Origin of the sequence: Nonomuraea ferruginea, from assembly GCF_039540635.1 — a bacterium.
Classification (GTDB): domain Bacteria; phylum Actinomycetota; class Actinomycetes; order Streptosporangiales; family Streptosporangiaceae; genus Nonomuraea; species Nonomuraea ferruginea.
In genome coordinates, this window is the sequence record NZ_BAABFD010000010.1 from 115,344 (window position 1) to 230,686 (window position 115,343).

A 115,343-nucleotide genomic window follows, 5' to 3' on the forward strand; every position below is an offset into this window, starting at 1 on the left:
GTACGGGTTGTAGGCCTCGACGTCGATGTTCTGCCGGACGAAGTCGGTGATGTCCAGGATGTTGCCGTTCGTCACGGCCTCGCCGATGTGTTGCGAGTCCAGGATCGGGATGTCGAAGTCGGTCTTGTGCGCGGCGAACTGGGTGAACATCGCGTCGTGCCAGTTCGCGTTCGGCACGGTCTTGACCTTGACGGTCACGTTCGGCCGCTCCTTGGCGTACTCCGCGTTCGCGAAGTCTTCCAGCGCGTGGGCGGGGGGCCAGTCGAACCAGATGAAGCTGAGGGTCAGCGGATCCTTGGTGAGCTCCGGGATGGTCGCCGGCGCCTTGGGGGCGCTGTCGTTCTGGCCGCCGCCGCAAGCCGCCACGGTCGTGGCCAGTAACATGGCCGCCGTCGCAAGCCCCACCTTTCGGCCGGGAACGGACAGTCGTCCTCTTCGCTTGGGATACCGCATCTTCTTGCCTGCTTTCTGGGCGGGGACTTCGGGAGCCTTGCTGCGTGCTTCGCCGACCGGTTGCTGGGTTGTCCAGGCGTGTCGCCGGCTGTCGCAGGGGCTGACCCGCAGGCCGGCGTCACGCGTACGGCGCGACGTGATGGGACTTTGAGCAGGCGAGAAGTCCTTCGGCCCTTGTGCGGCCCGGCGGCGAACCGAGCAGGACGTCGAGCATGCTCATGGAAGCTCCAACTGATCGAAGCGGAGCGATGGCGGACGGTTCCCCGATGAGTGACGGATGGCTGACATCCGTCACCTTTCCTATACGATCCGGTGGGGAGCGTCAACATCCCGCAGTATGGCGACCGATGTCAACATGGTCCCGAAGACGCAAGAAAGGACCTCACGTCACGATGGACGACGAAGCGGTGATCGCTGGGCGCCATGAGGCCATGCCGGGCGGAACGCCGCCGGGAAGATCTCGCGGCCGGCTTGCCGACGAGGTGTACGACGCGCTGCTCGGACAGATGATGTCGCTACGGATAGAGCCCGACTCCCGCGTCACGATCGACGTCCTGGCACGGGAGCTGGGGGTCTCACAGACGCCGATCCGAGACGCTCTGAACCGCATGGAGGCCGAGGGCCTGGTCGTGCGTGTGCCCCATGCCGGCTATCGCATTCCTCCCCAGATCACCCGTCACCGGTTCGAGGACATGCTGGAGGTCCGCCTGCTCCTCGAGCCGGCAGCGGCGCGCAGATCCGCCGAACGCGCATCCCCGCAGCAGGTGGCCGACATGCGACGCATGCTTGAGGACATGGCGGAGCTGGAGGGGGGCAAGGGCCCCATGGCCTACGGCGCCTTCGGGCTGCGCGACGCCGCTCTTCACGATCTCGTCGCCTCGAGCGCGGAGAACCGGGTCATCCGCGAAACGCTCGCTCGCCTGCACACGCACGTGCACCTGTTCCGGCTTCACCGCGACGCCCAGGTCACTCACTTGGCCATGGCCGAGCATGAAGAAGTCGTGGCCGCGATCGCCGCGCGCGACCCCGACGCCGCCGCCTACGCCATGCGTCGGCACATCCTGCGGTCCGGCGAGCGGTTCCAGCGACTGTTCGACGAGGCGGAGGCCGCGGAAGGAATGGCGGAAGAGGCTTGACGGGCGGGCTGCGCCGGGGAATGCTAACTCAAATCCGATCGGATCGGATCCACCTCACCCGCCCCGGATGCGAGGAGAAGCAGGTGCCCAGAGCGCTGCTGCTGACCGGCGACGCCGCCGAGGAGCTCGACACCATGTATCCCTACTATCGTGTGCAGGAGGGCGGCTGGGACGTTGATGTCTCGTCACGGACGATGCGTGACGTTCAGCTGGTCATCCACGAGTTCGACCCCAACTCCGACGCCTACGTGGAGAAGAACGGCCGGAAGTTGCCGGTCGACGTGCCCTGGGCCGAGGTCGACGTCGAGCGCTATGACGCCCTCATCATCCCTGGGGGACGCGCCCCCGAGTGGATCCGGGTCGACGCCGACGTCAGGCGCATCACCGAGCACTTCTTCGCGCGCAACCTCCCGATCGCGCTGGTGTGCCACGGCGCGCAGGTGCCGGCTGTGTACGGGCTGCTGAAGGGTCGCAAGACGGCGTGCTTCCCTCCCATCACCGGTGACATGGAGAACGCGGGCGCGACCGTCATCGACGCTCCCGACGTCGTGGACGGCAACCTCGTCTCCTGCCGGGGGTGGCCCGACATGCCGCAATTCGGCAGGGCGATGATGGAGGTCTTCTCGAAGTCCCTCAACTCCGCATCGGCATGAGCGCGCCTGGCCTGTCCCGGTGACGGCCCTGCGGACCGTCACCGTCGACGGCTCCCCCATCCACGTCCTGGAGAGCGGCACCGGGCCTGCGGTGCTGATGCTGCACGGCTCCGGACCCGGTACGACCGGATCCGGAGCCTGGGCGTCAACGGCACAGGCACTGGGCACGTCCCGGCGCCTGGTGGCTCCTGACCAGGCCGGGTTCGGCCGCACACCGATCCCGGCGGGCTCCAGGGGCGGGCTCCGGCTGTGGACGGAGCAGGCCGCGGGTCTGATGGATGCTCTCGGTGTCGAGCACTACGCCGTGGTGGGCCACTCCATGGGCGGTGCCGTGGCGCTGGCGTTGGCGGCCGCGCGTCCCCGGCAGGTCACCCATGTCGTGGCGGTCTCGACGATGGGCGCCCCCGGGGCGCCGCTGTCCGCCGAGCTCGACGCGATCTGGGCCGCCCCCGCCGGCCCGCCCGGGGCACGGGACATGTTGAGTCGCCTCGTCTTCGACCAAGCGCTCGTGACCGAGTCGGCCGTCGCTGCCCGTGCGGCCGCGATGCGAGCGGGGGCGGCCGCATTCGCGTCGTTGTTCCCTCCCCCCAGGGCACGCTGGGCCGACGACCTCGCCCTCTCGGAGCGAACGCTGGCAGGGATCCGCGCGCCCGTGCTGCTCGTCCACGGCGCCGAGGACCGAGTCACCCCGCTCGGGACGGCAGCCCTGCCCCTGCTCGAACGCCTGGCCGATGTCCGTCTGCACGTGTTAGGCCGGTGCGGGCACGTGCCTGCGCTCGAACACCCGCACGACTTCAGGCAACTCCTGTCGTGCTTCCTCGGCCGGGAACAAGGTCCCTGATCGCTGCGACAGGTCCGCAGCCCGTACTCAAGTGCCGTTGTCGCTGTCGAGCACCTCCGTCACGCGGGCGCGAACGCCGGCCGGTGACGGTCCGCCCCGCAAGGGGTAGAGCACATCGCCCGCCACCCCCGCATCCGAAGCCGTGGCGAAGGTCCCGCGGATGACCCGTCCCGGCGTCACGAAGGAGATCCGCGGGCCCGTGGAACCCCGCCCACCCGGCGCGACAGCCGGGCAGCCACGCTGACCACAGCGGGGCAATCGACCTCCGGCCGAAGACCTCAGCCGACCAACTCAAGGTCGAGAAAGAACGAGGCCAGGCGATCCGCAGAGCGACTGAGACTGCGTACTTCCCGTCTGATTGATCTGGTCCGAGTCAGATCGTCTTTCGGCTGCCGACACGCGTCACTCCTTGACATCGCCCGAGCTTCCTATTGAAGGGATGGAAAATCGCCAACGATCGGGGTGATCAGCCATCCCATTCGCGATGAACCGCTCGGCGCTGTCCGACACGGTCCAGGCGGACCTCGCAGGATGGGGCAGGCCAGGACGCGGTCGCGGAAGTCGTCGAAGCGGGCGTCGTCCCGCCATACGGGCAGCAGGAACAGGCCGGCCAGCGGGACGATCGCCGCTGCGGACGAGCAGCCCCACACGATGCGCACCGGAACCTCCTCGGGGGCTGTCCATCGCACCGATGGCAGGGCCGTCACCGGGCGCGGCACCAGAGGTGCCGCGCCCAGCCGGTCAGCCGGCGGCTACGGCGGTCAGTTCGTCCAGGACCAGGGTGCCGGTGTAGCGGGCGTCAGGGTTGATCTCGTTGAAGAAGATGCGGCGCAGGCTCACCGGGTACGCCATGGTGTCCGGCAGGTCGTACGTGATCTGCTGCCACCCGGGTTCGGTGATGAAGGCGGGTTCGATCGTGTGCAGGGTGCCGTTGCGGTCGACGACCTCCAGGCGGGTCCGCTGGTCGTGGCCTTCGGACTTCACCCACAGCTTGAACGCCGTCGGCCGGCCGGCCACCGGGAGGAGGTTGGCGGACGGCCAGATGCCGACGCCGCGCGTCGCGGTGCTCTGGGTGAAGTCGTAGTCCAGCTTCAGCCCGTTCCCGACGTGGCCGTCAGGGGTGGAGGAGGCGGTGCCGGTGGCGCGCAGGCTCCAGAAGTCCCAGTTCGAGGTGTCGTCGAAGGTGTCCACGACGTCCTGGGACGTCCCGACGCCGACGACCAGCTCGGTCCGCACGCCGCCGGCGGACACCGTGACGACGTGCTCGCCCTCGGCGGCCCGCGCGGTGACGGTGAACGCGCCGGTGCCGGCCGCGGTCACGTCCAGCGCCGCCTTGTCGTAGGTGAGGTGGACGTCGGCGGGGTCGATGGGGGCCGCGTACCCGGCGGAGTCCGAGCCGTTGACCTCGAAGGTTCCCTGGGCGCCCTTGTCCAGCAGGTTGATGCGGCGGGTGTCGGTCTCCAGGCGGGCCAACCGGCCCAGCACGGTGAGGTCGATGTCTCCGGCGGCCTTGCCGTGCTCGGCCGTCACGGTCGTCTCGCCGGACGACAGCGCGCGGAAGACGCCGTCGCGGTCGACCCGGCCGATCCGGCTGTTCTTGACCCGCCACTGTGGCTTGATCTTGCGCGGCACGCCGGCGGGACCGTACGTCTCGTCGTACGCGGCGGCCGTCAGCCGGCGGGTCAGTCCGGGGAAGACCCGCTCGGTACGCCACGACGCGGCGGCCTCAGGCCCGGGGAACCGGTCGCGTTCCGTCGCCGTGCTCACCCAGAAGCCCTTGGCCTTGCCGCTGCCCTTGGGCAGGAACATGGCCAGCCCGGTCGGCACGGGACGGGTGCCCGCCGCGTCGGACGGCCGGTTGACGAGGTCGGCCTGCTTCTGACCGGGTTCGCGCACGACGAGCGTCGTCGAGCCGCCGCCGTCGAGGTTGAGCGCGCTGTGGGCGCCCAGATCGACCATCATCTCGGCCAGCTCGTTCAGCCCGATGCCGCGGGAGAACTCGGGCTGCCGGCCGTCCACTGCGACCAGCCACATCTTGGTCCCGTCGGCGGAGAATCCGACGGCGGTCCTGGGCTCCGGCGTGTTGTTCTCGGGCGGAAGTTCGAGCGGCTTGCCGTCCGCGACGATGAGCTGACGTCCGCTCACGGCCGCCTTGACCTTCATGTCGCCGGGAGCCCGTAGGGCATAGTCCACGGAGACCGGGTCGCCGACCCGCAGCGAGGACAGCGCGTCGGCACCGGCCTCGCGTCCCACCAGCACGAACGCGCCTTCGGCGATCGCGCCCTCGCGGGGAACGTCCACCACCTCGGCCACGACGCCGTCGCGCACGACCACCTCGATGGTCCGCGCGACGCCCCTGACCGGATGGCAGCGGCAGTACGTGCCCCAGACCGGGGTGAACATCCCGATCTGGTCCTTGAGCAGCTCGGCCTTGTTGAGCGCGTCCAGCGGGACGGTCCTGCCGGGCAGCTTGACGGTGCCCTCGAAGACGATCTCGCCGATGGCGCCGACCTGGTCCTCGGAGAACATCACCGCGGTCTGGTTCGTCTGGGTCGCCTTGGTGTTGGGCAGCGGCGACTGCAGCAGCTCGCCGTCCTGGACGGCCACGCCCCAAGGCGCGCCGGAGGCGGCGATGTCGAAGTAGTCGGCGTTCGTCGCCGCGATGGCGCCCGCTTCGCGCGCCATGTCGAGCAGCGGCCGCCGCGCGGCGACCTGGCCGGGGAACAGCCGCCCGATCTGCACGCCGGCCTTGAGGTCGACGGACATCTGGTACGTCTGCAGCCAGCCGGGCTCCCCGGTGGCGCCGTCGGGCCCGTACAGCTCGACCGTGCTCAGCTCGACACCGGGAGCGACCGGCCGGGTCTCGCGGTAGGTCTCGGTGCGGCCGTCGAGGACGCCCACGACGGCGGGCGCGGCGGCGGGCGCCGGCGTCCCCGCGTACGCCGGCCCGGTCAGGACCAGGGCGAGAGCCGCCGATAACAGGGCAGAGGGGACTTTCCATCGCATCAAACCGTGACGGGACATGACCATCCTCCTCAAACAGCGATACCGGTCGCGCGCCGGAGCATGTACGCGGTCACCGGCGCGAACTCGGCGGGCGTGAAGTTGTCCTCGATCGGCAGGACGTGCTCGTGCCGTCCCCTGGCGCGCGCCAGGAACAGGGCGATGTCGTTGGCGTCGGCGATCGACAGCGTGTGCAGGCCGGCCGCGATCGCCGCGCCCGCCATGCCGTGGTCGGCGATGACGAGATCGATCCGCACGCCGCCGGCGGCCACCGCGGCGATCATGGCCTCCATGTGGTCGGGCCGGTGGGTGTGCAGGATCGCCTCGTCGTGGAAGGCGCACGCGACCCCGCCGAAGAAGCGGATCCCCGTCTCGCCGGCGGCGTGGGCCCCGACGGCACGTTCGAGCCGGTGGTCGTCGAGGACGCGGACGATCTGGTTGCCCGCGTTCCGTAGCGCGCGCGCCAGGTCGGCGTAGTGGTCGAGCAGCCCGGTCGGGTGCCCGGTCGCCAGCAGCACCGTGCCGCCGCCGTCCCGCAGGAAGGGGGCGAGGGCGTCGGCGTGCGCCCTGATGCCGGCCAGCGTGTGCTCGGGCGCGATGTACCCGAGCTCGGGGTCGCCGTCCGTGATGCGGTCGCCGATGCCGGCCTCGACGACGGTCACGACCTCGTCGATGGACGCGGTACGCCAGTCCTCCAGGCCGAAGGTGTTGTCAGGGTCTCCTTCGAGCATCTTGTGCGCGTACGCCAGTGACTGCCGGCGGACGGTCCTGATGCCACCGGACAGGCTCCGCTCGACGAGCAGGTCGCGCAGGTCCGCCGCTTCGTGTGCGATGCCCATGCGGTCAGCTCGCCGCGACCGCTACGACGGGCCGGGCGGCGGCTGCCGGTGGGCGCCACGCGCCCTCGACCCTGGGGAACGCCCGCGCCGCTCCCTCGCCGATGCTCAGCCGGACGTTCGCCCCCGGCGACCAGCCGCTCTGGGCGGAGTGCACGATCACCACCGAGCCGCCGGCCTCGACGTAGGTGCGGACGACCGGGCCGAGGAACTGCACGTCGCGGACGACGCCGCGCAGCACCCCCGCACCGGGGGCGTCCTCCTCACTGAGCGACACGTCCTCAGGGCGTACGGACACATCGACGGGCGAGCCGGGCGAGACGGAGGACGACGTGCTCGCGGGCGTCGCGCGGAGCACCGCTCCGGCGACGTTCACCTCCCACGACTCGTCCGACCCGCCGGCGTACTCCCCCGCCAGCCAGTTCGTGATGCCGACGAAGTCGGCGACGTACCCGTTGGACGGGGCCAGGTAGATCTCGTGCCCGCTGCCGAGCTGTTCGAGCGAGCCGTCCTTCATGACGGCGATCCGGTCGCCCAGGGCCAGCGCCTCCTCCTGGTCGTGGGTGACGTAGACGATCGTCGTCCCGGTGTCGCGCTGGATCTCGCGCAGTTGGGTGCGCAGCTGGATGCGGGTCTTCGCGTCGAGGTTGGACAGCGGCTCGTCCATGAGCAGCACCGACGGCCGGATCGCCAGCGACCGGGCGACGGCGACGCGCTGCTGCTGCCCGCCCGAGAGCTCGTTCGGCCGCCGGCCGCCGAGTCCCGTGAGGCCGACCAGGTCGAGCGCCTCCTCGGTACGCCGGGCCCGCTCGTCCTTGGCCAGTTTCTGCGCCTTCAGCCCGAACTCGATGTTCTCCGCGACGGTGAGGTGCGGGAAGATCGCGTAGTCCTGGAACACCATGGACGTCGGCCGCGCGTCGGGGCCGTACCCTGACACGTCCACGCCGTCGATGAGCACGCTCCCGCTGTCCGGCTGGATGAACCCGGCGATCATCCGCAACGTGGTGCTCTTGCCGCACCCGCTGGAGCCGAGGAGGCAGAGGAACTCGCCGCGGCCGACGACGAGGTCGAGGTCGCGTACGGCCGGCACCCCGTCGAACGACTTGCACAACGACTTCAGTTCGATCATGGAATCTCCATCAGCAGGTGTCACAGGTCGTAGAGCCGCAGCCGGGAGCCGAGGGCGAGCTTCGCGACGGCGAGCCCGGCGAAGCTGACCACCATCAGGCCGGCCGCGACGCCGGTCGCGGCGCCCCACTGACCGAACTCGGCGAGGTTGACGATGGTGGGCGCGCCCAGGCCGATGCCCGGCGAGGTCAGGAAGATCACGGCACTCAGCGTGTTGATCGCGTGGAGGAACCCGAACACGAGCGACGTGGTGAACGCGCCGCCCAGCAGGGGGAACATGATCTGGACGATGACCCGGGCGCGCGAGGCGCCGAGGTCGGCGGCTGCCTCGTCGATCGACGGGCTGATCTGGTTGATGGTGGTCACCGCGGTGCGGTAGCCGACCGGGATGGCCCGCACGACCATGACCAGCACCAGGATGAGCGCGGTGCCGGTCAGGGCGATCGGCGGCTCGTTGAACGTGAGCAGCCACGAGATGCCGATCATCGTCCCGGGGATCGCCGACGGCAGCACCGCGAGCCCGTCCAGCACGCCCCGGCCGAAGACCCGCGTGCGGTGCACGACGTACGCGGCGACCAGCGTGCTGATCGTCGTGATGATCGCCGCCGTGGCGGAGAACAGCGCGGAGTTGCGGATGTCGTCACCGCGCAGGAGTGCCGTCTGCCAGTGGTCCAGTGTGAAGCTCCAGTCCGCGCCCCACGCCCGGGTGAACGAGCCGACCAGGATGCTCCCGTAGATGAGGATCATCAGGACGCTGACCAGGCCGAGGACGGTGAGGAGCCCGCGCCGCACCGCCGCGGGCAGCGGCGCGGGCGGCAGGCTCCCCGTCTTCCCCGACACGGTGATGGCGGAGCGCCGCGCGAGGACGCGGCGCTGGATCAGGAAGAGGATCAGCGTCGGTACGAACAGCAGCACGCACAGCACCGCCGCCATCCCGAAGTCCTGCCGGCCCACCGCCTGCACGTACGCCTCGACCGAGAGCACCTGGTACCCGGCACCGATGAGGACGGGGTTGCCGAAGTCGGTGATGACGAACATGCCGACGAGCAGCAGCGCGTTCAGGATCGTGGGGAACGCCAGCGGCAGCGTGACCCGGCGGAAGGTCTGGAACCACGTCCAGCCGAGATCCCGGCTGGCCCACTCCAGGGTGGAGCCGATGTTCTTCAGCGTCGGCAGCAGGGTCAGCGTGGCCATGGGGAAGAAGGCGAGCGTCTGGACGAGCCAGAGCCCGCCGAGGCCGAGGAGGCTGATGTCCAGGCCGAGCAGCTCGTGCGTGACCAGACCGCGCCGCCCGAACAGCAGCAGCACCGCCAGGCCGACGACGAACGGCGGCGAGATCAGCGGGAGCAGGGCCATCACCCGCAGCACGGCCCGGCCCCTGATGTCGGGCCGGCTGAGGGCGTAGGCGAACAGGAAGCCGACCACGGTGGCGCTCAGCGTCGAGGCCACGCCGATGACGACGGTGTTCTTCGCGGCCGTCGCCACACGCGGCTCGGCGAGCCTGCTCCAGGCCTCGCCGTCGGGCTCGAACAGCATGGCGACCGTCGGCACGAGGACGAGCAGGAGGAGCAGGCCGGCGACGTAGGCGACGAGCGTGCCCACCGTGATCCGATCGGCCAGCAGGCGTCTGCGGCTGCGCCGCTGCCAGTCCGGCCGGGACCCGGGGGCCCGCTCGGTCCGCTCTTCCGGTACGACGGTCTGCTGGGTCGTCGAGGGCACGGGCATCAGACCCCGTACCGCTTGGCGAACTCCTTGGACACCGCGTCGCGCATCTCGCCCGCGCGCACCGGGTCGTAGTCCACCAGGTCGAGCTCGGCGAGACCCTGCGCGCCGTCGGGCAGGTCCACGTCGCTGCGCACGGGGTAGGAGTGGACGAGGTCGACGATCATCTGGGACGCCTTCTCACCCTGGAGCCACTGGACGAACTTCTCGCCGCCCTGAGGGTTCGGCGACCCCTGGACGAGCGCGTTGCCGGAGATGACGACGCCGGTCGGCTTGGGGTAGACGAGCTCGATGGGGAACCCGGCCCCGCGCACGTTGAGCAGGTCATGAGCGAAGGAGACGCCTGCGGCATACTCGCCGGTGGCGACCAGCTGCGACGGCGCTCCCCCGCTGTCGGTGTACTGGCCGATCAGCTTGTGGAACTCGTCGAGGAACTTCCACGCACTCGCCTCGTCGCCGTTGCGGAAGATCTGCGTCGCCACGAACGTGTACCCGGTGCCGGACAGCGTCGGGTTCGGCATGACGAGCTGGCCCTTCAGGTCGGGGCGCAGCAGCTCGTCCCACGTCGTCGGGAGCGGGGCGCCGCCGGTCTCCTCCTTCCACCGGTCGGCGTTGACGCCGACGGTCATCAGGATGAGCTCGTTGGCGTGCCAGTAGCCCTCGGGGTCGACGAACCGCTTGTCGATGCCCTCGACCGTGGGCTTGAACGACCGGATCAGCTTCTCCTCGGCGAGCGGTCCGGCGTCCCCGCTGGCCAGGCCGATCACGTCGGCCGCGGGGCGGCCGGCCTCGGCCTTCAGCCGCGCCAGGAGCTCGCCGGCGCTCTGCCGCAGCACCTCGACCTCGATGCCCGACTCGGCCTTGAACGCCTCGGCCAGCCGCCGGGCGGGTTCCTCGGGCATCGGCGTGTACCAGGTCACCGTGCCGCCGGACGCGGATGCGGCGTCGTCGCCGCCGTCGGATCCGCAGGCCGACCCGAGCATGAGGAGTGCGAGAGAGAGCGCGCCTGCGGCGACTCGTAACAGGGACTTGTGCATGTGTGACCGCCTTCGGATCGATGCGCCCGCAGGAAGGGACGCAAGGTCACGATGCACAAAATGGTGTTATCGGTGACGCGAGATGTCAATATCTCTTGTAGACCAATTGACGGGTCGTCATTCCAAAGACGTCGCCTTGTGGGTCACTCCGCGAGGGTGTCCGAGGTCCTCCTCCAGGGTCGACGTGAGGTCCAGCTCCGATGTGATCATGTAGCGGTCGCCGCGGAACAACGTCTGGGTGAACTCGATCGGAACGCCGTCGGACGTGCGGGTCGCGGTCCTGAAGAGGAACGCGGGAGAGTACGGCGGCGCGTCCAGCACGGCCGACTCCTCCTGGCTGAGCACCGTCGGCTCGATGGTCTGCGTGCCCGCCGCCACCTTCAGGCCGTAGCGGTCGGAGAGCAACTCGTAGAGGGACTTCTCCTCCAGCTCCTCGGCGGGCAGGCCGGGCACCAGCGCGTCGGGGAGCGTCGTGGTGGCGAGCGCGATCGGGTCGCCGTCGGCCAGCCGCAGCCGGCGAATCGTCACGATCATGTCGGACGGCGCGATCTGCAGCCGCCAGCTCATGCGGACGCCGGCGTCGGAGCGCTCCACGCCGACGACGCGGGTGGAGGGCGTGATGCCGCGCCGGCGCAGCCCCATCGAGAACGACGACGCCGTCGGCGACTGGGTGATCGTGGGCCGCGCGACGTAGGTGCCGCTGCCCTGCTTGCGGATGAGATGACCGTCCCTGACCAGGTCGTCGACGGCGCGCCGCACCGTGAGCCGGGAGACGCCGCAGTCCTCTTCGAGCACTCGCTCGGGCGGGATCGGATCTCCCACGTTGAGGTCTTCGAGCAGGCTCATGATCCGCTCGCGGACCATGTTGTGCTTGCGCCCGCGACGAGCGTCCGCGTCGCTCACGTCCACCCCCTCCAACCCCTTCAAGGCGACACCCGCACTTCTCCCGCATGTTACGCCACAGCCATGGATTGGTATTGACGACTTGTATACCAACTCTTACAGTCACCGAAGAATCATGACCTTCCGGTGAACCAGGGCGGGGCGCGACGACGCCACCGCCACTCCTCCGTCCCACGGCTGGCCGCGACCGTCAGGCCGGGTCCGATCATCGTCGCATCAGGGCCGACGCATGACCACCCTGCCCAGACCCGCGCCTTCCCCCGACCGGCCTCAACCCTGAACAGCATCGTTCCGACAAGGGAGCACCGATGGGCAACCACATGGTCAATCGACGTCATCTCTTCGGGCTCGCGGGCGCCGGCGGCGCCGCCCTCGCGGTCCCCGGCCTGTTAGCGACGCCGGCGCACGCCGCCGCCCCGCAGCCGCCCGCCGCGTGGCCCACCGAGTTCGTCGAGGTGACGCCCAGCGTCGAGGGCGACATCGCCTGGTACGACGTCTCGCACTGGGGCGTCGAGGGCAAGGGCTGGTCCGACACGGCGGCCTACTACGACCGGCTCCCGGCCAAGGCCGAAGGCGTCGTGACCCCCGAGGTCTGGGTGCGCAGCCGCAACTCCTCGGGGCTTCTGACCCGGTTCGTCACCGACTCGACCATCTTCCGGGCCCGCTACCGGCTCAGCCTTGCCACCGTCGCGATGTACCACATGCCGGCCATCGGCCACAGCGGCGTGGACCTGTACGCGCGCACCCCCGCAGGACAAGACGCCTGGCTCGCCAACACGCACCCGGCGGCGCAGAACGTCGACCAGCAGATGGGCATCGCGGTCGACCCAGGAGAGCGCCTCTACACCGCCTACCTGCCGCTGTACAACAGCCCGCAGCGGCTGGAGATCGGCGTCCAGGCCGGCGCCAAGTTCCTCGGGGCCGCACCGCGCACCACCCCGCCCGCCGTCTTCTACGGCAGCTCGATCATGCAGGGCGGCGTGGCGTCCAGGCCCGGCATGTCCATCACCGCGCTCCTGGGCCGCCGCTTCGACGTCCCCACCGTCAACCTGGGCTTCTCCGGCAACGCGCGGATGGAGCCCGAGATCGCCGAGCTGCTCACCGAGCTCGACGCGTCCGTCTACGTGGTCGACAGCTCCCCCAACATGAACCCGCAGCAGATCGCGGAACGCGCCGAACCCTTCGTCCGCATCCTGCGCGCGGCCCGCCCTGACACGCCCATCGTGCTCGTCGAGGACCGCCGGTACGGGGACGGCCAGTTCGTCGAGTTCCGCCGCACCCGCAACGCCCAGAACGCGGCGGCCCTGCGCACGGCCTACACGAACCTGCGCCGCTCCGGCGTCAGAGGTCTCTCCTACCTCTCGGCCGACAAGCTCCCCGGACCTGAGGAGCTGGTGGACGGCTCGCACCCGAGCGACCTCGGCATGGCGACGTACGCCGACGCGTACGAGAAGGTCCTGCGCCCGATCCTGAAGAGACGAGGCCACTGACCGCCGCTCCGCACTGCCCCGGGGCTCGCGGCACGTCCCGGGGCCACGGCCCGGATTGGAGCACATGATGGACGTGATCATCACAGGCGGCGGGCCCACCGGCCTGATGCATCGCTCGGACGGCCTGGACCAGTACCAGGTGTAGAGGTTCTCCGCCGACGTGTACTCCTCGTCCAGCATTCACGTCATCGAAAAGCTCTGGGCCAGTGCGTGGTGCCTGCACCGGCCAGCCGATCCCGCGGCCGAGGACTGGGTCGCCACCCACGCCTTGGCCCTCCTGGTCGCAGGCGGGAACGCCGAGGGCAATACCCGCTGCGGCGATGAGAGTGGGGCGATGGTGCGGACGAGCCGCGAACAGGGGAACCGACCCGCATGCGGCACCGTCTCGTAACGCATCGCGGGGTTCGGTCAAGTACAAGGTGTAAGCACCGTTGGACGAAGGGAACCCAGCTCTTGCGGCTCGACCAGGAGGGACCGGCGGACCCGTTAGCTCGGACGCAGGGTTTCGAAGCCTTCTACCTGCGACACTGCCAGCGAGCACCGCCGGAAAACCGTTTGATCTTGCCTTCGCGTTTCCGTACGTTTCTTACGGCCCGTCGTCGTGAGGACAGAGGACGCACCGCGTGACCCCGCCTGCTCTTTAACCTGACACTTTTCTTCGCTCACCTTCAAGCCGACCCTCCCGTCGGCTCTGCCGGGCTGCCCGTGCGCGCCCGGTCATACGGCGTTCGAGGCCGCGCGCAATCGGCCTTGTGTCAGGTCTAGAGAGATCATGTCTTCACAACCTCATACTGTGCTGCCCTGGATCGTTCGTCGGGTCAGGCTGCCTCTGCTGTCCTTGCGGTGCGTGGACTGCCGGTCGGAGTCGGCCACCACCGGCGAGGGCAGGTTCCGTGTCAACGCCAACCGCAAACTGCTGGACGTGTGGCTGCTGGTCCGCTGCGTGTCCTGCGACCGGACGAGCAAGCTCACCGTGCACGAGCGAATGCCGGTCAGGTCCTTCGATCCGGTCGAGCTCGAGGGCTACTACGCCAACGACCCGAAGCTGGTGGCGGCCAGGCTGCTGGATCCGCTGCTCGCCCGCCGCAACCGCTTCACCCTGGATTGGACAGGGGCCTGGCGGCTGGACACCCCGTCGGCGTGGCTCGACGGGCCGTGGCCGTTCCAAGCGCAGGTCGTGTTCGGGGACCCGGTGCCAGTGCGCCCGGACAACCTCATCGCGCAGGGGCTCGGCCTCAGCAGGAACGAGGTGCTGCGCAGGGTCAAGTGCGACCTTCCGCTGCGCCGTCCAACGACTGCCGGATTCACCTTCACGGTGATGGCCTGGGACTACCGGGAAGGCAGCCGCGGCGCGTGACCGGACCTTCCGGCTCGGTCAATGCCCACCGCTCATCGGATAAGTCCGTCGCGTACGGCTTGCGTTCACTCACCCGGATATCTCAGCACGGCCACGCCCACCAGGTGGGCATGCCGATACGGACGCACTTGGTTGTTGCGTCCGAGGTGGGGCGGTGAAACGTCGGGTCGAGGTGGCGACGAGGAGTCCGAGTGCGGCGTAGGCTGCGCCGAGCAGGCTGGCGGCCGGCCATCCCATGGCGCTGTAGGCCCAGGTGGTGGTGATCGCACCGAGCGCGGAGCCGAGGGAGTAGAAGGCCATGTAGGCGCCGATGACGCTGCTGCTCTGGTCGGGGCGGGCGGTGGTGAGCAGGTGCTGGCTGCTGACGTGAACGGCTTGCACGGCGAAGTCCAGGACGATGACGCCGACGATCAACAGCCACAGCGATGACCGAGCTTGACCGATCAGCAGCCATGAGGCTGCGAGCAGGGCCAGCGACCAGCCGGTGACCGAGGGCGCCAGGCCCCGGTCGGCCCATCGGCCGGCCCGGGCCGCGCTCAGCGCCCCGGTGAGACCGGCGAGTCCGAACAATCCGATCTCGGTAGTGCCGAAGTGCCACGGCTCGTCGCCGAGCGGGAGCGCCAGTCCGCTCCACAGCGTGCCGAAGGAGGCGAACAGGAAGAACGCGACCAGTCCCCGGCTGAGGAAGAGCCGGTCGCCGACGACCAGACGACCCAGCGATGACAGCAGCTGCCCGTACCGGGCTCGGGGGCGGCGGATGTCGGCCTCAAGGGTGAATCGGGCGGCGAGCGCGAGCATCGCGCAAAGCCCGGCGATGACGAGGTAGACCGTGCGCCAGTCGGTCAGCTCGCCCAGTGTGCCCGCGACCACCCGTACTCCGAGTATCCCGATGACCACGCCCGAGGTGACCGCTCCGATGTTGCGGCCGCGCTCGCCGGCCGGTGAGACGGTGGCGACGTAGGCCACCGTGATCTGGACGACCACGGCGAACAGTCCGGCCAGGGCCAGGCCCGCGATCGCGATGCCACCGCTGGGCGCGGCGGAGGCCACCCCCGCACCTGCTGCTGTGAGCAGCAGGTGCACCGTGATGAGTCTGCGGCGGTCGAACAGGTCACCGAGCGGGACCAGCAGCACCAGCCCTGCGAGATAGCCGATCTGGCCGGCGGCGACCAGCCACCCCAGTGCTCCTTCCCCCAGCCCGAGGTCCTCGCCCGCGGCCTCGAGGACCGGCTGGATGCCGTAGATGGTCGACACCGCCGCCGCGCACACCAGCGCGAGCACGGTCCGCTGCCTTCCGGCCAATCCTGACGGCACGTCACCCTCCAATAGGTTTCGAAATGCAACCTATCCAAGGTAAGGGCATAATGGTTGCAGATTGCAACTCATCACGGAGGAGTCAGTGGACGTCACGCTCGCCGCAGGAGGCGCTTGGACCGACCCGGCCTGCCCGGTCGCGCGGACCGTCGACCTGATAGGCGACCGGTGGAGCCTGCTGATCATCCGCGACGCGATGGACGGGGCGACGACCTACACCGAGTTCCATCAGCGACTGGGGATCGCCCGCAACATCCTCGCCGACCGGCTCCGCAAACTCGTCGAGCACGGCATCCTCGACAAGAGCGCCGCCGCCTACGGCAGGCGGCACACATACCGGCTCACCGAAGCGGGGCAGGACCTCTTCACGGCCGTCGTCGCCCTGCGTCAATGGGGCGAGCGCCACGCCTTCGCCCCGGACGAGCCACACTCCGTTCTCGTCGACGACCGAGGGCGGGAGCTTCCCGAACTCCACCCGCTCGACCAAGACGGCGCGCCGCTCTCCGCCGAGGCGTCGCACGTCCGGAAAACCGCCTGAGCCCGGCCGCGCCAGAACCCGTCCCATCGGGCTCTGCAATCGATGTCCCTCCCAGGGCCGAGTCTGCGGCCGGCTCACTGCCTGCGGCTGCGAAGCGTCGTTCCGGGCCTGCTCAAGAACCGTCGCCTCGCGGCCGAAGACAGGTCCTCGAAGCCCTCACGATCCCAACGCCTTCCCGCTCAACCGCGACCGAGGACACGGCCATCACCGGCAGCGACGATCACTTGCCGGGAACGACTCGGTGGTTCCGCGCGTTCGGGCGCGTCGCAAGGGTGGTGATGAAGGTGGCGATCTCGACGGGGTTCTCTTCGGCCATGAAGTGACCGGACGCGGTCGGCTGGTAGGTCAGGTCCGGCGCCCAGGCCCGCCACAGTGATGCGGCGTCGAAGCCGAGCTGGGAGCCCCAGTCCTGAGAGATGACGCCGACCGGCATAGCGAGCTGCGCACCACGCTCACGGTCGGCTCGATCCATCTCGAGATCGATGCTCGCGGTGGCCCGGTAGTCGGCCACGATGGAGTCGACCGCGGCGACCGAGCTGTCGATGTAGTGGGCGCGCTCCTCATGGGTGAAAGTCGTGCCGCTGGGGTCCCAGGCGTCCAGGAAGGAGCCGAAGAACTCCGGAGCGACCGCGCGGATCATCTTCTCGGGAAGCCCGACGGGCTGAGCCATCAGGTACAGGTGCCAGGCGACCTTGGCGTCGACTCCCCGGAGAACGGCCCAGGTGTCGAGGGTGGGCAGGACGTCGAGGATTCCCAGGTAGTCCACGACGGCGGGGTGGTCCAAGCCTGCGCGGACGGCGACCAGCGCGCCGCGGTCGTGCCCGACGAGCCCGAAGTGGTCCACGCCGAGGGCGGACGCGACCGTCACGATGTCCTGAGCCATCGTGCGCTTGGAGTACGTGGCGGGGTCACTCCCGTCCGGCTTGTCGCTGTCGCCGTATCCGCGCAGGTCAGGGACGATGACCCGGTGGTCGTCGGCGAGCCTCGCCGCTACGTGGCGCCACATGTAGTGGGTCTGCGGGAACCCGTGCAGGAGGACCACGGCCGGCCCGCTCCCGCCGACGGCGACGTTGAGGTTGACGCCGTCGGCGCCGGGGATGGTCCGGTAGTCGAAGCCGCTGATCGTCAGTCGGGTGGTCATGCGTTCTCCTTCGCGTCAGGCGCGGCGGTCTCATGGGCGGTGAGGGCTGGGCGGCCGGAGAAGATCCCGGCGGGCAGGGGGGCACGCCCGGACGATGCCTTCAGGGCTGGGATGACGACGGTGTCGACGAGTGCGGACAGGTACTCCTCGTCGACCGCGAGGCCGTTGACCCGTCGCAGCAGGAGGGCGGCACCGACCACCTCCTCGAAGGCGAACGGGTCCGCGCCGTCGGGCAGCTCGCCGCGTGCGATCGCGGTGTCGATGACCCGTCGAGGCAACCGAGCACCTGTTGGGCCGACGGCGTTCTCGATGGCCTCGCACAGGCCCGGGTCCTCCAGACCCGCCTGCAGAAGCAGCATCGCGGTCTGACTGTCCGCGGCGCGCATGGTCTGGTCCAGCCGCCGGCACAGGCTCAGCACGTCCCCGCGCAGGGTGCCCGTGTCGATCGGCTCACCGGCCTCGCGCTCCGCGGGCCCTGCCTTGACCGCGGCGATCACCATCTCCCGCTTGGACCCCCACCGTCGGTACAGGCTCGCCTTGGATGTCTGGCACCGCCGGGCGACCTCCTCGAAGGACACCCCCTGGTAACCGGACTCCCCCAGCACCTCCAGGACGACAGCGGTGATCCGCTGATCCAGAGCCGCGTCACGGGGACGGCCGCGCGCCGCCCCCTCACCATTATCTCGATACGTCACGTACCGTATCGTAATACATGTACGGCGGTTGACTGCGCGTTCGCTGATACCGAAGGCACGGACAGGCTTGTCAGGCCGTGGCGTGGCCTTCGGCGAAGGCCGTGGCGAAGGCGTCGTCGCCGAGTGCGGACCGCGCCGTGGCCGTGATGCGGTCGACGTCCCCGTGCTCCTCGGGTGGCAGGGGTGCGCCCGCGGACCGGCGCAGGGCGGCGGCTTCGCCGAGGAGTCGTGCCGCTTCCGCATGGGCGCCCGTCAGGGCCGCCGTGCCGGCCAAGCCTTCCAGGGCGAGCGCGATCGCCCTGGGGTCGCCGGTGTCCTGTGCGACGGCGAGGGCCTCCCGGTGGAGTTCCTCCGCCACGGCGGCGTCTCCTCTCTGCTCGGCGGCGAAGCCGAGCTCGGCCAGCCCGAGCGCGATGCCCGGCGCGTACCGCACCTCGCGTTCCCAGGCGAGGACGTCGCGCATGTGGGCCTCGGCGTCGTCGAGGCGGCCCGCTCGGCGGGCGGTGAGGGCCAGGCCGGTGCGGGCGAAGGTCTCGCCTGTGCGGTAACCGTGCTCGGCGGCGAGGGTCCTGGCTCGCTCGTGGCGCCGGTCGGACTCGGCGTGGTCGCCGGCCAGCAGGGCGATCCGGCCGAGCCCGGACTGGAGCAGCGAGACCTGCAGCCACAGCCCGAGTTCCTCGGCCAGCCGGAGTCCGGTGCGGCCGAGATCGGCGGACCTGCGATGGTCGCCCTTGATCTCCGCGAGCCTGCCGAGCAGGTCGATGGCCCGTACCTGCCCCCACCGGTCCCCCAGCTCTTCGAATATCGCCAGGCTCTCGTTCCCGGCTCGTTCGAGCGTGCCGAGGTCGCTGCGGACGAGTGCGTGGTTGGCCACGGTGGCCAGGGCCGCGGCGGTGCCCCAGCGGTCGCCGAGCCGCTGGAGCACGGGGAGCGCCCGGTTGACCAGGTCCTGGCTGAGTGCCAGGTCGCCGGCTCCGAGCAGCACGTCGCTGAGGAACCACTCCGCTCTGGCGCGTTCGCCGGGGTCGGCGATGGTCTCCGCAGGCGTACGGAAGTCCGTCGTACGCTCGCCCAGCAGATCCAGCCCGGTCTGCCAGGCCTCGGCCCGTGCTCTCGTCGCGGCGGGGGCCGCCCCCCGGATGGCCAGCGCCATCGTGAACGCGCGCCGGCCCTCACCGATCCTCCCGCGCAGGAACCAGTACCAGGCCAGCGCGTTGACCAGGCGCAGTGCGAGGCCGGCGTCCTGCCGCCGGACGGCCTCCTCCAGCGCCGCGCGCAGGTTGCCGTGTTCCGCGTCCAGGCGCCGAAGCCAGCGCCGCTGGTCAGGGCCATGCAGCCGCGGCTCCGCGCGCTCGGCCAGTTCGGTGTGGAAGATCAGGTGCCGGAGGCGGATCCGTTCGGTCTCACCGGCCTCCTCCAGACGGTCCAGCGCGTAGGCCGCGACCGATTCCAGCAGCCGGTAGCGGCTGCTGCCCGCTCCACCGGCCCTGACCACCATCGAACGGTCGACGAGGCGGGCCAGCAGGTCGAGGACGTCCTCCGGCGCCACGTCGCCGCCGTCCGCGCAGATCACCTCGGCCGCCTCCAGCGCGCAGCCCTCCGTGTGTACGGCGAGGCGCCGCAGGACAAGGCGTTCCGGCTCGGACAGCAGCTCCCAGCTCCAGTCGATCATCGCGCGCAGGGTCCGCTGCCGCGCCGGGGCGCCGCGGTGCCCGGAGGAGAGCAGCCGGAACCGGTCGTCGAGCCGTTCGGCCAGGTCGTGGACGTCCAGTGCGCGCAGGCGGGTGGCCGCCAGCTCCAGGGCCAGCGGGACGCCGTCCAGCCGGCGGCAGATCGCCGCGACCACCCGGGCGTTGGTGTGGTCGATCACGAACCCGGGAACGGCGGCCGCCGCGCGCGCCTCGAACAACCGGACGGCGCTGAACCTGCGGAGGGTCGCCACCCCGGTCTCGGCCGGGGAGAGGGGCGCCTCCAGCGGCGGGACCGGCCAGACGGACTCCCCGGCGAGCCCCAGGGGCTCCTGACTGGTGGCGAGGATCCGCACCTCCGGCGCGGCCCGCAGCAGCCGCTCGCTCAACGCGGCGACCTCGTCGATCACGTGCTCGCAGTTGTCCAGGACGAGCAGTGTCCGGCGGGTACGCAACGCGTCGGCGAGCCGTTCCGCCGGATCCGAGGGAGCGCCGGAACGCGGCATGCCGGGGGCGGTGTCGTCGCGGATGTCGAGCACGGCGATGACCTTCTCCACGAGCCGATCGGTCCCGGGCGCCCCGGCCGTCCTGTCGAGGCCGGCCAGTTCGACGAGCCACACGCCGTCAGGGTGATCCGCGGCGACGCCCGCGGCGGTCTCCAAAGCCATCCGCGTCTTGCCGACACCGCCCGGGCCGGTGAGCGTGACCAGCCTGGCCGACTTCAGCAGCGCCTGGACCTGGGCCATCGCCTCCTCACGCCCGACCAGCTCGCTGATCTGCGCGGGCAGGTTCGTCCGCGGCGCCGCCTCTGGCGCGGTGGCCAGGGCAGGGTCCTGCTCGAGGATCCGGCGGTGGAGTCCGGCGATCTCCGGCCCTGGGTCCAGGCCCAGTTCCTCACGCAGCCGCGTCAGCAGGTCGGCGTAGGTCTCCAGGGCGTCGCTCTGCCGGCCGGTGCCGTACAGGGCGCGCATGTACGCGGCGCGGAGGCGTTCGCGCAGCGGATGGCGTTCGACCAGGTCGCCCAGTTCGCCCGCCAGGGCGCCCAGCTCACCGATCTCCAGCCGCGCCTCCGCCCGTTCCTCCAGGGCGGTGAGCCGCTGCTCTTCCAGGAGCGCCATCGGCAACCGCGCGAACTCCTCGTCGGCGAAGTCGGCGTAGGCCGGCCCGCGCCACAGCTCCAGCGCCTCGGTCAGCAGGCCCGCCCGTGACCGCGGGCTGGGCGCCTCGCGCGCCCGCGCCAGCAGCCCGGTGAACCGCATCGCGTCGACGGCCTCCGCATCGATCCCAAGCCGGTACCCCACGGTCTCCTCGAAGGACACCAGGTTCCTGGCGCCCGGCTCGGCCTCGTCCAGGGCGCGGCGCAGCTGCGAGACCTTGACCTGGAGTGCCCCGGACGGATTGCGCGGCGGCGCGTCACCCCACAGGTCGTCGATCAGCCGGTCCACCGGCACCGGCCGCCCCTCATGCCCGAGGAGCACGGCCAGCAGCGCGCGGACCTTCGCCCCGCGCACCACCACCGGGGCGCCGTCCGCCGTCCATACCCCCAGCGGCCCGAGCACCCCGAATCGCATGTCGTCACACTATCTGGCGCTTTCCCCGGCCCCGCTTACCGCGGCCCGCCGCCGGCGAGAAGCGCGCGGTAAGAGCCGGAAAAGCGCCGGTCGCCATGCTCGTCCCACCGAGCCGCACAGGAAGTTTCGAAGGGAGAGAGCGATGACCGCGACCGCACCGCTGAACGTCGCCATCATCACCGGCAGCATCCGGGACCGCCGGTTCGGTCCCACGGTGGCCGAATGGTTCGCCGGGGAGGCCCGCCGGCACCCCGCCCTCCGTCTCGACATCATCGACCTCGCCGATGTCGCCCTGCCCGCCGTACTCGCCGCTGACGACACGGGGCCTTCCGAGGCGCCAGAACCGGTACGGAAGCTCGGAGCACGGCTGGACCGGGCCGACGCGTTCGTGATCGTCACGCCGGAGTACAACCGCAGCTTCCCCGCCTCGCTCAAGACGGCCATCGACTGGTACGTCGACGAATGGCAGGCCAAACCGGTCGGCTTCGTCTCCTACGGCGGAGCCTCCGGAGGTCTGCGCGCCGTCGAGCACCTCAGGCAGGTCTTCGCCGAGCTCCACGCCGTCACCGTCCGCAACACGGTGAGCTTCCACTCCTGCCGGGACAAGTTCGACGACCACGGCCGCCCGATCGACGAGGTCGGCTGCCGCGCGGCGGCGGAGAGCCTGATCGACCAGCTGACCTGGTGGGCCCGCACCCTTCGTGACGCCCGTGCGGAACGCCCCTACGTGGCGTGACAGAAGCCTTGCCCCGAACCTTCTGAGGAGATCGCGATGCCATCGCCACAAAGAATGACCACCAGCGCCAGGTCGCGCTGGATCCTCGCTCTGCTGGCCTTCTCCAGCCTGATCACGTCGCTCGACTTCACCATCGTGTACGTGGCGCTGCCCGACATCGCCCGCGAGGTCGGGCTGTCCGGTCACGCCGTCCAATGGGTGGTCAGCGCCTACGCCATCTTCTTCGGCGGCTTCCTGCTGCTGGGCGGCCGCTCGTCCGACCTGCTCGGCCGCCGCCGCATGTTCGTCCTGGGCATGCTCCTGTTCGGCGGTGCCTCGCTCCTGGGTGGCCTGGCGACCTCACCCGCGACACTGATCGCGGCGCGGGCGCTCCAGGGAATCGGCGGCGCCTTCCTGTTCCCGGCCACGCTCTCGCTGGTCACCACCAGGTTCACCGAAGGCCGCGAGCGCGTACGCGCCCTGGCCGTGTGGGCCATGGCAGGCGCTGGCGGGCTGAGCCTGGGCGCCCTGCTCGGCGGTGTGCTGACCCACGCGTTCGGCTGGGAGGCGGTGTTCCTGGTGAACGTGCCGCTGGTCGTGGCGGGCACCGTGGGCGCGTTCGCCCTGCTCGACGTGGACGGCCCGCGCCAACGGGGACGCGGCTTCGACATCCCGGGCGCCCTGACCGGAACGGCCGGGCTGACCCTGCTCGTCTTCGCCATCGCCCAGGGCCCGGAGATCGGCTGGAACACGACCTCCGTCCTCGCCTCCGCCGTCCTCGCCGTGGCGCTGCTGACCGCGTTCGTCGTCATCGAGGCCCGCACCAGGCACCCGCTGATGCCGCTGCGGCTGTTCGCCAACCCCAACGTCCGCGCCGGCCTGCTGGTGATCCTCACCTTCGGCATCACCATGCAGAACCTGGTCTACTTCCTCACCCTGTACGTCCAGGACGTGCTCGGCTACTCGGCACTGCAGGCAGGGCTGGTCTTCCTGGGCCTCTCCGTGGTGATCGGCATCGCCAACTTCGTCGCGGAACGACTGATCAACCGCATCGGCGCCCGAGCCACCTTGATCATCGCCCTGCTGCTCGGCTCCGCCGGCGGCGCGCTGATGGCCGCGGGCATGCGCGCCGACGGCTCGTACTGGACGATCCTCGCCGGCCTGATCGTGTACGGCATGGGCATGGGAACGATCTACCCGACCATGTTCGGCGTCTCGGGCACCGGCGTGGCCGACAACGACCAGGGCGCCGCAGGGGGCATGGCCAACACCGCCCTCCAGGTCGGCACCGGCGTGGGCCTGGCCATCCTGGTCAGCGTCTCCGCCTCCGGGCTCACCGGGCTGACCGGCGAGGCGCTGCGCGCCGCCACCTCCGACGGCCTGCGCGACGCGGTCTACCTCGCGGCCGCACTCACCCTCGCAGGCATCCTCGCCGCCCTGACCATCACCCGCCGCACCACCCCGGCCACCCCGTCACCGACCTTGGCCGAACCACCGAACGCACCCCACGCTTCGACACGAAGGGCGTCATCATGACGACGACCAGGAACCCGACCGCCGCGACCAGCCAGGTCACCGTACTGGGGCTCGGTGAGATGGGGTCGGCGATCGCCAGGACCTTCGTCGACCGCGGCCATCGCACGACGGTCTGGAACCGGACCGCGAGCAGGAGCACCCCGTTGGTGGAGAGCGGCGCCACGGCCGCCGCCACGGCCGCCGAGGCGGTGGCGGCGAGCCCGCTGGTCATCGTCTGCCTGCTCGACAACACGGCGGTCGAGGAGGTGCTGGCGTCCGTGGGGCCGGCGGTCGCGGGCAAGGTGCTGGTGAACGTGACCAGTGGCTCCGCAGGCCAGGCTCGGGCCAACGAGCGCTGGGCGCGTGAACACGGCGCGGAGTACATCGACGGCAAGATCATGGGGGATCCGCCATACGTGGGAACCCCCGACGTCATGTTTCCCTTCAGCGGTTCCCGTGGGGCCTTCGACGCTCACGAGCCGACGCTGCGGGAACTGGGCGCCATCGCCTACCACGGTGAGGACGCCGGTCTGGCAGCCGTGGAGTTCATGGCCCAGGTCGCGGTGGGCTACGAACTGCTCATCGGCTATCTGCACGTGCTCCGCCTGGTCCAGGCGGAAGGGGTCGACGTGGTGGAGTTCACCGAGCGCGTCGCCGGTTCTGTGGCCATGTACCCGTCGTTGCTGACCTCGATGGGCAAGGCCGTCCAGAGCGGCGAGTACGCACCGGATCTCGGTCCGCTCTACGTCCAGGCGGCGCTGATGGACGACATGATCGACCACCGCGAATCCCTCGGCGTGGAAGCCGTACGGATGAAGGAGGTCAAGGAACTGATGGACCGCAGGATCGCCGGCGGCCACGGCGACCAAGGCTTCTCCAGCCTGTTCGAGCTGCTGGGCCGGCCCAGCCGAGCCTAGACCGCGTACCCATCACACGTGGGCGTAGCTCTGGCGTGGCGGGTCTGTGGATCGCCAGACTCGCCGGGTTCGAGCTACGCCCAAGCACGATGCTGGACCCGGTTTGGTGGACACCTCCTCTGGGGATCCCTGGTTTCCGAATAAAGAAGTCTGCTGTGCGGAACAACCATCCACCAGAGTGTGACGGTCCGTCCGGGTGGGTGACGGCCGAGGTCACGGTCCAGACAGCGAGAAGGCCGGCCCCTGACCTGCTGCGATGTGGTGGGCGATACTGGCCCTCCCCTTTGGGGGACTGTGGAGAGACCGGCAGTCTCGGACACCCGCCGCGATGATCAGCGTGAAATGCTCACTGACCCGATCCGGCTTCAGCTCTGAGCCGTCTTCCCAGGTGAAGGCTTCTGCGAGCGAAGGACTGAGGTCAGGGTCGCGTGTCCGAGTGGAGGGCTCGGGCGCACAGGGTGAGCGTTTCCGCGAGTGTCGTGCGGTCCGGGTCGTCGATCTCGGCGAGCATGACGGCTTCGATGCTGTCGAGGGAGCGGTCGCATCGCCGGAGGGTGCTCAGGCCCTTCGGGGTGAGGCGGGTGCGCAGAGCGCGGCCGCCGTCGGGATGCGGGTCGCGGCGGATCAGGCCGCGTTGTTCGAGATCGCGGATGACCAGGTTCATCGCCTGCGGGGTGACGAAGGCGATGCGGGCCAGGTCGGCCGAGGACGGGGCGTCGCGCAGGCGCAGCTCGCTGAGCGCCATGTATCCGGTGGTCGTCATGCCGTGCCGGGCGAGCGCATCGTCCAGGCAGGCGCGGATGCGGCGTTCCAGCCGGAACACGAGGTAGCTCACACGGGGCGGCGGCGCGTCCGCGGGGACACCCGGATCGGTCACCAGGAGACGATATCGCGCCCCTGTCAGTACGGGCCCCGATGTAAGTTTCTCACCCCGTTATCAAGGTCCTTGATAGCAAGTTACTTGATAACCATGGGAAACGGCTCTGCGCCAGGTGAACCGGCGGGGACGCCCAGCGGGCGTGCATTGACGGTGGATCGTGGCCCTTCTATTTTCCAGCGAACCGACGTCATTACGCGGCGGACCGATCCGCGGCGCGCCGCGGACATGGAGAGGAGGAGCGCGAATGAGACGCTTGACCACGGTGCTGGCTGGTGCCTGCGCCACGGCGCTCTTTGCCGTCATGACCGTGGTACTCGGATCGCCGGCCGTCGCCGCCACCCTGGTGGAGGTGACCAGTTTCGGCAGCAACCCGGGCAACATGCGGATGCACGTCTATGTGCCGGACTCGCGCCCGGCCTCGCCGGCGATCGTGGTGGCGATGCACGGCTGCGGCGGGTCCGGTCCCGGCTTCTACCAGGGCAGTGAGTTCGCCTCGCTGGCGGATCGATACGGCTTCGTCGTCATCTACCCGACCGCCACCCAGTCGGCGGGGTTCGGCAACTGCTTCGACACCTGGTCGGACGCGGCCAAGCGGCGCGGCGGCGGCAGCGACCCGGTCTCGATCCTCTCGATGATCGACTATGTCGAGCGGACCCACCAGGGAGACCCTAACCGGGTCTACGCCACGGGAAGCTCGTCCGGCGGCATGATGACCCAGCACATGCTCGCCGTCTACCCGGACGTGTTCAAGGCAGGGGCCTCCTTCATGGGCGTGCCCTTCAACTGCTTCGCCGGCGCCTCCGACTACCCGCCGGGAAGCAGCAGGTGCACCGGCGGGAGCATGGACCGAACCCCCCAGCAGTGGGGTGACGCGGTCCGCCAGGCGTACCCGGGATATACCGGCCCCCGCCCGCGCATGCAGCTGTGGCACGGCACCAGCGACACCCTCGTGCCCTACTCGCTGCTGCGGGAGTCGATCGAGCAGTGGACCAACGTGTTCGGGCTGAGCCAGACCCCGACCAGCACCGACACCCCTCAAGCAAACTGGAACCGCAGCCGGTACGCCGATCCGTCCGGCACCGTGCAGGTGGAGGCGTACAGCATCCAGGGCGCCGGGCACGCTCTACCGCAGAGCGGCATGGCCCGCTACGCCGTCGAGTTCTTCGGCTTGACCACCAGCCAGACCGACACCACGCCGCCGACCACGCCAGGCACCCCGGTCGCGTCCAACGTGACCGCCTCCAGCGCCACGCTGACCTGGACCGCGTCCACCGACCAGGGCGGCTCCGGCCTGGCCGGCTACAACGTCTACCGGGAGCAGGGCGCCACCGACCCGCAGCTCGGCCAGTCCGCCACCACGTCGATCACCCTGACCGGGCTGAGCGCCAGCACCCAGTACCAGGTGTACGTACGGGCGCGCGACGGCGCGGGCAACCTGTCGGGCAACTCCGCGACGGTCACCTTCACCACGGCCGCCACCGGAGGCGACACCACGCCGCCGACCGCCCCGGCCGGGCTCACCGCCTCGGGCACCACCACGACCGGCACCAGCCTGACCTGGACGGCCTCCACCGACGACACCGGTGTGACCGGCTATGAGATCCTGCGCGCTCCCGGCGCGTCGGGCGGCACGTTCGCCCAGGCCGGCACCTCGGCCACGACCTCGTTCACCGACACGGGCCTGACCGCGGGCACCACCTACCGCTACCAGGTCCGGGCGCGCGATGCCGCCGGCAACGTCTCACCGGTCTCCAACACCGTCCAGATCACCACGCAGGGAGGCACGACGGGTGCCTGCTCGGCCACCCCGACCGTGCAGTCCCAGTGGGGGAACGGGTATGTGATCCAGCCGCTGACCATCACCAACACCAGCACCTCGACGATCAACGGCTGGACGGTCACCTTCACCCTGCCGGCCGGGCACACCCTGACCGGCTCGTGGAACGGCACCGTCACCACCAGCGGCCAGACCGTCACGGTCAGAAGTGTCAGCCACAACGGCACGCTCGCGCCGGGAGCCGGCACCACCAGCTTCGGCTTCCAAGCGAGCAGGCCCAACGGCGACACCGCCCTGCCGTCCGGCTACACCTGCGCCTGACCGTCAGCGCGCTTCCCTGATCACGGCTCCGTCAGGTGGGACCGGGCCGTGATCAAGGGATCCGCGCCGGCGGCGGCGGAAGCACCGCACGACCTCTCAGAACGCGCCGAACCGGCCGCATCAGGAGATCTCGACGTAGTCCAGTTCGGCCGCGAACAGTCCGTCGTCGTGCTGGAATCGCAGCGTGTTCCATTTGTGGTCCAGCTTCAGCCTGACCGGCGCGTCCGACCAGGACGTCCAGGTGTCACTACCCGGATAATGCAGGACGACCTTGTACGAGCCATTCACCGTCAGATACTGACGCGCGTTGCCATCGGCGGCGCTGTACCGCACGTTCACCGTATAGGTGTCGGCCCTGGGCGCGTACACCTTGATTTCGACCCAGCTGTCCGGGTGGTTCAAATAGCCCATAGAAGCGTTGTTCGACGCGCCGTCGATATTGTAAAGGCGCCTGGCATTGTGGTAAGTGCCGTCCTCGGCCTCGTAACGGACCGGCCTCTCTGATACGACGGCCAGGACGATCAGGGTGGTCACCACGACGGCCGGCACGGCCGCGATCAGCAGGATCGTACGAGGTCGCGGGCCACGGGCGTGGGCGGGCTCCGGTGTCCCCGAGATGGACGCGTCGTCGTCGGCGGGCCGGCTTCGCAGTTGCGCGCGCAACCCCAGCATCGAGACGACCAGCCCGGCCGCGCCCGTGAACATCCCGATCACGCTGGCCCGTCGATTCAGCCCCTCCAGCACATCCCCTGGCAGACGGAGCGGGTCGACGAGGAACCAGACCAGAAGCGAGACCACCAGCACCACGATCGCGGTGTTCCGCACCGCCCGCCATACCCACGTACCTGGCGCTCGCTTCTGCCCTCTCGCCGCATTCGACATGGCTCCAGGGTGGCACCTTGATCGCCTCAGACGAAGGCCGGTACGGGAATTATGACGATCTCGGAATCTTCGTCGTTCGTGAGGCGTTTCCCGCCGTGCGCCGTCAGTATTGATCTGACTTTCGGTGGATTGGCGTGCAACGGATATGCGCGAGGAAGGGAGGAGCCGATGCTGACCGAATCCCTGGTGGCGTTGGCCGCCAGCGGTGGGGCGGCTCTGGTGGGAGCCATGGCCACCGATGCCTGGCAGGCGACCCGCAGCGGTGTGGCCCGGCTGTTCAGCCGCCAGGGGCCCGAGCGTCAGGCCGCCGTCGAAGCTCAGCTCGACGGCAACGTCGTCCTGGTGGAGCGGGCCGGCGATCCCGGCCAGGCGCGGCAGACGCTGGTGCCGGTCTGGGAGATGGCGCTGGCCCAGTTGCTGGAGGAGCACCCCGAGGTCGAGGCCGAGCTGCGAGAGCTCGTCGCGCGCGTACGTGAGGCTCTGCCCGACGCGCAGCGGGTGCAGCACCAGTACAACATCGCCCGCGACAACTCCCGGCAGTTCTCCGTGATAGACGGCGACATCAACTACTACGCCTCCCCCGCGCAGCCGGACCGCGGCGCCGACAGCCCCATGTGACCGGCATGGACGGCATGTTCGGCCAGCTGGGGCGTACCGTTCACCAGGAGGTACGGGTCGAGAGCGGCTTCGCCTACGGGGTGATCGGCGCGGATCTGCACGTCTTCGGCGACGGCAGACCTCTGTACCTGCTCAAGGAGACGAGCGGACGGGCGCAGCTGAGAGTCGCGCTGGACGCTCTCGGGCTCCCGGCCCAGCCGAGCCAGCTTCTCAACGCCCGCCACGCCGTGGTGGACTTCACCGGGCGCGACGGCGAAGTCGAGGAGCTGACCACGTGGCGCGACAGCGGTGACAGTCACGCGGTCCGCTGGCTGCACGCCCCCGGCGGCCAGGGCAAGACCCGCCTCGCCGCCCACCTCGCCGCGGCGGCGGTCGGCGACGGCTGGAAGGTGATCGTCGCCGAGCACGCGCCGGCTCAGGTGGTCGACGCCGAGGACCAGACCGGCCACGACCTGCGCCTCGGGACCGCCCGCGGGATCCTCATGCTGGTCGACTACGCCGACCGCTGGCCCCTGGCCCACCTGACGTGGCTGTTCAGCAACAAGATCCTCGACCAGGACGTACCGGTACGAGTGCTGCTCCTCGCCCGCAACGAGCACATCTGGCCCGCCCTGCGCCATGCCCTCACCCAGGCAGGCTGGCCACCCGGGGCCTGCGCCGCCCGGTCCTTGGGCCCCCTGCCGAGCACGAGGGACGCCCGCCGCGACATGTTCAGGGCCGCCCGCGACTGCTTCGCCCGCTGCTACGGGCTGACGCGGGCATCGGTGATCGGCGTGCCGGACTGGCTGGAACGTGAGGAGTTCGGCCTCACCCTGGCGGTGCACATGGCCGCGCTGGTCGCCGTCGACCGCCACGTCCGTGACACGCCCCGGCCCGCGCCCGGTGAGAGCATGCTGGCGCTGACCGCCTACCTGCTGGGGCGCGAGAGCCATCACTGGCACACGCTGCACGGCACCGCCGATCCCCTGACGGGCGCGCGCACCACGTTCGGCACCGACCCGATCCGGATGCGACGGGCCGTGTTCACCGCCGTGCTCACCGGTCCCCTGGGCTTCCGGGACGCCATGGCGGCGCTGGACGCCGTCGGCGTCGGCGGTGACACCGACCGGGTGCTCACCGACCACACCTTCTGCTACCCGCCCGCCGATCCCCGTACGGTGCTGGAGCCCCTCTACCCCGACCGGCTCGCCGAGGACTTCCTGGCCCTGTACCTGCCCGGCCACGACCTGCCCGAGCACCAGCCGGAGGCGTGGGCGGCCACCGCCCCCGAGACGCTGCTCGCCTCACCGTCCGGCGACGGGACGCTGCCGCCGTACGCCGCGCGGACGATCACGTTCCTCACCGCGGCGTGCGAACGCTGGCCCCATCTGATCCCCACGCTGGAAACGCTGGAGCGTCTCCTCCCCGAGGACCCGGACGACGCGGCCGGCGACCTCGCCGTCGCGGCGGCCGACCTCACCGAGCGCCTCGCCGGGCACCGGCTGCCGACGCTCACCGATCCCGCCGCCCGCGCGGAGCTGTACGACGTCCTGGGCCGGTGGCTCTACCAGGCCCACCAGGAGGAGAAGGCGGCCGCCGCGCTGACCGAGGCCACCCGGCTGTACCGGCCGCTGGCCGCCGCCGATCCCCGGACGTTCGAGCCCAAGCTCGCCGCGGCGGCGTTCTACCTCGCCATGGACCTGGCGCTCGGGGGCGCCATACCTCAGCCGGACGACCTGGCGGCGGTGGCCTACTTCTCCGCCGGCGGTGACGCGCTGCGGCCCGCCCTGGCCCGCCCGGACGAGGCGCTGGCGGCGTTCCGCGAGGCCGTCGAGATCTTCCGCCGGCTCGCCCGCGACGATCCCGCCGAACACCAGGAACGCCTGGCCGCCGTGATCTGTGTGGCCGCGCTCTGCGGGCCGTACCTGGGAGCGCCGGAGGAGTCGCTGGCCCTCGCGCGCGAGGGCGTCGACCTCGTCCGCCGGCTGGCACGCGACCAGGAGAACCTGGGCAAGGACTACTCGGACGACGTCGCGGCGGCGCTGATGGCCCTCGCGGGCAACCTGGTGGCCTCGGAACCGGAGCAGGCCGCGGCGCTCGCCCACGAGGCCATGGAGATCCTGCGCCGGCTCGCCCGCGACAACCCCGCCGAGCCCGCCCACGAGGACAGCCTCTACGGGATGCTGGCCTTCCAGACCGCGGTGCTGCTGCGGCTGGGCCGCGCCGAACCGGCCGTCGCCGTGCTCGACGAGGCCGTACGGATCCGTCGCCGCCTCGACCGGCGGAAGGATTCGGACGGCCGCGACGCCTGGCAGGACACGTTCGCCGGGGCGCTCGGCCTGGTGTGGGTGCAAGGGACCGAGGACGACGTGGAGACCGGCCTGGAAACGGCCGCGCGGGTGCTCCGCCACGAGGCGCGGGCCAACCCCACCGCCGACGGGGTGGCGCTCTATCACACCTTCCTCTCGCTCGACCTCCTGCTGCGCCGGCTGGAACGATGGGACCTCGTCCTGGCCGGGCAGCGCGACGCCATCGACTTCCTCGGGCACTGGGACGACGCGACCGATCTGCTCGGCATGCTGGCCGCCCACGGCACCGTCCTCGCGATGCTGGGGCGATGGGACGAGACCCTGGACGTGATCGGCGCGATCGCCCGGGAACTCCTGCGGGAGGGCACCGCCGCCGAGCTGGAGTACGCCATTCACGGAGGGCTGACGGCGATGACCACGGGCAGCGTGGGCCGGTCGCCGGACGAGCAGCCCGCCGGCGCCTACGAGCGCGAGTCGCGGGACGAGAACGTCGCCATGCTGAACGAGATAGCGGCGGCCTACCGGCGGCGTTCCCACGGCGACACCCAGGAGCGTGACCAAGGCCTGGCCGTCACGCTCAAGACGCTGGCCGAAGCACTGTGGATCAAGGACGAACCGTGGGAGTCCCTGGCCGCCGGCGACGAGGCCGTCCAGATCCGCCGCCGGCTGGCCCGCGGCGGTTCCGCCGAGCACCGAGGTCACCTCGCGCTCGCGCTGAAACGCCACGCACACAGGCTGGGACGTGTCGGACGCCACGAAGAGGCGGCCGCCGCGGCGGGAGAGGCCGCCCACCTCTACGACCTCCTCGCCCGGGACGACCCCGGCGCGGACCGGCTCGCCCTCGCCGCGACCCTGCACCTCCTGGCGTCCAACCTGCAGTGGTCCAGCCCGGCCGAGGCTCTGGAACCTGCGCGACGGGCCACCGGGATCCTGGAGCGGCTCGCCCGCGACGAACCCGCCACGCACGAACCCAACCTCGTGATCATGCTGGACACGCTCGCCGAGATCCTCGACCGCCTGGGCCGCGGAGAAGAGGCACGGACCACGGTCAGCCAGGCGGCCGGAATACGCGCACGTACCCGGACCTGAGACACGCGTCGATGGGATTCAGGCGCGTCGGAGGCGTTCGAGGTGGGGCAGTTCCCCGGGGCGCACGTGGGCGGTGCCGCACCCTCCCAGGATTCCCACCCGAGCCGGTGCGGCACCGTGCCTGCCGAAAGTCCGCGCCGTTTCCGGAAACGCCGTCACCACAGGTAGATCTCGTGGACCAGGCCGTCCGGCTCCTCCCGATAGGTGATCGGGGACCCGGTCTGCCTGGCCTGCGTGGCGAGCGTCAGCAGCGCCGTGAACGCCCCGTCGCCGCCGTTGTAGATCTTCTTCCAGACGCCCTGCACCAGGATCCAGGCGTTGCGGGTCTGGGCGATCGACCAGGTGGCGGTGACGGTGGCGCCGGAGATCCACCCACCGGCTCCGCCGTCCTCCGAGACGATCTCCTCGGCCACTTCCGGGGAGACGGTCAGCGTCGGCCGCATCTCGCCGTCCGGTAGGTGCGCGAACCGGGCGACCATCTCGTCACCGGCCGGCTTGGCGGAGCCCTGGCCATCGGCGGCGACCGGCCACACGGACGGCGGGATCAGCACCGGCCGGGAAACGGTGATCTCGTCGTACTCCTTCGTCGTCATCTCTCCCCCTACCACGCGTAGATCTGGTGGACGGTTCCGCCGTCCTCGTACAGGCCGACGGGCGTGCCGAGCGCCTTGGAGGCCGCCAGTTCGAGCAGCATCGCCTCGCCGGTGGTCGCGTCGGCGCCGTCGAGCTTGAGCCAGCCGCGGACACTGCCGTAGGCCCACACGTTGCCGTCGGCCTCGTTGCTCCACAGGCCCAGGATCCGCTGGTCGGGCAGCCAGCCGCGCAGTGTCACCCCGGAGACGGAGCAGGTCTGGTAGGTCTCGACACGGCACTGACCGTAGGCGATCTTGAAGAAGCCCTGGTCGCCCCAGTGACGACCCCAGCTGTTCTTGGCGATCCAGCATCCGGCGGCATCGTCGTACCCGACCAGGCTGACGCAGTGACCGCCGGCGTACGCGCCGGTGACGTGCCGATAGACGCCGCCGCCGTAGCTGAAGAAGTCCTGGTAGACGTCCAGGCACGCGGAGACGGCGCCGTACGCGGCGATGTGCTCCTTCATGGCCGCGGCGTCGCCGCTGATGTCCTGGAACCGCGCGACCTTCGCCATGCGGTTGGGCCAGTCGGCGTTCAGCCGGGAGCAGTCCTGGTCCCCGGCCACGTAGGGGAAGCAGTCGTCGAACGCGACCCCCGCGTCGCGGCAGTAGGGCAGGGCCTGCGCCGGCCACCAGCCCGCCACGCAGCTCGCTCCATCCTGGCCGCCGTGGCAGTAGAACAGGTGGGCCTCGGAGAGGTCCACTGTGAGGCCCGCCGTCCGGTTGGTGAAGCGGACGACGTGCTCCATCGTCGAGATCACCGCGAAGGCGACGCACGACCCGCAGTCCCCCTGGTCCTTGACCCGTGTGGTGTAGTCGGCACCGCCGTGGTCGCGCAGGTCGAAGGCGGCCGGGGCCCCCACCGACTCCGCGCCGGCCGCGTGGGCCGCCGCGGTCCGCTCGTCGAGGTCGTCGTCGAGCTCGGCGACGCTCACGCCCGGCGTCGGCGGAACCCCGAGGCGCAGGACCCTGCTCTCTTCGGTGAGCCCCGTCATGGACGTGTACGCCATGCTCCATGGCTGCTCGGCCTGTTCCAGCTCCGTCTGGAGCCGGCCCAGGTCGAGCGGACTGTTCACTGGCATGTCCCCTCCTAGGTCGCGTGGCTCCAAGCGTCGCCGTGCCGGACCCCTGGCGCCCCGGGGGATGGCCTAGGGGCTTCCCCAGTCAGGGCTCACCTGAGAGAGATCCGCCAGGCGACGAACCCGGCCGCGGCGAGCCCGGCGAGGGCCAGAAGGCTACTGGTGAGGAACGGGTCGATGCCGTCCAAGGCGGGAGCGAACCCGATGCCGACGTACACGGTGACCCCGGTAGCACCGCCCAGCTGGTCGGCGGCTCGCTGGACGCCGGAGGCGATGCCGGCGTCGTCTTCGGTAACGCCGGTCACCGCCACGTACTGCAGTCCGACGATCCCGAACCCTATCCCGGCGGCGACGAGCATCATGGCCGGAATCATCGCCGGACCGGCGGCCCCGAGACGGGAGACCAGCGCGATGGCGGCCATCGCCAGCATGGTGCAGCCGATCCCGGCCAGGACGCAGACGCGGGCGCCCCACCGTCCGAACAGCCGGGGAATCAGCAGCGAGGCCGCGATCAGGGACACCGCCAGGGGCAGCATCGTCAGGCCGGCCTGGAGCGGGCCGGCGCCCAGCCGATCCTGCAGGTAGTAGGTGAACAGCAGGAACGAGGTGGACAGCGCCGCGCTCAGCAGAGCGGTGGCGAGGTTGGCGAGGAAGCGCGGCCGGTTGCGGAAGAACCGCGGCGGCACGAGCGGTCGCCGTGCGCGGCGCTCGACCCTGACGAACAGCGCCCCGGCCACCACCGCGCCGGCCAGCGCCACCGGCGGCAGCCACGGCAGCGTGCCGTCCGCCCCTCCTGCCTCGACGACCCCGAGGGTGAACAGCAGCGGAGCCGCGACCAGCAGGAGCGCACCGGGGAGGTCCAGCGGAGCGCGCTCGGCAGCCCGTCCGCCCGGCACGAGGAGGACGACCGTGGCGAGCACGACCAGGATGAAGGGTACGGACACCAGGAAGATCCACCGCCAGCCGAGCAGCTCGGTGATGATCCCGGAGGCCACGAACCCGACGACGAGGCCGCAGCTCGCCACGGCCGCCCACACGCTCAGCGCCCGCGACCTGCGCGGTCCCTCGGGGAACATGAGCACGATCACCGCCATGGATGCCGGAAGCGCGACCGCTTCACCGGCGCCCTGCAGCAGCCGGGCTGTCACCAGCAGGGCGAAGGACGGCGCGAGCCCGGCCAGCACGGACGCGGCGCCGAAGAGCGTCGTGCCGAGCAGGAGGATGCGGCGCCTGCCGAGCACGTCGCCCAGCCGGCCGCCGAGCATCAGCAGCCCGCCGCCGGTGATGGTGTAGCCGACCACGACCCAGGTCAGCGCGTGATCGTCGACGCTGAAGTCGGCGCCGATCGAGGGCAGCGCGACATTGACCACGGTCATGTCAAGCGCGATGAAGAACTGCAGCGTGGCCATGCCGCACAGCACCAGCCACGCACGCACCGGGGACGATCCGTCCCGGAGCGAAAGGAGAATGCCTGAAAGCATCGAGTGCTCCGTTGCCCAGAAGAGGTTCCGGGCAGCACGAACGTGCCGCTCCGGTTGGACCACGAAGCGACAGGACGTTCAGCGGATAGTGAGAAGAACGCCCCGCCGCTAGCGGAGCGTCCTTGTCACCGCGGCACAGACGGCCGCGCACGAAGCGCCAGACATGTCACCGATGCTAGCGGAGCCGACGGCAGATTGATCACTCTGCCGGACCTGGCAGCCGCCCCGGCACCGCACCCTGTGTCCCGTCGGTCCCACGATGCCTTGATCGGGGATGACGATCGGCCCTCAGCGGAAGCGCCAGTAGCCGCTCGCCGGCTCTTCGCTGGTCGTGCACTTGGCCACGGACCTCACGGTGTTGGGGCGCCTCCACTGTCCGTACCGGGTCGTGTAGTTGCTGGAGCCGATCCTGTAACACCTGACCACGGCCTGGAACTCCCCGTCCCCCTTGCCGCAGAACACTTCGTAGGTGAACGTCGTGTACGTGTCGGAACAGTTGGAGGGAGCCGCGTGTGCGGCCCCCGCCGACGCGACCACTGTGCCGGCCGCCAGCAATGCGCCGACCGCGGCCACCTGCAGCGTCTTCGTCACCTTTTTCATTGCACTCCTCACACCGTGACAGGACTCGGCTGGAACGCCGTTGATCTACGGCACAGCGTAGGCAGGAGGGGCTATCCATCCGCTTGTCGGCGGCTATTACCCGCTTGCGGCACCTCGGCAGTGTGCCTACGCTCGCCATCAGCGATCAGGGGGGCCGCAGGTGCTGTTCGGCATTCTTGGACCGGTTGAGATCATCACGGACAGCGGGCCGGTATCCGCCGCCCAGCCCAGGCACCGGGCTTTCCTGGCCTATCTGTTGCTGCACGCCAACCGGGTGGTGACGCCCGACCAGGTGATCGAGGCCATCTGGGGGGGCGCGGAGCCTGCGTCCGCGCGGACGCAGGTCCACGTGGCGATCTCGGGACTGCGCAAGGCGCTGCGTGAGCGCGGGCTGGACGACGTCGTCGTCACCTGCCCCGGCGGCTACCGCCTGGAGCTGGCGTACGGTGCGCTGGACGCCGACGTCTTCGCCGGCCGCGTCAAGGCGGGCCGCAGGCTGCTCGAACGCGGCGCGCACGAGGAGGCGGCCCGCGAACTGGACGCGGCAGCCGGGCTGTGGCGAGGGCAGGCGCTGGCGGACATCACCGCGGCGTACGCGGACGCGGCCCGCCACCGGCTGCATGAGCAGCGGCTGAGCGCTCTGGAGTCGCTCGCGGATGCCCGGCTGGCGCTCGGCGATCACGACGCGCTGATCCCCAAGCTGAGCGGCCTCGTCGAGGCACACCCGCTGCGCGAGCCGATGGTGTGCCGGCTGATGCTGGCGCAGTACCGTGCGGGCCTTCGCTCTCAGGCGCTGGAGACCGCCAGGCGGATGCGCGGTCTGCTCGCCGAGGAGGAAGGGCTCGACCCCGGAGAGGCGTTCGTCCGGCTTGAGCAGGCCATCCTCACCGCGGACCAATCCCTGAGCCTCGCTCCGGCGACCTGGGTGCGGCCCGCCCAGCTCCCCTATGACGTCCACCGCTTCACGGGAAGGGTCCGAGAGCTGGAGACGCTGACCGCGATGGCGTGCGCGGCCGACCCGCCTCCCGCGGTGCTGGTGGTCGGCACGGCCGGGGTGGGCAAGAGCGCGCTGGCTGTGCACTGGGCGCACGGACATCGCGACCGGTTTCCCGACGGGCAGCTCTACGTGAACCTGCGCGGCTTCGATCCCGGCCGTGATCCCTTGGAACCCCTTGAGGTGCTGCACAGGTTCCTGCGCTCTGTCGGAGTCGACGCGGTCCCCGACGAGGTGGACGAGGCGGCGGCGCTGCTGCGCTCGCGGCTCTCCCGGCAACGTGTGCTGATCCTGCTGGACAACGCGCGCGACGCCGAACAGATCCGGCCGTTGCTACCCGGTTCGGCGAGCTGCGTCGTCCTGGTGACCAGCCGTAACCAGTTGCGCGGCCTGATCGCCAACGAGGGGGCGCGGCTGCTGCGGCTCGATCCGCTCACCGCGATCGAGGCGGACGAGCTGCTGCGCGGGGCCATCACGAGCTCGACGGCCGATGACGCGCAGGCCATCCGCGAGCTGGCGCGGCGGTGCGCGTATCTGCCGCTGGCCCTGCGGCTGGCCGCGGCGCAGCTCATCTGCCGTCCTCATCTGACGATCGTGGAGTACACCAGGCGCCTCTCGACCGATGACGCGCTGGAGGTGCTCGACATCCAAGGTGGCCTGAAGGGGCCGGTCGACTCCGCGTTCGAGCTGTCCTACCGCGCGCTCGGGGACGTCGCGCGGCGGTTGTTCCGGCTGTTGAGCCTGGCTCCCGGCCAGGACTTCGCGCCGGAGGCGGCCGCGGCGCTGCTCGGCGTCGCCCTCGCCGGGGCACGGCGTCCCCTGGAGGAGCTGTCCACGGCGCACATGATCGATGAGCATCGGGCGGGCCGCTACACGATGCACGATCTGCTGCGCAGCTATGCCATCCGGATGCTGGCCAGTGACGAACCGGACGAAGGACGGACCGAGGCGGCCCTGCGGTTGGTCGACTTCTACGCCGACGCGGTCTTCGCCGCCTATCCCCTGTTGCAGCCGCGCCGGCCTCCGGGCGAGCGTCAGCTGACACACCCGCCGGTGGAGCGGCTGCGGTTCGCCGATCGGGCCGAGGCTCTGGCCTGGCACGACGCGGAGCGCGAGAGCTTCGTGGGTGTCGTCGAGCTCGCCGCCCGGCACGGCCGGCATCACCGCGCCTGGCGGCTCACCTCCGACCTGCTGGCGTACTTCATCATCCGGCGACGCTGGCGGGAGTGGTCGGCGGCACTGCGGATCGGCCACGCGTCCGCGACGCGGTGCGGCGACCTGGAGGGCATGACGTACATGAGCAACTCGTCGGGCATCGTCTGCAAGCAGACCGGGCGCTACGCCGAGGCCGTCGAGCACTACCTGCGGGCGATCGACCTGGCGACCGCGGCGGGCAGTGACCGCATGGTCGGCTCCGCCCACGCCAACCTCGGCGGGCTGTACATCACCCAGGGCCGTCCGGAGGAAGGGATGCGGCATCTGCGGATCGCGCTGGCCGTGCCCGAGTACGGACAGGTGCCGCAGTACGCCGCGGCGGGACACGTCAACCTGGGCTGTGCCCTCATCGAGCTGGGCAGCCTGCCGGAGGCGGACGAGGCGCTGCGGCGGGCGCTCGGGTACGCGATCGCTTGCGATGACGTGCAACAGATCTGCTTCTCCCTGCACAACCTCACCGAGATCGCGTTACGCAGAGGAGACCGGGAGGCGGCCAGGCGGCACGCCGAGACCCAGTTGACCCACGCCGAGGAGCTCGGCGACCCGCTGCGCACGGCGGCGGCACTCGACCTGCTGGCCTCCACCGTGCTCCTGGAGGACCTGCCGGCCGCCCGGGCGCACTGGCGGGCGGCGCTGGCGATCTATCGCGACCTCGGCCATCGTCAGAGCGCGGTGCTCAGCGAGTGGCTGGCCACGATAGAAGAGGATCTGGACGATCTCGCCGGCGCCAACGAGGAGTACCGCCGTCGTTGCCGCAGGCTCGTCTGAGCCGCGGAACGCCGAGCCCGTGTCGGCCGCGCGGAGCCTCCGTCATCGGATGATCTTCGGGCCCGAGCCGGTGGAGGCGCGGACGATGAGTTCGGGCCGGAAGATCAGCTCCTGGTGGCGGGACGGCGCCCCGGCGACCAGCTCCAGGAGCGTGTCGACCGCGGCCGCGGCGATGACCTGTACCGGCTGGCGCACCGTGGTCAGCGGCGGGTCGGTGTAGGGGATGAGCACCGAGTCGTCGTATCCGACCACGGACACCGCGCCGGGGACGTCCAGCCCTCTGTCGCGGCACGCCCTGATGGCGCCGATCGCCATGAGGTCGCTCGCGCAGACGATCCCGGTGCAGCCGCGATCCAGGAGCTGGGCCGCCGCGGCCTGCCCGCCCTCCACGGAGAAGAGGGAGTGGGCGATCAGCGCGCCGGGGTCCTCGCCGGGGCACAGGTCGGCCATGGCCTGCCGGTAGCCGTCGATCTTCCTGATCACGGGGACGAACCTGGCCTGGCCCACGGCCAGCCCGATCCGCTCGTGTCCGAGGGCGTGCAGGTGCTGAACCGCGAGCCGGGCGGCGAGGCGGTCGTCGGTGGACAGGAACGGAGCTTCGACGTCCGCGGCGTACCCGTTCAGCAGGACCATCGGCACCTTCTGCGTCACCAGCCGGATGTAGCGGTCGGCGCGCGCGGTGGTGTCCGCGTGCAGCCCCGACACGAAGATCATGGCGCTGACCCCGCATTCGAGCAGCAGCTCGGTGAACTCGTCCTCGGGCGCGCCGCCGGGCAGCTGTGTGCACAGGACGGGCGTGTAGCCGTGCTGGGTGAGCGCCTTCTCGATCGCCTGGCCGAAGGCCGGAAAGATCGGGTTGTCCAGCTCGGGTGTCACCACGCCCACCAGGCCGCGGCTGCGTTGCCTGATGCGCGGTGGCCTCTCGTAACCGATGAGGTCGAGCGCGGTCAGCACGGAGTGCCGGGTCGGCTTCGAGACTCCCGGCCGGCCGTTCAGCACCCGGCTGACCGTCGCCTCGCTCACCCCCGCGAGCGCGGCGATGTCGGTCAGCCGGGGCATCCCGTTCGCGGGCATCCCTACCACAGGGGCCGCCCCCACCAGGCGGCCGAGTCGGGCGGGAGCGTACCGCCTGCCAGGGGCGCGCTGGCCAGCAGCAGGTCGCCCGAGACCGGCAGCTCCACCTTGTGGTCGTTGAGGTTGACCGCGCAGGTGAAGCCGTCGCCGCGGGTGAAGACGAGCGTCCCGTACGGCGAGTCGAGCCAGGTGAGCGCGCCGTCGCCGAGCTCGGGGCGTGCGCGGCGCAGCCGCAGCGCCTGCCGGTACAGCTCCAGCGTCGAGCCGGGGTCGTCCCGCTGCGCTTCCACGCTCAGCTCCGCCCACGTGCCGGGAATCGGGAGCCACGGGTCGTTCCAGCCGGTCTCGCGGGTCCAGGGAATGGGCACCCGGCAGCCGTCGCGGCCGCTGTCGGGGTCGCGCAGCCGCTGCGGGTCCCGCAGGACCTCTTCCGGCAGGTCGAGCACCTCGGGCAGGCCCAGCTCCTCGCCCTGGTAGACGTACGCGGAGCCGGGCAGGGCGAGCGTCAGCAGCGCGGCGGCGCGGGCCCTGGCCAGGCTGCCGTAGCGGGTGACGGGCCGCTTGACGTCATGGTTGGACAGCACCCAGGTGGACGGCGCGCCGACCGAGCCTGCCGTGGCCAGCGACTCGTCGATGACCTCGCGCAGCGCCCCGGCCTGCCACGGGGTGTTGAGGAAGTGGAAGTTGAACGCCTGGTGCAGCTCGTCCGACCGGACGTAGCGGGCCAGCCGTTCGGCCGTGGGCGCCCACGCCTCGGCCACGCCGATGCGCTCCCCCGGGTACGAGTCGAGGACGCGCCGCCACGACCGGTGGATCTCGTGCACGCCGTCCTGGTCGAAGTACGGCACCACGTCGGCGCCGATCATGCGGACCTGGCCGGTCCGGCCGACGTCGGGCAGCCCGGGCGCCTTGACCATGCCGTGCGCGACGTCCACCCGGAACCCGTCCACGCCCAGGTCGAGCCAGAAGCGCAGCACGCCGGCGAACTCGGCGTGCACCTCCGGGTGCTCCCAGTTCAGGTCGGGCTGCTCGGGGGCGAACAGGTGCAGATACCACTGGCCGTCGGCCACCCTGGTCCAGGCGGGACCGCCGAAGATGGATTCCCAGTCGTTCGGCGGCAGCTCGCCGTGTGCGCCGCGGCCGTCGCGGAAGATGTAGCGCTCCCGATCCGGACCGCCCTTGAGGGCACGGGCGAACCATGGGTGCCGGTCGGAGGTGTGGTTGGGCACCACGTCGACGATGACGCGCAGGCCGAGGGCATGCGCGTCGGCGATCATCGCCCGCGCGTCGGCGAGCGTGCCGAACAGCGGGTCCACGTCGCGGTAGTCGGCGACGTCGTAGCCGAAGTCGGCCATCGGCGAGGGGTAGAACGGCGTCAGCCAGACGGCGTCCACGCCCAGTTCCGCCAGGTAGGGCAGGCGACGGCGCACGCCCGGCAGGTCGCCGACGCCGTCGGCGTTCCCGTCGGCGAAGCTGCGCACGTAGACCTGGTAGATCACCGCGTCCCGCCACCAGCGGGTGGCGGTCACCGGCTGCGCGGCGCCCTCGGCGAGTTCGGTCATCTGTTTCCCCGATCAGTCAGAGTCGGAAGGCCGGTGCGACGAGGCCGGCTCACGACTTCGTCGCGCCGCTGGTCAGCCCGGCGACCAGATGGCGCTGGACGACGAGGAAGACCGCCGCGGCGGGCACCGCGATCAGCACGGCGGAGGCGGTGAGCAGTCCCCAGTCGGACCAGTGCTGGCCGACGAACTGCTGCAGGCCCACGGCGAGCGTGCGCTTCTCCTCCTGGGACATGAACACGGTGGCGTACGCGACCTCGCCCCATGCGGTCATGAAGCAGTAGAACGCGGTGACGGCCAGGCTGGGCCGGGCCAGCGGCAGCACCACCCGCCAGAACGCGCCGAAGGGCGTGAGCCCGTCGATCAGCCCGGCCTGGTCGATCTCGCGCGGGATGGAGTCGAAGTAGCTCTTCATCATCCAGGCGCAGAACGGCACCGCGATCGTCATGTAGGCGATGATCAGCCCGGGGATCTGGTTCAGCAGTCCGAGCGCGGCCATCAGGTTGTACAGCGGGACGATGAGGATGGCGACGGGGAACATCTGGGTGATCAGCAGCATCCACATGATCCCGCGCCGGCCGGGGAAGGCATGGCGGCTGAGCGCGTACCCGGTGGTCGAGGCGAGGAAGACGCCGAGGACGGTGGTGAGGCCCGCCGCCAGCACCGAGTTGACCAGCCACGTCAGGAACTCGGTCTCGCCGAGCACCCGCGCGTAGTTGGTCAGCGACGGCTGGTTGAAGATCTCCAGCTCGGCGGACAGCCATCCGTCGCGGGGCTTCAGCGACGTCAGCACCAGCCAGACGACGGGGAACAGCGAGACGGCACAGGCCGCGACGAGGGTCACGTGCAGCAGCACCGACGCGGCCGGGCTGCGCCCGGCGGCGCCCGGCGCGACCGGGCGGGTGTTCGCGGTCACCAGACCTCCCCTTGTCTGCGCAGCGCGCGGCGGTAAACGGTGGCGAGTACGACGAGCAGGACCAGGATGATCACGCCCCAGGCCGCCGAGCCGGAGTAGTTGCGCACCCCGGTGAACGCCTCCCTGAAGGCGTAGGTGACGAGGATCTCCGTCTCGCTGCCGGGACCGCCCCGCGTTATCAGGAAGATCACGGGGAACATGTTGAACGTCCAGATGGTGCCCAGCAGCACGACCGTCGCCGAGACCGACCGGAGCATGGGCAGCGTGATGTGACGGAAGCGCTGGAAGGGTGTCGCGCCGTCGACCGCGGCGGCCTCGTACAGCTCGGACGGGATCGACTGCAGGCCGCCCAGCAAAGCCACCATCATGAACGGCACGCCGACCCAGACGTTGACCGCGATCACCGCGAGCTTGGCCGTGACCGGGTCGTCCAGCCAGCCGACCGCGCCGAGCCCGGCCGCCCTGAGCATCGCGTTGATCACGCCGAAGTCGCTGTTGAACAGGTAGCGCCAGATGAAGGCGGCCACGAACCCGGGGATCGCCCACGGCAGGATCAGCAGCACCCGGTAGAGCGAGCGGAACCGCAGCCGGCGGTGCAGCAGCATGGCCAGGCCCAGGCCGATGCCGTAGTGCAGGACGACGCAGGACACCGTCCAGATCGCCGTCCAGGTGAGCTTCTCCCAGAACAGGCCGCTGGAGAGGATGCCGACGTAGTTGTCCAGGCCGACGAACTCGTAGGTGGCCGGGATGACGTTGACGCCGATCGTCCGGCCGACGTTGGCCTCCGTGGCGTCCGTCAGGGACAGGTAGACGCCGCGCAGCAGCGGCCAGCCGATCAGCACGGTGACGACGATCATCACCGGGGCGACCATCGCCCAGGCGTACCAGTGCCGGGACAGGGCCCGCCGCAGCGGGCCTTGGTCGCGGCCGGCCCGGCGGCGGCCGCGGTCGGCGCTGTCCCTGGTCGTGCTCCTCGCACGTCCAGTCGAAACGGCCACGGTCAGCTCCAGGCCTTCATGATCGTCTGGAACTTCTCCTCGGCCTTGGTCAGCGTCTCCTCGGGCGTGGCGCCGCCGACCAGTTCCTGGTAGCTCTCCAGCAGCGGCTGGAAGAGCTGGCCGCCTTCGGGGATCCACGGGCGCGGCACCGCGGTCTCCATGATCGGCTTGAAGATCGACACGTCGGTGTTGGCCTTCACCCTCGGGTCCTCGAAGCTGGAGGTGCGGGCGGGCAGCAGGCCCAGTTCGGCGGAGACGGTGGCGAGCGAGGAGGACGAGCTCATGAAGCGCAGGAACTCGTACGACGCCTCGATGTTCTTGGATCCGGCGTAGATCGCGAGGTTCCAGCCGCCGGTGGGGGCGCCCGCCTTGGCGGAGCCTGCGGGCACCGGGGCGATGCCGAGGTTCTCCTTGTCCGCGAACTCCTTGCCCTGGTAGACCTCCGACAGCGACCAGGGGCCGTTGTAGATCATCGCGGTCTTGCCGTCCTTGAGCGCGGTCATCGCGTTGGCGTAGCTGTCCTGCAGCGCGGGCTTGGCCGCCGCACCCGAGGTGATGAGGTCCTGCAGGGTGGCCATGGCCTTGACGTTCTGCGGGGAGTTGACGACGACCTGCTTGTTCGGCACGTCGAGGAGGTCGCCGCCCTCGCCGTAGATGAAGGGCAGCAGGAAGTAACCGTCCACGTTGAGCGCCAGGCCGTTGGCGCCGGTCTTGGACTTGACGTCCTGGGCCGCCTGCTTGAGCTCGGGTACGGTCGCGGGCGGCTTGTCGTGGCCGGCCTCCTTCAGCAGCCGCTTGTTGTACAGCAGGGCGAGCGTGTCGGTCACCTGCGGGACCGCCCACGTCTTGCCGTTGTACTTGGTGCTGCTCAGCGGGCCGGGGAGGTAGTCGGCCTCGTCGTCGACGGCGCGGGTGCCGTCGAGCGGCTGGAGGTAGCCGAGTTCGGCGAACTGGGACGTCCAGGCGACCTCGGAGCGGATCACGTCGGGGGCGCCGGTGCCGGCCTGGGCCGCTGTCTGGAACTGGTTCTGCGCCTGGTCGGAGGGGACGTTGACGTACTTGATCTTGATTTTGGGGTACTTGGCCTCGAACTCCTTGATCAGCTTCTGGAATGTCGGGCCCTCGCTGTCCGGGCGGACGGTGTCCCACCACGTGATCTCGCCGCTGATCTGGCTCGGGTCGGCGGGGGCCGAGCCGGTCGGCGCGGCGGAGGATGTGCCGTCGCCGCCGCCGCACGCGCCGACCGCGAGCGCGAGCGCCGCGACCATCGTCACGGCCGAAAGGGCTTGCCGCATCTCTGTCTCCTCGTAGGAAGCCGAAGGGGGACACGCCGCGGGAGACCTCGCCCGCCGGGGTCCTCGGAAGTGAGGTGGACGTTACGCGCCTGCAAGCTTCATTGAAAGACTTTGCAAATAAGGATCACTTTTTCGTTATCTTTGCAAGGAGGCAGCCAGCCGTCACTCTGGGTGACGACACCTGGACAGCAGGTCTCCTGATCCGAGCACCTGCCGGAGGAGGGTCTGCCGCGGGAGTCAGGAGGTGGGGACGACGGGCGTGCGGATGGGGGCCGTCGAGCGGCGGACGACCAGCTCGGGGCGGTGCAGCAGCTCGCCGCGGGGCGCGGGCACGCCGCCGATCTCGTCGAGCAGGCTGCTCACCGCGTTCAGCGCCATCTCGCGCACCGGCTGCCGGATCGTCGTGAGCGGCGGGTCGAGGTAGGCCGTCATCGGCGTGTCGTCGAAGCCGACCACCGACACTTCCTCCGGCACGCTCAGGCCCAGGTTGCGGGCGCCCCTGATCGCGCCGATGGCCATGATGTCGCTGCCGCAGCAGATGGCCGTGCAGCCGCGCTCGAGCAGTTGCTGGGCCGCGGACTGGCCGCCCTCCACGGTGTAGAGCGTGTTGACGACCAGGTCGGAGACGTCGGTGACGCCGGCGTAGTTGGCCATGGCACGGCGGTAGCCCTCCGTCTTACGCATGGTGGGCACGAAACGCTCCTGGCCGATCGCCAGGCCGATGCGCCGGTGACCGAGGGAGACCAGGTGGGCGACGGCCATGTCGAGCGCGGCGACGTCGTCGTTGGAGATGAAGTGAGCCTGGATGTCGGGGCGGTAGCCGTTGATCAGCACCATGGGCAGGCCCAGCTCGGTCAGATGCACGTAACGCGCGGCGTTGGAGCGGGAGTCGGCGTGCAGCCCGTTGACGAAGATGATGCCCGCGACACCGCGCTCCAGCAGCAGAGCGGTGTAGTCGTCCTCGGTGACGCCGCCCGGCGTCTGCGTGCACAGCACGGCGGTGTAGCCGGACAGCACCAGGGCGCTCTCGATGACCTGCGCGAACGCCGGAAAGATCGGATTGCTGAGCTCGGGGAGGATCAGGCCGATCAGGCCGGTGTGGATCTGCCGGAGCTTGGCCGGGCGCTCGTAGCCGAGCACGTCGAGCGCGGTGAGGACGGCTTGCCTGGTGCCGGGCGCCACGCCCGGCTTGTCGTTGAGCACCCGGCTCACGGTGGCCTCACTCACGCCCGCTTGGGCGGCGATGTCGGCGAGGCGCATGGTCATGGCAGCCAATTTACCGTTCTCCGTCTCCTCCCAGGACCGGGGCTGCGGGAGCTTCGGCCAGCAATGTGTTGCAAGCTCTTGCAGACACTTCGCCGTAGTGGTGGGTCACTCTTGAAAAGTCTGCAAACTATTGCAAGGTCCTTGGCCGCCGAGTAACTTCCAGGCAACACCGAGGAAACCCGAACGCGGAGGTTCTGATGGTGCCTCTCCCCCATGGGCGTGCCAGAGCACCGCCGGGCCCACCGGTCCGCCACAAAGCAGCCCTCAAAGCAAGACGGGCCGGGTGTTGGCCCACCCAGCCCGTTGACGGGAACCCCATCCTCACGTTTCTGGAGATCCCCGCATGAAACTCTACAAAGCAATCGTCGCCACCGCATTAGCGGCGGCGAGCAGCATCGCCGTGCCCGTACTGGGCCAAGCCCCCGCCCATGCCGCCTCCGGCGTCGGCGTCATCGCCAACCTGTGGAGCTGGAACTGGAACTCGGTGGCCAGGGAGTGCACGGAGGTGCTGGGCCCGGCCGGGTACGGCGCGGTGCAGGTCTCACCGCCGCACGACTCGATGACCAAGGGCGGCACGGTCTGGTGGGACATCTACCAGCCCGCCCGCTACGAGCTGACCAGCAAGTTCGGTGACGAGGCCGCGTTCAGGCGCATGGTCGCCGCCTGCAACGGCGCCGGCGTGAAGGTCCAGGTGGACGCGGTCATCAACCACATGACCGGCCAGGGCGCCACCAGCTACGGCGGCTACGGCTTCAGCAAGTACAACTACCCGGGGCTCTACTCCTCCCAGGACTTCCACCAGCCCACCTGCCAGATCAACCAGGGCGACTACCGCAACGACGCCTGGCGCGTCCAGAACTGCGAGCTGGTGAGCCTGTCGGATCTGAACACCGGGTCCGAGTACGTCCGAGGCAAGATCGCGGACTACCTGAACAAGCTGACCTCGCTCGGCGTGTCCGGCTTCCGCATCGACGCCGCCAAGCACATCCACCCCGGTGACCTGTCCGCGATCAAGTCCAGGCTCGTCGGATCGCCCTACATCCACCAGGAGGTCATCCAAGGCGACCAGGAGGCCGTCCAGCCGAGCCACTACACCGGCGTCGGCGACGTCGACGAGTTCGTGTACGGCCGCAAGCTGCGGGAACAGTTCACCGGCCAGATCAAGAACCTGCGGACCTTCGGCGAGAGCTGGGGTCTGTCGGTGCCCGGAGACAAGGCCGTGGTGTTCGTCGACAACCACGACACCGAGCGGGGCGGCTCCACGCTCACCTACAAGAACGGCGACACGTACAAGCTGGCCAACCTCTTCATGCTGGCCTGGCCGTTCGGCACCCCCCAGGTGTACGCCTCCTACACCTGGAACAACAGCGAGGCAGGGCCGCCCTCGGCCAACGGCGGCCACGCCACCGACGTCAACTGCTCCAACGGCCAGTGGACCTGCTTCAACCGGCAGGTCGCCGGCATGGTGGGCTTCCACAACGCCGTCAAGGGCACCGGCGTCGCCAACTGGACCGACAACGGGAACAACCTGATCGCCTTCAGCCGCGGCGACAAGGGCTGGGTCGCCATCAACAACGAGGGCGGCTCCATCACCCGGACCTTCACCACCGGCCTGCCCGCCGGGACGTATCCGAACGTGGCGGGCGGCGGCACGGTGACGGTCGACTCCGGCGGCAGGGCGACGGTCACCGTGCCCGGCAAGAGCGCGGTCGCCGTCCACACCGGCTCGACCCCTCAGCCGGGTGACAAGGAAGCCACCGTCTACTACAGGACGGGCTGGGCCACGGCCAACATCCACTACGGCATCAACGGCACCTGGACCACCGCCCCAGGCCTGCCCATGGAAACAGCCTGCGCCGGCTGGAAGAAAAAGACCATCAACCTCGCCAACGCCACCACCCTCAAGGCCGCATTCAACAACGGCTCCGGAACCTGGGACAACAACAACGGCAACGACTACACCCTCGCCACCGGCACCTCCACCGTCAAGGACGGCGTCGTGACCCCCAACGCCGCCGACCCCTGCGGCAGCTGATTCCCCCGCCTGTTCCGCGAAGGGTGTGGCGGGGGCTCCCCGACGAGGCTGCCCCCGCCACACGAGGGTCTGACCCGGTCAGGAGGCCGACGCGCTGACCGGCCGTCAGGTCACTCGACCATGATGTGATGGAGGGTCTTGGCCGCCCAGCAGGTGACCTCGCCGAGGTCCGGCGGCGGGTCCTCGAAAGTGAACGTGCCGTCCTTCCGCGTCGTCACGCCGGCGATCGGCTCTTTCGTCCCGTGGACCAGGCGCCGGGTCACCGCGAGCGGCTAGAGCCCGAGCGCCTTGCCGTCGGTACGGGTGAGCCGCCCCTCGACGGTGACCGGCGAGCAGGACGTCGAGCCGGAGCGGGCGCGAGCCGACGGCGGCTGAACCGGCGGCATCCGTACGGCCGGAAGTGAGCGTACTGTCACCTTTCGGATGCATGAAGTGATGACCCCGTCTTGGGATTCCTGTGACGGGAGCATCACTTTCTGTGCACTCTGGCGGAATGCAACTACTGGTGTGGTTCGCCATCGTCATGGCCGTCGTCTACCTGGGGTCCTGCTACTTCCACCCCTATATGAAGTGTCCGCGCTGCAATCGCTCAAAAGAGTCGCATTCGACCACTTTCAAGGGGGCTTTCGGTAAATGCCGGGCGTGCGGCGGGGCCGGGCATTCGGTGAGGTTCGGGGCGAAAATCCTCGGCCGGAAGTGACTGTTCCGGAGTCCGGCCGACAGTCGTCTCCAATCCGCGGCGGTGGCGGGCCTCGCCTGCCACCGTTCCGGCACGGAGTCCGGGATCGCGGCTACCGGGGAGGGTCGGGCGCCAGGCTCCCGTCGGGGGCGATGTGATCGAAGATCTGGCGGATCAGGGTGACCACATGGGGGTCCTCCACCGCGTACAGCGTCCGGCGGCCGTCCCGGCGTGCGGTGATGAGGCCGGCCAGGCGGAGCTTGGCCAGGTGCTGGGAGACTGTGGCGATGCCGATGCCCACGTGCGTGGCCAGCGTGCTGACGTCGTAGGAACCGTGGGTGATCAGCCACATCAGGTGCAGCCGGGCCGGGCTGGCCATCAGGGCGAACGTCTCGGCCGCCGCCCTCAGCTGCGCGGGGGTCGGGTGCTCGGCGCCGGGTGAACCCGGTGTGGAGGTCGGCATGGCCTCTCCATTGTCCCGTGCCGACGGCCTGCCTCCACGTTTCGATGCTTGCGCGATTTCCGAAACGTGTGGAAGAGTGAAGCCGCTCCGAAGGGGAGTAGCCCGCGACGCCCGCACGTCGACACGCTGAGAACCTCGCGTTCTCCGGCGGCGGGGACCGGTCACCGGCCGGTGGGCGAGACCTTCGGCCACGCAGTCATGCCTGGCCGAGTCTCCCCGTGGGTCCCGGCCGGGTCGTCCACCGCCCGGGAAGGACTCCTCCACTTGGCTCCCTCCAAGCCGCCCCAGCCGTCGAACTGCGGCACGGACAGCACCATGAAGACCTCGACGTCGCGGCCGCCGGCCGACGCCCGCTCCCCCAAGGCGAGCAGTTGGTGACCGACCCGGCCCTCTCCCTGGCGCGGGCACGGGCCTTCGCCGACGACCCCTGGAGAAACGGAGACGTCTTCGTGCTGTCCGACCTTCTGTCCTACGGCGTACGGATCCTGCCCGGACTGCTGCTGATCGGCGCGTGCTTCGCGCTGGCGCGCGCCGAGCGGGACCCGCTCCTGCGCATCGTGACCCTCGTCCTCGGCTTCGTGCTGATCAGGGATGCGATGACACCGCTCGGGTTCTGGCGGCTCGGCGTCGCGGGAGGGGTGCCCTGGCTGCGTTTCACCGACGTGGCGGGCATCCTGCTGCTGTTCGCCGTGGGTACGGTGGTGCTGACCGCCGCCGTGCTGACCCTGGATGGCGAGCTGCGCTCGCTGGTGCGGTGGGGCCGGTTCACCCCGGCCGCGCTCGCCCTGGGGGTCGGCGGTGGCGTCCTGGCCGCCGCTCCGGTGCTGTTGCTGTCCTTGGCGACACCGCTGGCGGATCGGGGCGGCGCGGTCGCGGTCACGCTGCTGCCGGTGCTGCTGCTGTTCAGCCTGGCGGGCAACCTCGCCGAGGAGGTGCTGTTCCGCGGGTTCCTGCAGGGCCGGCTGGAGCAGCACACCGACGGCGTCCGGGCGGCGCTGCTGTCGGCCCTGCTGTTCGCCGCCTGCCACGTCTTCCTGGCCTCGACCGTGACCGACGTCGGCTGGCCGCTGCTGGCCTTCACCCTGTACGAGGGGCTGATCTGCGCCTTCCTGCGGCTGCGGTCAGGCGTGACCGCAGCCGCCCTCGCCCACGGAACCGGGATCTTCCTGCTGGCCGGCGCGCTGGTCTGAGCCTCAGGGCGCGCAGTCGGGGACGGTGTCCCGCAAGCCCAGCCGGCCCTCGTAGATGGCCACCTTGTGGGTTATCAGCTTGAGTGACTCGTCGAGTTCGTGGAGCTGGGCGAGCACCCGTTCCCGATGTCCGCGCAGCACCTCCAGCCGTTCCGCCTCGTTGCCCTGGCCCGCTCTGACGAGCTCGGTGTAGCGCCGGATGTCGGTCAAAGGCATGCCGGAGGCCCGCAGCCGGACGCACACGCCCAGCCAGTCGACGTCACCCTCGTCGTAGACCCGGTGGCCCGCGGTTCCCCGCCGTACCGGCTGGGCCAGCAGCCCCTCTCGCTCGTAGAACCGGAGGGTGTGCACGCTGAGCCCGGTGCGTTCGGCGACCTGGCCGATGCTCAAACCCGACATGCGGCCAGTTTGACCTAGAGTCGGCTCTAGCTTCTACGGTTCCGACGTATGAGATATCGCATCCTCGGCGGCACCGGCATAGAGGTCAGCACCCACTGCCTCGGCACCATGATGTTCGGCTCGGCCGGCAACCCCGACCACGATGACAGCATCCGCATCATCCACACCGCCCTCGACCAGGGGATCAACTTCATCGACACCGCCGACATGTACTCGGCGGGCGAGTCCGAGGAGATCGTGGGCAAGGCGCTGCAGGGGCGGCGGGACGACGTGGTGCTGTCGACCAAGGTGCACTTCCCGATGGGGGAAGGGCCCAACCGGAGCGGCAACTCGCGGCGCTGGATCATGCGCGCGGTCGAGGCGAGTCTCAAGCGGCTGCGCACCGACTGGATCGACCTCTACCAGATCCACCGCCCCGACCACCGGACCGACATCGAGGAGACCCTCTCCGCGCTGACCGATCTCGTACGGCAGGGCAAGATCCGCGCCTTCGGCAGCTCGGCCTTCCCGGCGCACGAGACGGTCGAGGCCTACCATGTGGCCCGGCAGCGCGGCCTGTACCGGTTCCGCACCGAGCAGCCGCCGTACAACATCCTGGCCCGCGGCATCGAGGGCGACGTCCTGCCCACGGCGCAGCGGCTCGGTATGGGCGTGCTCACCTACAGCCCGCTGGGCTGGGGGTTCCTGACCGGCCGTTACCGCAAGGGACAGGTCGACCTGTCGCAGGGCCGCGCGGCGCGAGCGCCGGAACGGTTCGACCCGTCCATCCCGGTCAACGCGGCCAAGCTGGAGGTCGTCGAGGAGCTGGTGAAACTGGCGGACGAGCTCGGCCGCACCCTGCCGGAGCTGGCCGTCGCCTTCGTCGTGTCACACCCGGCGGTCACCTCGGTCATCCTCGGCCCGCGCACGATGGAGCAACTGGAGGGCTTGCTGAAGGGCGCCTCGCTGGTGCTCGACGACACCGTGCTCGACCGGATCGACGAGCTCGTGCCGCCCGGCACCGACGTCTACCCTCCTGTCGCTCTCTGGAGTCCCGCGCCCCTGACCGACCCCGCGCTGCGCCGCCGCCCGCCCGGCGACCGCTCCGCGAGCTGACCCGGAAACGCGACGACGGCCCGGGCTGCCCCTGCGTCGTCTACAGCGGCGACGGTTTGTCGAGGAGGCCGTCGAAGGTGAGCGGGCGGTGCGGGTGCCGGCAGGGGTTGCCGTCGCTGAGCCAGACGGTCCGCTCGTCCAGGTCCATGATCACGGACGTGACGGTCGCCCACCGCTCGTCCGCGCCGGCTCGTACGTCCGGGTGGGAGCAGACGGAGTACGGATAGTCGGCGTGGTCGCTGAGGGCTTCGCGCAGCGAGCCGACGGTGGCCGGCCGGTCGGCCGCGGAGATGGCGGCCTGGACGCGCTGGAGGCGCACCAGGCTGTCGGCCATCGCGTAGAGGGAGACGTCGGTCACCTCCCGGAGCGGGGACAGGAAGTGGTTGGTGTGGACGAGGGCGCCGTCGGCCGGCAGCAGGGGATACACCTGACTGTGGTCGCCGGGGGCGGTCTCCAGGTTGATCGCGGTGCCGTCCCGATGGGCCAGCAGGTAGTTGGCGGAGGAGGAACGCCAGTGGCGCTGGACCACATTGGCCGCGTCGGTCAGCGTGTGGCAGTCGGCCAGCGCGCGCAGCACCACGTGGTACGGCAGGCCAGGCTCGCCGCGGTCGGCCGAGGTGACCAGCGCGTTGGTGGCGATGGCGAGCCCCGAGGAGTTCATGCTCGTCTTGGCCAGCAGCCCGGCCTCCACGACGGTGACGTAGTTCGGGGCGTCGTCCTGCTCCACCTCCAGGACGACGACCGTGTCGAAGCCGTGCACGAGCCAGTCCCAGTTCTGCCCGGCCAGGGTGTGGCGGTCGGCCGTACGGCTGGGCAGGAGCGCGAAGGAGCTGCACTCCCGGGCGTGCGCGGCCCGCAGCGCCGCGGCCTGGCGGGCGGTGGCGGCCCACATCACCTCGGTGCGCGCGTTCATGGTGAGGACGTCGGCGAAGGAGAGCCGGGCGCCGTCGGCGATGCCGCGCATCTCCTCCACGTACGCGGGGAACACCGCCGCGATCGCGGCCTCCAGCGGCGCGGCGGCCGCGACCGCCTGCTCCCAGCTCAGGCCCGCCGCCCGCGCGAAGGCCGTCTCGTAGCCGGCTCTGCTGCGGTGGACGCGGTCGCGGGCGGCGTCTCCGTAGAGGCGGCCGCGCTCGTACGGGCCGCCGCTCACCCGGATGCGGGGGTATCGCGGTGTTTCGGGCATCTTGCGCTCCATGCTTCGGGCTCTGTCGGTGAGGTGGGTCAGGGCTTCGGGGGCGCGCCCGTCACCCAGCGGCCGGCGATCATCGTGGCGTTCGGCGTGGTCGCCGCGAGCTCGGCCGGGCTCAGGTCGCTCAGGTCCGTGGTGAAGTGGACCAGGTCGGCGTACTTGCCGGGGGTGATCGAACCGACGACCCCGTCCAGGCCCAGGGCCTCGGCGGCGAGCAGCGTGTGCATCCGCAGCGCGTCGCCGAAGCCGAGCCGCTCGTCGGCGCCGATCACGGTGCCTGACTCCGTCTGCCGTCCCATGGCCGAGGCGATGGTCCGGATGGGCCGGTAGTTGGAGACGAAGGCGTCGCTGGACAGCACGGTCAGGATCTGCCGGTCCAGCTCGGAGCGCAGGGGCTGCAGCCGGTGCGTGCGGTCGCCGAGGGTGGCGAGCAGTTCGTCGCCGCTCTCGGTGAGGAAGTTCGGCTGGTTGACCGGGATGACGCCCAGGTCGGCGATGCGTCCCAGCTGTTCCGGGGTCGGCCCGCCGCAGTGCTCGACGCGGTGCCGGCCGGTGCCGCGGCCGGCCTCGATGGCCTGGAGGGCGTACTCGATGCCCAGGTCGCCCTGGGCGTGGATGCCGACCTGCCAGCCCCTGGCCATCGCGTCGGCCACCAGCTCGCGGAGTTGCCCGGGCTGCCAGAACAGCTGTCCCCGGGTCAGCGCGTCGTTCGAGTAGCCGCCGCTGAACAGGGCGGTGCCGCTGGTGAGCGCGCCGTCGGAGTAGAACTTCATGGCGCCGATGCGGAACCAGTCGTCGCCGATCCCGCTGGACAGCCCCGCCTCGCTCAGCGCCGGGAGGTTGCTCGACAACGGCATGGCCACGACGCGCACCCCGAGCCGGCCGGCGCGCCGCGCCCGCAGGTACGTGCTCATCTCGCGCCTGGTCACCTGCGGATCGCAGACGGTCGTGATGCCGGCCGCCTGGTAGGCGCGGACGCCCACCTCCAGCGCGTGGTCGAGGTCCTCGGGGGTGGCGTCGAAGTGGAAGTTGGGGCCGTGGCAGGCGATGTCGACGGCCCGGGGGAAGACGAGGTCCAGGGCGGCGTCGACGCAGTAGCCGCGGGCGCGCCCCGTCTCGTCCCGGTCGAAGTAGCCTCCCGTGGGATCGGTCCCGGTCGCGCCGCCGGCCATCGCGAGGGCGACCGAGTTGACCACCGCGCTGTGCCCGGACTTGTGGAAGACGATCACGGGGTGGTTCGGGCTGACCGCGTCCAGGTCCGCGGCCGTGGGCAGGCGGCCCTCCGGATACTTGGCGACGTCCATGCCGGAGCCGCGCACCCACGTCCCGGCCGGCTGGGCGAGGGCCGCCTCCCCCACCGCGCGGGCCAGGTCCGCGATGGAACGGACCGCCGGGTAGCCGGCGTCCACCCCGGACATGGTCTCCCCGGTGGCGAGCAGGTGGTTGTGCGGGTCGACGAAGCCCGGGGTCAGGCAGCCGCCGCCCAGGTCGACGACCTCGTACGAGGCGCCGGGCAGCGCCGCGCGCACCGCCTCCAGCGTGCCGACCGCCGCGATGCGCGAGCCGCGGACGGCCACCGTGTCGGCGGTCCCTGCCGCCACCTCCGGCGACACCACCGAGGCGCCGGTCAGCAGCACCGTCTCGTCATCCATCAGGTCACCTCCTGGTCGAGCAGATGGGCGGCCAGTTCGCCCATCGTGGGGAGCCACACCTCGCCGAGCTCCTCCGCGGTCTCGATCAGCCGCGTCAGCAGCGCCACCCGGGACGGCCGGCCCACGAGCTGCGGGTGGAGCACCATGGTCGTCACGCCGCCGAGCGCGTGGATGGCCCGCAGCTCGTCGGTCCAGATGCGGGCGATCTGGTCGTTGGCGAGGAACTGCCGGTAGTTCGGCGGGCTGTTGGCGAACAGCAGATGGGGGCCGTCGTCGAGAGCCCAGTGCGTCGGTATCTCGGCGACCGGGCCGTGCTCGCCGCGCACGACGTACGGGCGGACGGCGTCCATGAAGTTGGACGAGAACGTGCAGCCGATCTCGGCGAGGACGTCGCGGGTGTGCTCGGTGACGTCGTACAGCGGCGCCCGGTAGCCGCGCACGGGCGTGCCGCTCACCTGCTCCAGCGTGTCCTTCACGGTACGCAGCAACGCCGCCTCGGCGGGACGGGAACGGTCCGGCAACGGGTTGTGGTCGGTGCCGTGCATGGCGATCTCGTGCCCCTCGGCGACGATCTTCCCGATCGCCCCGGGCGCGTCCGCCGCGACGTCGGAGGGCACGAAGAACGTGGTGCGGATCCCGTGCTCGGCGAGCAGCCCGAGCACGAGGTCGAGCCCTTGGCCGAGGTCGTAGTCGCCCGAGGACAGCACCGCCGGCCGGGCGGCGTTCCCCGGGTCCTTGGAGGTCCACATGGTGTGGGCGTCCAGGTCGAAGGTCAGGCACAGCGCGCTGCGCTGGCCGGGCGGGTACGCGGGCGAGCTCCGCTCGGTCATGACTCTCCAGAGAGGTACTGGCGTGCGGAATCGCACAGGATGTCCACGAGCGCTTCCAGCTCGGCGAGCCGGACGTGCTCGTCGTCGGTGCCCATCGTGGCCGGGTCGGGCCCGATCACGCAGGCGGGCACGCCCGCGTGGCGCCACAGCCGGGCGTCGGTGCAGCCGATCCCGGTGGAGGGGACGGGCCGGTGGCCGGTGCGCCGGGTGACGGCCTCGGTCACGGCGGTGACGATGTCCGCGTCCTCGCCGGTGGAGTTGGCCGGTCCCCGGCCGAGGACCTCGACCCGGGCGCCTGCCTCGCGCGCCAGCTCCTCGACGCGGCCGAGCAGGTCCTGCGGGTCGACCGTCTCGGGCACGCGCAGGTCGACGCTGAGCCGGCAGTCGGCCGGGCGCATGTTGACCGCCAGGCCGCCGCGGACGGTGCCCAGGTTGAGCGAGACCTCCCGGACGATGCGGGCGGCGCCGTCGCCCAGCAGCCGGTCCATCGCCTCGTCGCGGGCGGCCGGCGGCGGGTGCGCGGCCGCGAGCCCGCGGTTGACCTCGGCGACGAGGCCGGCCAGCCGCCGGGCGAATCCGGCGGCGCGCAGGATCGCGCCCTCCCCGGCGCCGGGGTACGCGGCGTGCATGCTCTGGCCGGGCACGTGAACCATGAGCCAGAGGTAGCCGCGTTCGGCCACCCGCACCAGGCCGAGAGACGACGGCTCGGTGCTGACCAGCGCGTCGCCGAGCAGGTCGGGCCGGCGCCTGAGCAGGCCGCGCGCGCCCAGCGGGCCGAAGGTCTCCTCGTCGCACACCAGGACCAGGGAGAGCCGTCCCGGCAGGTCGCCGGCGCTCCCCCGCAGCCGGCGGGCGGCCACGAGGAACGCCGCGACCCCGCCTTTCATGTCGACCGCTCCCCTGCCGTGCACCCGGTCCGCGACCCGCCGGGGGCGGGACGGCGGGCCGGAGGCGGGGAACGTGTCGAGGTGCCCGTTCCACACCAGGTGCCGGCCGTCCCGGCCGGCGGGCCCCAGCACGTCCACGACGATGTTGCGACGGCGCGCCGCCGGCCGGTCCAGCCGGTGCGGCAGGCCGGCGCGCTCGCAGTACGCGGTCACGACCCCGGCGACGTCGCGCACGTCGCCGGGCGGGTTCGGGCTGGGCGCGGCCAGCAGGTCGAGGACGAGCGTGCCGAGCTCGTCCCGGAGGGCCGCGCCCGCCGCCGTCGGCGGTGCGGTCATCGGGCCGCGCTGATGTCGACGCCCAGGTGGTCGAGCACGAAGTCCCGCCACGGCCTGCGGTACGGGGAAGCGTAGATCCTGGCCCGCATGGCGGCCGGGGGCGTGGCGTTGACGTTCTCGAACAGGGCGACGCGCATGGCGTTCGCGCCGCAGGTCAGGTCCCAGACGAAGTTGAACACCCGGTTCTTGGCCTCGGCGCTGACGCCCGTGCCGGGGAGGAACTCCGTGAGCATCTCCCCGACCGAGCCGTCGGCGAACTGCCGCTCCGAGAAGCGGCTGATCAGGCCCTGGCCGGAGATCTCCCGCAGCAGCTGCAGCATCCGCGGGTAGTTCTCGACGGAGTGCAGGCGCCCCGCGGTGACGTACCGCTCGGCCGGGACCAGGACGCCGTTGGCGTAGGCGGCGGTGTCCTCGGCGGCGAGCACGTGGGCGCGCAGCCCGGTGGCGTAGGCGCTGATCTCGGAGACGGCGTCGCGCACCTGCGGGATGTTCTCCGTGCCCAGCACCTCGACGATCGCCTGGGCGGCGCCCGCGAGGATCTCGGACTTGTAGGACAGCCGGGCCAGGATGTGCCAGAGCGCGAGGGCGCCCAGCTCGTGGTACAGGCCCAGCATCTCCTCGTTGCGGAAGGAGAACACGTGCTCACTGGGCACGAAGACCCGGTCGAAGACGAGCAGGGAGTCGGGCTCCTCGCCGCGCACGTCCAGCGGGTGCTCGTCGGTGGTGCCCGGCATGATCACCGGTTCCCTGGCCACCATCGTGAGGCCGGGCGCGTTGAGCGGCACGTAGCAGAACAGGTTCGCGTCGGGGTCGGCGCCCGGGGTCAGCAGCGTGACGACGGTGCCGACGTGGGAGTGGACGGCCCCGGAGGCGCACGGCTTGGCCCCGTACAGGACCAGCCCGTCCTTGCGCTCCTCGACGCAGCGGAGCCGGCCGGGCTTCTGCGCGGTCGGCACCGACCGGTCCGACTGGACGTCGGCCACGATGTCGGCGCTCATCGCGTTGTTGGCCCGGCCCCAGTCGATGAACGCGTCGATGTTGCGCGCCCACTCCTCGCTGCTGGGGGCGATGCGGTCGGCGACCGAGAGCAGGCCCAGCGCGTTGAACGAGCCGTAGTCCGGCGGCCGCCCGAACACCCCGAAGGTGTGGTAGGTGGACAGCCGGGCCAGCTCGCGCCGGGCGACCAGGTCGTCCTTGGTCCGGGGCACCTGCCAGGCGCGGCTGGCGGGCTTCCCGGTCCCCTCGTCCTGGTACGTGGCGATCTCGGCCGTCCCCGGCCGGTGCTGCATGTCGTAGAGGGCGGCGACGGTGTCCACGGCGTCCCTGAACTGCGGGTGCGTGGTGACGTCGGACACCCGTGAGCCGTCGGAGGCCAGCACGACGCGGCCGTCGCGCAGGCTCGCCCGGTACTCGTCACCGGTCTTGAGCATGGTCATCAACCTTCGATGGGGTCGTCGGGGAGACGGTAGAAGTCACGGTCGAAGTAGAGGAGCGGCGGGAGGGCGGCGTCGCCCTCGCGGACCCGCTCCACCCGGGCGAAGAGCACGTCGTGGTCGCCCACGGTCACGACCTGCGAGATGGCGCAGTCGAAGTGGGCGAGCGCGCCGTGCACCGACGGCGCCGGCGGGACGGCGGCGCCGTCGTGCGGATCCCAGCGCCGGTTCGGCGCCGGGTGGGGGATGCCGGTCTCCCCCAGTCCCTCGGCCTCCGGGGAGAAGGACTCCAGGAACTTGGGGGCGCCGGGCGCGGCGGCCGCGCGGGCGACGTGGACCTGGTCGGCCGACAGCACCGAGACGCCCACGCGGCCGTGCAGCCGCGCGGCCCGCATGACCGCCGTGTGCGAGAACAGGCAGATCGACACGATCGGCGGGTCGAGGGTCACCGACGAGAAGCTCGACGCGGTGACGCCCCACGGGCGGCCGGACACGAACGAGGTCACGACCACGACGGTGGCGGGAACCCGCCGCAGCACGCTGCGGACGGAGTCGCGGAGACCCGTTTCTGCAGTGTGACTGAAACTCATGCAGTGATACTACAGATCGCGTATCCTGAGCGCAATGTCCCCGGCCACCGCAGCGCGGCCGGGACCGGAAGCAGTGCTCTCCCTGAACGGAAAGAACGGAATGGAAACCAACCGCCCCGTCGGGCCGGTGTCCGGCACCGAGGTCCCGCGCTACGCCGGGCCCGCCACCTTCGCCCGCCTGCCCCGTACCGACCAGGTCGGCAAGGCCGACCTCGCCGTCATCGGCGCGCCGTTCGACAGCGGCGTCAGCTACCGTCCGGGGGCGCGGTTCGGCCCCTCCCACATCCGTCAGTCCTCCCGGCTGCTGCGGCCCTACAACCCCGCTTTGGACCGTTCCCCGTTCGGGATCGTGCAGGTCGCCGACGCCGGTGACATGGTCATCAACCCGTTCGACATCACGGACGCCGTCGGGCAGATCCAGGAGCAGGCCGGGGCGCTGACCGGCGCCGGCACGCGGCTGGTGACCCTCGGCGGTGACCACACGGTCGCGCTGCCGCTGCTGCGCGACCTGCACCGCCACCACGGCGAGCTGGCGGTGCTGCACTTCGACGCGCATCTGGACACCTGGGACACCTACTTCGGCGCGCCGGTCACCCACGGCACGCCGTTCCGGCGGGCGTCCGAGGAAGGGCTGCTGGACCCCGAGGGCTGCCTGCACGTCGGCATCCGGGGGTCCGTGTACGCCAAGGAGGACCTCACCGACGACGCCCGGCTCGGGTTCCAGCAGCTGACCAGCCGCCAGTTCGCCCACGAGCGGCTCGACACGCTGATCGAGGTCATGCTGCGGCGGCTCGGCGACCGTCCGGTCTACGTCTCGGTGGACATCGACGTGCTCGATCCGGCGCACGCGCCCGGGACCGGGACCCCGGAGGCCGGCGGCCTGTCCAGCCGGGAGCTGCTGGAGCTGCTGCGCGCCCTCGACGGGCGCAACGTGGTGGGCGCGGACGTCGTCGAGGTGGCGCCGGCCTACGACCACGCGGAGCTGACCGGCGTCGCGGCCAGCCACGTCACGTACGAGCTGCTGACCGTGATGGCCGGCGGCCACGTCAGCGACACCACTCCGGCCCGCTGACCTCGACGTCGTGGCCGGCGTACACGGGTGCGCCGGCCACGAACGTGGCCGCGACCGGCGCGCCGAGCCGGGCTTCGAGCCCTTCCTGCCGCCGGGGGTCGGCGTCGAGCACCGCGAAGTCCGCCGGGGCGCCCGCCCGCAGCGTGCCGGCCGGGCCGGACCCGGGGCGCACCGACGCCGACCCCCGCGTGTACAGGCGCAGCGCCTGTACCGGAGTGAGTCGCTCCTGTTCACCGAGCACCTCCCCCTCCCTGGACCGTCGCGTCACGCAGCTCCACATGCCCTGCCAGGGGTCGGGGCCCGCGCACGGGTAGTCCGACGAACCGCCCACCGGGACACCGGCCTCGACGAGGGTCCGGTGCCGGATGAGCCGCCCCATCCGGGCGCGCCCGTAGGTGTCCGCGAGCCGCTCTCCGTGCTCATGGACGTACGAGCCGAACGGCACGACGCCCCAGCCCTGGCGCCTGATCACCGGCACCTGGTCGTCGCGGACGACGCTGCCGTGCTCGATCCGCCCGCGCAGCCCGGTCCGCTCCGACGCGCGCAGCAGCACGTCGATCGCCGCGTCGCCGTTGGCGTGCACGGCGAGGAGCAGGCCGAGTGAGTCGGCCAGCCGCAACTCCCGCGCGACGTCGCCGGCGGTGCGCAGCTGTTGCGGGTCCCCGTCCGGCACGGGCTCGCTCAGCAGGCACGTCCCGCCGTTGAGCGCGCCGTCCACGAACGACTTCAGCCCGATCAGGCGCAGCCGGGGCCCGCCGCGCTCGGCCAGCCGGCGTGCCAGGTCCGGATCGCCGACGGGCGCCAGCGCCGAGTAGCGCGGCGAGGCGCCCTCGGCCTGGATCCGTTCGAGCAGGTCCCATCCGGTCTCGCCGCACAGCGCCTCGGTCAGCGCCGTGACGCCGCGGCTCACGTAGTCCCGCTGGATCCGCCGCAGCGCCGCGAGGCGGTCCTCGAAACCGGCCAGGGCGACCCGGCCGGGGTGGCGGGCGAGGGCCGGCTCCATGATGTCGAACATCGCCTGCTCGAAGACGCGGCCGGTGGCCAGACCGTCGGCCCCGGTCTCCACCCAGCCGTTCGCCGGCACCTCCGCCTCGATCACCGCGCCGGTGTCGTCGGCGAAGCCCATGCGGGCCAGGCCGGCCGTGTTGGCGTAGCCCCAGTGGCCGTTGGCGTGCACCACGACCAGCGGGTCCGCCGGGCACAAGCGGTCGAGCAGCTGCCGGTCCACCGCGGCGCCGCCGCACCGCTCCTCCAGCCAGCCCACGAGTTTCACCCAGCCGTTGCTGCGGCCCGCCCGGCCCACCGCGGCGGCCACCCGACGCGGATCGCGCTGGTCGCGCGGTGACAGGCTGACGTGGCACAGCTCGTCGGCGGCGATCGTGGGATGGCAGTGCGCGTCCTCCAGGCCGGGGATGACCCAGCGGCGGCCCAGGTCGACCACGTCGGCGTCCGGCCACGCGCCGGAGAGCTCGCCGAACGGGCCGACCGCCGCGACCCTGCCGCCCGCCACGGCGAGCGCGTCCGCGGGGCGGCCCGCCCAGCCCGCCTCCGGCAGGACGGCGCGGGCCCGGAACAGGCTTACCCGCCCGTCGGTATCAGCCATGCGTTGCTCGCAGAGAACCGCAGGCCGACCGTGTCCCCCACCCCGGGGATCCCGGTCATCTCACCGCCCGTCCGCACGGTCACGTCGCGGCCGGTCTCCGTCGTGACGATCACCCGCTGCTCGGAACCGAGGTAGACGACCTCGCGCACGGTGGCCCGGCAGGCCGCTTCCGCGTCGTCGGCGGGGAGGACCTTGACGTCCTCCGGCCGGAACATCACGCAGTGCTCGTCCCCGGACGGGGCTTGCTTGCCGCCCGGCCAGTCCGGCAGCGGGATCCGGCACTCCGGGGTCGCCAGGGCGGTGGCGCCGTCCTGCTCGACGAGCTTCCCCTTGATCAGGTTGCTGTCGCCGAGGAACTCCGCGACGAACCGCGTCGCGGGCCGGCGGTAGAGCTCGTCGGGCGTGCCGACCTGCTCGATCCGGCCCTGGTCGAAGACGACCACGCGGTCCGAGAGCGCCATCGCCTCCTCCTGGTCATGGGTGACGAACAGGAACGTGATCCCGACCTCGCGGTGGACGCGCTTGATCTCCAGCTGGAGCCGCTGGCGCAGCTTCTTGTCGAGGGCGCTCAGGGGCTCGTCCATCAGCAGGATCGGCGGGTCGAAGACGAGCGCCCTGGTCAGGGCGACGCGCTGCTGCTGGCCGCCGGACAGCTCCCGGGGACGGCGCTTCTCGAAGCCGGTGAGGTTCACCATCTCCAGGGCCGCGCGCACCCGCTCGCGGATCTGGTCCTTCGGGTATTTCCGTTCGACCAGCGGGAACGCGACGTTGTCCCAGACGGACATGTGCGGGAACAACGCGTAGTTCTGGAAGACCATGCCGAGGTTGCGCTGGTGCGGGGGCAGGTCGGCGATGTTCCGGCCGTGCAGGACGATCTCCCCCGCCGTCGGCGAGATGAAGCCGGCGATCATGTTCAGGGTCGTGGTCTTGCCCGAACCGCTGGGACCGAGGAAGGTCACGAACTCGCCGCGGCGGATCTGGAGATCGACGCCGCTGACGGCCGCCGTGTCGGTGCCGGGGTACTGCTTGGAGACACCGCGCAGCTCCAGGGCCAGGTCGGTGTCCACTGCAACGGTCATCGCTTTGACCTTCCGTCGGAGCTGCTGGAGAAGAGGAACTTCGTCGAGACGAGGATGAGCACGGTGCTGACCAGAAGGATCAGGGTCGAGGCCGCGGCGATGGTCGGGTTGATGTCCCGCGTCACGCTGGAGTACATCTCGACCGGGAGCGTCCGCAGGCCGGGGCTGACGATGAAGAGCGAGACGACCACCTCGTCGAACGAGGTGACGAACGCGAACAGCCCGCCGGCCAGCATGCCCGGGGCGATCAGCGGCAGCGTCACGCGCAGGAACACCCGGTGCGGGCGGGCGCCCAGCACCTGGGCGGCGCGCTCCAGCTGGCCGTCCACCACCCGCAGCGCGCTGCCCACCGTGATCATCACGTACGGGACCGCGAGGACGCAGTGCGCGGCCACGAAGCCGGGCACCGTGCCGATCAGCCCCCAGCGCAGGAACATCGCGTAGACCCCGATGCCCAGCACCACGATCGGGACGACCAGCGGGGCGATCCCCACCATCTCCAGCAGTCCGCGGCCCCGGAACCGCCCGCGGACCACGGCGAACGCGCCGAGCGTCCCGATCACCACGGAGATGACCATCACCAGGACGGCGATCAGGAGGGACGACCGGAGCGCGTCGATCCAGACCGGGTTCTGGAAGAACTCCTGGTACCAGCGGAGCGAGTAGCCGGACGGCGGGAAGGTCAGCGTGCGCTCGGAGGCGAAGCTCATCGGGATGACGACGAGCGGCGGCGCCGTCATCCAGATGGCCACGATGGCGGCCATGAGGTAGAGCCAGCGCGGCCGGCTCCTGGTCTCCGTGCTGGTCATTTCTTGTCCACCGTTCCGCCGAAGGCCTGCTGGACGTTGACGACCCGGCTCATGAGGCCGACGAAGACGAGGGTCAGCACGGCGAGCACCACGGCCATGGCGCCGCCGCTGGCCCAGTCGAGCCGCTCGGTGACCTGCCGGACGATCAACTGGGACATCATCGAGTTCTGCGGCGAGCCGAGGATCACCGGCGTGATGTAGAAGCCGAGCGCGAGGATGAAGACGAGGACGCTGCCGGCGAACAGCCCCGGCAGGCTCTGCGGGAAGTACACCCGCCAGAAGGCCCGGAAGGGCGTCGCCCCCATCGACTGGGCGGCCAGCAGGTCGGAACGCTCGATCTTCTGGAGGTTGTTGTAGAGCGGCAGCACCATGAAGGGCAGCAGGATCTGCGCCATGCCGATGACCACGCCCGTGGTGTTGCGGATCAGGTCCACCTGCCCGAGCCCGATCGCGGCCAGGACCGCCTTGAACGGTCCGGTGTCCTGCAGGAGCACCAGCCACGCGTACGTACGCACCATGAGGCTGGTCCAGAACGGCAGCAGCACCAGCACGAGCAGCGCCCGGCGCAGCCGCGGGCCGGCCAGGGTCATGAGGTACGCGTACGGATACGCGAACAGGAGGCACGCCACGGTGCAGATGACCGCGACGAAGAACGTGCGGAACAGGATCGTGCGGTAGGCGGGCGTGCCGAGGAAGTCCCCGTAGCTCTGCAACGTCAGCGCGCCGTCCGCGTCGAGGAACGAGCGCCGGACCAGTTCGAGGACCGGGATGGCGAAGAATGCGACGAGCAGGACGAGCAGGGGGATCGCCAGGTGGATCCCCCGTAGTCGCCGGGCCGTCTGCTGGGCGAGCTTCAGCATGCCGTGGTTCCCGCTCCTGTCGTGCTTCGGTCGGCCATGGGACATCGGATGGGCCGATGACGCGGGTGCCGCCTCCGGACGGCGCCCGCGTGCATCGAGGTGGTGGTGGACGCTCCGGTCAGCCGGACGCCCACTTCGTCCAGTCGGCGCTCACCTTGTCGAAGTTGTCCGCCCACCACTGCTGGTCCATGTAGCGGCCCTGCTCACCCTGGCCGTTCTCGGTCGGGGAGAACTTCCGCGCGGTCTCGTCGAGCTCCGGCTTGGCGTCGGAGTTGACGACCCCGTAGGTGTACTTCTCGACGAACGCCTTCTGGCCGGCGGCCGACGTCATCTCGTTGATCAGGCTGACGCCCTGGTCGACGTTCTTCGAGCCCTTCACGATCGCGAGGGAGTCGACGAGCATCAGGTTGTCCTTCCACACCGGCTCGTACGTGGCGCCCGCGCGGACGGCGTCGAGCGCGCGGCCGCTCCAGGCGATCGACATCACGACCTCCTGGCTCTGCAACTGCTGCACCTGCTGCGCGCCGGTGTCGTAGAAGGCGATGTCGCCGCGGATCGCGTCGAGCTTCTTCATCGCCCTGGCCGTGTCGAGGGGGTACAGGCCGTCGAGGGCGACGCCGTCGGCGAGCAGCGCGGCTTCCAGCGCGCCGCCGGGGGCGTAGTTCCACACGCCGCGCTTGCCCGGATACTTCGCCGTGTCGAAGAAGTCCGCCCACGAGGTCGGCGGGTTGTCACCGAACTTCGCGGAGTCGTACACCAGGACGTAGGACAGGATGTCGAACGGGATGCCGCAGTCGGTGACCGCCTCGGCGGGCAGCTTGGACGTGTCGACCTTGTCCTTGATCTTCTCCAGCATGGTGCCGCACTGCGAGATCGCCCAGAAGGGCTCCAGCGTGATCACGTCCCACTGGGTGTTGCCGGAGTCCACCTGCGCCTTCAGTTTGGCGTAGTCCGTCGGACCGTCCGAGAGGGTGCGGACGCCGTTCTTCTCACCCCACGGCTTGACGATGAGGCTCTCCTGCGTCTCCTGGTAGCCACCGCCCCAGGACACGAAGGTGAGCTGCTTGTCGCCGCCACCTGCGCTTGAACCGTCTCCTCCGCCGCCGCACGCTGCCAGGAGCAGCGCCAGCACCGACGTGGCGGCTGCCACCGTGACGGGCCTTCTCGACCAACCCATGATTCTTCCTACTGTTCGTTTGGCGATGGAACGATCCAGGGGCGCGCGGTCACGCGTCCCTGGGACGTTGAGGGGTGGAACGCCGCTCAGGCGGGGACGGGTCCCGGGATGGAGAAACGGAACTCGCAGGTCGCGTCACCGCGCGACATCAACTCGCCCCACTTCACCTCGATGTCCTCGCGGTAGGCCTTGAACTGGGAGACGTGGAACTCGTAGTCGTAGATCTCCCCGTACCGGAGGCCGTCGAGGTCGTGCCAGGGCTGGACGAACGGGCAGAAGGTGCAGTCCTGCGACCATTCGACGGGGGTCAGGGTGCCCTCGTCGCGGTACTGCCAGACGTCCTCGTTGCCGCCGGAGTCGTACAGCTCCATCATGTTCACCAGGTCGAGGGTGAGACCCTTGCTCAGGTGGTCCAGGCGCATGGCGGCGCCGCGCTCGGCGCCGAAGGCGCGCACGGCCTCGCGGAACATCAGGTCACCGTCGGCGCCGAAGGCCTGCTCGGCCTCGCGGCCGAGGTACACGAGCAGCGCGCCGCGGTTCTCGGTGGTCGCCCTGAGCAGGGCGAGGCCATCCTCGCCGGTCAGCGGGACGCCGGGGAGCGTCCCCTCACCCGAGGGCGGCGCCTGTCCCGCCTCCAGGACGAGCGAGTCGCCCTGCCATCCGGCCTCGACGTCGTCCGGCAGGTCGGCGGCGCGCATGAGGGCCGACACCAGCGCCCGGTAGTGGATCAGCGCGAACGCCGGCACCCCGGAGGCCCGGTAGTGCAGGAGCTCCGGCGTGCCGTGCAGCTCCAGCCGGAGCCCTGCCTCGCCGACGCGCAGCTCACCCCACTTCTCGGCGTTGACGGACAGCAGTTCGGCCGTCCCCCAGGCCCGCACGATGCCCGGCAGGCCGTCGCCGCCGCGGCCGGCGGCGGCCTCCGCGCGCCAGTCGTAGTAGCCGCGCAGGGCGCGCTCGACGGTGGCGAGACCGGCCTCCTGCCGCGCCCTGGTGTACGCGAGCCCGGCGTGCCGGATGATCCGTGCCTCGTGCGTCATGGTCGTGACCAGGGGCGTCATCAGGTCACTTGATTCATGGGACATTTCGTACCTCCTGTCGGACACTGCTCCGGCAGACGTCGACGATCGGCGGATGGGGGGGCAGGGACCGCTCGGTGGCACTGGTTTGCCCTAGAGCGTGACTGCAAGAGGCTGCAGTGGTGCTGCAGAGTGGGTACAAACATAGGTAGCGATGTCGGAAAAGGTCAACCAAAACCTTGGCGAACGTCTGAGCCTTTTACCTGAGCGCAACAAAGCGCCCCTGACCCGCTCAGGCCGCGGGGTCCTCCGGCGACCGCCGGGATCTCAGGGCGAGATAGAAGTCGACCTTGTCCGCCATCCGGCGCAGGTCGCGCCCCGTGACCTGCTCGATCGTCACCAGGCGGTACCGCAACGTGTTGACGTGGATCCCGAGGGCCTCGGCGCTCGCCTGGTAGGCGCCGTTGCGGTCGAGGAACTCCCTGAGCGTCGCCACCAGCTGGGACCCGTGCCGGGAGTCGTACTCCACCAGCGGGCCCAGCACCAGGTCCTCGAACCCGCCGACGATCTCCTCGTCCAGCGCGAGCAGGACCTCGTGGGTGCCGAGGCGCTCGTACCTGGCGACCCGCTCGCGCCCGGCGCCGGTGGCGGCGAGCCGGGCGGCGCGCCGGGCCGCGGTCACGGCGCGCGGCAGGTCGGACTCCCCGTCGCGGGCCAGCGTCCAGCCGGCGTGGACCTCCCGGCCGAGCTGGCGTTCCACACATTTCAGCAGGCACGCCACGGTCTGGTCGCCGACCGCCGCGCCCGGCCGCAGGATCAGGACGCTTTCGCGTACGTCCGGGATGACCTCGACCTCGTCGGCCCCGCAGTCCCGCGCCGCCGGGGGCACGGCGTCGAGCAGGCTGTCCGCGACCGGTCCTGGGACGGCGGGGTAGGCGAGCACCGCCACGGCCGGAGCGGGACCCGCCAGCGGCGGGCCTGCCGGGCGGCCGCTCTCGGCCAGGGCGAGCTGCTCGCGCCGGCGTGACGCGGCGTGGCCGCGCCGCTCCCGCACCCGGACCAGCTCGCCGCGCAGGTAGGGCAGCGCGTTGTCCAGCACGCGGCGCTCGGCCGCCGTCATGGCGGCGACGGGCCGCGCGTAGCCGAGGAAGCACCGGGCCGGCGCGACCTCGTCCACCCGCATGACGGTGACCGCCGTCGAGTCGGCGAGCGTGGCCTGGACGGGGAAGGCGACGGCCTGGCTGCCTCGCTGGCAGGTCACCGCGGCGGCGCCGGGCGGCGCGGCCGGGCTCGCCCAGACCACCTCGGGGCCGTCCGCCACCCAGACGTCGCCCGCGAGCTGCGCCGCGAGGACGCGGACCAGCTCGGGCATGCCCCCGCCGGAGACCGCGGCGGCCAGCGCCTCGTGGTGCCGCACCAGCCGGCGCAGGTCGTGGCGCTCGGCGTTCGCGGCGGCGTGGAAGGCGCGCGCGACCTCGATGAACGGCACCTCGTGCGGCACCCGGACCAGCGGGAGGCCGATGGACCTGCACGCGTCCAGCACGTCGGCGGGGACGTCCGCGCCGGGGGCCTCGACGCCGTAGCCGAGGGCCGCGGCGCCCGAGCGGTGGAGCGCCCGGACGAAGCGCTCGGCGTCGCCCTCGGCCTGCCGCCACAGCCCGATCGTCAGGATCAGCTCGCCGCCGCCGAGGTAGCCGCTCGGGTCGGCCATGTCCGTGGAGTGCACCCAGCTCACGGGGACCGGCCGGCTGGGGCGCAGCACGAACCGCAGGCCGAGGTCCTCCGTGGTCACGAGTTCGTGCAGGTACACGCCGGTACTGTAGCAATCTCCAGGTTCCTGCCCCGGCGTCCGGAGGATCCGACGATTGCCGACCTGCGCGCCGGTTCGGGAAGACTGCAGCATGGCCGTCAACGACATGCCGGTGCGGCTGCTGCGCTGCGAACGGATCCGCACCATGGCTCCGACCGGCGCTCCCCAGGTGGTGGACGCGCTCGCGGTCGCCGGTGACCGCGTCGTCGCCGCCGGGCCCCTGGCTGGGCTGCGCGAGCGGTTCCCCGAGGCGCCGGAGACCGACCTGGGCGGCGGCTGCGCGCTGCCGGGGTTCGTCGACGCGCACCTGCACCTGACGATGGCGGCGCGCGACTCCGTCGGCGCCGACGTCTCCGCGGACGTGACCCCGTCCGCGGATCGGCTGGCGGAGCGCCTGCGGGCCGCCGCCGCGACACTGCCGGCGGGTGCGTGGCTGCGAGCCGGCCGGTACGACCACGTACGGACCACCGGCGGGCGGGTCGTCGACCGGCACGACCTGGACCGTTGGGTGCCCGACCGGCCGGTCCTCGTCACCCATGTGGGCGCCCACTGGGGCGTGGTCAACTCCGCGGCGCTGGCCGCCGCCGGGCTCACCGACGATTCCCCCGATCCGCGCGGCGGCTCGCTCGGCCGGGACGGGGCCGGCCGGTTGACCGGGGTGCTGTACGAGCAGGCGCTGTTCGACCTGGCCTACCCGTCCCTTGCTCGCCGCCCGCCCGTGATCCCGCCGCCGGGCGAGGACGAGCTGCTCGCCGGGCTGGACACCGCTTCGGCCAGGTTCCTGTCGGCGGGGATCACCTCGATCGGGGACGCCATGGTCGGCCCGGACGAGCTGCGGCTGCTGCAGACCGCCCGGGCCCGCGACCGGCTCCGGCAGCGGGTCACCGCCCTGGTGACGTACCCGCACGCGGACCACCTGATCGCCGCCGGGATCCAGGACGGGTTCGGGGACGACTGGCTGCGCCTGGGCGGCATCAAGGCGTTCGTCGACGGCGCGGTGGCCGGGCTCACCTGCTGGCTGTCGGAGCCGTTCCGCGGCACGGACGACCACGGCATGCCGGTGGTGACCCCGGAGGAGCTGACGGACCTCGCGGTGCGCGTGCACTCCGCCGGGCTGCGCCTGGCCGTGCACGCCAACGGCGACCGCGCCATCGCGCTCCTGCTGGACGCGGTCGAGCACGCCCGCGGGCGGCGGCCGGACATCACGACCCGCCATCGCATCGAGCACTGCTCCGTCCTCGACGAGGCGATCGTGGCGCGGATCGCGGCGCTGGACCTGATCCCTGTCCCGTTCGCCGGCTACGTCACCTTCCATGGCGACGCGCTCGTGGACGCCTACGGCGAGGAACGTCTCGGGCGGATGTTCGCCCACCGCCGCATGCTGGACGCCGGCATCACCGTCGCCGGGTCGTCCGACTACCCGTGCGGGCCGTACGAGCCGCTGTTCGGCGTGAAGAGCTGCGTCACCCGGCGCACCCGCGCGGGCCGCGTGCTCGGCGCTCACCAGCGCATCAGCACGGGCGAGGCGCTCGCCCTGTTCGGCACCGGCGCCGCGGCCGCCGCCGGGGAGGAGGGGCACAAGGGCCGGCTCGCCCCCGGTTACCTCGCCGACCTGGTCGTCCTGGCCGCGGACCCGTTCGAGGTCCCGCCCGACGAGCTGGACCAGATACCCGTCACGCAGACCTGGGTCGGAGGCGTCCCGGCGTGGACCTCCTGAACCTGCTGGAAACCCGTCCCACCTCACCGATGGCGAGTCCCGATATGCCTTCTCCCACTCCCGTCCTGCGCTTCCTCGACGCCGGTCCCGGCGGCACGGCCGCGGCGACCCTCGCCGGGCAGGGCGTCCGCCCTGAAGAACTGCTCGCCGTCGAGGTGTTCTACGACCACGCGCGGCTCAGCGCCGAGCAGGCACGGGAGTCGGTGCGGGAGCTGAACCCTGACGGCGACCTTCCGGTGTCGGCGATCCCGGCCTCCGTCGGGGTGCTCGGCGGGGACCTGACCCGGGTGCAGGCCACGGCCCTGCCCTCCGGCGTGGCCGCTGCCCGCGAGGCGGGCGGACGGTACGCGGCCGGCGGCCCGGCGGTCGCGACCCGGCTGATCACGGCGCCGGAGGCCGGGGACATCGTCGAGCAGTCCCACGCCATCCTGCGGACCATCCAGGACCTCCTCTCCGAGCAGGATCTGGGCACCGACGACGTGGTGAAGTTCAACATCTTCTACCGGGGCGAGGGGACCCAGGAGGACTGGGCCGTCGCCGCGCGCGTCCGCGCCGGGTACTTCACCGAACCCGGGCCTGCGACGACGGGGATCCCGGTGCCCCGGTTCGACGAGCCCGGCGTGCTGATCGCCATGCAGGTGCTGGCGCTGCGGGGCGCCCGTCCGGCCCGCCGGCACTCCTGGCCGGAGGGTCACTGGGACTGGCCGTTCCATCTGCCGTACAAGCACGGGAACCGCTCGGGCGGCCTGGCCTTCGTCGGCGGGCAGGTGCCCCTCGACGAGCGGGCCCGCTCACTGGACGTCGGCGACTTCCCCGCGCAGGTGCGCCGGTCGCTCGACTACATCGCGCGGGTGCTGGACGAACTCGACGTGCCCCGGTCCGCGGTCCGGCGGCTCACCGCCTTCGTGGCCGCCGACGCCGGCAGCGGGCCGGGCAAGCTGGCCGCTCTCCAGGCCGAGGTCGGCGCGTTCTTCGGCGACTCCTCCCCCGCTCTCGTGCCGGTGCCCCTCCCGGTGCTCGCCTACCCCGGCATGGACGTCGAGATCGAGGTGCAGGCCCTGGTCGGCTGAGACGGCGGCGCCGCTCAGAACGCCGGAGGGGTCATGGAGATGATCAGCCGCGTGTCGTCCTCCAGCCCCCGGAACTGGTGGGGCAGGCGGGCGACATAGGAGAGCGAGTCGCCCTCGCTCAGCGTCAGCTCCTCGGCGCCGACCTTGATGACGGCCGACCCGCGCCTGACGATCAGGCATTCCTCGCCCGCGTGGGACAGGGCGTGGTTGAACCTGCCCGTCTCCGCGCTCAGGTGCATCTCGATCATCTGCAGGTTGCGCAGCTGCCCTGACGAGAGCAGCTCGTAGGACACCCCGCCGCTGTCGGGCGGGCGGATGACGTTGCGGGAGCCCTCCCGGATCAGGGCCGGCCGGTCGGCCGGGGAACCGAACAGGTCGAACATCGCGATGTTGAGGACCTGGGTGATGCTGTGCAGCGTGGCCAGCGACGGGGTCACCTTCCCGCGCTCGACCTGGCTGAGCAGGCTCGGGCTGATCCCGCACTCCGCGGACACCACGTCCAGGGACAGGTTCCTGGACGCTCTGGCCTCGCGCAGGCGCCGGCCTATCTCCGCGACGTCCAGTGGCTCCGCAATCTCGTTTGACATCCGTATCTCCTCCAGACGGGCCGTCGGCGAAGGGGGCGGCCCGAGCGCGACAACCGCAAGGATACCGGTCCTTACAGTGCGACTGCAGGGTCTGCAGTACATCGGTCCTTCGCACCTGCCCGGCAAGAGCGACCCGGCAGCGCGCAACCCGTGATCACGAGAAGAGGATATTCGGCGGAAGGCTCGCCCGCGGCCATCTCGGCACCCGCCCGCCACCGGAGTACGGACTCCGCGAGACGGGCTTGACACACGTCTTTTGTGTCGTGAATACTAGTTCCTAAATCGAGGGGGAGTACCCGACGATCGACGCATCGCCGTCAGGACGGACCCGGTGGATCCGGGGCCCGGTGGTGCGGTCGCCCGCCGAGGCGACCTGGGGAGACCGTCGACCAGCCGACGCCGCCCGCGCGCGGGCGGCCGGGTCGAGGGGGTCCTCTATGTCCGTCGCCTGGTGGGCGTGGGTCGCGGTGATGCTGGTGGTCGCGGCGATGCTGGCCGTCGATCTGTTCCTGCACCGCGACAACCACGTCATCGGCTTTCGCGAGGCTGCCGTCTGGTCCGGCGTCTGGATCGCCGCCGGCGTGCTGTTCGGGGCGATCCTGTGGTGGTGGCAGGGCGGGGAGGTGGCGGGCACCTACTTCGCCGGCTACCTGATCGAGAAGGCGCTGTCGATCGACAACGTGTTCGTCTTCGCGCTGATCTTCACCGCCTTCGCGGTTCCCGCCACGCTCCAGCACAAGGTGCTGTTCTGGGGGGTCATCGGAGCGCTGGTCTTCCGGCTCGCGTTCATCTTCGTCGGCGTGGAACTGCTGGAGACGTTCTTCTGGACCGCGTACGTGTTCGGCGCGTTCCTCGTCTACACCGGCTACAAGATGGCCTTCCGGCACGGCGAGCAGACCCCGCCCGACCGCAACCCGGTGGTGCGCCTGGTGCGCCGGGTGATCCCCACCGACCCCCGCTACCACGGTGGCCGCTTCTTCGTCCGCACCGGTGGCCGGCGGGTGGCCACGCTGCTGCTCGTGGTGCTCATCGCCGTCGAGGCGACCGACCTGGTCTTCGCGATCGACTCCGTCGCCGCGATCCTGGCGATCACCACCAGCACCTTCATCGTCTGGACCGCCAACGCGTTCGCGATTCTCGGGCTGCGCAGCCTGTACTTCTGCCTGGCCGGGCTGCTCCGCCGGTTCGTCCACCTGCACTACGGCCTGGCCGTGCTGCTGGCCTTCGCCGGCGTCAAGCTGATCCTCTCGGAGACCCCGGTCGGCAAACTGCCGATCCCGCTGACGCTGGGCGTCATCGTCGTCGCCATCGCCGTCTCGATCGTCTGGAGTTTGATCGCCACCCGCGCCTCCGGCGCCGCCACCGACGGCCGGATGGCACGGGAGGGGTGAGCCGCTCTCCCCACCTGACTCGCGATTCATCACTTTCGATTCATGACAACGAAATCGTGCTCGTAAAATGGTGGACGTGCCGGACTGGACCTTCCTGACCAACCACGCCCACGTGCTGTTGTGCATCGCCCGCGACCCCGGCGTGCGCATCCGCGATGTGGCCGCCCGCGTCCAGATCACCGAGCGCGCCGCGCAACGCATCCTGGCCGACCTCACCGCCGCGGGATACCTCACCGCCAGCCGGGAAGGGCGCCGCAACCGCTACCGGCTCAACCCCACCCTGCCGCTGCGGCACCCTCTCGAACAGGACCATCAGATCGGCGAGATCCTCGCGGTGTTCCAACCTGCTCTCCCTTACACCGTCCCCTCCAGGAGCGAGGCGACGTCGACCGGCGCCGGCCGAGAAGGCGTGACGGCAGCCGTTCCGGAAGAGCTCGCCCGAGGTGGCTGACCAGGTCGGCCAGGATGGCGACGCGGGGTTCCGCCTGCGGGGAGCAGCGGGAGGATCAGACGGCCCGCCACCTCGTGCACTGGTTGTTCGTCCCCGAAGGCCGCCAGCAGAACCTGACGTCGGTGGGGTTGGACCTCAGGGTGTGGGGGTAACACACGCCGCTGTAAATGGGCGCGTCATATCGGATGAGGGTGCCGCCGCTGTACCGCACCGTGCCCCAGACGTCCGAATCGGGCCAGCTTCCGAGCACCCGGCAGACGTTCAGCCTCGTGTGGTTGGAGTTGATCTCCGCGAAGCCCCAGTCGTTCCCCACTCTGAACGAGTGCGCCTCCGCGGGCGCGGTCATGGCCAGGGCCGTCGCGGCCGCGGCGATGGCTACTTGCCCGACCCGCAGGATCTTCGTACGCATGGTTGTCCCCTTCTTCCGACTGCGCGGCTTCTGGTGGCCCGAGAACGGGCTCACTGAAGCCTCGCCTCCAGGAAGGGACAGGACGAGGGCAGCGACAGGACATTCCGCCAGGATCAGCGTCACGTACCGGGCGGGAGCACGGTCACGGGCGGGTACGCGTACGCGCCGTCGAGGACCGGCCGGCGGGGCAGGTAGAGACGCAGGATCAGGTTGAACCGACCGGCCGGGACCGGCAGCCAGTTGCTCTCGGAGCCCGCCGGCGGTTCGTGGCACAGGTGCAGGTCGAGCGAGCCGTCCGCGCCGGTGACGAGGCCCGGGTCGTCACCGTTGATGGAGTAGCGGCCGGACTCGTTGGGGACGAGGAACATGTCCGGGCCGTACGCGGTCAGGGACCAGAAGGCGTCGACCGGGGGCAGGCCGCCCCCGGGGAAGCGGATGCGGTAGCGCTTGGAGCCGTCCAGGGGCAGGCCGTCCGCGCTGGTCGAGGTCCGCGGGTAGATCGCCTCCTCCGCCGGGACGGGGCCCCAGAAGTATCTGGCGACCATCGCCCGTTCGCGGAGCCCGCCGCGGGTGTCCTGCGTGCCGAGGCCGAGGTTGGTGGTCCAGCCGTTGACGGTGCGGGGGGCGGTGGCGGGTGGCTCCAGCTCGCGCATGCCCGCCGCGACGGCCGCGGCGAGGACCGCTCTGCCGGACTCGTCCAGTTCGGCGCCGGGGCGCCGGCCGGCGGCGACGCCGAGGGCCGCCACGGCGTCGAGCGCCCGGCGCTGCTCGGCGGTGACGGGCGGGTTGGCCGGCAGCGCGGCGCAGAGCTCGTCGAAGAAGCCGATGCCGTCGCGTCCGGTGTCGTGCGCGCGGCCGGCGGGGGGCGGCAGGGTCGTGCCTCCGGCGGTTCCGGCGAGGGCGCGCAGCTCGATCCGGGCGGCGAGGGCGCCGGCCTCGGCGGCGTCGGCGGCGTCGAGGGCGCGGATCCGGCAGAGGAGGAAGGCGTGACCGGTGGGGCACGGTATCGGTTCGAGGCCGTCGGGGATCGGGCCGGAGCGGCCGGGGGGAAGGATGGCCCAGGAGCCGCCCCGGCCGCCGGTGGTCCGCGTCCCGAGCAGCCCGAAGCCGCCCATCCAGGCGTCGAGGAGCTGCACGCTGTGGTAGCGGTCGCGGATGTCGGGGAGGGTCAGCGTCAGAGGGCCCGCCCGCAGGTCCAGGACGGCGAGCGCGTAGACGGTGTCCAGGTTCGGCGCGACGATGGCCCGGCTGCCGGGGCCCGACAGCCGCCGTGAGGCCCACATGGTGTTGACGCCCAGCCGCTGCGCCATGCCCTGCATGATGCGCGCGGTGGCCACCAGGGGGAAGCCGGCGAGGAAGGCGTTCTTGGCCGCCGTGACGCGGGGATCCGCGACCTCGGGGACCGGTGCCGCGTCGTCGTGCCAGACGGGTGAGCTCATGTCGGTCCTCCGGGGCCGGTGCGTCGTGCGGGGTGCGGGACCACCCGTGCTTCGGGGATCACCACGTCGTCGGTGAGCAGCCATCGGAACAGCACCCAGCCGCGCGGGTGACCGGCGGTGTCGAGCCAGTTGGGCTCGCCCGGGTCGGCGTGGGCGACGACGACGCGCAGGGTCCCGTCGGGCGCGAGCGTGGCGCTGCGGGCGTTGAGCGCGGTGGTGCGGCTGCGATGGTCGAGCGACTGGCCCCACCGGTTGGCGAGATGGACGCCCCAGTAGCGGCATCGCGGCGGCCGGGCCTCGACGACCAGGGCCTGGTCCGGTTCGAGGGAGTACCAGCAGATGACATAGCCGGCGTCGGGTGTCCCGTACAGGCCGTGGCCCCGGTGTTCGACGAACCGGTTGGGCGTGGCCTCGGCCTGCTCGGCGCGCTGCCGTGCCACGCGCGTCGCGGCCGTGACGAACGCGGCGGCGGACCGGGTGGAGGCGACGAAGCGGGCGTCGTCGAACACCGGATCCGGCCCCGGATCGTCGAGCGCCTCGATCGTGAACCGCGCGGGCCTGTCGCGGGCGCGGTCGAGGAAGTACTGGCGGGCGATGACCGTGTGCGCTCCCGGCGCGAGCGGGATCCAGGTGCCCGGCCGCGCCTCCGGGGAGAGCGTGATCTCGAACGAGCCGTCGGGGCCGAAGGCGATCCGCTCGTCGTTGAGGTTGGTCACGCGGGTCGGCCGGCCGTCGCCGGTGCTCGCGCCGTAGACGCAGAAGGCGAGGTACGGCACGGTGCCGCGGTCTCCTCGGATGCGGTACGAGCGCCGGCTGGAGATGAGCGCGATGTCGTACTCGGTGTCGGGGTTGTCGAAGAACAGCTTGCGCACCGGAGTGACGCCCGGCAGGAACAGCGGGCGGCCCGAGTCGCGGGTGCCGGCCCGGTCGACCTGGTCGGCCAGGACGTGGAGCACATAGCGGAAGCCTTCCGCGACGTCGACGCCCGCGTCCGGCCCGGCCAGGCCGGCCACGGTCTCCCCCGCCTCGTCCAGCGCGCGCACGAACCGCCTCCAGGCCTCCAGGGCGTCCGCCATGCGTTCGATCTCCTCCATCAGTAATGGATCTCATTAATATCTGCCGGAGGATAGTATGGCGAAGTGTCCAGATCAAGTACCCGTGACGCCCTGCTCCGGCAGGGCGCGCTGCTGTTCGCCCGGCACGGGGTCGCCGACGTGACCACCCGTCAGCTGCACGAGGCCATCGGGGCGCGTAACGAGTCGGCGCTGCATTACCACTTCGGCGGCAAGGACGGCCTGGTGGAGGCCATCCTGCGCGGGCATCTGGAGGCCGTCGAGGCGCGCCGCGCGCCGCTGGTCGCCGCCGTCGCCGCCGACGACCTGACCGCGGACCCGCGGGCCCTGGTCCACGCGCTCGCCGCCCCCATGGACGAGGACCTCGGCACCGAGCTGGGCCGGGCCCACCTGCGCATCGTGGCCAGGCTGAGCTATCCCTCGCTCGCCTACCGGCGGCCGTTCCGGATCGTGGACGCGCCGGCGGGGCTCGCGGTCGTGCGATGGCTGCACGCGACGCTCGAACCGCTCCCCCGCCCCCTCCGGCTGGAGCGGCTCGCCATGCTGCGGTCCCAGCTCATCAGCCTGTTCGGCCTGCGCGCCCAGCTCCTCGACGAGTCGGCTCCCGGCGAGCCGCCGGTGACGGGGGAGCTGTTCTTCGGCAATCTGCTCGACATGCTCGTCGCCGGACTGACCGCCCCGGCCTCGAGGGAAACGCTCGCGGCGATCCCCGCGGAATAAGTTAACGGTCACCATTAGGCGGCCGGATCATAGAGGGCCGACGGCGACCCGGTCAAGCATTCGATGTCCGCCGAAGAAAGCAATTTTAATTGTTGCCATTAAGTTTCCTGTCGCGCACAATCAGGTGGCATTCGTCGGACTCCCCGAGGAGGTCGCCCATGGACGCCGTAGCTCGCGCCGGGACCGCCCTGACAGCAGCGCTGCTGACGTGTCTGGCCGTGCTGATCCCCGGCACCCCGCCCGCGCGGGCGGACACCGGGCCGATCCTGTTCGTGCACGGCTACGGCGGCAACGGCAGCCGCTGGAGCACCATGATCGACCGCTTCGAGGCGGACGGGTGGCCCGCCGACCGGCTGTTCACCATCGACTACGACAGCACCAAGTCCAACGTCGACATCGCCGCCGACATCCGGGCCAGGGTCGACGCCATCCGATCTTCCACGGGCGCGGCGAAGGTGACGATCGTCGCGATGTCGATGGGCTCGCTGAACAGCCGCCACTACCTCAAGTTCCTCGGCGGCACGGCGGCCGTCAGCACCTGGGTCTCCCTGGCGGGCCCCAACCACGGCACGACCGCGACCCGCCTCTGCTCGGAGGAGCGGCTCACCTGCCAGGAGATGCGGATCGGCTCGCCGTTCCTGACCGAGCTCAACAGCGGTGACGAGACCCCGGGCGACATCGCGTACGGCACGTTCTGGTCCGACTGCGACACGGTGGTCAACCCCGACTCCAGCGTGTCCCTCGCCGGGGCCGTCAACACGTACGCCGGATGCCTGTCGCACGCCGCGTTCCTGACCGACGCCTCCGTCTACGCGAAGGTGCGCGACTTTGTGTCCTGACCGGCCGGTGTGTCATGCGTGACGACGTCCGCCCCGTGCCGCGGCGCCGCTGGGGGGCGCCTCCTCCCGGCGGCATCCGCGCCGGTGACCCGGCCCCCTACGGCTGGGCGCCGCTCGTCATCCTGTTCCTGGTCGGCCTGGTGGACCGGGTCGAGGCCGGCCTGCTCAGCGGCCTCCTCCCGCTGATCCAGGCCGAGTGGGGCATCGGCGACACCGTCGCCGGAGCGATCCCGACCGGCTCGGCGATCGCGGCGGCGGCGGTCGCCATCCCCGCCGGATACCTCGCCGACCGATTCAGCCGGACCCGCGTCATCACCGTCATGGTCTTCCTCTGGGCCGTGGCCACCACGGGCAGCGGCCTCGCCCCGGGATTCGCCGTCTTCTTCCTTACCCGCATGGCCCTGGCCGCGGCCGAGCACGTCGACAACCCGGCGACCGGCAGCCTGCTGGCCGACTACTACCCGCCGATCAGCCGGGCCAGGGCGTTCGGCTGGACGCGGATGTCGGCGCACCTGGGCGGGATCGGCACGGTGCTGGGCGCGGTGCTGGGGCAGGCGTTCGGCTGGCGGGCGGCGTTCCTGCTGATGGCGATCCCCGGCCTGCTGACCGCCCTGATCTGCCTGCGGCTCCGCGAGCCGGCCCGCGGCCTCCTCGACCAGGTCACCGCCGGGGCCGCCGCACCCCGCGCGGACGGCGCCGGGTCGCGCCGGGCGACGCCGCCGCGGCTCGGGCGGCAGGTGCGGGACGTGCTCGCCGTACGCACGCTGGTCATCGTCACCGTCGGCCTGGCCACGCTGGGCATGGGCGTCGCCGGGCTCTTCTACTGGATGCCCACGCTGATCGGCCGCACCTTCGCCCTGTCCCCCGGGCAGGCCGGAGCGCTGGGCGGCCTGGTCACCGTCATCGGAGTGGTCACCGGCACCCTCGTCGGGGCGTGGCTGGGCCGCCGCGCGCACGTCACCCGCAAGGGCGGGCGGCTGCTCGTCGGCGGCTGCGGCGTCGTCGCCGGCGCGGTCGTCATGGCCGTCGCGCTGCTCGCCGCCCCCCGAGCCTTGGTCCCGTTCGCGCTGCTGACGGCCGCCGCGGTCATCCTGATGTCGATGGCCACCCCCAACCTGACCGCGTCACTCGCCGACGTGATCGGAGCCTCCTCCCGAGGCATCGCCTTCGCCCTCGCCCAGCTCGTCGCCGGAGGCGCCATCGCCGTCGGACCGCTGATCGTGGGCATCCTCTCCGACCGGACCGGCTCCCTCACCACCGCCCTGCTCGTCATGACCCTGCCCGTACTGGCCGGAGGGCTGCTCACCGTGACGGCGCGCGGCCCGTACGAACGCGACGCCGCCCGCGTCCTGACCTCCGCCCACGACACGCCACCGACCAGCGGGGCCTGACGAGGAGCACGGACGCGGGCCGGCTGCCGTCGCGGCCCGCTCCGAACGATGGGGTGTCGATCCGGCGCCGGTTGGCGAGATCGTCTGATTCGTCTGCAAGGGGCGGCAGGCCCCATGAACGAGTCGCCGGCGTCAGAGAGGGCTTGTCCCCGGTGCGACACCCAAGAAGGTGGCAGGCTGTGACCATGCGAACGCGCGGAGCGAAATACTTCAACACCACCGGCCCCTGCGACCCGCGGCTCCACTACATGCTGCCCCCCATACCCCGGCTTCCCGAAGCGCGGACGCTCATCGAGATGGACCGCTACTTCGTCCTGCACGCCCCCCGGCAGACCGGGAAAACCACCGTCCTGGACGCTCTGGCCTCCGGCCTGACCGCCGAAGGCGGCACCGCCGCCCTCATGTTCTCCTGCGAACGCGCCAAGGCGGCGGGCGACGACTACGGCGCCGCCGAGTCGCTTCTGCTGGATTCCCTCCGCGAGTCCGCCGAGCTGTCGGGCTGGCCGAAGAAGCTGCTACCGCCACCTTCCCGGCCGCGGGTCACGCCCGGTAGCCGGTTCGGTGCGGCGCTGCGGGAGTGGTGCCGACGCTGCCCGCGCCGGGTCGTGCTGTTCCTCGACGAGATCGACGCCTTGCAGGGTAACAGCCTGGTCAGCGTCCTCGGCCAGCTCCGCGACGGGCACAACAAGCGATCGAAAGGCTATCCGTTCCCCGCGTCGGTGGTGCTGTGCGGGTTGCGCGACCTGCGTGACTACAAGGTAGCCGCCGGCGGCGCCCCTGAGCGGTTCAATGCGGCCAGCCCGTTCAACATCCTCGCCGACTCACTGCGCCTGGGCGACTTCACCGCCGACGACATCGCCGAACTGTACGACCAACACACCCAGGCGACCGGCCAGGGGTTCACCAAGGACGCGGTGGACCGCGCCTTCGAGCTCACCCAGGGACAACCCTGGCTGGTCAACGCCCTCGCCTACGAGATCACCTTCCAGATGAGAGTGACCGGCACCATCACCTGCGAGCGAATCGAGGAGGCCAAGGAGCGGCTCATCCGCAAGCGCGCCACCCATCTGGACTCCCTGGCGGCTCGGCTGTACGAGCCCCGGGTCAAGCGGGTGATGGAGCCGATCGTGGCCGGCGGCCCCTACACCGACCGCGGCAACTCCGAGGACCTGTCCTACGCCCGCGATCTGGGCCTGATCACCCAGCAACCTCCGCCCCAGGTGGCCAACCCGATCTACCGGGAGGTCATCCTGCGCGTGCTGGGCGACCTCACGGAGCAGAACGTCCACGCCGATCCGCACAGCTTCGTGCTCCCCGACGGCCGGTTCGACCTGCCGCGCCTGCTGGAGGAGTTCGTCGTGTTCTGGCGCGAGCACGGCGAAGTCCTCATCCAGCAGGAGGGCTACCACGAGGCGGCGTGCCAGATCATCCTCATGGCCTTCCTGCACCGCCTCGTCAACGGCGGCGGCCACCTCGACCGCGAATACGCCGCCGGCCGCAAACGCATGGACGTCTACATCCGCTGGCCGTACACCGGCCCCGGCGGCGAACGGCTGACGCAGCGCGAGGCCATGGAACTGAAGGTGTGGCGACCCGGCGCGGACGACCCAGAGCCTGCGGGCCTGGCCCAGCTCGACCGCTACCTCGACCGCCTGACCCTCACCACCGGCGTCCTGGTCATCTTCGACCGCCGCCCCCAAGCCCCGCCCTGGAAGGAGCGCGGCAGCTTCCACCAGGCGACCACACCGTCCGGCCGCCAGGTCACTCTCCTGCGGGTGTGAGGGTGTCCCGGGGCGGTGAACGTTCTGTCATGCAGCCCCGACGGAGGCCGGGGACGACTACGGCGCGTCCCCGGCATGTTCGTCCGACGCGCTCACCATGGCCATGAACCAGTCGAGCGCCGCGACGACCACGTCGAACACGGCGACGTTCGCCAACTGGGTGTTCTTGATGGGGGGATACAGCTCCAGCTTGGCGACGGGTATGTCCACGCCGGGTGCGTCGTTGAGCCGCTGACGGAGTTCCTCACGCAGCGCGGGGTCGTCGAACGGCTTGCGCTTGCGCAGCAGCCCGAAGGGGATCTCGGCGCTCTTGGCATAGAAGCGGATGGCGTACAGGCTCTGTCCGCCGACCTTGATGACCGGCGCACAGGAGGCACTCGCGGAAGTGCCGTACTGGAGGTCGCCACCTCGTGAGCGCCAGTGCTCCAGCAGCCGCTGTACCGCGCCGGCCGCCTGCGGGCCGCTCGCCTCATTGAGCTGACGCAAGAAGCGCTGTTCCAGGGACGTCAGCGTTTCTGGCGACAAGGACCCATCGTCCGCGGCCTCGGATTCGGCGAGATCCGCGGCGATGGGCAGACCCAGGAGTTCGGCGATTTCGCGAGCGGTGATGTGCTGATCCGCGGAGGCGCGTCCCGCACCGTCGAAACTGATGCCTTCCGTACGCAGCACCTCGTGGACGTCCCGATCCTGGTCGGGATCGGTCCAGCGGAAGTTCTCGGAAACCTGCCCGGACCTGCTGAGGACCCGGTGCGCGTTGAGCACGGGGACGCTTGCCAGATGGACGCCGACAGGCACCGGATGCGAGCCGATCAGCTCGGCGAGATCTGAGTAGGAGGTCCAGGTGGCGGCCGGCAGGACTGCCAGGGCGCTGTGCAGCAGTGTCCAGTCGCGGGAGGCCGCGCTCCCGCGGCCGGACTCCTCCGGGCCTGGCCATATGGCGATCGCACGGTCCGCGAGCCGGTCGGCGCGGGCCAGGATCTCCGCCTTGCCCCAGCGCTCACAGGCGGCGATCTCCTGGTTCATGACCAGGCCGCTCTGCCCCAGCTGCTTGCGCTTGGCGGCGAAGGAGTTGTTGCTCAGCTCCGAGTTGTAGCCGCTGAGCGTGAGATTGCCCAGGGTGTGCACGAGCTGCCGGTGCAGGAGGTCGGCGTCGTCTCCCTCGTGGGAGAGCTCGCCCAGCCAGTCGGTGGTCATGGACTGCGGCAGGACGTGCTCGATGGTGATGCGCTTGTCGGCCAGGTCCACCCGCTCCTTGCTGCCCAGCGACTCCTCGATACGCCGCAGAATCAGCTTCTGCTGAACCGTACGCCCTTGCCAGTAGAAGGCGCGGCTGCGAATCTCCTCCCGCAGCTGCTCATCCGAAGGCCAGTACAGCCTGGCCGGCGACAGCGCGACACGCACCGCGTGCGGGACTTCCTCCTCGGCGCCCAGTTGCACGGCGAGCCGTTGGAAGATGCGGTTGAGGTTGCCCGTGGCGACCCCGGCGATCAGGCGGCGCACGAGGAAGCTCTCGACGTAGGCCAGCGCCTCGCCCACCTCCTCATCGCCGATGTAGTCGTCCTCCCGCAACTCGAGCAGGCGCATCACCAGCGGGTAGGCCGTGGACGCCTGCCATTCCTTGAGGAAGCGCAGCCGCCCCGCGAACGGGAAATCCTCCGGGGGGAAGAGGATCTGTTTGAGATGCCGCGCGCGACGGTGCAGATCCCGGACGTACGACTCGATTCGCCTCTCATCCCCGGACAGTGCCAGAAGCAACTGCTGATGCCCCCGGTAGACGGCGTTGTATTGGGCTTCGCCACCCTCCCGCAGGACCAGCACCAGGTACATCAATTGTTCCATGGCCTTGGCGTCCAACTGGTCCTGGATCGGCTTCCAGTATTCGTCGTAGACATGCTGGCCGCGGGTGGGCAGGCACATGAAGACATAGTTGCGAATCAGGTCCACCTGGCTGAGCCGCATGCCCGTGTTGTTGATCGACTCAAAGATACGGAACGCGTTGTCGTCCTTCTCCACCAGGATCTGCACGAGATTGAGCCGATCCAGCAGCACCGATTCCACCCGCGCGATGTCATGCGGGTCGGCCGGGTCGTCGAACTCCTTCAACATGCTGCGGAAGAACTGGTAGGTGTTGCCGATCAGACTGTCGGACTTTCCTTCGGAAGTGCCGTCCACACACGCTTTGAACGCCGCTCGGTCGCCCTGCGTGGGCAGGAGCCGGTAACGCAGTTCGCCTTGCTGGAACTTGTTGATCAGGTGGAGCTCGTTGATCCGCTCGCGAGCGGTGGGCTCCTCGGCGATCAGATGATCTCTGATGGCGCAGAGCGCGAGCATCAGGGTGGTGAGACGCTGCTGGCCGTCCACGATGATCCACTGAGAGCGGCTCGGCGCCAGCTCCGGGCCAGGCGCGAGGACGACCGATCCCATGAAGTGGCTCGGGGCATCCTGCCGCTGCTCGGCCAGCACGTCGACCTGGGCGGTGATATCGGCCCACAGCTGAGTGAGCTGTGGGCGTTCCCAGGTGTATTGGCGCTGATAAAGAGGGACCAGTAATTGTTGGTCGCCCTGAATGAGCTTGCGAAGGGTGGTTTCGTTCGCTTTCATGCCGCCCCGTTCATGGCGCGAGCCAACTGCATCGTCACAAGCACGCTAAGTTACAACGGCCCGCCGGACAGCCGCAAGGTCCGTAACGACGATGTCCGCAGGGCAGTACACGGCTCATCTCGGTGTGCTCGACCGCTGATTAGTGACCGCTCGGACGTTGCTCGTACGCGAAACGGATAGCCGAGAACGCATGGTTACTCACGTGTACGCCCTACAAAACGGCACACAAGCATTCACGAATACGACAGCAGCAAAAATCCCGCCCACATCGAGACAAATCGATGCTTGGCAGCCGCGATGGAACCATCCGGATCTGGCGGCTCACGTCCGGGACCCGACCAGGGCGAGCGTCCTCGGTCCGGCGACGCTCGCCGGTGCGGACGGGTGAGGCGCCGATGAAAGGGCTCCCGCGTCAGCCCCGGCCGAGGACGCAGAACTCGTTGCCCTCCGGGTCGGCCAGGACCTTCCATGGGGCGTCGCCCTGGCCGACGTCGGCGGCGGTGGCGCCCAGAATTTTGAGCCGGGCCACCTCCGCTTCCTGGTCTTCGACGGGGTGCGGCAGCAGGTCGAGGTGGATGCGGTTGCGCCCGGTCGTCGCGCCGGGCGTACGGAGGAACTCCAGGTACGGGCCGACGCCCTTGGCGGAGCGCAGCCGCGCGTGGTCGTCGGTCACCTCGTGCAGGGTCCAGTCCAGCGCCTCGTCCCAGAACCGGGCCATGGCGCGCGGATCCTCGCAGTCGACCACCACCGCGGCGATCGGCCCGGTGTCCCGGTAGATCTCCCGGGGCTCCAGCACGCAGAACACGTTGCCCTCCGGGTCGGCCAGGACTGTCCACGGGACGTCGCCCTGACCCACGTCGGCGGGCGTCGCGCCGAGCTCCTGCAGGCGCGCGACCAGCTCGGCCTGGTGGGCGGCGGAGGTGGTGGCGAGGTCGAGGTGTACGCGGTACTTCACCGTCTCGGGGTCCGGGACGGTGACGAGGTCGACGTAGAAGGCGTCGGGGTCCGGCCAGGCGAAGCCCTCGGGTTCGAGGTTGGTCACGCCGGGCGCCTCGCTGGAGACGTTCCAGCCGAGCGCCTCGGCCCAGAACCGGCCGAGCGCCGAGTCGTCCCGGGCCTTGAAGTTCACCTGGATGAGTCGCAGCGCCATGCCGCCGATCATAGTGGGGCGTCGCGAGCCGGCCACTGGAAGCGTGGTGCCGGTGGTCAACGCGGCCCTCGGTCCCACACCCGCTCCAGGAAGCCGGCGACGAGCGGGGCTATCTCCGGCAGGCGGTCCTCAAGGGCGAAGTGGCCGGTGTCGAGGACGTGGAGTTCCGCGCCGGGCAGGTCGCGCAGGTAGGCGCGGGCGCCGGGCTCGGGGAAGAACGGGTCGTTCGCGCCCCAGGCGATGAGGGTGGGCGGGGTGTGCGTGCGCAGCCACTCCTGCCAGGCGGGGTACCGCTCGACGTTGGTGTGGTAGTCGAAGGCGAGCGCGACCTGGGCCTCCTTGCGGCCGGGCAGGTCGAGGAAGTGCTGGTCGAGGGTCCAGCCGTCGGGTGCGACGAGTTCGGGGTCGGCGACGCCGGTCTCGTACTGGCCGCGGGTGCCGGGCAGGGTGAGCAGGTCGCGGACGGTGTCCTCGGCGCCGGACCGGTCAGGGCGCAGCGCGATGAAGTCGCGGGCCCCGGCGGACAGGCCCTCCTCATAGAGGTTGCCGTTCTGCACGACGAGGCCCGCGATCCACTCCGGGTGCCGCTCGGCGAGCCGGAAGCCGACGGGTGCGCCGAAGTCGAAGACGTACATCACGAAGCGGGTCAGGCCGAGCTTCCGGACGAAGCCCTCGGTGATGTCGGCGAGCCGGTCGAAGGAGTAGGTGAAGCCGGCCGGGGCCTCGGTGTGCCCGAAGCCGGGGTAGTCGGGGGCGATCAGCCGGTAACGGGCGCCCAGCACGTCGATGAGGCGGCGGAACTGGTGCGAGGCCGACGGGAAGCCGTGCAGGAGCAGCAGGACGGGCGCGTCGGCCCGCTCGGGCAGCGACTCGCGGTAGAAGACGCGGACGCCGTCGACGTCGAGGTGGCGGTGGACGGTGCGGGCGAGCGCGGGGAACGTCATGGCTAATGCCTTTCATCGCAGAAGATACATTAGTTATAGCGATCAGCGATCTAACGTGTCAAAGTACGGATGTAGCATTAGGGCATGAGTGAGCTCGGCCCCCTGACCGGTGAACCCCTCGCCCTGGACCTGGTCAACACCCGCCCGGCCACCGGCGACCTGCTGACCACGCCCGGCGACCTGCGCGTCTGGCTGGGCCTGCAGGCCGACCGGTTCGCCGAGGCGCGGGAGCTCCTCGCCGCCGAGTTCACCGCCGCCGACCTGGCCGCCGTACGCGAACTCCGCGAGCACATCGCGCGCGCCCTGGAGCACGTGCGTGCCGGGACCCGGCCACCGGCCACCGATCTCGAAGCCGTCAACCGGGCTCAGCGTGCCGCGCCCGCCATCAGCGAGCTGACCTGGAACGGCGAGACCGTCACGGCCACCCACCGCCGCACCGGCACCCCCGGCGCGCGCCTGACGACGTGGCTCGCCGAGGGCGCGGCCGGCCTGCTGGCGGACCCGGCGGTCGCCACGGTCCGTCAGTGCGACGCCGCCGACTGCGTCATGCTGTTCCTGCCCGCCCACCCGCGCCGCCGCTGGTGCTCGGCGGCCCGCTGCGGCAACCGCGTCCGCGTCGCCCGCCACTACCGGCGCCGCAAGCACACGTGAGCCTGCCGGCGCCCATGGGAGAACCACGGGCCACCGGCAGGCTCGTCAGCTGTCGCTCAGCCGGGCGGTATCCGGCCGTCCTTGGCGACGGGGACGCCGAGCTGGACCGCGGCGGTGAGCGTCGCCTTCTCCTCGGGAAGGCGGGCGAGCACCGGGTTGAGGTGCCGCAGGGTCAGGTCGACGGGCGCCATGTCACGCGCCGTGATGTCGTACTTCTCCAGGTCGATCCATCTGACGAGATCCATGACCTCGGGCGGGATGTTGTCCCCGCCCTTGTACACCGGCACGCAGAGCTGGCGCGAGTAGCCCACCCGTACGTCGGCCGGCGGGATCTTGCCGACGAGCACGGGGTTGAGCTGCCGGAGCGCCAGCGGCCTGTTCATCGGGACGTTCGGGGTGGCGCCGTAGCAGAGGAGGTCGATGTGCCTGACGACCCGGAGCACCTCCGCCGGTGGCAGCACGCCGTTCTTGGCGACCGGGACGCACAGCTGCTCCGGCCGGTTCAGCAGGACCTGCTTGCGGGGCAGGTCACTCAGGACGCGGTTGAGATGGCTGAGCACGAGCGACTTGTCCATCGAGGACCCGGTGACCCGGTAACACGACAGGTCGACGTACCGGACGAAGTCGAGCACGCCGTCCGGCGGGATCACGTCGTTCTTGGCGACCGGGACGCAGAGCTGGTCACGCGCGCCGAGGGAGACCTGCTCGATGGGCAGGCCGACGAGCACCGGGTTGATGTGCCGCAGCGCCAGCCCGACGGCCGGCGGCTGGTAGGGGCTGGTCTTGAAGCACTCGAGGTCGAGGTTCGAGACCAGCTGCGCGGGGGTGGGCAGCGCCAGGGCGCCGGCGGGCGGGGCGACGAGGAAGACCATCGCGATGAGTCCGACGGTCGCCGATAAGAGGCGCCGCACCGTGCCCGTGCGGCGCCGATCGCGGGTGGCCGATCCGTCCATGCTTCTCCTCGGGGTACGGGGACAGGCCTGACACCCTCGACTATCCGTTGGGCCCGGAGACTCGACAACCTCGATGACCGGTCTTTGCCAGCCGTGTTGCCACGCTCGGCGGTCTTCAGCCGGTGTGCAGGATCCGGAAGCGATCGGGTTCGGCGGGGTCTCGGTCGGCGACCTGGATCGGGGGCCAAGCCCACTGCCAGACGCTGATGCCCGGGGTGCGGGAGAACCGGATCTCCCCGCGGGTGCCTTCGACCGCGACGCTGGACCAGGATCCGCCCGTGCGCAGCACCTCGGCGAGGACGGTGACCGTGTCGTAGCCCTCGAAGGCGACGAAGGAGGGCGCCTCGGCCAGCCGTTCACGCAGGGCCGTCCCGACGCGCGCGCCGAGTGGGCCGAGGCGTTCGGGCAGGTAGCGCAGGAACGGGATCGCGGCGCCGTCGCCGCCCAGCGACGCGGCCCAGCCGGCGAACTCCGGCTGCCCGGCCGGAGCGCCGATCATGATCTCGGCGAGGCGCCGGTCGCTGCGGACGGCCTTGACGATCGACACCGCGGGCTCCGGGGAACCGGCGAGAAGAAGGAGGGCTGTCGCACCACTGCCGGCGAGTTCGTCGCACACGGCCGCGCGCGCGTCGAGCTCGACGACGGTGCCTCCGTGCTCGGCGAGGTGGTCCCGCAGGATGCGGGTCCCGGAGGCCCAGTAGACACTCGGCTCGGCCGCCACGGCGACGCGGCGGTGGCCCCCGCTGAGGAGGAAGTCCGCGTAGATGCGCCAGCCGCGGGACTGCGCCGGGGCCAGGCGCGCGACCCGGTCCGTCGGCTGCTCGGTGAGCGCGTCGAGGACCGCTGACGAGCAGAGGTACGGCACGCCGAGTGCGTCGGCCTGGGCGGCGGCGGCGCGGGCGACGACGCTGTGGTACTCCCCCGCCACGGCGGCCACGCCCAGGCGGGCCAGCTCTTCCACGGCCGCCTCCGCCCTGTGGGGATCAGCGGCGGTGTCTCGTACCAGCAGTTCGAGCGGCCTTCCCGCGATCCCGCCGGCATCGTTGACCTCGCGGGCGGCCAGTTCGAGTCCGGCGAGCAGGTGCCGGCCCGCCTCGGTCCAGCCGGGCCGGGTCAGCGGGGCGAGCGCGCCGATCCGGACGGGTGATCCGTCAGTCCGCTCCGATGGCTCATGCATACGTCGGCATCTCCCGAGTCCGGTCGCGCTCTGCCCTGATCGCAGAGCGACGCGCCGAGAGTAACCGAGCCGGGAACGGCCGGCTCAAGGCACCCCGGTATGACCTGTCCAGGGCGGACGACGCTGATCCGTCAAGGGACGGGACGCCTCGCGGAACGCGGTGCGCTCCATGCCGACGAAATGGCGAGGAACGCGGGTTCCCATCACTGAATGTGAGCATTCCGTTATAAATATGCGAGAATCCCGTGATTATAGCCACGATGGGCGCTGCATGATAGGGCCGATTTCGGGTTTACATATAGGACGTCAGTTCGTAGCATTTCGCTCATGGGAGCGCTCCCAAACACTGATGCGGCGATGAGACCACGACTACGCGACGACGTCCGGTTCGTCGAATGCCCCGACGGGGCCTACGTGCACAGTGACTACGGTGCGTGCACGCTACGCGGACGGCACGCGTACGCCTGGCTCGGCAGGCTGGCGCCCGCGCTGACCGGCCGGCACACCCTGGACGAGCTCACGTCGAACCTCTCCGCCGACAAGCAGGCCATGGTCGAGAGCCTCGTGGGCCGGCTCGCCGAACACCGGTTCGTGGTGGATGACCGGCAGGCGCGCCCACACGGACTGACCGGCGCGGAGCTGCGCGCGTACGCGGAAGAGATCGCCTTCATCGGTTACGCCCTGGATTCGCCGGAGGCGCGATTCGAGCGGATCCGCAGCGCCCGCCTGGTGCTGGCCGGGGCGGGCCCGCTGCTGGAGGCGCTGGTGGAGGCGTGTGTCGGTTCAGGGTGGCGGTACGTCGCCGTGATCTGTCCCGAGGCCACGGCGGCCGGCCGGGCGGCCGAGGCCGTCCGGCGCGATCCCCGCCAGGAGATCCGGACGCTCTCTCCCGCCGGCGACGCGCTCGTCCGGGCCGTCGCCGGGGACGCCGACGTCGTGCTCCAGGTCAGCGCGGACCTCGACGACCTGGTGGCGACGGCCCGTCTGGCCGAGGCGGGCGACGTCGTGCTGGGCCAGGCTCTCGCCGGTCCTGCGGAGGTCTGGCTCAGCAGGGTGGGACGGCCCTCGGTGACCGCCGCGGAGTCCGGTTGGCACCGGCTGGCCGCACTGCCCGCCGCGGCCCCGGCGCCGTCGAACGAGGACTGGCTGACAGGACCGGTGCCGAAGGTCGTCGCCGCCATGCTGGCGCTCGCCTGCTTCTCCCAGGTGACCGGGCTCGACACGGACCGGGAGCGCCTGCTCACCCGGGTCGACCTGCGCAATCTCGACACGCTCCCGCACCGGTTCCTGGCCCGTCCACGTGCGGGCACCCGTCCTGGCGGAGGCCCGGAGGCGATCCGGGACCGGGCCGCGGAGCTGGCGACGGCCACGCCGATCGAGGCGGAGAGCCTGCTCGGCCGCACCCCCGAGCTGGTCGACTCGCGCCTGGGCCTCCTCGGCATGCTGGACGAGCAGGCGCTGGCCCAGTCCCCGCTGGCGGTGTGCGGGGCGACCGTCTCGGACCCGTTCGGGGCGCTGCCCGGCTGGGCGCCGCCTCCGCAGGTGTTCGGCTGGGGACCGGACCAGCGGACGGCCCGGCTCCGCTGCCTGCTCGCCGCACTCGCCACGTACGGTCTGCTCACCGTCGACCCGAGTGCCGACCCGGAAGCGACGATATGGGGCGTGGAACTGCCGGAGGGCCGGCCTGTGGAACTGCCGGAGGGCCGGCCTCGTCCCGTGCCGGTATCCGATCTCCGGCTCACCGGTTTCGGCACGCCGTGCCCTCCGGTGGGCACCGGTGCCGGGCTGAGCTGGCCGGAGGCGCTGTCCGCCGGTCTGCGAGCCCGATGCGAGCACCTGCTGGCGGGCACTCTGGAGGCGGGCGGGAGGGGCGCGCCGGTGGGTCCCACGGAAGATCCGGTCGCGGAGGCGTTGCTGCGCCAGCTCGTCCTGGCTGGTGAAACGCCGGAGGTGAGCGATCACACGGCCGTTCTCGGCGTGCCCGCGATCTCCCTCACCGTCCCCGGCCAGGACCCGATCGTGTCCGTCGCCGCCACCGCCCCGGCGGCGCTGCGCGACGGCCTGGAGCGGCTGCTGCTCCGCTGGCAGTCGCGGACCGCCGGGCAGCCCGCGTACGCCGAGGCCCGTCCCTTCTGGCCGCCGGACGGCGACCCCTCCGAGGCCGTACGGAGGATGGCCCGGGGACTGCGCCGCCTGGGCAAGACGCCGGTGGCGGTGCCACTCGACGGCGACCCCGAGGCCGCCCGGCTGCTCCCCTTCGTCACCCACGTCGCGCTGCTCGATGACTGAGGCCGCCGTCACCGCGTACGCGGACCCGGTGACCGTGCTGGGTGAGGGCCGCCTGTACGCGGCCATCCGCGCGGCCCTCGCCTCGGCCACCGGTCCCGTGATCGTGGTCGCGAGCGACGCCGACGACGCGCGGCCGTACCCGGGAGTGGCGCGACGCGCGGCCGAGAGCGGCGCGTCGTGGCTGCCGGTGCGCGTGGAGGCGGGCTGGGCGCTGGTGGGCCCGGCCGCGCGCCCGCCCCTGCCCGGCTGCCCGACCTGTGTGGAACGGAGACGCGCGGGCAACCGGCCGGACGCGGTGGCTCGCGACAGGCTGCGCGCCCGGTGGGGCGCGGACCTCGGCTCCCGGCCCAGCGCGCTGCTCACACCGCTCGTCACGCGCGCCGTCGCCGCGCTGGTCGCCGACGAGGTGCGCCGGCTGCGGCGTGACCCCGGTTCCGCGCGGACCGCCGGCGCGCTGCTGAAGGTCCGCCTGCCGAACGCCGAAGTACGCCACCACCCGTTCCTTCCCGACCCGTTCTGCCCCGACTGCGGCGTGCGGCCCGACGACGGACCGCACGCGGCTCGGTACGTCCCCCGTCCCGCGCCCAAGCCGGACCCCGCGACCTTCCGGGTCAGCGGCATCGGCCACCGGGCGGCGGAGTGGGAACAGCGGTTCGTCGACCCGGAGACCGGCATCGTGCAGGCTCTGGTCGCGCAGGAGCGCGGCGGCGGCCCGCTCGCGGTGGCGCGGCTCAGCCCGGCTCGCACCGAGCACGAGAGCCACCACGGCTACGGCCGCAGCGGCGACTTCGCGTCCGCGCGGGCCACCGCCGTCGCCGAGGCGCTGGAACGGATCGCCGGCATCGCCCCGCGCGGCCGGCGGACCGTCGTGCGCGCCGCCTACGACGACATCGCCGGCGACGCGCTCGACCCCCGCACGCTGGGCCTCTACCCGGACGACTGGTACGACCGGCCCGGCTTTCTGTTCACCCGCTTCCGTCCGGATCGGCCCACCTCGTGGGTGTGGGCGTACTCGTTCGCACGGGACGCGCCGGTGCTGGTGCCGGAGAGCTACGCCTTCTTCGGTCCCCGCCCGGCGGACGACCTCGGATTCGCCTACGAGTGCTCCAACGGCTGTGCCCTGGGCGGCCACCCGGCCGAGGCGATCCTGTACGGCCTGCTGGAGGTGGCCGAGCGGGACGCGGCCCTGGCCACCTGGTATGCCCGGATGCCCATTCCGCGGGTGGACCTCGGCTCGGCCTCCGACCGCCGCATCCCGATGCTCGCCCAGCGGGTACGCGACCGGCTCGGCTACGACGTGCACGCGCTCGCCGCGCTGATGGAGCAGCGGGTGCCGGTGTTCTGGGTGATGGCCGTCGACGCGCTGGACCGGCCGGACCGGCCGCGCGTGCTGTGCGGCTCCGCCTCCCACCTGGTGCCGCAGCGGGCGCTCCGCCGGGCGCTGGAGGACCTGGGCCCGATGCTGGCAGGCCACATCGACCGCTACGACCCGGCGTCGTCGGCCCGGCTGGCGGCCGACCCCGAGGAGGTGCGGCTGCTGGAGCACCATCCCCTGGCCTACGCCCACCCGGACGCGTTCGACCGGCTGGGCTTCCTGCCGCTGGACGGGCCCACGCTGACCGTCGCCGAGGTGACGGCCCGTGCGGGGTGGCCCGCGCACGACGACCTCCGCGCGGACGTGGCCGAGCTGGCGGGACGCTTCCTGGCCGGCGGCCTCGACGTGATCGCCGTCGACATCACCTCGCCCGAGGCGAAGGCGTGCGGCATGTCCGCCGCGAAGGTGATCGTGCCGGGTACGGCGCCCATGACGTTCGGTCACCGCTACCGGCGCGTCCACGGCCTGCCGCGGTTGCTGAGCCTGCCGCGGCTCCTCGGTCACCGGGACCGCGACCTGGGGCCCGAAGAGCTGAATCCCTATCCTCATCCGTTCCCCTGACCCCGGTCACCACCGGCACGACGAAGGAAGCGAGGCGCACCCGTATGCACCCGACCACGGCGGCGAGCGAGGCCGGCGCGGCCACCCGCCGCTACCTGGCCGCGATGCGGAACCGGGGCCCGCTGTCCATCGACTGGGGCGGCGCGCCGACCAGGCACAAGCGCTACCCGGACGCCGTACGGACGCGGCTCCCCTGGGAGTCCGGCGACGGCTCGGCCCTCGGCCGGATCGGCGAGCTGCTGCGGGACCTGCTCGGCATGACCAGGCTCGTCTGGTGCCATCAGCTCGACGACGGCGGCGAACCCGCGGGGCGGCCGCCCATGCTCCTCACCGGCCGGCCGGCGCCGTCGGGCGGAGGGTTGTACGCGATCGAGGCGTACGTGGCCGCGGGCGAGCCGCGCCCGCCCGGCCTGCCGGCCGCCCTGTACCACTACGACCCGGTGCACCACGTGCTGGAGCGCGTGCGCGGCGGCGACCACACCGGGGCACTGGCCGGCCTGCTCGCGGACGGTCCGGCGGCGGACGTGGCGATCGTCCTGTCCGCCGTGTTCTGGCGGTCGATGTTCAAGTACGGCGACTTCGGCTACCGCCTCATCTGCCAGGAGACCGGCGTGCTCGTCGCCCAGGCGCTGGCCGCCGGCGGGCGGCTGGGGCTGCCGTGCCGGGCCTGGCTGCGGTTCCCGGACGGTGAGGTGGACCGGCTCCTCGGGCTCGACGGCGCCCGGGAGGCCGCGCTGGCCGTGCTCACGCTGACCCTGCCACCCGGCGGTGCGGGGCGCCCGGACGCCTCCCCGTCCGCCCACGAGCTGATCGAGCGCCCGGTGGCCGGCGAGAGCACGCCGCTGCCCAAGCCCATGCCTGACGGCCTCGCCGCGGCCCTGCACCGAGCCTGCTCCGCCGCCTCCCCCACGGGCTCGCCGGAGCCGGCGGAGGCGCTGCGGCCACGGCCGCCGGCGCGGGCGGGCCGGGCCTTCCCGGCTCCTGAGCCCGCGACCGGGATCCGCGCCGGCCCAGGAGCGTCTCGCCGCACGTCCCCGCTGGCCGGCTACCGGCCGGCGCCCCTCAGGGGCGCGGCCCTCGGCGCCGTGCTGGCCGCGGCGGGCGAGGGCTACCCGGCCGACCTGCCGGGCGCCGAGAGCGGGCCTGCCGTGACCGCGCTGTGCCTGCTGGCCTTGCGGGTGGAGGGCCTGCCGCGGGGCGCCTACTGGTACGACCCGGCCCGGCGGACGCTCCACGAGCTGGCCGGCGCCGAGCGGGTGGACGAGGTGGCCACGGGGCGGCTGCTGGCCAACACCCGGGTGGCGCTGCGCGGGGCCGCCGCCGCGCTGGTCCCCGCGGGCGACCCGGTCGCGGGCGCGCGCCTGTTCGGGGACCGCTGGTATCGCATGCAACAGATGGAGGCGGGCCTGGTCGTCCAGCGGGCCACGCTGGCCGCCACCGCGCTGGGCCTGGCCGCGCGCATCCACTCCGACGGCGCCAACGAGACCACCGACGAGGTGCTCGGCCTCGCCGGAACCCCCTTGCGGAGCCTGTCCTTCCTGCTGCTGGGCACTCCCCCGACCGGCGGGCCCCTGGTGGCCCGCCCCATGCCGGCCGTTGTGCACGAGGAGGTGATGCCCCGCTCCGACGAGAGCCTGACCCGTACAGATCACCTTTGATCGGAATCAGAAGGAGAAGCACATGTCCGCTGAGAACCTCAAGCTCGACCTGCGCGGCCTGGACGTCGACTCCATTGAGGTCGTGTCGGCCGACTCCCTCGTGGTGGAGGGCCACGGCGCCATCGAGACCGGCGCCTCCTCCGCCTTGGGCTACTGCTCGTCCTACCTGACGGCCACCAGCTGCTGGGCTCCGGAGGCGTGACGCCGGAGGCGTCGGCCCGCCGGTGACCCCCGGGTCACCGGTATGACGAGCAGGGCCGAGGGCGCCCGTGCCGTGGGCGCCCTCGGCCCCTGGCGAACCCTCACGAGGAGCGCGTTCGATTGACCGATGTGACGCACACCGTCCCCGTCACCGGGGACGGCGACCTGGCAAGGCTCGCTGATCCCGATTATGCCGTCTCGCCCGTCCTCGCTGTCCGCGTCGCGGCGCTGCCGGTGGCCGGGCTGGACCGGATGCGCTGCACCCGGACGTGGCGGCTGGTGGACGAGCTGGTGAACGTCTCCGCCTGGTTGCGGCGGGAGGGCGCGGACCTGTCCGATCCGCTGCACGACGTGATCGGCGGCACCGCGCCCGGTCCGGCCCGGTCCGGGCTGGTGGCGCTACGGCGCGCGGTGTTCTCCGGACGCCGCCTGAGCGGCGGGGCCGCGACCGCCGACGCGCTGGCGGCCCTCCCCGCCGACCTGACCGCCCGCGTCGGCGCGTGGACCGCCCTGCGGCGCCGCGCGGACGAGTTGCGCGCGGCGCTGCCCGCCGCCCTGGCAGAGGAGTCGCGGGAGAAGACGGCGCTGCTCCGCGAGGCGGTGTCCGACGCCGGTTTCCGGCACGGCCTGGCCCAGGGCAGCCCGGTGCTGGCCGGACGCCTCGACGCCTGGCTCGCCGGCCCCGCCGACCGCCGGCCGGAACGGCAGGAGCTGCTGCGGCTGGCCCGCTATCTCGCCCGGGCGACCGTCAAGACCAGCCCGTACGCCACGTTCACGCTCAGCGGCCTGGGCCGGTGGGAGGCGGACGGCCCCGCGCCGGCGACCGGTGGCGAACCCGCCTGGCACCTGGTGGTCGAGCTGGATCGGGCGGTCCTGCGCCCGCTGTGGGCGGCGCTCACCCGGCATCGGCGCGTACGGGAGCGCGCCCGGCTCCGCGTCAACCCGACCGCGGCCGACGACGGCGACCGGATCTGGTTCCTCGGAGCCGGTCACGGCGAGCCGCTGTCCGCGGTGCCGTCGAGCCCGGCGGTGCGGGAGGCCCTCGACTGGGTGCGCGGGCACCCCTGCCCCACCCTGGCCGCCGCCCCCGGGATCGAGCCGCTGGCCGACGCGGGGCTGCTGGAGTTCGTCGCGCCGTACGACGAGCAAGGCCACGACCCGGTGGGCCGGCTGGCGTCGTGGCTGGCGGAGGACGGCCCGGCGCCGTACACGCGAGCTGTCGGCCGGGTCGCTGCCGCCCTGCGCGACGGCGTCACCAGGCCCGGCGACGAGAAGGCGTCCGCGGTCGTACGGGAAGCGCTGCGGGAAGTGCTGCCGCCGGGACCGTCGCTGCCGGACAAGAACCTGCTCTGGCACAGCGCCGTCATTCCCGGCGTCGCGGGACGGCTGAGCGCGCCGGCCTGGCGCGACGTGTGCGACGACCTCGACGCGCTGCGCGGGCTGCTCGGCCTGTTCGACCCCGACCTGCCCGTCAAGATCGCCGCCGCCGCGTTCTTCCTGGACCGGCACGGCCCCGGCGGCCGGATCCCCGCACTGACGTTCTACCGCGAGATACACCAGGAGGCGCCGGGCGGGAGCGGAGCGCTGCTGCGCGGCATGCTGCGCGACCCGGTGGCGGGCACGCGTGAGGTGCCGGACGCCGAGCCGCCGCCCGGCTTGGTACAGCTCACCGGACTGCGGCGGAGCTTCTGGGAACAGACCGGCGCGCGGGAGCCGGGGCCGGTGGTCGACCTCACGGCCGCCCGCCTGGCCGAGATGGCCGGCGACTGGCCGAGTTTCGTCCGGCCCCCCGGGTCGATCTGCTGCTACCTGCAGGCCGTGCCGGGACCGGGCGCCCTGCGCGCGGTCGTCAACTCCATCTCCGCCGGGTACGGGCGCGGCCTGTCGCGGCTGCACCGGCTGGTCGTCCTCGCCGGCGGTGAGGCGCCGCCCGCCGGCGAACTCCGCGCCGCGCAGGGCGACGTCCTGGTGGCCGAGTGCCGCGGACTCGTCGGCGGCGGCCTCAACGCCCGTCCGGCCGCGGCCGACCTCGCCCTCGACCACCCCTTCACCGCCCCGGACGCGCACCTCCCGCGCGTCTCGCCGGCGGAGCTCACCGTCGGCTACGACCCCGGATGCGACAGGCTGACCCTGTTCGACGGCGCGGGCCGCCCGGTCCGGCCGGTCCACCTGGGCATGACCGCCCAGTACTGGCTGCCGCCGTGGTTGCAGTTCCTGGTGCGGACGTTCGGGGAGCCGTCCACGGCGATGGTGCCCGGCTGGGTGTTCCGCACCCGGAGCGAGGTGCCGGGCGAGGGCGAGGTGGAACGGTGGCCGCGGATGGACCTCGGGCGGGTGACGTTCGCCCGGGCGGTGTGGCGGCTCCGGGCAGGCACCTTCCCGGTGCCGGCCAAGGGCGAGGGCGAGGCCTCGTACCTGCCCAGGCTCGCCGAGTGGCTGGCGCTGCACGAGGTGCCCCGCCGGTTCTTCGCCCGGGTGGTGGACCTGCGGGACGGCCTGCTGGTGGGGCTGCTGAGCAAGGACCGCAAGCCGATGTACGTGGACGTCACCGACATGCTGCTGCTGAACGGGTTCCTGCGCGCGCTGCGCGACCCCGGCGCGCTGCTGGTGATCGAGGAGGCCCTGCCCGATCCCTCCCAAGCGCCCCGCTACGGCACCGGCCGCCGGGTCACCGAGTACGTCGTCCAGCTCTCCGCGCGGCCGGGCCGATGACGGACGCCGACAGCCGCTGGATCGGCGCGCACCTGTTCCATTCCGGCGACCTCGACCCGCTGATCAACGACGTGGTGGACCCGGTGACGCGGGAACTGGCAGCGGACGGCACCGTGCGCCGCGCGTTCTTCCTGCGCTACTGGGAGGGCGGTCAGCACGTGCGGCTGCGGCTGGAGGTGCCGGACCCGGCGCGGGCGTCGCGCGTCCATGACCTGGTGCGCGAGCGGGCGGCGGCGCACTTCGCCGCCCACCCGTCGCCGCCGGTCGACGCGGCGGCCTACCGCGCGTTCGCGGCCGCCATGGCCGCGGGCGAGCGGCGCACGTCCTACGACGAGCGGCTGCGTCCCGCCGGCTCGGTGGCGTTCATCGGCTACCGGCCGGAATACGAGGCGTACGGGGACGCCGCCTGCGTCGCCGCCGCCGAACGGCACTTCGCGGAGTCGAGCCGGCTCGCCCTGGACGTGCTGCGCGCCGGTACCGAAATGGCCCGGCGCGCGGCGATCGGGCTGGCCGCGCTCACCGTCGCAGCCGCCGCGTGCGAGCCGGACCTGCCCGCCGCCGCCCACCGCCTCGCCACCGCCGCCCGCCAGGCGCGAGAGATGGGCGGGGAGTCCGTGGGCGAGGAGGATTGGCGGCGCCGCGAAGGCGCCCTCCTCGCCCAGACGCGCAGGCTGTGGGACGCGCCCGGCTCCGGCGGCGACCTGCTGGCCTCGTGGGCGGCGTCGATGCGCGCGCTCCGCGACGACCTCGGCGCCCTGCACGCCGCCGGCCGGTGCGCGCCGCGGGACTCGGGCTCGCCGCACGCGCTGCTCGCCCTGGCCGCGCCGCTGGAGCGGCGCACGGTGTCGCTGATCCTGATGCGCTGCGTCCACCTGTTCCACAACCGGCTGGGGCTGCGTGCCGGGACCGAGCGCCACGTGTCGTACCTGGCGGTCCGTGCCCTCGCCGGACTCGCCGACTCCCGGAGGTGACCCCCTTGACCGCGTCCGACGCTCCCACCTGGCACTGCGTGCACGTCTACTACCACGCGGCGGACAAGGACGGCCTGCTGCTGGATGCCGTGCGGCCGCTGTTCGACGGCCTTCGCGGTCAGATCGAGGCGGCGTACGTGCTGCGCCACTGGCGGCAGGGCCCGCACCTGCGGATCAACGTCAAGGCGGCGCCGGCCGTCTGGGAGGGGGTCGTGCGCCCGCGGGTGGACGAGGTCATCGGAGCCTACCTGCGCGAACACCCCTCGACGGCCGCGCTCGACCCGGCCGCGAGCCTGGCCAGGCACCGCCTGCTCGCCATGCGGGAGCAGGAGCACGGGCCGCTCACGCCGTGGCCGCCGGACAACTCCATCCACGACGCGCCGTACGACTCCCGCCGGCACGTGCTCGGCAGCGACGAGGCGGTGGGCCTGCTCACCGCGTTCTACACCGATGCCACCCCGCTGCTGTTCGGCATGCTGGAGCACGTGCGTGCCGGCCGTGACAGCAGGACCGGGCTCGCGCTGAGCCTCATGCTGACCGTCGCGCACACTTCGCAGCACATCACGCGGAGCTACCTGTCGTACCGGATGCACGCGGAGGGCTTCATCACGTGGGCGGCCGACCCCGAAGGCGTCCGCGCCGCTTTCGAGCAGGGCTTCCGGGAACGGCGGGCCGCGCTCACCGAGCGGGTGCGGGACGTCGTCGCCGCCCTGGACGACCCCGCCGCGCCGCCCGTGGCGTTCGTACGCGAGTGGGCGGCGCTGCTGGAGGACTACCGGCGACGGGCCGGAACGCTGCTGGACAGCGGCCGGCTGGTCCAGCCGACGTTCGAGCCGGGCGAGGCGCTCCGGGCGAGGCCCGGTGACCCGCCCGCTCCCCACCACGAGCCGAACGAGCTGCAACGCCTGATCTACGAGAACCCGGCCTACCACGCGGCGGTCTTCACCGACCCGCGCTTCCTGCGCTACCGGGTGCTGCTCAACTACACGTACCTGCACCTGACCCGGCTCGGGCTCACGCCGCTCGACCGGTTCAGGGCCTGCCACCTGCTGGCCGACGCGGTGGAGGACGTCTACGGCCTGTCGGGGCTGGACGCCCTGCGCCGGTTCGCCGGGGCGGGTGAGCCCACGGAACCGTCACGCTGACGAGCACAGGCCGGTCGGGGGCGCCCGCCCGACGGCGCAGCCCGGCACCTCCTCGTCCGGGGTGCCGGGCTCGATGGACACGCCGGACTCAGAGCTTGACGAATCCCGACGGCTCGCCCTCCGGCGCACGGTGAGGCGGCGGTCTCACCCCCCGATCGCGGGCATGCTCTCGGGAGCGGTCTCCGCCGCCGGGACCGGAGTCGCGAGCAGCTCCACCAGGTGGTCCGCGATCGCGGAGATGGTGGGCTGCTGCCACAGCAGGGTCGCGGGGAGACGGCGGCCGAAGCGCTTCTCCAGGCGCCGCCTGACCATGACGGTCATCACCGAGTCCAGCCCCTGCTCGACGAGGGGACGCCGGATCGCCAGGTCCTCGGGGGCCGTCCTCATCACGGCCGCGATCTCCGCGCGGATCTCGGGCAGGACGCGCTCGCGCAGGTCCTCGGGCGCCAGTCCGGCGAACGACTCCGCCGGTCCCCGGAGATCCTCGTCGGCCGGGGCGGGCGCGTCGATCACCGGATAGCGGAGTCCCGTGAGGTGTCCCACCACCCGGCCGTCCACGTCGGCCAGGAGCGCCCGGACGGTGTCGTCGGCGGCCGGGTCCACGGCCGCGTGGACGATCACCGTCGAGGGCGGCGTGCCGGTCAGCACCACCTCGTCGATGTGCACGACCATGCGCAGCACCGGGTCGCCGGGGAACACGCAGGGCGCCACGGACATCACCGCGTCCAGCGCCGGCGCCCAGCTTCCCGGCTCCCCGGTGCGTACCGTCGCCCGCAGCGCACCGTCTCCGGCCAGCAGCGTCCCGATCGTCCAGCCGAAGCCCGTCGAGGGCACGCCGACGGCGGCCAGCCGCCGGTGCACGAACCCGGGGTCGATCGGGGTGAGAGCGCCGGCGTCCGGCAGCACGTCGGGTTTCACCTGGCCGGGGGCGGCCACGTCGGCGGTGACGTGCACCAGCCAGGCGGGTTCGGGCTCGCCAGGCCCGGCCGGCGTGCGGGCCGCGAGCCGTACCGCCGGCGGCTCGTGCACGACCTGGACCTGCCTGCGCTCCGCGGTCATCAGCGGATGCGTCATCTCCACGTCGGTGAGCGTGACGTCCTCGTCCTCGGCTGCGTGCAGGAACGTGTTGACCAGCACGGCGGCGGGCACGATCTCGACCCCGTTGAGCGCGTGGCTGCCGGGGTAGGGCCGGTTGGCGTCCTCCAGGCTGGTCCGCCACATCCGGGTCCGGCTGCCCGCGAGGCTGGTCGCGGCGCCGAGCAGGGTGTGGGAGTGCACGTCGTGCCCGCGGTTGCCGTCGTCGGCGTACGCCTCGCGCCAGTGGCGGCGGTGCTGCCAGGCGTACGGCGGCAGGTCGGCCAGGCCGCCGGCAGGCTGCAGCCGGCTCCAGTCCACGTCGACGCCGTGACAGTGGGCCGTGCCCACCGCGACGAGGAAGGTCGCCGCCTCCGGCTGGTTGCGGCGCAGTGACGTGCCGACGAACACGTCCTCGAACCCGTTCTCCGAGAGCGTCTCGGTGACGGAGTGCGCGACCACGGGGTGAGGCGAGATCTCCAGGAACACGCGGTAGCCGTCCTGCGCCGCGGCCGTCGTCGCCGCGGCCAGCCGCACGGGGTCGCGGAGGTTCGCCGCCCAGTACGCGCCGTCCAGGATCGGCGTCGACCGGGGGTCCGCCAGCGCGGTCGTGTACATGGGGATGCGGGGCGCCCCGAACGAGAGATCGGCCGTGGCGGCGGCCAGTTCGACGGCCAGGGGCTCCATGTGCGGGCTGTGGAAGGCGACGTCCGACGCCACCCGCCGCACCACGATGCCCTCGGCCGGCCACTCGTTCACCACCTCCTCGACGGCGGCGACGTCGCCGGACAGCACGGTGGAGCCGGGCGCCGACGCGATCGCGGCCACCAGGTCGGTCCGGCCGGCCAGCCGATGGGCCGCCTCCTCGAAGGACAGGCCGACCATCACCATGGCGCCCTTGCCCTCGGCCCGGCGCAGCAGGCGGGAGCGGCGGCAGATCAGGCGGGCGCCGTCGGCGACGGACATCGCGCCGGCCGTCACCGCCGCCGCGATCTCGCCGACGGAGTGGCCGATGACGGCCTCCGGCGCGACCCCGTACGCGTTCCAGAGCCTGGCGAGGCCCAGCTGCATCACGAAGATCATGGTCTGGACGCGGTCGATGGTGTCGAGTTCGCCGTCGGCCAGGACCTGCCGGGGTGAGAAGCCGATCTCCTCGGCGAAGATCGGCTCCACCTCGTCGACGAGGGACGCGAACTCCGGCACGGCGAGCAGCTCCCGCCCCATCCCGCGCCACTGGCAGCCCTGCCCGGAGAAGACCCAGAGCGGCCCGGGACCGGGCTCGGGCAGCACGTCCCCGGTGAGTACGGCCTCGGCCGGCACGTCCTCCGCGAGCCTGCGCAGGCCGGCCGCCAGCTCGTCCGCGCCCGCCCCGACCACGACGGCGCGGCGGGCCAGGTGGGTGCGCCGGAGCGCCAGCGTGTGGCCCGCCGACGCCAGGTCGAGCCCGCTGTCCAGGTGATCGGCGAGCTTGCCCGCGTACTGCCGCAGCGCCTGCTCCGACGCGGCCGACAGGGGGAACAGCCGCTCCCCCGTCACCTCGTCCCCGGGCGCCTCCTGGGCGGGAGGCGCCTGCTCCAGCACGATGTGCGCGACCGTGCCGCCGTAGCCGAAGCTGGAGACGCCCGCCCGGCGCGGGTGGTCGCGCTCCGGCCAGGCCGATCGCCCGGTCACCACGCGCAGGCCCGAGTCCTCCCATGGGATGGCCTCGTTCAGGGTGGTCAGCACGCTCGGGGGGATCTCACCGCGGTCGAGGGCGAGGACCGCCTTGATGACGCCGGCGATGCCGGCGGCGCCTTCGAGATGACCGATGTTGGACTTGACCGAGCCGATGAGGCACGGGTCGCCGGGGGGCCGCGGCGTGCCGTACACGGAGGAGAGCGCCCCCGCCTCCAGCGGGTCGCCGAGCCGGGTCCCGGTGCCGTGGGCCTCGATATAGTCGACGGTGGACGGCGCGACGCCCGCCTGCCGGCAGGCCTTGATCATCACGTGTTCCTGGGCCTCGCCGCACGGCGCCATGATGCCGTTGGTGTGCCCGTCCTGGTTCACCGCGCTGCCGATGACGAGCGCGAGGATCCGGTCGCCGTCGCGCTGGGCGTCGGACAGCCGCTTGAGCACGACCACGCCGCAGCCCTCGCCGCGTCCGTAGCCGTCGGCCGACGCGTCGAACGACTTGGACCGCCCGTCGGGGGCCAGCGCTCCGGCGGTGCCGAGCGTGAGGGTCTGGCCCGGGGTGACCAGCAGGTTGACGCCGCCGGCGAGGGCGACGTCGCTCTCGCCGAGCCGCAGGCTCTGCGCGGCCAGGTGGAGCGCGACCAGCGACGCCGAGCAGGCGGTGTCGACCGCCATGCTGGGCCCGCGCAGGTCGAGCGAGTAGGAGATGCGGTTGGCGACGGCGCAGGTGGCGGCGCCGATGCCGGTCCACGCCTCGATCTGGGGCAGGTCCTCCAGCAGACGGCCGCCGTAGTCGGCGGTGCAGACGCCGACGAACACCCCGGCGTCGGTGCCGGCCAGCCGGTGCGGCGGCAGGCCGGCGTGCTCCAGGGCCTCCCACGCGGTCTCCATCAGGATCCGCTGCTGGGGGTCCATCAGCTCGGCCTCGCGGGGCGACAGGCCGAAGAACTCCGCGTCGAAGCCCTCGATGTCGCTCAGGAAACTGCCGTGGCGCACGGCGTCGCGCAGCGCGGCGGCGTCTTCCGGACTCCGGTTCTCATACCGGCGCCAGCGTTCGGCCGGCAGCGGCCCGGTCGTGTTCCGGCCGGAGCACAGCAGGTCCCAGAACTCGTCCGGTGAGCGGGCGTCGCCGGGAAGGCGGCAGCCGATCCCGACCACCGCCACTGGTTCCACCCGCGGACTGTCGACCATCTGCGTTGGTTTCCCTTCGGTTCATACCCATGGAGGAGTGTCGATGATCTTGATGACGGCGCCGGAGACGGTCACTCCAGGCCCGGTGCCGAGCATCAGCATGTGGTCGCCGGGGCGCAGCTGCCCGGTCGTCAGCAGGTGGTCGAGGGAGAGGATCTGGTCGCTGGCCCCGCAGTGGCCGATCGTGCGGCCGTAGTCCCAGGTCGAGCGGGACATCGGCAGGTCGAGCATGGCCATGCAGCGCTGTTCGACGATCTCTTCGGAGTAGTTCATGAACGCCACCCGGGCGAGATCGCGGGCCTCGATCCCGCTCTCGGCCAGCGCGCGCTCGACGATCTCCATCAACGCCCGCTGGATCTTGAACAGCGCCGAGGTGGCCTCGCCCTTGGGCATGACCTGGTGCCGGAACTGCTCGTTCCTGGTCGCGAAGCTCATCCGGCGCCCGACCGTGACGCCCGGCGGGAACAGGGGTTCGCTGCCCCGGTGCAGCTCCTCGGCCTCGGCCACCGTCGTCGTGCAGACCGACGTCAGCCGCGCGAAGCCCGTCTCCTTGGTGAGCACGAGCGCGCTGGCCGCGTCGCCGCCGATGTAGCCGGGGCCCATCCGCCACCGGTCCATCAGCGGGGTGCCGTAGTTGTCGGCGGCTACCAGCAGGGCGGCCTGCCGGCCGGGGGCGGCGTCCAGGTGGCCGGCCGCGAGTTCCAGGGCGATGAACATCCCGTTGCAGCCCTGCCGGACCTCGGTGGCCAGGACGTCCCCGCCGACGAGGTGACGCTGCAGGTAGGAGTGCGGGGGCCAGCCGTCCGGCCCCTGGTGCCAGGTCGAGGCGTACAGGAGGAGGTCCAGATCGGCCTGCGCCCGCCCGCTGCGCTTGAGCGCGCTCCGCGCCGCGTGCAGGGCCATCTCCGGGGCCGGCACGTCACCGGCCACCGCCGCCCCGGCCAGGTTGTGCAGCTCGGCCTCCTCGGCTGGATACCAGCCTTTGGCGACGGCTTTCGCGACGCTGACGACGGTCCGGGGCACGAAGGCTCCCACTCCGCTGATGTACGTGTCCGCCAACTTCATGACTCTGCCCTCGTCCCGGCTAGACGGATTCGAGCTCTCGGACCATCGCCACGATGGTCACGACGTCCCGGAAGTTGTCGGGGTCGAGCTTCGCCGCGGGGATCGCGACGCCGAGGTCCCTGCGCAGGAAGTTCAGCAGCCGCGCCGTACGCAGGGAGTCCAGGAGGCCCGACACGAGGAGCGGGGTCGTCTCGTCGACCTTGATGTCGTCGCCGTCCAGGACGAGGTTCTCCTGGACGAAGACGACCAGTCTCTGCGTGAGCTCGGTCATGCGCGTGCCCCTTGCGTGACGGGAGAGGTGGACAGGACCCTGAACGCCGCCGCGGCGACGGACGTCCCGGAGCCGAACCCGACCATGAGCAGGTGGTCGCCGGCCACCAGCCCGCCGGTCGCGATCAGGTGCTCGAAGGCGATGAACTGGTCCACCGCGCCGCAGTGGCCCACGCGCCTGCCGTAGTCCCAGGTCGTCTGGTCCTCGTCGATGCCCAGCCAGGACATCTGCCCGTCCAGGTCCTCGCGGCGGCCGTGCGGGAAGGCGACCCGCGTGATGTCGGAGAGCCCGATCCCGGCCTCGTCCAGGGTCTGTTCGACCTGCTGCATCATCGTCTTCTGGATCGTCAGGTGGATCCCGGTCCCCTGCGCCTTGAGCAGCCGCTGGCGGAACTCCTCGTGGCGGTCACCGAAGCTCAGCCCCCTGCCGACGGTGGCGTCCGGGGGGAACAGGGGGTAGGCGCCGTCGTTGACCGCGTCGGCCTCGGGTATCACCGTGGCGTTCACCGACAGGAGCTCGGCCATGCCGTACTCCTTGCCGAGAACGAGCGCGGCCGCGGCGTCGCCGATCAGCGCCCCGGGCGTCATCCGCCAGCGGTCCACCAGCGGGGTGCCGTGGTTGTCCGAGGAGACGACCATGGCGGTCCGCCGGTCCTCGCCGGCCCGCAGGTAGCTCGCCGCCAGCTCCAGCGAGCTGATCATCCCCACGCAGCCGCTCCGGATCTCGAACGCCGGAACGTTCCCGCCGAGGAGGTGCTTCTGCAGGTAGTGCTGAGGTTGCCAGCCGTTCGGGCCCTGGTGCCAGACCGACGGGTAGAGCAGGAGGTCGAGCTCGCGCGGGGAGGACTCACCCCAGCGGTCGTACGCGTCCAGGACCGCGAGCCGCGCCATCTCGGGCGCGGGCATGTCGCCGGCCACCGCCGTGCCGATCTGCTGAAATCGCTCGGCCTCCTCCTCCGGATACCAGCCCTCGCGAACCGCCTGCTCGACGCTCACACTGTCAGGCACATAAACGCCGAGGCTCCTGACGAACATGTTGGATGTACGCACACGTCCCCTAACTCGTCGACGATCCCGGGCAACGGTCCTCGGGCAGCGTGAGGCGGCTCATCCGATTTATTTCGGGCCCGGGATATCAATCGGCTCCCGACCGGCGGGTGAATACAACGGAATGGTCCGGCGAGCCGTCAGCAAGGATAGGGGCCGATCCTCGGATAAGGCAATATGTCCGCGAGCGATCCGGCCCGCGACATTCCGTAATCGAGATCCGACGGAACGTGTCGCATTTCGGAAATGCTTCTTTCCGCTTCACGCCGCCATTTCCGCGAATGTGACGGCCGCGAATCCGGCGCCGGACCCGGCGCTATTCACGCTCGGGCCCGGCGCGCGTCGTCTCAGGCGGGCACCTTCGTGCAGACGATGTCGTTGAGTTTGAACTGGGCCGGAACGGGGTTCGTCCCGGTGGCGGTCGCCGAGAAGCCGAAGCTCTGGCTGGAGCCGGGGCCGATGTAGGAGTTGTGGCCGGCGTCGCGGGCGGTCACCTGGGCGCCGGTCTGGGTCACCGTGGCGTTCCAGGCGTTCGTGATCTGCTGGTTGCCCGACCAGGCCCACGTCACGGTCCAGTCGTCGACGGGGGTCGTGCCGGTGTTCCTGATGGTCACGGTGCCGTTGAAGGCGCCGTTCCAGGCGCCGGTGGCGTAGGCGACCTCACAGGAGGTGCCCAGCTTGAGCCCGCCGCGCAGGAAGGTCGCGAAGTTGGCCCAGGTGGGGTTCAGCGTGCCGGTGCCCACGGTCTCGGAGCAGTCGGTGGTGGTGTAGACGGTCTGGTTGCCGTACTGGGCGGGGTCCATGATCTGGGACATCATGTGGTCCGCGGCGGGCACCGAGACGAAGGTGGCGTCGCCGCACTGAGCCTTGATCCTGTTGTAGAGCAGGACGCTCTGCCCGTGCGGCACCAGGAAGTCGGCCTGGCCGTGCAGGAACATCAGCGGCGGGTCGTTGGCGTCGACGTAGGTCATCGGGTTGGCCTGGGCCACCTTGGCCGGGCAGGTCTGGATCGGGCAGCCGACCAGGAGGGATTCCGGGGAGGCCGGGGAGTCGTGGTCGAGCCCGCCGGTCGGCAGGTTCTGCGCGTTCATCTGCAGGAAGTCGGTCGGGCTGTAGAAGGCGAGTCCCACCTGCACGGCGCTGGAGACGCCGGTCGTGCCGACGGTGCCCTCCAGCGCCGCCACCCCGCCGGACAGGGTGGCCATCTCCGTCAGCCAGCCGCCCGAGGAGTCGCCCATGATCGCGAAGCGGTTCGGGTCGATCTGGTATGTCGCGGCGTTCGCACGCAGCCAGCGGATGGCCGCCTTGATGTCGTGCACCTGGGCCGGGAAGATCGCCTGTGCGCTGTTCCGGACGCTGACGCCGGCCACGGCGAAGCCCAGGGGGTTGAAGATCGCCGCGATCGCGTCCGTGCCGGCCTTGCCGTCGTCGCTCGTCCACGCCGAGCCGGTGTGCCAGATCAGCAGCGGCCGGGGCGTGATGCCGGTGGACGGCAGGTAGAGGTCCAGCAGATGGCCCTTGCTGCCGGCCGGTTGTGCGGGCGCGTAGGCGATGTCGGTGACCACCTGCGCGGCGTGGGCCGGCGGCGCCGAGGCCACCGACACACCGACGGCGGCCAGCACGGTCATCGCCATGCCGACGATCATGGCCGTGCGGATTCGAGCTTGCATGGTGCGACTCCGGTTGGTCGGATGATCGCCGCTTCCCCGGTCCCCGGCCATAGCGCCTGCTAGAACCCTGCTAGAACAATGTCCTGCTCGAGTGTCGCGGCTCACATCGATATGGGCGGGGAGACGATATGACACGTAAGTGACGCTGGTCAAAGTTTTCCGCACTTCATCCAGACCGGACTGAAAAAGCGGCATAAATCGTACTTTGTGGATCACAGGGCTCGAAGGCCGACCAGATCATCCATGGCGTGCACAGGCGGTCGGATAAGCACCCACGGGGCCTTGACAAGCCACTCGGCAAGCGACACCGGCCTTACCGGCAGTAAACACCCGCGCAACCTCGGGTTAACGCCGTGAAAGTTTCATCCTCTTGCCCCGGCCGATTCGACGTGACAATCTTTCCAACGCCGGGTTGGTGATAATGTCCACCGTGATGATCACCCCCCAGTCGCAGGAGGACGAATGCGAAAGGCACGCGCTGTTCTCGTCTCGGCCGTCATGGTCCTCGGAGTGTCGCTGACGATCGGCGCCGCCCCGGCGCACGCCGAAAGGCTGGCAGGCGTCTTCAGGGACTACTCGGAGTGCCAGCGGATCGGCAGCCACGGCATAAACCAGGGCTGGTGGGACGACTATTCATGCGAGTGGGAAGGCCGTTACCGCTACTACTTCCTCTACGCGTGACACCGTGAGCCGCGCGCACCCCCGGGGCTGAGGGGCCGGACCGGGGGGCGCGTGTGTCTCACCGTTCTTCCTGCCGGTCGCGAGGCCGGCCGGTGCCGGTCAGCGGTGCAGCAGGATCGGCAGGCGGGCCCAGCCGTGCGCGATGAAGGACGGCACGTGGGGCAGCTCGCTCTCGTCCACGGCCAGCCGGAGGTCCGGGAAGCGGGCGAACAACGCGGGCAGGGCGGTGAGCGCCTCCAGCCGGGCGAGCGGAGCCCCGATGCAGCGGTGCACGCCGATGCCGAAGGCCAGGTGCTCGTCGCGTTCCTTGGTCGGGTCGAACCGGTCGGCGTCCGGGCCGTGCTGGTCGGGGTCGTGCCCGGCCGCCAGGTAGCTGGTGATGATCGCGTCGCCCGCCTCGATCCGTACGCCGCCGATCTCGATCGGCTCGATGGCGAAGCGCAGCGGCAGGTTGGCGATCGACGGCGTCCAGCGCAGCGTCTCCTCGACCACCGCGTCCCAGGAGACCTCTCCCGACAGGACCCGCTGCAGGTGGTCCGGATGGGTGAGCAGGGCGTGCACCGCGTTGCCGATCAGGTTGACGGTGGTCTCGTGCCCGGCCGCGATGAGGAGCAGCAGGGTGTCACGCAGCTCGTCGTCGGTGAGCGAGTCGCCGCTGTCGCGGACGTTGATCAGCTCGGTGGTCAGGTCGTCGCCCGGGTGCTCGCGCTTGTGGGCGACCAGGGCGGGCAGCACGGTGCCGATCCGGACGGCCGTGGCAGCCGCCTGCTCCGGGGTGGCGGTGGTGTCCATGATGGCCTCCATCACCTGGGCCATCTCCTCCCGCATGCCCTCGGGGACGCCGAACAGCTCGCAGATCACCCGCATCGGCAGCGGGTGGGCGTAGGCGGCGCGGAGGTCGACGGCCTGGCCCCGGGGCTGCGCGGCCATGGTGTCCAGCAGTTCCGCGACGATGTCCTCGACGATCGGCTGCATGGCCTTGGTACGGCGCGCGGTGAAGCTCGGGGCGATCAGCTTGCGCAGCCGCCGGTGCTCCTCGCCGTAGGCGCTGAGCATGTTGGACACGCCGATCCAGGTCATGATCCAGGTCCAGCCCGGCTCGGCGAGCGCCTGGGGCAGCAGCCGCCAGTGCCGCTTGTCCTTGCTGACCAGCGGATCGAGGATGAGCTGCTTGAGCAGGTCGTGCCGGGTCACCGCCCAGGCCGGGATGCCTCCCGCGAGCTCTACGAGGACCAGGGCGCCGAGGTCGCGTAGTCGGCGGACCTCGCCGGGGAGGTCGGAGCCGAAGGGATCGAGGACGACGGGGGCCGCATTGCCCACGGGGATTCTCCTGGCTGGTCGGGACGGATCGGGGTGAAGCGCACCGGCAGGTGCGCCAGCGCGCGATGGAACGGGCCGGGCCGCCACGACAGCTCGTCGCGGGGGACGGTCAGTTCGAGGTCGCACAGGTGAGAGGTCAGGCGTTCGATCGCGGTCATCGCGATGAGCACGGCCGGGTCGCTGGCCGGGCAGCGGTGCGACCCGGCGCCGAAGCCCAGGTACGCGCCGCCGTCGGAGCGCAGTTCCTCGGGGATGCCGGTGGGCTCGGTGTTGGCCGCGGCGTAGGAGACGAGGACCAGCTCGGCCGGCTGGATCCAGGTGCCGTGGAAGTGCACGGGCTGGAGCGTGAAGTACGGGCCGTAGTTCGCCATGGCGGGCTCGGCGCGCAGGGCTTCCATGAGGGCGTCGTACGTGCTGAGCGCGCCGTTGGTGAGCGAGCTGTAGTAGCGGTCGTCGCTGACCATCCGGGAGATCGTGTTGGAGATCAGGTTGGCCATGGGGTCGTAGGTGGCGGCCGTCACCAGCACGAGGGTCTCCGCCAGCTCGTCGGTCCGCAGCATGGCCGGATGGTCCATGAACCAGGAGGTCAGGTCGTCGCCCCGCTGGGCGTGCTTGGCCTGGATCAGCTCGCCGATGTAGCGGCTGAACGCCTCGCTGCCCCGCGCGCCCGTCTCGCCGTCGGCCTCCATCATGTCCGACAGGGCCTGGACCAGGCCTTCGCTGTCGGAGTCGGGCCGCCCGAAGAGCAGGTTGAAGACGCGGGCCGGGATGAGCCGGGCGAAGTCGGCGACCAGGTCGGCCTCGCCCTTCGTGGCGAACCGGCCGATGAGCGAATCCGACACCTCGGTCACCAGCTGGCGCAGCTTGTGCGGCTGGATCTGCTGGAAGCAGTCGGCGATCACCTTGCGGTAGCGGGCGTGCTCGGCGCCGTCGGAGAACAGCGCGTTCGGCCGGTAGCCGAGCATCGCGATCACCCCGCCGGTCTCCGGGGTCTCGGGGAGCCGCGCCTGCCAGGCGCCGGAGTTCTTGCTCCAGAAGCCGCCGGCGTTGGTCAGCACGTCCAGGGCGGCCCGGTAGCCGATCACCAGGTGGGCCTCGACGCCCGGGGCGATCTCCACGGGCGCGACCGCGCCGTGCCGCGCGCGCAGCTCCGCGTAGACGGCCTGCGGGTCTCTGGCGTACTCGGGCCCGTACAGGCGCCCGGCGTCGGGCATGTAGCGCAGGGTCATGACAACACCAGCTCTCTGACGTGCTCCACCAGCGCGATCAGCGAGGCGCGGGCGGAGGCGGGGTCGCGGGCGTCGCACACCATCAGCGGCGTGCGCGGGTCCAGGTCGAGCGCCTGGCGCACGGACTCCAGCGGGTAGTCCGGCGAGTCGGGGAAGTGGTTGACGGCCACGGCGTAGCGGATGCCGGAGTTCTCCACCAGGTCGAGCACGGCGAAGCTCTCGTCGATGCGGCGGGTGTCGGCCAGCACCAGGACCCCCAGCGCGCCGCGTACCAGCTCGTCCCACAGGACCTGGAAGCGGGTCTGTCCCGGCGCCCCGAACAGGTAGAGCACGACGCCCGGCAGGGTGAGGCGGCCGAAGTCGATCGCGGTGGTCGTGGTCGTCTTCTCGTTCACGCCGGTGAGGTCGTCGACCAGCGTGCCCGCCTGGGTGAGCACCTCTTCGGTGTTGAGGGGCTTGATCTCCGAGAGCGCGCCCACGATGGTCGTCTTGCCCACCCCGAACGGCCCTGCGATGACCAGTTTGACCGGGATGTGCTCGGCGCTGACGCGACTGTCAGAGAGCGCGGAGGCCATTGAGTACCAACTCCAAGATCTCGATGTCGGGCAGGTCGGTGGCCGGCGGATCGCGGGTCAGCAGCGTTCCGCCGCCGACCAGCCCGGCGACCAGCAACCGCACCACGCAGTAGGGCAGGCCCAGGTGCGCGGCGCACTCGTACACCGACAACGGCCCGTCCCGCAGCAGGGCCAGCAGATGCGAGCCCGGAGGGTCCAGCCCGTTGGTGGCGGCGTCGGGCGCGATGTAGACCAGGGTCGTCCGCTGGACGCTGATGTGCTCGGGCACGGTCAGTCTCGCGGCGGCCATGTAGTCCGGGACGACCCGCCGCCGTTGTCGTCCTGAGGTCATGTCCGCACGCCCTGCACCCTGGCCGCGCTGGCCTCGTCGAGAGCCTTGATCAGCTTCTGCACCTGCAGCTGCACCTCGTAGGCCAGCGCGCCGACGTTGACCGCCCCGGTGGCGGCGACGACGATGGCGGCGCGGTCGCCGGCCGGGGCGATGTAGTAGTAGCCGCTGTCGGCCGAGATGACGATGTCCACCACCCCGCCTTCGGAGCCGCCGCTGAGGCCGTCGCACAGGGCGCGGGCGGCCCCCAGCACGGAGCTCGTCATGGCGGCGGCGCGCTCGCCGGTCTCGGTCGTCACGTCGGCCGAACCGCCGAGGATCAGCCCGTCACGGCTCAGCACCACGCCTCGCGTGACCCCGGGCAGCGCCATCAGGGGCGACAGGACCCAGGACACGTCGAGGGACAACGCGCGTCCCTTGGTCGGAACACGGCCAGAAGCGCTGTGAGCGTCCATGGAACGGTCAATTCCCTTCGGTGATGTCGTGCTGCTGGGTCGGGAGCGCTTCGCGGCGGCCCGCTTCGGCTCCGATCTGGAAGTCCCCCCACCGCTTCTGGGCAGCCTCCGGGGTGGTGAGCACCTTGCCGTCGGGGCCCTGGGAACCGCCCGCGCCGGGCCGGGGGCCGGACGCGGGGCGCGGCGGCGACTGGCGGCGACGCTGCGGCAGCGGGGCCAGGTCCTCTCCTGTCTGTTGCCGCGTCTCCGCCGCGGGCTCGGTCCGCGCGAACGAGGCGACGGGCGCCGACGCCACGGGCTCCGGCCGGAAGGCGGGGGCCGCGGCGCGGACCGGCTCGGGCGCCAGCACCGACGGCCGGCTGTGCTCCGGCATCTCCACGAGCAGGGCGGTGGGGATGTTCAGCACGGCCTGCACGCCGCCGAAGGCGCTCTTCTTGACCGTGACCTGCAGGCCGTAGTGCGCGACCTGGCGGCCGATGGCGGCCCAGCCGGTGTGGGGCGGGTTGCCCAGGTCGACGAGGCGGGCCGGCTGGGTGCCGCTCAGCAGGCGGGTGGCGCGGGCGTACTGCTCCTCGTTGAGTCCGACACCGGCGTCGTCGATGACGATGGCGGCGCCGTTGTTGGTCTCGTGCACGGCGATGGTCACCTTGAGCGTGCCGTAGGAGTGGTGGACCGCGTTGGCCAGCAGCTCGGCGGTGATGAACAGGATCGACTCCGCGGCGCGGGCGGCGACCCCGATCCGGCGGCGCAGGTGGTTGGCGGGGCCCTCGATGCGCTGCTCGAAGTTCTCCACCCGGGAGATGGCGCCCACCATCAGGTCCACCAGGTAGGTGTCGTCACGCGACAGGCCGGGCGTGGCGCCGCACGCGATGCCGGTCACCTGGACGCGGCGGATGATCAATTCGTTGAACATGTCGAGTCCCAGCACCTCGCGCAGGAGCGCGGTGTGCTCGTCGCCGCTGTAGCGCTGTTGCACACCGGCGAGCAGGTCCTGGGCGCGCAGCGCCTGGGTCTGCACGCGGGACATCGCGCCCCTGATGACCGCCTGGGCCGCTTCGTCGATACGCTCGCCCTCCTCTCTGACGCCGCGGGTGAACGCGTCGAGGAGGGCGCGGTGCTGCCTGTCGACGTCCGTGCCCGCGAGCGCCTGGTGCTGCACGCCGGGCACGATCACGTGCGGGCTGCGCAGGTGGGACAGCAGGGCGGGGACGCGCTTGGTGATCAGGTGCTCGGTCTCGGCGCGGACGAGCTCCTGCTGGGCGCGGGCCTCGCGCAGCAGCTCCGCGCTCTCCTGGGCCTGGCGCTCCGCGTGGGCCAGCCGCTGCTCGGTGGCGCTGGTCTCGCGCGTCCGGTGTTCGTGTTCCTGGCGGGCCTGGGCGAGCTGCCCGCGGGCCTGGGCGAGATCGCGGCGTACGCGCACGTGGTGGAGGAGGACGCCCACGAGGGCCAGGGCGAGGACCAGGGCGATGATCGCTGCGGGAACGCTGAAGGAGTCTGGCGGCATGACAAGTCCTGGGGTCGAGGAGAGCCGGCGGAAAGATGTCGACCGCCGAAGAGTTTGCTAGCGGCGCGTGGGGTTCTCGCGCGGCGTCCGGCCTGGACCGCGTCGGCGTTGACCGAGCCCTTCCGCGACGTGGGCACGGCTGCGTGCCCGGTGCGGCTCTGCCTGAGGCAGGGCGGGGCCAAGCGACATGTGCATCCTCAGTCTCAGTCGAACGACGGCCAACAGGGAAACCAGTATTCCCGCTTGGTCACGATAGTCAACCGTGTGTAAGGTCTTCAGTGCATTCCGTCGCGCAAATTGTCCCGATTTGTTCCGATTGCGGTGGCGTCGGGACTATTGGGCGCAGGGCACGCCGACCCCATGGAACCGGACCCCTCCCCCGTCCCCTCCGGCCGGCACCGCCTGACGCGGGCCGTCCGGGTGGTCCGCGGCGGCCGGCCTCACCCTCCAGGCCGGGGAGATCGCCTTCGTCGGCCTGTTCGCCGAGGAGATCGGGCCTTCAGGCGAGCAGCTCGACCGCGCCGAGGCGGCCTGAGCGGGGGTTCGGCCGGTCGATGCCCTCCGTCAGAGGGAACGCGATCCCCTTTTCTCACCCGTACGATCACCATAAATGGATAAAGAAGTCCCATGGGGAAGGTGTTCCACTTCGACCCGGGCAACGCCCATTTTGAACACCTTTGGAGAAATGCGGGCGAAAGGCGAAGGTTCTGAACAGAAGAACCGAATAGGGTGTCTTTAGGTACACGCCTGAGCTGCCCGAATCGCTGAATCACCGGGAGACAGCGCCCGGACGAATTCGGCGCACAGGCGGGGCCGCGCAAGCGGGCCACCTCGCAAGCTCTGCCGTGCGAAGGGAGCCGGCAATGACCAATCCACGCTACGCACGACCGCAGGAGACGTCCCGAGGTCAGGTGCCTCCACAAGCCCGTCAGGAAACGCCGCAACAGGCGCCTGCCCGGCCCACGATGGAGGCGCCCCAGCCGACCGGCTGGGTCGGCTGGGTGGCACTCGCCGGCATCGGGATGATGATCCTGGGATGCTTCCAGGCCTTCATGGGTCTGGTGGGGATCTTCAACACCGACTTCTACGTCGTCACCGCCAACAACCTGGCGATCCCCGTCAACTACACGGCCTGGGGATGGTTCCACCTGGCCATGGGTGTGATCGTCTTCCTCGCCGGCGCCGCGATCATGACGGGCAAGACCTGGGGGCGAGTGGTCGGCATCACCCTCGCCGCCCTCCAGGCGCTCGTCAACTTCGCCTGGCTGCCCGCGTACCCGGTCTGGTCGACGATCGTCATCGCCTTCGACGTCCTCGTCATCTACGCGCTGGCCGTCCACGGGAGGGAGATGAAGGCGTTCGACCGCGGCGCTGTCCCATAGGACGCTGATCGAGGAATCGGCGCTGCTTCGGCG

At 71.3% G+C, this 115,343-nt stretch carries 94 protein-coding genes (1 of these 94 only partly in view); 35 read left to right on the forward strand and 59 right to left on the reverse strand.

Going from position 1 to position 115,343, the window contains the following annotated elements:
- On the reverse strand, positions 1–384 hold the beginning of the coding sequence (locus ABD999_RS20045; protein WP_271279974.1) for an extracellular solute-binding protein. The gene continues 966 nt to the left of window position 1, outside the view; 384 of the gene's 1,350 nt are visible here — the first part of the coding sequence; the start codon lies at positions 382–384; its stop codon lies beyond the left edge, outside the window.
- A 461-nt stretch (positions 385–845) separates the two neighbouring features.
- Between ABD999_RS20045 and ABD999_RS20050 the strand changes: the two genes are divergently transcribed.
- The 3 genes from ABD999_RS20050 to ABD999_RS20060 all read left to right on the forward strand — a co-directional run bounded on the left by ABD999_RS20050 (position 846) and on the right by ABD999_RS20060 (position 3,083).
- Positions 846–1,589 (forward strand): GntR family transcriptional regulator, encoded by a 744-nt coding sequence (locus tag ABD999_RS20050; RefSeq protein WP_271279973.1) that lies wholly within the window; start codon positions 846–848, stop codon positions 1,587–1,589.
- Positions 1,590–1,672: 83 nt separating this feature from the next.
- Positions 1,673–2,242, forward strand: a complete 570-nt coding sequence (locus tag ABD999_RS20055; protein ID WP_148032972.1) for a DJ-1/PfpI family protein — start codon at positions 1,673–1,675, stop codon at positions 2,240–2,242.
- A gap of 19 nt (positions 2,243–2,261) precedes the next feature.
- Positions 2,262–3,083, forward strand: coding sequence for an alpha/beta fold hydrolase (locus ABD999_RS20060; RefSeq protein WP_345482827.1), 822 nt, complete (start codon positions 2,262–2,264; stop codon positions 3,081–3,083).
- A 741-nt stretch (positions 3,084–3,824) separates the two neighbouring features.
- Here ABD999_RS20060 and ABD999_RS20065 read toward each other — a convergent pair.
- The 6 genes from ABD999_RS20065 to ABD999_RS20090 form a co-directional block, all read right to left on the reverse strand.
- Positions 3,825–6,089: a phosphodiester glycosidase family protein gene (locus tag ABD999_RS20065; protein ID WP_271276862.1), complete on the reverse strand. Its 2,265-nt coding sequence runs from the start codon at positions 6,087–6,089 to the stop codon at positions 3,825–3,827.
- A gap of 29 nt (positions 6,090–6,118) precedes the next feature.
- On the reverse strand, positions 6,119–6,925 hold the full coding sequence (locus ABD999_RS20070; protein ID WP_271276863.1) for a phosphatase: 807 nt from the start codon (positions 6,923–6,925) through the stop codon (positions 6,119–6,121).
- A gap of 4 nt (positions 6,926–6,929) precedes the next feature.
- Positions 6,930–8,051, reverse strand: coding sequence for an ABC transporter ATP-binding protein (locus tag ABD999_RS20075; RefSeq protein ID WP_271276864.1), 1,122 nt, complete (start codon positions 8,049–8,051; stop codon positions 6,930–6,932).
- A 20-nt stretch (positions 8,052–8,071) separates the two neighbouring features.
- Complete coding sequence (locus ABD999_RS20080; RefSeq protein ID WP_345482828.1) at positions 8,072–9,769, reverse strand: ABC transporter permease; 1,698 nt, start codon at positions 9,767–9,769, stop codon at positions 8,072–8,074.
- A gap of 5 nt (positions 9,770–9,774) precedes the next feature.
- On the reverse strand, positions 9,775–10,809 hold the full coding sequence (locus tag ABD999_RS20085; RefSeq protein WP_271276866.1) for an ABC transporter substrate-binding protein: 1,035 nt from the start codon (positions 10,807–10,809) through the stop codon (positions 9,775–9,777).
- A gap of 117 nt (positions 10,810–10,926) precedes the next feature.
- Positions 10,927–11,712, reverse strand: a complete 786-nt coding sequence (locus ABD999_RS20090; protein WP_271276867.1) for a GntR family transcriptional regulator — start codon at positions 11,710–11,712, stop codon at positions 10,927–10,929.
- A 308-nt stretch (positions 11,713–12,020) separates the two neighbouring features.
- Here ABD999_RS20090 and ABD999_RS20095 point away from each other — a divergent pair, with 308 nt between their 5' ends.
- Together ABD999_RS20095 and ABD999_RS20100 are read left to right on the forward strand one after the other, a co-directional pair.
- Positions 12,021–13,202, forward strand: a complete 1,182-nt coding sequence (locus ABD999_RS20095; RefSeq protein ID WP_219550459.1) for an SGNH/GDSL hydrolase family protein — start codon at positions 12,021–12,023, stop codon at positions 13,200–13,202.
- Between the two features lie 847 nt (positions 13,203–14,049).
- Positions 14,050–14,559, forward strand: coding sequence for a DUF1062 domain-containing protein (locus ABD999_RS20100; protein ID WP_271276868.1), 510 nt, complete (start codon positions 14,050–14,052; stop codon positions 14,557–14,559).
- Positions 14,560–14,628: 69 nt separating this feature from the next.
- Here ABD999_RS20100 and ABD999_RS20105 read toward each other — a convergent pair whose 3' ends face one another.
- Entirely contained in the window at positions 14,629–15,873 is a 1,245-nt protein-coding gene (locus tag ABD999_RS20105; RefSeq protein WP_271276869.1) for an MFS transporter, read from the reverse strand.
- Between the two features lie 85 nt (positions 15,874–15,958).
- On the opposite strand from ABD999_RS20105, the gene ABD999_RS20110 reads away from it, so the two are divergent.
- Positions 15,959–16,411 (forward strand): winged helix-turn-helix transcriptional regulator, encoded by a 453-nt coding sequence (locus tag ABD999_RS20110; RefSeq protein WP_148034776.1) that lies wholly within the window; start codon positions 15,959–15,961, stop codon positions 16,409–16,411.
- A 220-nt stretch (positions 16,412–16,631) separates the two neighbouring features.
- Here the strand turns inward: ABD999_RS20110 and ABD999_RS20115 are convergent, their stop codons facing one another.
- The 3 genes from ABD999_RS20115 to ABD999_RS20125 all read right to left on the reverse strand — a co-directional run bounded on the left by ABD999_RS20115 (position 16,632) and on the right by ABD999_RS20125 (position 21,506).
- On the reverse strand, positions 16,632–17,552 hold the full coding sequence (locus ABD999_RS20115; protein WP_271276870.1) for an alpha/beta fold hydrolase: 921 nt from the start codon (positions 17,550–17,552) through the stop codon (positions 16,632–16,634).
- Positions 17,549–18,247: a TetR/AcrR family transcriptional regulator gene (locus ABD999_RS20120; RefSeq protein ID WP_219550467.1), complete on the reverse strand. Its 699-nt coding sequence runs from the start codon at positions 18,245–18,247 to the stop codon at positions 17,549–17,551. Before ABD999_RS20120 ends, ABD999_RS20115 begins: the two co-directional genes overlap by 4 nt.
- A 70-nt stretch (positions 18,248–18,317) precedes the next feature.
- Positions 18,318–21,506 (reverse strand): AfsR/SARP family transcriptional regulator, encoded by a 3,189-nt coding sequence (locus tag ABD999_RS20125; RefSeq protein WP_271276871.1) that lies wholly within the window; start codon positions 21,504–21,506, stop codon positions 18,318–18,320.
- A gap of 142 nt (positions 21,507–21,648) precedes the next feature.
- Between ABD999_RS20125 and ABD999_RS20130 the strand changes: the two genes are divergently transcribed.
- The 3 genes from ABD999_RS20130 to ABD999_RS20140 are packed head-to-tail and all read left to right on the forward strand — an operon-like array spanning position 21,649 to position 24,653.
- Positions 21,649–22,242 carry an NADPH-dependent FMN reductase gene (locus ABD999_RS20130; protein ID WP_271276872.1) on the forward strand — a complete coding sequence of 198 codons (594 nt, stop codon included), beginning with the start codon at positions 21,649–21,651 and terminating at the stop codon, positions 22,240–22,242.
- Between the two features lie 54 nt (positions 22,243–22,296).
- On the forward strand, positions 22,297–23,757 hold the full coding sequence (locus ABD999_RS20135) for an MFS transporter (RefSeq protein ID WP_271276873.1): 1,461 nt from the start codon (positions 22,297–22,299) through the stop codon (positions 23,755–23,757).
- Positions 23,754–24,653: an NAD(P)-dependent oxidoreductase gene (locus tag ABD999_RS20140; RefSeq protein ID WP_271276874.1), complete on the forward strand. Its 900-nt coding sequence runs from the start codon at positions 23,754–23,756 to the stop codon at positions 24,651–24,653. Before ABD999_RS20135 ends, ABD999_RS20140 begins: the two co-directional genes overlap by 4 nt.
- A gap of 418 nt (positions 24,654–25,071) precedes the next feature.
- Here the strand turns inward: ABD999_RS20140 and ABD999_RS20145 are convergent, their stop codons facing one another.
- The gene (locus tag ABD999_RS20145) at positions 25,072–25,530 is read right to left on the reverse strand and encodes a MarR family winged helix-turn-helix transcriptional regulator (protein WP_261808707.1); all 459 of its coding nucleotides are present in this window, start codon (positions 25,528–25,530) and stop codon (positions 25,072–25,074) included.
- A gap of 247 nt (positions 25,531–25,777) precedes the next feature.
- On the opposite strand from ABD999_RS20145, the gene ABD999_RS20150 reads away from it, so the two are divergent.
- On the forward strand, positions 25,778–27,631 hold the full coding sequence (locus ABD999_RS20150) for an extracellular catalytic domain type 1 short-chain-length polyhydroxyalkanoate depolymerase (RefSeq protein ID WP_271276875.1): 1,854 nt from the start codon (positions 25,778–25,780) through the stop codon (positions 27,629–27,631).
- Positions 27,632–27,751: 120 nt separating this feature from the next.
- On the opposite strand, the gene ABD999_RS20155 is transcribed toward ABD999_RS20150, so the two are convergent.
- The gene (locus ABD999_RS20155; RefSeq protein WP_271276876.1) at positions 27,752–28,438 is read right to left on the reverse strand and encodes a carbohydrate-binding protein; all 687 of its coding nucleotides are present in this window, start codon (positions 28,436–28,438) and stop codon (positions 27,752–27,754) included.
- 243 nt (positions 28,439–28,681) lie between these two features.
- Between ABD999_RS20155 and ABD999_RS20160 the strand changes: the two genes are divergently transcribed.
- Both ABD999_RS20160 and ABD999_RS20165 read left to right on the forward strand, forming a co-directional pair.
- Complete coding sequence (locus ABD999_RS20160) at positions 28,682–29,131, forward strand: hypothetical protein (RefSeq protein WP_271276877.1); 450 nt, start codon at positions 28,682–28,684, stop codon at positions 29,129–29,131.
- Positions 29,132–29,136: 5 nt separating this feature from the next.
- Positions 29,137–32,508, forward strand: coding sequence for a hypothetical protein (locus tag ABD999_RS20165; protein ID WP_271276878.1), 3,372 nt, complete (start codon positions 29,137–29,139; stop codon positions 32,506–32,508).
- 155 nt (positions 32,509–32,663) lie between these two features.
- On the opposite strand, the gene ABD999_RS20170 is transcribed toward ABD999_RS20165, so the two are convergent.
- From ABD999_RS20170 to ABD999_RS20185, 4 genes are all read right to left on the reverse strand, one after another.
- Entirely contained in the window at positions 32,664–33,101 is a 438-nt protein-coding gene (locus ABD999_RS20170) for a hypothetical protein (RefSeq protein ID WP_271276879.1), read from the reverse strand.
- Between the two features lie 8 nt (positions 33,102–33,109).
- Positions 33,110–34,222, reverse strand: coding sequence for a C1 family peptidase (locus tag ABD999_RS20175; protein ID WP_271276880.1), 1,113 nt, complete (start codon positions 34,220–34,222; stop codon positions 33,110–33,112).
- An 89-nt stretch (positions 34,223–34,311) separates the two neighbouring features.
- Entirely contained in the window at positions 34,312–35,655 is a 1,344-nt protein-coding gene (locus ABD999_RS20180) for an MFS transporter (protein WP_271276881.1), read from the reverse strand.
- Between the two features lie 333 nt (positions 35,656–35,988).
- A complete protein-coding gene (locus ABD999_RS20185) occupies positions 35,989–36,291 on the reverse strand; it encodes a hypothetical protein (RefSeq protein ID WP_148032998.1) in 303 nt (100 codons plus the stop codon).
- Between the two features lie 169 nt (positions 36,292–36,460).
- On the opposite strand from ABD999_RS20185, the gene ABD999_RS20190 reads away from it, so the two are divergent.
- On the forward strand, positions 36,461–39,277 hold the full coding sequence (locus ABD999_RS20190) for an AfsR/SARP family transcriptional regulator (RefSeq protein ID WP_271276882.1): 2,817 nt from the start codon (positions 36,461–36,463) through the stop codon (positions 39,275–39,277).
- 42 nt (positions 39,278–39,319) lie between these two features.
- Here ABD999_RS20190 and ABD999_RS20195 read toward each other — a convergent pair whose 3' ends face one another.
- The 6 genes from ABD999_RS20195 to ABD999_RS20220 form a co-directional block, all read right to left on the reverse strand.
- Complete coding sequence (locus ABD999_RS20195) at positions 39,320–40,351, reverse strand: LacI family DNA-binding transcriptional regulator (RefSeq protein ID WP_148033000.1); 1,032 nt, start codon at positions 40,349–40,351, stop codon at positions 39,320–39,322.
- Positions 40,352–40,353: 2 nt separating this feature from the next.
- Positions 40,354–41,913, reverse strand: coding sequence for a glycoside hydrolase family 13 protein (locus ABD999_RS20200; protein ID WP_271276883.1), 1,560 nt, complete (start codon positions 41,911–41,913; stop codon positions 40,354–40,356).
- A 49-nt stretch (positions 41,914–41,962) separates the two neighbouring features.
- Positions 41,963–42,826, reverse strand: coding sequence for a sugar ABC transporter permease (locus ABD999_RS20205; protein ID WP_271276884.1), 864 nt, complete (start codon positions 42,824–42,826; stop codon positions 41,963–41,965).
- Positions 42,823–43,824, reverse strand: coding sequence for a carbohydrate ABC transporter permease (locus ABD999_RS20210; protein ID WP_271276885.1), 1,002 nt, complete (start codon positions 43,822–43,824; stop codon positions 42,823–42,825). The genes ABD999_RS20205 and ABD999_RS20210 overlap by 4 nt, the downstream gene beginning before the upstream one ends.
- A 2-nt stretch (positions 43,825–43,826) precedes the next feature.
- Positions 43,827–45,119 (reverse strand): extracellular solute-binding protein, encoded by a 1,293-nt coding sequence (locus tag ABD999_RS20215; RefSeq protein WP_271276886.1) that lies wholly within the window; start codon positions 45,117–45,119, stop codon positions 43,827–43,829.
- 237 nt (positions 45,120–45,356) lie between these two features.
- Entirely contained in the window at positions 45,357–46,385 is a 1,029-nt protein-coding gene (locus ABD999_RS20220) for a LacI family DNA-binding transcriptional regulator (RefSeq protein WP_148033004.1), read from the reverse strand.
- A 343-nt stretch (positions 46,386–46,728) separates the two neighbouring features.
- Here ABD999_RS20220 and ABD999_RS20225 point away from each other — a divergent pair, with 343 nt between their 5' ends.
- Positions 46,729–48,420: a carbohydrate binding domain-containing protein gene (locus tag ABD999_RS20225; RefSeq protein ID WP_271276887.1), complete on the forward strand. Its 1,692-nt coding sequence runs from the start codon at positions 46,729–46,731 to the stop codon at positions 48,418–48,420.
- A gap of 272 nt (positions 48,421–48,692) precedes the next feature.
- Here the strand turns inward: ABD999_RS20225 and ABD999_RS20230 are convergent, their stop codons facing one another.
- Together ABD999_RS20230 and ABD999_RS20235 are read right to left on the reverse strand one after the other, a co-directional pair.
- On the reverse strand, positions 48,693–48,836 hold the full coding sequence (locus ABD999_RS20230) for a hypothetical protein (protein WP_271276888.1): 144 nt from the start codon (positions 48,834–48,836) through the stop codon (positions 48,693–48,695).
- Positions 48,837–49,211: 375 nt separating this feature from the next.
- On the reverse strand, positions 49,212–49,562 hold the full coding sequence (locus ABD999_RS20235; RefSeq protein ID WP_271276889.1) for an ArsR/SmtB family transcription factor: 351 nt from the start codon (positions 49,560–49,562) through the stop codon (positions 49,212–49,214).
- A 374-nt stretch (positions 49,563–49,936) separates the two neighbouring features.
- On the opposite strand from ABD999_RS20235, the gene ABD999_RS20240 reads away from it, so the two are divergent.
- Positions 49,937–50,752 (forward strand): CPBP family glutamic-type intramembrane protease, encoded by an 816-nt coding sequence (locus tag ABD999_RS20240; protein WP_271276890.1) that lies wholly within the window; start codon positions 49,937–49,939, stop codon positions 50,750–50,752.
- Between the two features lie 3 nt (positions 50,753–50,755).
- Here ABD999_RS20240 and ABD999_RS20245 read toward each other — a convergent pair whose 3' ends face one another.
- On the reverse strand, positions 50,756–51,151 hold the full coding sequence (locus ABD999_RS20245; RefSeq protein WP_148033007.1) for a MerR family transcriptional regulator: 396 nt from the start codon (positions 51,149–51,151) through the stop codon (positions 50,756–50,758).
- A gap of 48 nt (positions 51,152–51,199) precedes the next feature.
- On the opposite strand from ABD999_RS20245, the gene ABD999_RS20250 reads away from it, so the two are divergent.
- Positions 51,200–52,246 carry an aldo/keto reductase gene (locus ABD999_RS20250; protein ID WP_148033008.1) on the forward strand — a complete coding sequence of 349 codons (1,047 nt, stop codon included), beginning with the start codon at positions 51,200–51,202 and terminating at the stop codon, positions 52,244–52,246.
- 40 nt (positions 52,247–52,286) lie between these two features.
- Here the strand turns inward: ABD999_RS20250 and ABD999_RS20255 are convergent, their stop codons facing one another.
- The 6 genes from ABD999_RS20255 to ABD999_RS20280 are packed head-to-tail and all read right to left on the reverse strand — an operon-like array spanning position 52,287 to position 59,166.
- On the reverse strand, positions 52,287–53,432 hold the full coding sequence (locus ABD999_RS20255) for a C45 family autoproteolytic acyltransferase/hydrolase (protein ID WP_271276891.1): 1,146 nt from the start codon (positions 53,430–53,432) through the stop codon (positions 52,287–52,289).
- Positions 53,433–53,470: 38 nt separating this feature from the next.
- The gene (locus ABD999_RS20260) at positions 53,471–55,090 is read right to left on the reverse strand and encodes an amidohydrolase (protein ID WP_271276892.1); all 1,620 of its coding nucleotides are present in this window, start codon (positions 55,088–55,090) and stop codon (positions 53,471–53,473) included.
- The gene (locus ABD999_RS20265) at positions 55,090–55,920 is read right to left on the reverse strand and encodes a polysaccharide deacetylase family protein (protein ID WP_271276893.1); all 831 of its coding nucleotides are present in this window, start codon (positions 55,918–55,920) and stop codon (positions 55,090–55,092) included. Before ABD999_RS20265 ends, ABD999_RS20260 begins: the two co-directional genes overlap by 1 nt.
- Positions 55,917–57,143: a M20 family metallopeptidase gene (locus ABD999_RS20270; RefSeq protein WP_345482830.1), complete on the reverse strand. Its 1,227-nt coding sequence runs from the start codon at positions 57,141–57,143 to the stop codon at positions 55,917–55,919. The genes ABD999_RS20265 and ABD999_RS20270 overlap by 4 nt, the downstream gene beginning before the upstream one ends.
- Positions 57,140–58,573, reverse strand: a complete 1,434-nt coding sequence (locus ABD999_RS20275) for a 4-hydroxyphenylacetate 3-hydroxylase N-terminal domain-containing protein (RefSeq protein WP_271280514.1) — start codon at positions 58,571–58,573, stop codon at positions 57,140–57,142. Before ABD999_RS20275 ends, ABD999_RS20270 begins: the two co-directional genes overlap by 4 nt.
- A gap of 5 nt (positions 58,574–58,578) precedes the next feature.
- Entirely contained in the window at positions 58,579–59,166 is a 588-nt protein-coding gene (locus ABD999_RS20280; protein ID WP_271280515.1) for a flavin reductase family protein, read from the reverse strand.
- 100 nt (positions 59,167–59,266) lie between these two features.
- On the opposite strand from ABD999_RS20280, the gene speB reads away from it, so the two are divergent.
- Positions 59,267–60,238 (forward strand): agmatinase, encoded by a 972-nt coding sequence (gene speB / locus ABD999_RS20285; RefSeq protein WP_271280516.1) that lies wholly within the window; start codon positions 59,267–59,269, stop codon positions 60,236–60,238.
- On the opposite strand, the gene ABD999_RS20290 is transcribed toward speB, so the two are convergent.
- The 7 genes from ABD999_RS20290 to ABD999_RS20320 all read right to left on the reverse strand — a co-directional run bounded on the left by ABD999_RS20290 (position 60,213) and on the right by ABD999_RS20320 (position 68,592).
- Positions 60,213–61,841: an amidohydrolase gene (locus ABD999_RS20290; RefSeq protein ID WP_345482831.1), complete on the reverse strand. Its 1,629-nt coding sequence runs from the start codon at positions 61,839–61,841 to the stop codon at positions 60,213–60,215. The two genes, speB and ABD999_RS20290, sit on opposite strands and share 26 nt — an antisense overlap.
- The gene (locus ABD999_RS20295) at positions 61,817–62,920 is read right to left on the reverse strand and encodes an ABC transporter ATP-binding protein (RefSeq protein WP_148033020.1); all 1,104 of its coding nucleotides are present in this window, start codon (positions 62,918–62,920) and stop codon (positions 61,817–61,819) included. The genes ABD999_RS20290 and ABD999_RS20295 overlap by 25 nt, the downstream gene beginning before the upstream one ends.
- Positions 62,917–63,729 (reverse strand): ABC transporter permease, encoded by an 813-nt coding sequence (locus ABD999_RS20300; protein WP_187281280.1) that lies wholly within the window; start codon positions 63,727–63,729, stop codon positions 62,917–62,919. Before ABD999_RS20300 ends, ABD999_RS20295 begins: the two co-directional genes overlap by 4 nt.
- Complete coding sequence (locus ABD999_RS20305; protein ID WP_148033021.1) at positions 63,726–64,589, reverse strand: ABC transporter permease; 864 nt, start codon at positions 64,587–64,589, stop codon at positions 63,726–63,728. The genes ABD999_RS20300 and ABD999_RS20305 overlap by 4 nt, the downstream gene beginning before the upstream one ends.
- Before the next feature lie 118 nt (positions 64,590–64,707).
- On the reverse strand, positions 64,708–65,766 hold the full coding sequence (locus ABD999_RS20310) for an extracellular solute-binding protein (protein WP_271280344.1): 1,059 nt from the start codon (positions 65,764–65,766) through the stop codon (positions 64,708–64,710).
- A gap of 86 nt (positions 65,767–65,852) precedes the next feature.
- On the reverse strand, positions 65,853–66,824 hold the full coding sequence (locus ABD999_RS20315; protein ID WP_271280345.1) for an L-2-amino-thiazoline-4-carboxylic acid hydrolase: 972 nt from the start codon (positions 66,822–66,824) through the stop codon (positions 65,853–65,855).
- A gap of 250 nt (positions 66,825–67,074) precedes the next feature.
- Positions 67,075–68,592: a PucR family transcriptional regulator ligand-binding domain-containing protein gene (locus ABD999_RS20320; RefSeq protein ID WP_345482833.1), complete on the reverse strand. Its 1,518-nt coding sequence runs from the start codon at positions 68,590–68,592 to the stop codon at positions 67,075–67,077.
- A 91-nt stretch (positions 68,593–68,683) separates the two neighbouring features.
- Between ABD999_RS20320 and ABD999_RS20325 the strand changes: the two genes are divergently transcribed.
- A complete protein-coding gene (locus tag ABD999_RS20325) occupies positions 68,684–70,309 on the forward strand; it encodes an amidohydrolase (RefSeq protein WP_271280306.1) in 1,626 nt (541 codons plus the stop codon).
- 44 nt (positions 70,310–70,353) lie between these two features.
- Entirely contained in the window at positions 70,354–71,379 is a 1,026-nt protein-coding gene (locus ABD999_RS20330; RefSeq protein ID WP_271280307.1) for a RidA family protein, read from the forward strand.
- 14 nt (positions 71,380–71,393) lie between these two features.
- On the opposite strand, the gene ABD999_RS20335 is transcribed toward ABD999_RS20330, so the two are convergent.
- A complete protein-coding gene (locus tag ABD999_RS20335) occupies positions 71,394–71,966 on the reverse strand; it encodes a helix-turn-helix domain-containing protein (protein ID WP_187281282.1) in 573 nt (190 codons plus the stop codon).
- Between the two features lie 437 nt (positions 71,967–72,403).
- Between ABD999_RS20335 and ABD999_RS20340 the strand changes: the two genes are divergently transcribed.
- Together ABD999_RS20340 and ABD999_RS20345 are read left to right on the forward strand one after the other, a co-directional pair.
- Positions 72,404–73,357, forward strand: coding sequence for a TerC family protein (locus tag ABD999_RS20340; protein WP_271280308.1), 954 nt, complete (start codon positions 72,404–72,406; stop codon positions 73,355–73,357).
- A gap of 76 nt (positions 73,358–73,433) precedes the next feature.
- On the forward strand, positions 73,434–73,808 hold the full coding sequence (locus tag ABD999_RS20345; protein WP_378525279.1) for a helix-turn-helix transcriptional regulator: 375 nt from the start codon (positions 73,434–73,436) through the stop codon (positions 73,806–73,808).
- Between the two features lie 55 nt (positions 73,809–73,863).
- On the opposite strand, the gene ABD999_RS20350 is transcribed toward ABD999_RS20345, so the two are convergent.
- From ABD999_RS20350 to ABD999_RS20360, 3 genes are all read right to left on the reverse strand, one after another.
- Complete coding sequence (locus ABD999_RS20350; RefSeq protein ID WP_271280310.1) at positions 73,864–74,217, reverse strand: hypothetical protein; 354 nt, start codon at positions 74,215–74,217, stop codon at positions 73,864–73,866.
- Between the two features lie 119 nt (positions 74,218–74,336).
- The gene (locus ABD999_RS20355; RefSeq protein ID WP_345482834.1) at positions 74,337–75,656 is read right to left on the reverse strand and encodes a DUF1254 domain-containing protein; all 1,320 of its coding nucleotides are present in this window, start codon (positions 75,654–75,656) and stop codon (positions 74,337–74,339) included.
- The gene (locus tag ABD999_RS20360; protein WP_271279572.1) at positions 75,653–76,750 is read right to left on the reverse strand and encodes a DUF1214 domain-containing protein; all 1,098 of its coding nucleotides are present in this window, start codon (positions 76,748–76,750) and stop codon (positions 75,653–75,655) included. Before ABD999_RS20360 ends, ABD999_RS20355 begins: the two co-directional genes overlap by 4 nt.
- A 45-nt stretch (positions 76,751–76,795) precedes the next feature.
- On the opposite strand from ABD999_RS20360, the gene ABD999_RS20365 reads away from it, so the two are divergent.
- The 4 genes from ABD999_RS20365 to ABD999_RS20380 all read left to right on the forward strand — a co-directional run bounded on the left by ABD999_RS20365 (position 76,796) and on the right by ABD999_RS20380 (position 81,460).
- Positions 76,796–77,449, forward strand: coding sequence for a TetR/AcrR family transcriptional regulator (locus tag ABD999_RS20365; RefSeq protein ID WP_271279573.1), 654 nt, complete (start codon positions 76,796–76,798; stop codon positions 77,447–77,449).
- Between the two features lie 158 nt (positions 77,450–77,607).
- The gene (locus ABD999_RS20370) at positions 77,608–78,288 is read left to right on the forward strand and encodes an esterase/lipase family protein (RefSeq protein WP_271279574.1); all 681 of its coding nucleotides are present in this window, start codon (positions 77,608–77,610) and stop codon (positions 78,286–78,288) included.
- 14 nt (positions 78,289–78,302) lie between these two features.
- A complete protein-coding gene (locus tag ABD999_RS20375; protein WP_271279575.1) occupies positions 78,303–79,679 on the forward strand; it encodes an MFS transporter in 1,377 nt (458 codons plus the stop codon).
- A gap of 185 nt (positions 79,680–79,864) precedes the next feature.
- Entirely contained in the window at positions 79,865–81,460 is a 1,596-nt protein-coding gene (locus ABD999_RS20380; RefSeq protein ID WP_271279576.1) for an ATP-binding protein, read from the forward strand.
- A gap of 57 nt (positions 81,461–81,517) precedes the next feature.
- Here ABD999_RS20380 and ABD999_RS20385 read toward each other — a convergent pair whose 3' ends face one another.
- From ABD999_RS20385 to ABD999_RS20395, 3 genes are all read right to left on the reverse strand, one after another.
- Positions 81,518–84,061: a DUF262 domain-containing protein gene (locus ABD999_RS20385; protein ID WP_271279577.1), complete on the reverse strand. Its 2,544-nt coding sequence runs from the start codon at positions 84,059–84,061 to the stop codon at positions 81,518–81,520.
- A 412-nt stretch (positions 84,062–84,473) separates the two neighbouring features.
- Positions 84,474–85,211, reverse strand: a complete 738-nt coding sequence (locus tag ABD999_RS20390; protein ID WP_271279578.1) for a VOC family protein — start codon at positions 85,209–85,211, stop codon at positions 84,474–84,476.
- Positions 85,212–85,267: 56 nt separating this feature from the next.
- A complete protein-coding gene (locus ABD999_RS20395) occupies positions 85,268–86,155 on the reverse strand; it encodes an alpha/beta fold hydrolase (RefSeq protein ID WP_271279579.1) in 888 nt (295 codons plus the stop codon).
- An 84-nt stretch (positions 86,156–86,239) separates the two neighbouring features.
- On the opposite strand from ABD999_RS20395, the gene ABD999_RS20400 reads away from it, so the two are divergent.
- Positions 86,240–86,806, forward strand: coding sequence for a CGNR zinc finger domain-containing protein (locus ABD999_RS20400; protein ID WP_271279580.1), 567 nt, complete (start codon positions 86,240–86,242; stop codon positions 86,804–86,806).
- Between the two features lie 56 nt (positions 86,807–86,862).
- Here ABD999_RS20400 and ABD999_RS20405 read toward each other — a convergent pair whose 3' ends face one another.
- A complete protein-coding gene (locus ABD999_RS20405) occupies positions 86,863–87,759 on the reverse strand; it encodes a hypothetical protein (protein WP_271279581.1) in 897 nt (298 codons plus the stop codon).
- 115 nt (positions 87,760–87,874) lie between these two features.
- The gene (locus ABD999_RS20410) at positions 87,875–88,936 is read right to left on the reverse strand and encodes an ABC transporter substrate-binding protein (protein ID WP_271279582.1); all 1,062 of its coding nucleotides are present in this window, start codon (positions 88,934–88,936) and stop codon (positions 87,875–87,877) included.
- A 357-nt stretch (positions 88,937–89,293) separates the two neighbouring features.
- On the opposite strand from ABD999_RS20410, the gene ABD999_RS20415 reads away from it, so the two are divergent.
- The 7 genes from ABD999_RS20415 to ABD999_RS20445 all read left to right on the forward strand — a co-directional run bounded on the left by ABD999_RS20415 (position 89,294) and on the right by ABD999_RS20445 (position 99,848).
- Entirely contained in the window at positions 89,294–91,225 is a 1,932-nt protein-coding gene (locus tag ABD999_RS20415) for a hypothetical protein (RefSeq protein ID WP_271279583.1), read from the forward strand.
- Entirely contained in the window at positions 91,218–93,161 is a 1,944-nt protein-coding gene (locus ABD999_RS20420) for a TOMM precursor leader peptide-binding protein (protein WP_345482836.1), read from the forward strand. The genes ABD999_RS20415 and ABD999_RS20420 overlap by 8 nt, the downstream gene beginning before the upstream one ends.
- A 44-nt stretch (positions 93,162–93,205) precedes the next feature.
- Positions 93,206–94,819 (forward strand): SagB family peptide dehydrogenase, encoded by a 1,614-nt coding sequence (locus tag ABD999_RS20425; RefSeq protein ID WP_345482837.1) that lies wholly within the window; start codon positions 93,206–93,208, stop codon positions 94,817–94,819.
- 22 nt (positions 94,820–94,841) lie between these two features.
- On the forward strand, positions 94,842–95,021 hold the full coding sequence (locus ABD999_RS20430; protein ID WP_148033045.1) for a thiopeptide-type bacteriocin: 180 nt from the start codon (positions 94,842–94,844) through the stop codon (positions 95,019–95,021).
- 128 nt (positions 95,022–95,149) lie between these two features.
- Positions 95,150–97,732 (forward strand): lantibiotic dehydratase, encoded by a 2,583-nt coding sequence (locus ABD999_RS20435; RefSeq protein ID WP_345482849.1) that lies wholly within the window; start codon positions 95,150–95,152, stop codon positions 97,730–97,732.
- A complete protein-coding gene (locus ABD999_RS20440; RefSeq protein WP_345482838.1) occupies positions 97,729–98,703 on the forward strand; it encodes a lantibiotic dehydratase C-terminal domain-containing protein in 975 nt (324 codons plus the stop codon). Before ABD999_RS20435 ends, ABD999_RS20440 begins: the two co-directional genes overlap by 4 nt.
- Positions 98,704–98,708: 5 nt before the next feature.
- Positions 98,709–99,848: a thiopeptide maturation pyridine synthase gene (locus ABD999_RS20445; protein WP_271277336.1), complete on the forward strand. Its 1,140-nt coding sequence runs from the start codon at positions 98,709–98,711 to the stop codon at positions 99,846–99,848.
- 144 nt (positions 99,849–99,992) lie between these two features.
- On the opposite strand, the gene ABD999_RS20450 is transcribed toward ABD999_RS20445, so the two are convergent.
- The 5 genes from ABD999_RS20450 to ABD999_RS20470 form a co-directional block, all read right to left on the reverse strand.
- On the reverse strand, positions 99,993–103,766 hold the full coding sequence (locus ABD999_RS20450; RefSeq protein WP_271277335.1) for a type I polyketide synthase: 3,774 nt from the start codon (positions 103,764–103,766) through the stop codon (positions 99,993–99,995).
- Between the two features lie 39 nt (positions 103,767–103,805).
- Positions 103,806–104,849 carry a ketoacyl-ACP synthase III family protein gene (locus tag ABD999_RS20455; protein ID WP_219546225.1) on the reverse strand — a complete coding sequence of 348 codons (1,044 nt, stop codon included), beginning with the start codon at positions 104,847–104,849 and terminating at the stop codon, positions 103,806–103,808.
- Between the two features lie 19 nt (positions 104,850–104,868).
- Complete coding sequence (locus ABD999_RS20460; RefSeq protein ID WP_271277334.1) at positions 104,869–105,120, reverse strand: acyl carrier protein; 252 nt, start codon at positions 105,118–105,120, stop codon at positions 104,869–104,871.
- Positions 105,117–106,127 carry a ketoacyl-ACP synthase III family protein gene (locus ABD999_RS20465; protein ID WP_271277333.1) on the reverse strand — a complete coding sequence of 337 codons (1,011 nt, stop codon included), beginning with the start codon at positions 106,125–106,127 and terminating at the stop codon, positions 105,117–105,119. The genes ABD999_RS20460 and ABD999_RS20465 overlap by 4 nt, the downstream gene beginning before the upstream one ends.
- Before the next feature lie 386 nt (positions 106,128–106,513).
- A complete protein-coding gene (locus ABD999_RS20470) occupies positions 106,514–107,836 on the reverse strand; it encodes a cellulose binding domain-containing protein (RefSeq protein ID WP_187281285.1) in 1,323 nt (440 codons plus the stop codon).
- 462 nt (positions 107,837–108,298) lie between these two features.
- Here ABD999_RS20470 and ABD999_RS20475 point away from each other — a divergent pair, with 462 nt between their 5' ends.
- Positions 108,299–108,517: a hypothetical protein gene (locus ABD999_RS20475; protein ID WP_148033053.1), complete on the forward strand. Its 219-nt coding sequence runs from the start codon at positions 108,299–108,301 to the stop codon at positions 108,515–108,517.
- Positions 108,518–108,616: 99 nt separating this feature from the next.
- Here ABD999_RS20475 and ABD999_RS20480 read toward each other — a convergent pair whose 3' ends face one another.
- Genes ABD999_RS20480 through ABD999_RS20505 form a run of 6 tightly spaced genes read right to left on the reverse strand, consistent with a single transcriptional unit; the run spans position 108,617 to position 113,928 of the window.
- Positions 108,617–109,837 (reverse strand): cytochrome P450 family protein, encoded by a 1,221-nt coding sequence (locus tag ABD999_RS20480; RefSeq protein WP_271277332.1) that lies wholly within the window; start codon positions 109,835–109,837, stop codon positions 108,617–108,619.
- Positions 109,741–111,066: a cytochrome P450 gene (locus tag ABD999_RS20485; RefSeq protein WP_187281286.1), complete on the reverse strand. Its 1,326-nt coding sequence runs from the start codon at positions 111,064–111,066 to the stop codon at positions 109,741–109,743. The genes ABD999_RS20480 and ABD999_RS20485 overlap by 97 nt, the downstream gene beginning before the upstream one ends.
- Positions 111,063–111,641, reverse strand: a complete 579-nt coding sequence (locus ABD999_RS20490) for a GTP-binding protein (RefSeq protein WP_271277331.1) — start codon at positions 111,639–111,641, stop codon at positions 111,063–111,065. Before ABD999_RS20490 ends, ABD999_RS20485 begins: the two co-directional genes overlap by 4 nt.
- Positions 111,622–111,972 (reverse strand): DUF742 domain-containing protein, encoded by a 351-nt coding sequence (locus ABD999_RS20495; protein WP_148033056.1) that lies wholly within the window; start codon positions 111,970–111,972, stop codon positions 111,622–111,624. Before ABD999_RS20495 ends, ABD999_RS20490 begins: the two co-directional genes overlap by 20 nt.
- Complete coding sequence (locus tag ABD999_RS20500; RefSeq protein WP_219546228.1) at positions 111,969–112,376, reverse strand: roadblock/LC7 domain-containing protein; 408 nt, start codon at positions 112,374–112,376, stop codon at positions 111,969–111,971. The genes ABD999_RS20495 and ABD999_RS20500 overlap by 4 nt, the downstream gene beginning before the upstream one ends.
- Before the next feature lie 55 nt (positions 112,377–112,431).
- Positions 112,432–113,928: an ATP-binding protein gene (locus tag ABD999_RS20505; RefSeq protein WP_271277330.1), complete on the reverse strand. Its 1,497-nt coding sequence runs from the start codon at positions 113,926–113,928 to the stop codon at positions 112,432–112,434.
- A 965-nt stretch (positions 113,929–114,893) separates the two neighbouring features.
- On the opposite strand from ABD999_RS20505, the gene ABD999_RS20510 reads away from it, so the two are divergent.
- On the forward strand, positions 114,894–115,310 hold the full coding sequence (locus ABD999_RS20510) for a DUF7144 family membrane protein (RefSeq protein WP_271277329.1): 417 nt from the start codon (positions 114,894–114,896) through the stop codon (positions 115,308–115,310).
- Positions 115,311–115,343 lie beyond the last annotated feature (33 nt).

Coding starts and splice junctions, on each gene's coding strand:
- ABD999_RS20405 (WP_271279581.1), bottom strand. CDS start 87,759: ATGGACGGATCGGCCACCCGCGATCGGCGCCGCACGGGCACGGTGCGG.
- ABD999_RS20475 (WP_148033053.1), top strand. CDS start 108,299: ATGCGAAAGGCACGCGCTGTTCTCGTCTCGGCCGTCATGGTCCTCGGA.
- ABD999_RS20460 (WP_271277334.1), bottom strand. CDS start 105,120: ATGACCGAGCTCACGCAGAGACTGGTCGTCTTCGTCCAGGAGAACCTC.
- ABD999_RS20335 (WP_187281282.1), bottom strand. CDS start 71,966: ATGTCAAACGAGATTGCGGAGCCACTGGACGTCGCGGAGATAGGCCGG.
- ABD999_RS20395 (WP_271279579.1), bottom strand. CDS start 86,155: ATGACGTTCCCCGCGCTCGCCCGCACCGTCCACCGCCACCTCGACGTC.
- ABD999_RS20130 (WP_271276872.1), top strand. CDS start 21,649: ATGACCGCGACCGCACCGCTGAACGTCGCCATCATCACCGGCAGCATC.
- ABD999_RS20430 (WP_148033045.1), top strand. CDS start 94,842: ATGTCCGCTGAGAACCTCAAGCTCGACCTGCGCGGCCTGGACGTCGAC.
- ABD999_RS20270 (WP_345482830.1), bottom strand. CDS start 57,143: ATGACCGCACCGCCGACGGCGGCGGGCGCGGCCCTCCGGGACGAGCTC.
- ABD999_RS20290 (WP_345482831.1), bottom strand. CDS start 61,841: ATGGCTGATACCGACGGGCGGGTAAGCCTGTTCCGGGCCCGCGCCGTC.
- ABD999_RS20455 (WP_219546225.1), bottom strand. CDS start 104,849: ATGAAGTTGGCGGACACGTACATCAGCGGAGTGGGAGCCTTCGTGCCC.
- ABD999_RS20175 (WP_271276880.1), bottom strand. CDS start 34,222: ATGCCAGTGAACAGTCCGCTCGACCTGGGCCGGCTCCAGACGGAGCTG.
- ABD999_RS20495 (WP_148033056.1), bottom strand. CDS start 111,972: ATGACCTCAGGACGACAACGGCGGCGGGTCGTCCCGGACTACATGGCC.
- ABD999_RS20410 (WP_271279582.1), bottom strand. CDS start 88,936: ATGCATGAGCCATCGGAGCGGACTGACGGATCACCCGTCCGGATCGGC.
- ABD999_RS20150 (WP_271276875.1), top strand. CDS start 25,778: ATGAGACGCTTGACCACGGTGCTGGCTGGTGCCTGCGCCACGGCGCTC.
- ABD999_RS20340 (WP_271280308.1), top strand. CDS start 72,404: ATGTCCGTCGCCTGGTGGGCGTGGGTCGCGGTGATGCTGGTGGTCGCG.
- ABD999_RS20140 (WP_271276874.1), top strand. CDS start 23,754: ATGACGACGACCAGGAACCCGACCGCCGCGACCAGCCAGGTCACCGTA.
- ABD999_RS20250 (WP_148033008.1), top strand. CDS start 51,200: ATGAGATATCGCATCCTCGGCGGCACCGGCATAGAGGTCAGCACCCAC.
- ABD999_RS20505 (WP_271277330.1), bottom strand. CDS start 113,928: ATGCCGCCAGACTCCTTCAGCGTTCCCGCAGCGATCATCGCCCTGGTC.
- ABD999_RS20225 (WP_271276887.1), top strand. CDS start 46,729: ATGAAACTCTACAAAGCAATCGTCGCCACCGCATTAGCGGCGGCGAGC.
- ABD999_RS20235 (WP_271276889.1), bottom strand. CDS start 49,562: ATGCCGACCTCCACACCGGGTTCACCCGGCGCCGAGCACCCGACCCCC.
- ABD999_RS20085 (WP_271276866.1), bottom strand. CDS start 10,809: ATGCACAAGTCCCTGTTACGAGTCGCCGCAGGCGCGCTCTCTCTCGCA.
- ABD999_RS20070 (WP_271276863.1), bottom strand. CDS start 6,925: ATGGGCATCGCACACGAAGCGGCGGACCTGCGCGACCTGCTCGTCGAG.
- ABD999_RS20325 (WP_271280306.1), top strand. CDS start 68,684: ATGGCCGTCAACGACATGCCGGTGCGGCTGCTGCGCTGCGAACGGATC.
- ABD999_RS20360 (WP_271279572.1), bottom strand. CDS start 76,750: ATGGAGGAGATCGAACGCATGGCGGACGCCCTGGAGGCCTGGAGGCGG.
- ABD999_RS20420 (WP_345482836.1), top strand. CDS start 91,218: ATGACTGAGGCCGCCGTCACCGCGTACGCGGACCCGGTGACCGTGCTG.
- ABD999_RS20095 (WP_219550459.1), top strand. CDS start 12,021: ATGGGCAACCACATGGTCAATCGACGTCATCTCTTCGGGCTCGCGGGC.
- ABD999_RS20275 (WP_271280514.1), bottom strand. CDS start 58,573: ATGCTCAAGACCGGTGACGAGTACCGGGCGAGCCTGCGCGACGGCCGC.
- ABD999_RS20260 (WP_271276892.1), bottom strand. CDS start 55,090: ATGGATGACGAGACGGTGCTGCTGACCGGCGCCTCGGTGGTGTCGCCG.
- ABD999_RS20355 (WP_345482834.1), bottom strand. CDS start 75,656: ATGAGCTCACCCGTCTGGCACGACGACGCGGCACCGGTCCCCGAGGTC.
- ABD999_RS20490 (WP_271277331.1), bottom strand. CDS start 111,641: ATGGCCTCCGCGCTCTCTGACAGTCGCGTCAGCGCCGAGCACATCCCG.
- ABD999_RS20050 (WP_271279973.1), top strand. CDS start 846: ATGGACGACGAAGCGGTGATCGCTGGGCGCCATGAGGCCATGCCGGGC.
- ABD999_RS20075 (WP_271276864.1), bottom strand. CDS start 8,051: ATGATCGAACTGAAGTCGTTGTGCAAGTCGTTCGACGGGGTGCCGGCC.
- ABD999_RS20300 (WP_187281280.1), bottom strand. CDS start 63,729: ATGACCAGCACGGAGACCAGGAGCCGGCCGCGCTGGCTCTACCTCATG.
- ABD999_RS20200 (WP_271276883.1), bottom strand. CDS start 41,913: ATGACCGAACTCGCCGAGGGCGCCGCGCAGCCGGTGACCGCCACCCGC.
- ABD999_RS20315 (WP_271280345.1), bottom strand. CDS start 66,824: ATGACGCCCCTGGTCACGACCATGACGCACGAGGCACGGATCATCCGG.
- ABD999_RS20370 (WP_271279574.1), top strand. CDS start 77,608: ATGGACGCCGTAGCTCGCGCCGGGACCGCCCTGACAGCAGCGCTGCTG.
- ABD999_RS20195 (WP_148033000.1), bottom strand. CDS start 40,351: ATGCCCGCGAACGGGATGCCCCGGCTGACCGACATCGCCGCGCTCGCG.
- ABD999_RS20380 (WP_271279576.1), top strand. CDS start 79,865: ATGCGAACGCGCGGAGCGAAATACTTCAACACCACCGGCCCCTGCGAC.
- ABD999_RS20115 (WP_271276870.1), bottom strand. CDS start 17,552: ATGACCACCCGACTGACGATCAGCGGCTTCGACTACCGGACCATCCCC.
- speB (WP_271280516.1), top strand. CDS start 59,267: ATGGAAACCAACCGCCCCGTCGGGCCGGTGTCCGGCACCGAGGTCCCG.
- ABD999_RS20305 (WP_148033021.1), bottom strand. CDS start 64,589: ATGCTGAAGCTCGCCCAGCAGACGGCCCGGCGACTACGGGGGATCCAC.
- ABD999_RS20510 (WP_271277329.1), top strand. CDS start 114,894: ATGGAGGCGCCCCAGCCGACCGGCTGGGTCGGCTGGGTGGCACTCGCC.
- ABD999_RS20215 (WP_271276886.1), bottom strand. CDS start 45,119: ATGCGGCAAGCCCTTTCGGCCGTGACGATGGTCGCGGCGCTCGCGCTC.
- ABD999_RS20390 (WP_271279578.1), bottom strand. CDS start 85,211: ATGGCGCTGCGACTCATCCAGGTGAACTTCAAGGCCCGGGACGACTCG.
- ABD999_RS20375 (WP_271279575.1), top strand. CDS start 78,303: ATGCGTGACGACGTCCGCCCCGTGCCGCGGCGCCGCTGGGGGGCGCCT.
- ABD999_RS20280 (WP_271280515.1), bottom strand. CDS start 59,166: ATGAGTTTCAGTCACACTGCAGAAACGGGTCTCCGCGACTCCGTCCGC.
- ABD999_RS20385 (WP_271279577.1), bottom strand. CDS start 84,061: ATGAAAGCGAACGAAACCACCCTTCGCAAGCTCATTCAGGGCGACCAA.
- ABD999_RS20170 (WP_271276879.1), bottom strand. CDS start 33,101: ATGACGACGAAGGAGTACGACGAGATCACCGTTTCCCGGCCGGTGCTG.
- ABD999_RS20295 (WP_148033020.1), bottom strand. CDS start 62,920: ATGACCGTTGCAGTGGACACCGACCTGGCCCTGGAGCTGCGCGGTGTC.
- ABD999_RS20255 (WP_271276891.1), bottom strand. CDS start 53,432: ATGCCCGAAACACCGCGATACCCCCGCATCCGGGTGAGCGGCGGCCCG.
- ABD999_RS20265 (WP_271276893.1), bottom strand. CDS start 55,920: ATGACCGAGCGGAGCTCGCCCGCGTACCCGCCCGGCCAGCGCAGCGCG.
- ABD999_RS20245 (WP_148033007.1), bottom strand. CDS start 51,151: ATGTCGGGTTTGAGCATCGGCCAGGTCGCCGAACGCACCGGGCTCAGC.
- ABD999_RS20310 (WP_271280344.1), bottom strand. CDS start 65,766: ATGGGTTGGTCGAGAAGGCCCGTCACGGTGGCAGCCGCCACGTCGGTG.
- ABD999_RS20350 (WP_271280310.1), bottom strand. CDS start 74,217: ATGCGTACGAAGATCCTGCGGGTCGGGCAAGTAGCCATCGCCGCGGCC.
- ABD999_RS20220 (WP_148033004.1), bottom strand. CDS start 46,385: ATGACCATGCGCCTCGCCGACATCGCCGCCCAAGCGGGCGTGAGTGAG.
- ABD999_RS20400 (WP_271279580.1), top strand. CDS start 86,240: ATGAGTGAGCTCGGCCCCCTGACCGGTGAACCCCTCGCCCTGGACCTG.
- ABD999_RS20415 (WP_271279583.1), top strand. CDS start 89,294: ATGAGACCACGACTACGCGACGACGTCCGGTTCGTCGAATGCCCCGAC.
- ABD999_RS20160 (WP_271276877.1), top strand. CDS start 28,682: ATGCTGACCGAATCCCTGGTGGCGTTGGCCGCCAGCGGTGGGGCGGCT.
- ABD999_RS20135 (WP_271276873.1), top strand. CDS start 22,297: ATGACCACCAGCGCCAGGTCGCGCTGGATCCTCGCTCTGCTGGCCTTC.
- ABD999_RS20440 (WP_345482838.1), top strand. CDS start 97,729: ATGACGGACGCCGACAGCCGCTGGATCGGCGCGCACCTGTTCCATTCC.
- ABD999_RS20065 (WP_271276862.1), bottom strand. CDS start 6,089: ATGCGATGGAAAGTCCCCTCTGCCCTGTTATCGGCGGCTCTCGCCCTG.
- ABD999_RS20330 (WP_271280307.1), top strand. CDS start 70,354: ATGCCTTCTCCCACTCCCGTCCTGCGCTTCCTCGACGCCGGTCCCGGC.
- ABD999_RS20470 (WP_187281285.1), bottom strand. CDS start 107,836: ATGCAAGCTCGAATCCGCACGGCCATGATCGTCGGCATGGCGATGACC.
- ABD999_RS20425 (WP_345482837.1), top strand. CDS start 93,206: ATGCACCCGACCACGGCGGCGAGCGAGGCCGGCGCGGCCACCCGCCGC.
- ABD999_RS20165 (WP_271276878.1), top strand. CDS start 29,137: ATGGACGGCATGTTCGGCCAGCTGGGGCGTACCGTTCACCAGGAGGTA.
- ABD999_RS20125 (WP_271276871.1), bottom strand. CDS start 21,506: ATGCGATTCGGGGTGCTCGGGCCGCTGGGGGTATGGACGGCGGACGGC.
- ABD999_RS20485 (WP_187281286.1), bottom strand. CDS start 111,066: ATGACCCTGCGCTACATGCCCGACGCCGGGCGCCTGTACGGGCCCGAG.